Consider the following 112055-nt stretch of genomic DNA (forward strand, 5'->3'; position numbering starts at 1 on the left):
TCGATCGAGGTGACGTGGCCGGTCGGGCCGAGGATGCGGCGCGCGAGCGCCGCGCCGTAGCCGGTGCCGGTGCCGAGCTCGAGGAGGTGATCGCCAGGGACGAGACGGAGCAAGCTGTACGTGAGCAGGTAGGCGTGCGGCGCGCTCACCGTCGCCTGGCCCGCACGGTCGAGCGGCAGCGGGGTGTCGTCCGCTGACGCCGCGATGTCCTCCGGCAAGACGAAGCGCTCGCGCGGCACGAGCAGGATCGCGTCCAGGTAGTGCGCCGGGAAATCGAAGCGGCGCACGAGCTCGTTCACGAGCGGCGCGCGCGCGACACGGCCGGCCTCGGCCAGCTCGAGATCCTCCGCGATCGCCGCGTCGAGCTGCGCAGGGACCGGCGCCCAGCGATCAGGCCGGCGATCGTTGTACCTCGCCGCAAGCGCGGCGAGCGCCGCGAGGGCAGAGTGGGATTCGGCGCATGCAGGGCGTGTCACGGCGGGATCCTGAAGCAGGACCGCCCGCGCCGCCCGATCTTTTCAGGGGCCGTCGCGCCTTTCGGCGAGCCCCGTCCGGGCTCGCGCTCGAGCTTGTTTGACAGGGGCACACCAACCTTTTCATCCTCGGTCATGGAATCGACCCCGATACCCCGGAGACACCTCGTCGATCTCACGCCGGTCGCGGAGCTCGTGGTCCAGGAACACCGCGCCGCCCCCTGCGCCTGTGTGGCCGCCGCCGTGCGCACCGGGGAGACCGTCCAGTACGGATTCGGGGGCGCGGGGCGCTTGTGGTTCGAGGAGAACCCGCCGGCCGGGATGCGCGGCACGAGACCGCCCGCGGCGACGGCCGACGCGATCTTCGACCTCGCGTCGGTGACGAAGCCGCTCACGGCGCTCGCGCTCGCCCGGCTCGCGCGCGCGGGCGCGCTGAGGCTCGACGAGCCCCTCGGAGAAGTGCTTCCCGAGCTCGCGGGCTCGCCCTCGGCGCGCGTGCCGATCGAGCTCCTCGCGGCGCACCGCGCGGGCCTGGAGGCCCACCGCCTGCTCTACCCCGTCGGCGACGGGGGCGAGATCGGGAGGATCGAGCTCGTCGAGGCGCTCCGCGTCTGCGCGGGCGCGCGGCGCGAGGGGTGCGCGGGCGACCCGCCGCCGGAAGGGTTCCCGCCGGTCTACAGCGACCTCGGGTACCTGCTGCTCGGCGCCGCGATCGAGCGGCGCGGCGGCGCGGCGCTCGAGGCGATCGTCGAGCGCGAGGTGACCGGGCCGCTGGGGATCGAGATCGCGCCGGCCGGGGCGCTGCGGCGCCGGGATCCGCGGTTCGACGAGCGCGTGGTGCCGACGGAGGACGTGGCGTCGCGCGGCGGCGTGATCCGCGGCGCGGTGCACGACGACAACGCGTGGGCGATCGCGCAGGACGGGATGGCCGGGCACGCGGGCCTCTTCGGGGACGCGATGTCCGTGGCGCGGCTCGGAGTCGCGCTGCTCGAGGCGCTCGCGGGCGAGCGCCCGGCGTGGCTCTCGCGGGACGAGCTGTGGCAGCTCGTCAAGCCGCGGCCGGGCGGGTCGCTGCGCGCAGGGTTCGACGGGAGGAGCGGCGAGAGGCCGAGCTCCGGGGGCCGCTTCGGGCCGCGGACGTTCGGCCACCTCGGCTTCACCGGGACGAGCCTCTGGATCGATCCGGACGCGGAGCTCGTCGGCGTGCTGCTCACGAGCCGGGTCCACCCGACGCGCGCGTCGGACGCGATCCGCCGCGCGCGGCCCGCAGCCTACGACGCCCTCGCGGACGCCATGCGCGCCTCTCCCCGTGACGCGTGATCGCCCGATGGCGCGCTGCATCGCGCCCGCGTTTTCGCGGGCCGACGCCGACCGATGCTAGGCTGCCGCGGTGTCCCACAGCGCCGCCCCTGAAGAGCTGGGCTCGTCCCCCGGACGGCTCCGCCTGGCCGCCGAGCCTGCGCGCACGCTCGACGAGCAGCGCCCCGGCGCGACCGACCGCACGCGCGGCGCCGCGTACGGCGCGGACGGCTCGCATGCGACGCCGGGCGACGCGGACGGCTCGCCTGCAGCGCTGGGCAGCGCGCCCGCGGCGCTGGGCGGCAGCGCGGACGGCTCGCCTGCAGCGCCGGGCAGCGCGGACGGCGCGCCCGCGGCGTGGGGCAGCGCGGGCGCCGCCGCGCCGCCGCCGGTGGTCGTCACGACGGGCGGGTTCGCCCGGAGCCCCGCCGCGCCGCCGCGCACGTTCCGGCAGAACGCCGCGCAGAGCGGGCGCTTCGTCCGCGCGTACTTCACGACGTTCGTCGTCATCGCGAGCTACCTCTGGTTCTTCTTCCTGCGGCGCCTCTTCGGCGACGCGTGGGCGAAGAACCGCGTCGACGACGTCCACGCGAAGAACGCCCGCCGCATCGAGCGCACCATCGTCGAGCTCCAGGGCCTCTTCATCAAGGTCGGCCAGATGCTCAGCATCATGGCGAACTTCCTCCCGGCGACGCTCCGCGCCGGGCTCGAGGGGCTCCAGGACCAGGTGCCGCCGCGCCCGTACGACGAGATCGCCGCGCGCATCGCCGAGGAGCTCGGGCGGCCGATCGAGCAGATCTTCGCGCGCTTCCACAAGGAGCCGCTCGCCAGCGCGTCGCTCGGCCAGGTCCACGAGGCGTGGCTCATGGACGGCACGCACGTGGCCGTGAAGGTGCAGCACCGCGACATCGACGAGATCGTCCGCCTCGACCTGCGCACGATCCGCCGCATCATGTCGATCGTCGCGATCTTCGTCCCCGTGCAGGGGCTCGACGCCTACCACCAGCAGATCCGCTCGATGATCCTGGAGGAGCTCGACTTCGTGCGCGAGGCGAGGAACATCACGCGCATCGCCGACAATTTCGCGAACCAGCCGGAGGTCCGGTTCCCCCGCCCCATCGAGCCCTACTGCACGCGCCGGGTGATGACGACGACGTTCGTCGAGGGGATCAAGGTGGGCGACGTCGCGGCGCTCGAAGCGCACGGCGTCGATCGCAAGGCCCTCGCCAGGAAGATCGTGCAGGTCTTCTGCCAGCAGATCTTCATCGACGGCATCTACCACGCGGATCCGCACCCCGGGAACATGCTGGTCGGGCCGGGCGGGGAGCTCATCCTGCTCGACTTCGGCGCCGTCGCCGAGCTCTCGCAGGAGATGCGCGAGGGCATCCCCGAGTTCCTCGAGGCGGTGATCCGCCGCGACACCGAGCAGATCATCAAGGCGCTCCGCAAGATGCGCTTCTTCTCGCGGCGGGACACCGTCGACGTCAGCGAGAAGGTGGTCGAGTTCTTCCACCAGCGCTTCCAGGACGAGGTGAAGCTCGAGTCCTTCAACCTGAAGGACATCAAGCTGGACCCGCAGAAGGGCATCGAGAGCCTGATCGATCTGCGGCGCATGAACATCGGCCTGAAGGAGCTCTCCGGGGCGTTCCACGTGCCGCGCGACTTCGTGCTGCTCGAGCGCACCCTCCTGCTCCTCGCCGGCGTGTGCACGCAGCTCGATCCCGACCTCAACCCGATGGACGTCGTGCGCCCCTACCTCCAGGACTTCGTCCTCGGCAACCGCGACTGGGCCCAGATCGCGCTCGAGGCCGCGAAGGACATGGGGATCAAGGCGCTGACGATCCCGGACGACCTGCGCAAGTACCTCACGCGCGCGAACCGCGGCGAGGCCGAGGTGCGGATCCGCGGCCTCGCCCAGGCCGCGTCGCTCGTCTACACGGGCGTGCGGCAGCTCATCTACGCGGCGCTCGCGATCGGCGCGGGCTTCGCGGGGCTACAGCTCTACCTCGCTGGCCACGCGGCGCTCGCGCGCTATTGCCTGTACGGCGCCGCGGCGGCAGGGGTGCTGCTCGCGGGGAGCCTCCTGTTCACGAACCGAGGGTGAAAGACGCCATGAGCTCGATCGATCTGTCGCGTTACGAGGCCGAGCTCGCGGCCGCCGAGGCCGAGGTCAAGCGGCTGCGGAAAGAGAACGCGGAGCTCGCCGACACCTACCGCGGCGATCCGGCGGAGGACGCGCGCGAGCTGCTCCGGCGCGGCGCGGCGTCGCTCGCCGCCGCGAAGGGCCGCGCGGAGGCGGCGCGCGTGGCGCTGCAGATCGCGCAGAAGACGGGCTCGCCGTACGGGCTGCTCGCGCGCGACGGGCACGTCGTGGGGGCCGTCGCCGTGGCCATCCCCGGCGGCACGCCGGGCGGCGAGCGGGCGCGGCTCATCGAGGAGGCGCTCTCGACGGAGCTCACCGCCGCGGCGCGCGAGCTCGGCGTGGTGCTCGCCGCCCCGGCGGAGCGCTACACGCGCGAGCGCCCGGGGCGCGACGCGGAGGGGCGCACCGTGCTCGACGTCGCCGGGCGCGTGGAGGGCGACGTGCTGATGCCCGCCGTCTCCAAGGCGGCCAAGAACACGCGCGGGGGCTGACCGCGATCACGCCTTGAGCGCGGCGAGGATCGCCGCGGCGCGCTCCTCGACCCGCGCGAGCAGCGGGGCGAAGCGCGCGTCGGCGCGCGCGCCGTCGAACACGGAGCAGCGCTGCATCCAGAGGGCGTCGAAGAGCCCCGCCTCGACCGCGCCGGCGAGGGCGCGGAAGAGCGCCTCGTCGTCGCCGACGAAGGCGAGCAGCTCGGCGTGCATCTGGAAGAAGAGCGGGCGGATGCGGCTGCCGGGCTCGGAGCCCTCCTCCTTCGCGCGCAAGAACGCCCGGTGGTCGTCCGAGAGCCGCGACGTCGCGAGCACGTCGCGGTAGATGCGCGCGTACTGGATCGGGATGGTCTCCGTCGCGAGCGGCAGATCGTCGATGGAGAACGCGCTCCCGCGCCAGAGGCCGAAGCGGGCGCGCATGACCGCCTTGTGGTAGCGGCTCGACGGATCCTCGGCCGGCAGATCGAGCAGCGCGGCGGCCGCCTGCCAGTCGCCGAGCAGGGCGCGGCCGCGCGCGAGCTCCCACCGCGGGAACAGCTCGCTCGGATCGAGCGACAGCGCCGTCTCGAGCCGGAAGACCGCCTCGTCGACGAGCCCCGCCTCCATGAGGATGCGGCCGAGCAGCTCGTGCGCCTTGGCCAGGTTCGGCGCGCACTGGAGCGCCCTGCGCAACGCCGGGACGGCGCCGACCGGGTCGCAGCCGCTGAAGCGGACCGTCGCGAGCGCCACCCACGGCTCGCCGAGCGAGGGCGCGAGCGCGATCGCCCGCTCGGCCGCCTGCTGGGCCTTCGCGAGCTGCGCCCGGCCCTCGCCGCGCGCGGCCATGAGCCGCGCGCTGGCGATGGCGTAGCCGGACAGGATGGTCGGATCGTTCGGGGAGAACGACAGCGCCTCCTCGAAGAGCGAGACCGCCGGCGCCGCGTCGCCGTACCAGAGGCGCCGGAGCTGGTGGCGCGCGCGCAGGTACAGGTCGATCGCGCGCGGGTCGCTCGGCGCCTCGCGCTCGCGGCTGGCCGCGTCGACGGTGAGCGCCTCGGCGATCGCGCGCGCGGCGTCGTCGCTCACCGTGAGCAGCGCCTCGGGCGAGCTGTCGAACCGCTTCGCCCAGATCTGGAATCCGTCCTCGACGCTGATGACGCGCGCGGTCACGCGCACGCCGCCGGCCGAGCGGCGCGACGCCGGCGACCGCGTGTACGACATGGCGGGGGGCTGCGAGCGCGGCCCGTCGGGCACGAGGGTGCCGCCGGCGCGGCGGAGGCTCCCCTCGACGACGACCTGCACGCCGAGCTCGCGGCCGACGTCCCTGGGATCGCGGCCGTCGAGGCGCACCCGGGCCACCGCGGCGCGCGGCCGCACCTTGAGGCCGGCGGTCATCGACAACGTGTCGGTGAGGTCCTCCGTGAAGCCGTCGGCGAGGTACTCGTCGTCCGGCGCGCCGGCGTTGCGGAACGGGAGCACGGCCACCGTCTTCAGGGCGGGCGTGGACGAAGGCGAGGGCGTGGACGCCGACGAGGGCGCGGACGAGGGCGTGGGCGCCGGCGCGATCGCGGGCGCCGCCAGCGTGGGCGACATCATCCGCTGCGGCGCGGTGATCTCCTCCGGCGCCGCGGCGACCCGGGTCACGTTCTGCTCGATGGGCTGCGGCGCCGTCGGCACGCCCGTGGACGCGAGCGCGGGGGCGATGACCGAGGCCGGGGCGGGCTGCGGCGAGATCGACACGCGCGAGCGCGCGAGCAGGAGCGCGCGGTGGGCCTCGGCCGCCGTGGCGTACCGATCCTCGCGCCGCATCGCCATGCACCGCAGGACGACGTCCGCGACGGCGAGGGGGATGTCCGGACGGACGACGCGCGGGTCCGGCGGCGGGGACGTCAGCCTGGCCATGGCGGACGCGATCGCGCCGGCGCCCGGCCACGCGCGCCGCTGGGTCAGGCACTCGAAGAGGATCATGCCGAGCGCGTAGATGTCGGTGCGCGCGTCGATGTCGGGCTCGCCCGTGAGCTGCTCGGGCGACATGTACGCGGGCGAACCGAGCACGAAGCCCGACGTCTTGCCGGCGCTCTGCGCGGCGGTGCGGGCGATGCCGAAATCGGTGATGACGACCCGGCCGCTCCGGTCGAGCATCACGTTCTCGGGCTTCAGGTCGCGGTGCACGACGCCCGCCGCGTGCGCGGCGCCGAGGCCGTCGCAGAGCGCGCAGCCGATGCCGATGACCTGCTGCGCCGGCATCGGGCCCGTCCGCGCGACGAGGTTGTGCAGCGACTCGCCGTCGACGCACTCCATCGTGAGGAACTTCTCGCCCTCGTGGTCGCCGAAGTCGAACGTCCGGGCGACGTTCCTGTGCGTCACGCGCCGCGCGAGCTTCACCTCCTGCCGGAAGCGATCGAGCATCCCGGCGGAGTCGGCGAGATCGCGGCGCAGCATCTTGAGGGCGACGACCTCGTCGAGCTCGACGTCGCGCACGCGGTACACGCTCCCCATCCCGCCGGCGCCGAGCAGCCCGAGGATCTCGTAGCGGCCGGCGATGCGCTGCGGCGCGGACACGAACCCGGATCTCTGGCTTTGTTCGCTGCGCTCCGTGCGGGGCGTCGGCTCCAAGGCCGTGAGTCGCCTGTCGCTCACCCGACCAGTCTACTCGCGCCGAACGGGAGAAGTCAGCGCGGCCGAGCGCCGGGACAGAAAACGCGAGATCGACTTCAGCCCACGCACCTCGACATACCTTATTCCTGCTTCCGCTCCCGCCGTCGGTCCGTTATATGTACGCGCCTCGCAGGTAGACGAATGCAGCATCGCACCAAGCACGAGCCATCGTCCTCTCTGCTGGAGGTGACGCTCGATCCGGGCGAGGTGCTGGTCGCCGAGGCGGGCGCGATGGTCGCGCGGTCGCCGCGCCTGCGGACGGAGGTCCGGCTCAATGCGGGCCGCGGGGCCGGGTTCTTCGGCCGGCTCAAGGCGCTGTTCGTCGCGCTGCTCCGGAAGCTCGCGGGCGGCGAGACGTTCTTCGTGAACCACATCTCCGCGCCCGAGGGTGGGTGGGTGTGGCTCGCCCCGCCGCTCAGCGGCCGCGTCAAGCACATCGCCCTCCGGGGGGAGAGCATGCTCTTCAGCACGGGCTCGTACCTCGCGAGCGCGGGCGACATCGACGTCAAGGTGCGCTGGGGTGGGCTGCGCGCCGTCCTCGCGCGGGAGGGCACCTTCTTCATCGAGGCCTCCGGCGCCGGGGACCTCTGGCTCTCTAGCTACGGAGCGATCGACGAGCTCTCCTGCGACGGGTCGCTCGTCGTCGACAGCGGGCACCTCGTCGGGTTCGACGCGTCGCTCTCGCTCGCGATCCGGAGCCCCGGCGGCGGGCTGATGGGGCTCATGGTCTCCGGCGAAGGCGTCGTGTGCGAGTTCACCGGCCGCGGCCGGGTGCTGATCCAGTCGCGCAGCGCGGGCTCGCTCGTGGGCTGGCTCGCGCCGCTGCTCCCGCCGTGAACGAGCGCCCAGGACCAGCGACGAGACGCGCCCGATGCACGTGAACCTCCTCCACCGACCCTCCCACGCCCTCGCGCAGTGCCGGCTCGATCCGGGCGAGCGGGTGATCGCCGAGAGCGGCGCGCTCGTGGGCATGTCGACCAACGTGCGCGTGGAGACGCAGTCGGGCGGCCTGATGTCGGGCCTCAAGCGGATGATCGCGGGGGAGTCGTTCTTCCGAAACACGTTCACCGCGGAGGGGGGTCCCGGAGAGGTGCTGTTCGCGCCGCCGCTCCCCGGGGACATGGTCGTGATCGAGGTGGGCGACAGACAATGGTGCGCGCAGAGCAGCGCCTATGTCGCCTCGAGCCCCGAGGTCGAGGTGAAGACCCGCTCGGGCGGGCTGCGCGGCTTCTTCTCGGGGGCGGGGCTCTTCGCCCTGGAGACGGCGGGGCAGGGCCAGATGATCCTCGGCGCCTTCGGCGCGCTCGAGGAGATCCCGGTGGACGGCCACGTGGTCGTCGACACGGGCCACATCGCAGCGTGGGAGTCGACGCTCTCGTGCCGGATCGGCAAGAACACCTCGACGTGGCTCGGCTCGTGGCTCTCGGGCGAGGGCCTCGTCTGCCATGTGGAGGGGCGCGGCAGCCTGTGGGTCCAGTCGCGCAACGCCTCGCGGTACGGCGCGACGGTCGGCGCGCGGCTCGCCCCGCGGCAACCTTAGGAGATCCAGGGACGACGTGCGCGACGAGATCCGACACAACCCCGAGTTCGGCGTCCTCCACGTGACCTTCGAGCGCGCCGGAGAGCAGATCATCGCGGAGAGCGGCGCCCTGGTCGCGCGCGACGCGGCGATCGACATGAAGACGAGTCTGCAGGGCGGGCTCGCCAGCGCGGTCAAACGCAGGTTGACGGCGGGAGAGAGCCTCTTTCAGAACACGTTCACCGCCACGGCGCCCATGCAGTCGATTCAGCTCGCCCCGGCCGCCGAGGGGGCGATCGAGCGCCTCACCCTGCGCGCCGGGATGGAGGTCTTCCTCCAGTCGGGCGCCTACCTCGCCTCGACCCCCGGCATCGGGCTCGACGCCAAGTGGCAGGGCGCCAAGGGCTTCTTCGCCGGCGGCCTGTCCCTGCTCCGGGCCTACGGCGACGGCCTCGTCTGGTTCTCGAGCTACGGCGGCATCCACGCGGTCGACGTCGGCCGCGAGCACCCGGGCTACCTCTGCGACAACACGCACCTGCTCGCGTTCACCGAAGGGCTGCGGTACCAGGTGCGCAAGCTGTCCGGGCTGAAGGGGCTGTTCCTGTCCGGCGAGGGGCTCGTCTGCGAGTTCCAGGGGCACGGGCGGCTGTGGCTGCAGACCAGGAACCCGGGCGCGCTCTCGGCGTTCCTCCACCCGTTCCGGCCCGTGGGGGGCCATTAGGCGCGGCGGCGAGACGCGCTGGCGGCGGCGAGGAGGCGACGGCGAGGCGCGCAGGCCGCGGCGAGACCCTCCGGCGGCGAGGCCCGGCCGGGACGGCTTGCCGCGTCGTGGCGGCAAGGCGCGGCAAGGCGCGGCAAGTCGCCGCGGTCGCGCGGCGCCGGGCGACCGCGGCGCAACGCCGGCCCGGCTGCCGGCTGGGCTGCCCGAGCGGGCGCGGCCGGCGCGCCGAGGCCCCGAGGCCGGCAGGCGCTTCCACAGGAGGCGTCCAGCGCGCGTGCGCCGAGGTTGTCGGGCTGGCAGGCTGGAGGGTTGGCCCGCCCGGTGCTTGCTCGGTGTCCCGGCGCGCCGTCGTTGCCTTCCCGGACGCGGACTCGCTAAAGTAGTCCGGCCTCGTTAAGAGGAGGCTCGTACGGCGAGCAGTGGACCGCCTCGGAGTCCACATCGGGGCTCGCGGGGCGAGCCCGGCTCTGCCTGAACGCCCCGAACCCGCTATGTGGAAGCTGACGATCGAGGACGACGAGGGGAAACAGACGGGGCTCCCCCTCGCCCATGAAGAGTACGCGCTCGGGCGCGGTGAATCGAACTCGATCCGGCTGACCGATCGCAACGTCTCCCGCCGTCACGCGACGCTGGTCAAGAACGGCCAGGGCTGGGTCATCCGGGATCTCGACAGCTACAACGGCACGTACGTCAACGGCGCGCGCGTCAGCGGCGAGCAGCACCTGCGCCACGGCGATCTCGTGCAGCTCGGCGACTACCGCATCGAGCTCGTCGACGAGGCGCTCTCGTCGGCCGTCACGAGCCCGACGCCGCCGCCCGGCTCCCGCGGCACGTCGCACCTGCCGCTCCACACCCGCCCGAACCGGCTCGTGATGGTGGTCGGCCCGACCCCCGGGGCGGAGTTCGCGCTCGAGGGCGAGCGCTTCACGATCGGGCGCTCCGAGGACGCGACGATCTCCATCAACCACAGCTCCGTGAGCCGGCTGCACGCGGAGCTCATCAGCCTGGGCAACGGCCGCTACGAGGTCGTCGACAAGCAGAGCGCGAACGGCGTGCGCATCAACGGCGTCGAGCTCAAGCGAGGCCTGCTCGAGGCGGGCGACGCGCTGGAGCTCGGCGACGTGCGGCTCCGCTTCGTGGCCGCGGGCAAGATCTTCCGCGCGGGGCCGGACGGCATGCCGAGCCTCTCCGGGGCGCCGGGCTCGTACGGGAGCGTGGCTCCCGCCGTGCGGCCTTCGTCCGGGTCGCTCGGCGGCGCGAGCAAGGCGATGGGGATCCTCCTCGCAATCGGCGTGATCGTCGCCATCGCGGTGGTCGTGGTCACCCGCGTCCGCTCGAGCGCGCCGGCGGCCGCGCCGGAGGCGCTGCCGGTCACCCCGGAGTCGGCGCGCCGCGACGCGGACGTGCTCGCGGCGGCGCAGGAGCGCTTCCAGGCCGGCGACGTCGACGCGGCGCACAAGCGCCTCCAGGAGATCCCCGAGGCGTCGGCGCTGCGGGAGACGCAGCAGTTCAAGGACGTCGAGAAGCAGATCGAGGAGCGCTGGGCCGAAGGGATGTTCCAGCAGGTCGAGCGGGCCGGGACCGACGTCGAGAAGCTCGCGCTGCTCAACGAGATCGCCAAGACGACGAGCGTGCCGACGGCGCTCCGCGTGAAGGTGGCCGAGATGCGTCGGCAGATCGACCCCGATGCGCCGGAGCCGCCGCCTGCGCCGGACAACACGTCCGTGTTCTTCTCGCCCCCGACGCCGGCCCCGCCGCCCCCGCCGCCGAAGCCCACGGAGACGGGCGCGGCGCCGTCGAGCTCAGCGCCCTCTCCGCTGGACGCGAGCTCGTACCCGGCGCAGCGGAAGCAGCTCGAGCCGAAGGTCTGGGGCGGGAAGGCGACGGCGAGCGAGATCAAGCTGCTGCGCGCGATCTGCATCCACCAGGGCGACGCGAGCTGCCGCGACCGGGCGAGCGCGGCGCTCGACAAGCTGGAGAAGCGCCAGCCCTGAGCGGGCGTGGCGCCTCTCGCGGCGCTATCTGAGCCGCGCGCGACGATGACCTCCACGAGCAGCCCCCACGACGGCCACGATCCGCCCGCCTCGCAGCACAGGCGCGACGTCCCTGCCGCGGCGGGCGCCGGCGAGGGGCGCGAGAGGCCCGCCGACGCGCGGCCGCGAAACGGGCTCACCTCGTCCGCCGCGCGGGCGATGGCGGCGCTCGCCCTGCTCGTGGTGGTGCCCTACGTGCACCCGAGCCTGCGGCGGCTGCAGCTGCTCACGCCGCTGCCCGAGGGCGAGGGGCTCGTCGTGGTCGCGCCGCCGGCGCCGGCGGCGTCGGTCGGGGAGACGGCGCTCGTGGTGGAGACCACCGAGCAGGCGGAGCTGCGCCAGCCGGAGGAGGTCGCGCTGCCGCCCGCGGCCGCGGAGCTCGCGCCGGCCGCGGTCGCGTCGGAGGGCAAGCCGCCGCGCTCGATCGAGGACCCGAGCGGCCGCGCGATGGCGCCGTTCTTCCGGGCGCTCGCGGCGGTGGAGCGAAAGGAGCCGCGGTCGATCGCGCGCATCTCCTACTTCGGCGACTCGATCGTCGCGGGCGACTGGGTGACCTCGACGCTGCGGCGCCGGCTGCAGAAGCGGTTCGGTGACGCGGGCCACGGGTTCATGCTGATGGCCAACGCCTGGCCGGGCTATTTCCACAACGATGTCGTGCGCCTCGCCGGCCCCGGCTGGCAGGTGAGCCGCGTGGTGGGGCCCTTCGCGAAGGACGGGCTCTACGGGCTCGGCGGCGTCTCGTTCCGGGCGCAGGGCGCGGGGGTGTTCTCGCGCTTCGCGACGGCGAAGACCGGGAGCTTCGGCCGCGCCGTCTCGCGCTACGCCGTCGACTACCTGCGGCACCCCGAAGGCGGCCGGATGGAGATCAGGATCGACGGCGAGGTCCGCGAGACGATCGACACGCAGGCGGCGGAGGCCGCCTCGGCGATCACGACGTACGAGATCCCCGACGGGCCGCACGAGCTCGAGGTGCGCGCGCAGGGCCCGGGGGTGCGCGCGTTCGGCGTCTGGATGGAGCGGGACACGCCGGGGGTGGTGCTCGACGCGATCGGCATCCAGGGCTGCCGCATCCGCTTCCTGGACAAGAGCGACGACGCGCACTTCGCCGAGCAGCTGCGCGCCCGGAGCCCGGCGCTCACCGTGTTCCAGTACGGCATGAACGAGAGCGAGGACGGCGAGCTGTTCCCGCTCGATCAAGTCGAGTCGACGATGAAGGCGGTGCTCGACCAAGTGAAGTCGGCGCTGCCGGCGTCGTCGTGCCTGCTCGTCGGCCCGATGGACCGCGCGGACAAGAAGGGCGAGGGTTACCGGAGCCGCCCGGTGATCCCGAAGCTGTCGGCGATCCAGCGCCGGGTGGCCGGTCAGGTCGGCTGCGGCTATTTCGACACGTTCGGCGCGATGGGCGGCCCGGGCTCGATGGGCGTCTGGGTGCAGCGGGGGCTCGGCGGCGCCGATCTGGCGCATCCGTCGGGCGCCGGGGCCGAGGTCATCGGCCGGTGGCTCTACCTCGCGCTCATGGAGGCCTACGAGGCCTGGAAGGCGGACCCGGCCCGGCCCTGACGTCACGCGGCCTTCAGCGCGTCGGCCTCCGGCTCGTCCTTCGTCCGGCGCCGGTGCTCGCGGGCGATGCCGGCGACGACGCCGATCCACACGACCGCGAGCGCGAGGTTGATGATCGCGAAGTGGCGGGTGGAGAGCGCGAGCAGGTTGCCGGCGATCACGACGGCGGCGGCGAGCACGTCGCCCGCGCGGACGACGAAGGTGTCGATGGCCGCCTTGGCGCTGTACTTGGCGTCGCGGCCGACCGGCAGGAAGAGCGCCTGGCGGGCCGTGTTCTGGACGGAGTAGTCGGTGCTGTTCTCGGCGATCTTCGCGACGCGCACGACGGCGAGCGCCGGCAGGACGGCGAGGGACGTGTACCCGAGCAGGGCGATGCTCGGGAGGATGAACAGGGCGAACCGGACGCCGAGGTACTTGAAGATGCGGGAGACGAGGAAGAGCTGGAGGAGGACGCCGAAGGTGTTCACCCAGTAGAAGAAGTCTCCCTTGAACGTGCCGATGACGGCGCCGAGGGCGGCCTTCTTCCCCTTCTCGGTGTGCGGGTGGACGAGCCCCTTCTCCGCGTTCTCGACGAGTTTACCGCCTGCCTCGACGTCGAACGCGCCGCCCTTGACGGCGGCGATCTTCCCCTCGAGCAGGCGCGACGCCCCGGGATCGACGAGGTAGACCGGCGCGCCCGCCGCGAGCGGCGCGGTCGGCTCCGCGGCGGGGTCGGCCGGCGGCGGCGCCGGCTCGCCGGGGGGCGTCGGCGCCGCCTCGCCGGGGGGCGTCGGCGCCGCTTTGCCGGGGGGCGCCGGCTCGCGCGGGCCGCCGCCGTTCGGGGTGAGCGCGCTGGTGGCGGACTCGATCAAGGTGCGATCGAGGATGTACTCGCCGGTCGAGTTGACCCAGTTGAGGACGAGCGTGAGGCAGGCGATGAGCAGGAGGTACCGGTCGCGGGCGATCAGGCCGAAGCCCCCGGCGGCGCCGCCGGGCGGCGCGTCGGCCTCGGCCGCGGCGGCGCCCGCGCCCGAGCCCGCGCCGGCGAGCTCGTGGCGGTGGACGAGGCGGGTGAGCCAGAGGCAGACGAGCAGCACGCCCGCCGCGAGCAGCATCATGTTGTAGGGCCCGATAGGCACGTAGACGCGCTTCGCGATCTGCGCGCCGAACATGGCGCCGAGCGAGCTGCCGATACCGACGATCGCGAAGAGGCGCTTGCCCTGCTCCGGCGTGTAAACGTCGTTGGCGAACGACCAGAACTGGGCGATCACCGTGAGGTTGAAGCAGCCCACCCAGAGGTAGAACGGCACCCCGAGGGGGACGCCGAGGCGCGCGAGGAAGAAGAAGAGGACCAGGTTCCCCGCGAAGAAGAGGGTCAGCGCGGTGGTGAGCTGCATGCGCCCGAAGCGCCGGGCCATCGCCCCGTAGGCGCGGACCACGCCGACGAGCAGCAGCGCCTGGCCCGCCGACGCGTAGGCCTTCACCTCGGGGCCGTCGAGGTCGAGCCGCTGGCCGCCGATCTCGAGCCCACCTCCGGCCAGGATCAGCGGCTCGCGCACGACCTTGAGGAGGTAATACCCGGTGAGCAGCAGGAAGACGTTCAGCGTGAGGACGAGGACGCTGAAGACCTCGCGCGGCCTCACCTCGGCGAAGATCGACAGCAGCCAGTGGAGCGGCCCTCGCGCCGCGGTCTCGTTCTCGCCAGTGCTCGCCACGCGCCGCTCCATCCCGGGAAGACCGCCGATCTGGCGGCACCGGATCAGGACCGATGCCCGAGCGCGGGAGGCTATCGGGCCTGCTCGCGTCCGGCAACCTCCCTCGCCGCGCGTCCTCGTGTGAAGCCGCGCACACGGGTTCGCGCTGGTCGGCGTGATCGCGCGCGCCGCCCGCGCCGCGCAGACAAAAGCCGCCTGGGTCTGGAACTCCGCTATGCTCGCGCGCCGCCACGCGGCGGCGTGCGGGAGACGAGGCGGATTGGGCACGAACGAGAAGGGATCGAGGCGCGCGCTGGACACGTTCTTCCGGCGGCGCGCGGCCGGGCTCGCGGGCTGCGCCCTGCTGCTGTCCGCCGACGCGCTGGCCGCGCCGCAGCCGGCGGCCGGCGCTCCGGGCGCCGCGCCCCGACCGCCGCGCCCGCCTGTGGCAGACGCGCCTGCGCCGGCCGCGGCGCCGTCCGGCGCGCCGGCTGCAGGGGCGCCGCGGCCCGCGGCGCCTGCGCAGGCGGCGGCGCCTTCGCAACCCGCAGCGGCGCCTGCGCAGGCCCAAGCGCCTTCGCAACCCGCAGCGGCGCCTGCGCAGGCGGCCGTTCCTTCGCAACCCGCAGCGGCGCCTTCGCAGGCGGCCGTCCCTTCGCCCGCGACACCGACGCAGCCAGCCGTCCCTTCGCCCGCGCCCCCCGCGCAGGCGGCCGCTCCTTCGCAACCGGCGGCAGCTGCGCGGGCGGCCGCTCCTCCCGCCGCGGCGCCTGCGCCCGCGCGCCCTCCTGCTGCGGCGCCTCGGGACCAGCCGCCGAGCCCCAAGCGCCCTTTACCGGATTACGACGGTCGCGCGGAGGCGCCGAAGACCGCCGGCGACGCGCTGCTCTGGGTGCCGCGCGTCGTGTTCTTCCCGGCCTACGTCGTCCACGAGTACGTGCTCCGGCGGCCGCTCGGTTACCTCACGATCAAGGCGGAGCGGGGCGAGTGGATCCAGGATCTGAAGGACATCTTCACCTTCGGCGAGAACAACGGGATTGGCCTCATCCCGACGGCGCTCTTCGACTTCGGCTTCCGCGCGAGCGTCGGTATTTACTTCTTCTATGATGATTTCCTCTTCCGCGGGAACGAGCTCCGCGCGCACGGCGCCACGGGCGGCGTCGACTGGCTGAGGCTCACGGTCGCCGATCGCATCCCCGTGGACGAGCGCGCGCACGTGAAGCTCCGCGCGGAGGCCGGGACGCGGCCCGACTGGCTGTTCGCCGGGATCGGACCGAGATCGCTGGAGGGCGACTCGGCCCGCTACAGGGCTCTCAACTTCGAAGCGGGGGCGACGTTCCACGCGGATTTCGGCACGTTCAGCTTCGTCGAGACGTATACCGGCGTGAAGGACGTCGCGTTCGACGACGTCTGCCGTGAGCCGACGGTCTCATGGCGGGTCGCGAACGGCCATTATCCGCTGCCGCCCTCGTTCGACACGGGGTACACGGCCTACCGGTTCGGGACCCGGGTCGCGCTCGACTCGCGGCGGCCCCGCCCCGCGCCGGGGCACGGCGTCCGGCTGGAGGTGTTCGGGGAGCACGCCGCCGATCTCAGGCGCCCGCTGGAGAGCCGGTGGGCCCGTTACGGCGGCTCGCTGGGCGGGTTCGTCGACGTCACCGGGCACGACCGGATCGTGAGCCTGACCCTCACGGCGGCGTTCGCCGATCCGCTCGGCGCCGCGGAGGTCCCGTTCACCGAGCTCGCCGTGCTCGGCGGCGACGCGCCGATGCGCGGCTTCCGCGAGGGGCGCCTGCACGGGCGGAGCGCCGCGGCGGCGACGCTGGCGTACCGCTGGCCGATCTGGGCGTTCCTCGACGGCACGACGCAGGTCGCCGTCGGCAACGTGTTCGGCGAGCACCTCCGCGACGTCGAGCTCGACCTGATGCGCCTCTCGTTCGTGCTGGGTTTCCGCGCGAGCAGCTCGCGCGACCACTCCTTCGACCTCCTGGTCGGCTCCGCGACGGAGACCTTCGAGCAGGGCGCCGGTTTTGAGGAGTTGCGCCTCATGATCGGCGCCTCCCGTGGCTTCTAAGCGAGCGGCGCGGATCGGGGTGGGCTCGCTGGGCGGGCCTCGCCGGGCGGGGCTCAGTTTGGCGGGGACGGGTCGTCGGGGCGCTCGATGCCGACGAGCTTGTAGCCGCGGCGCGGGCCGAGGTCGTAGAGGTGGGCGCGCAGGGGGCCGGGCGCGTGGCCGTTCAGGAGGTCGACGATGACGTAACGCGAGGGCGCGTCGTCGGGCGCGCCGCCGTCGGGCGCGACATGTGGGAGCGTGACGCACACGCGGCCGTCCGGCGACGGCCGCACGGCGGGTCCGGGGCGCGGGGAGAGCGCCTCGCCGGCGTAGAGCACGGCGGCGTAGCGGAGGTCCTGCATGCGCGCCACGCCGGTGCGCCGCGCGAGGTCGACGCCGCACAGCTCCGCGGGCGCGGCGACGGCGACGTCGGCGATCGGGGACAGGCGGGTGAGGTACCGCGCCAGGATCGCGCGGTGCCGCTGGAGGAGCTTGTCGACGAGGAAGGTGGTGTGCCGCGGCGCGGTGAAGTCGCCGGACCGCACCGCGGCCTCGACGAGCTCCGGCGTGAACCGTGCGAGGGTCCGGGCGGCCCAGGCGCCGTCGAGCTCGGTCATCCGCATGAACGCCGGGTTGGGGTAGCCGCCGCGCCAGAGGTCCGGCCGGAAGTCGCGGTCGCTGAAGAAGCCGAAGATGTCGCCCTGCGGGTCGCGCGCCGCGCGGTCCCACGGCCGCTCGACGACGCCGAAGGTCACGAAGTCGAGGAGCGCGTACTCGGCGTCGAAGTAGTAGGCGTGCCCGAGGCGCTTCGAGATCTCCTCCCACTCCCACTCGCTGCCGAAGCAGTCGCCGAGATCGATGTAGTAGTGGCGCACGTGGCCGGGCGACGAGTCCTTGTCGTCCTTGTCCTCGGCGAGCCAGACGTCCATCGAGTTCTGCTCGCGCGAGTCGAAGTGGTTGAGCCACGCGGCGAGCAGGCGCCCGCCGCGCAGGTCGCGCCGGTCCTGGTGCGGGATGACGTCGTTCGGGTCGTCGTCGCGGGTGCCCTCGTACTGGAAGGGGCCGATGGCGCGGCCCGGGAGCCAGCGCGAGGCGACCATGCGGACGCGGTCGCCGCGCCGCGAGGCCTTGGCGAGCAGCGCGTCGAGCGCCGCCTGGTCGAAGGGCCGGGGGACGCCGCTGTTGTCGGTCACCTTGAGCCCCGGCGAGAGCTTGAGCACCGACGGCCTGACGTAGATCACGGAGTCGCACGGCGCCCAGAAGCCGGCGGCGTGGTAGAGGCGCGCCGCGATCGACGTCGCCCCGGTCGCCCGCTCGGGCTGCTCCGCGGGGTCGGTCTTGAGCATGAACTTGCCGACGCCCTCGACGTTGACCCGGAAGCCGGGGTTCGCGCCGTTCGGCTTGCCCATGTCGATGACCCACGACCCGTCCGGCGCCTCGGGGTCCAGCGTCTTGTCGCCGCACGGCCCGCGGACGAGCTCCTCTGCGGACATCGGCTGCTTCCCGATCCGGTTCGTGAACCAGCTCGAGTCCGGCACCTCGTCGAGGCTGTTGACGTTGACCGACTCCCCTCCTGGATTCACGGCGAAGAACTGCGACACCGGCCGGAACATGGTGTTGTTGGCGGCGTCCCACGCGAACGAGGACACGTACGGCTCGGGCGTGCAGAGGCGGTGCTGCGGGTCGTCTTTCGGCGCCTCGGGGTCGGGCTTGCAGGGCACGGAGACGGGGGTGAGATCGGCGTCGCGCCAGATGGGGTCGCGGAGGGGGAACCGGCGCACGCCGTCGCTGCAGGCCGCGCCGAGCAGGGCGAGCAGCGGGAACAGCGGGAGCGCGCGGGTGAGCGGCGCCTTGAGCATCGGCGGGGCATGGTACTGGACGGGATGCCGCCCCGGGGCGGATTTCTGCGGCGGGAGGAGCCGGTGGCCCGGGGCGCGTCAGCGCGTCGAGCGCGCGCCGGAGGCCCGGGGGGGGGCGCGTCAGCGCGTCGAGCGCGCGCCGGAGACCGGGGGCGCGTCAGCACGTCGAGCGCGCGCCGGAGACCGGGGGCGCGTCAGCGCGTCGAGCGCGCGCCGGAGACCGGGGGCGCGTCAGAGCCCTTCTTGCCGGAGCCGCTCGATCACGGAGCGGTAGAAGTCGATATAGAGCCAGGTGTTCCCCTCGCCCGGGCTCTGGCCGAAGAGCTGGCCGATCTCGTCGAAGTGGTCGGCCGGCAGGCAGCCCCAGAAGCGCCCCCAGCGCGTGTCCCGCGCGCGCACCATCCCGTCGTTCGGGATCGACTCGCCGAAGCCGCCGTCGAGGATGGTCTCGGTGAGCGACAGCAGCGGGTGCACGGGGTCGAAGCCCTCGTCGAACTGCGCGACGAAGGGCACCGTGTCGATCGTCTTGCAGTCGCTGCCTCCGGCGGCGCGGTCGGTGCGGCCGCCGAAGGAGGCATAGAACACCCCGGGCGCGTCGGTGTACCGCGCGTTGAACTCCGCGATGCCCGGCGACGAGAACTGCTCGAGCGACGCGAACACGCTCGTCTCGTTGCCGATCTGATCGTAGAGCGGCGCCCCGATGGCGTTGAGCAGGTCGTCGAGCACGTCCTGCAGGCGCTCGTACGCGACGAGCTGAAGCGCGATGTCGGCGACCATCGATCCCTGGTGGGGCGTCGCGATGGTCACGACGGAGGCGACGAGGTCGGGCCGCTCGTGCGCGACCACGCGCGCGTCGAGCCCCCCCTGCGAGTGGGCGATGATGTTCACTTTCTCGTGCCCCGTCACCGCGAGGATCTCCTCGATCCGCGCGAGCAGCTGGGCGCCGCGGTACGTGGAGCTGTTGAACGGGTCGACGGCGGGTGTGTAGACCACCTCCCCGCCCTCGGCGAGGGTGTGCTTGACGTTGTAGAAATAGGAGTTGTACTCCGCGCCCGCGAAGTCCTCGAAGCCGAAGAAGCCGTGAGCGAGCACGATGGGATACGGCGGCCCGAGCTTCCCGGAGGAAGGCCAGCCGCCGCCGCTGCCCGAGGCATCGGACGAATCCGGCGAGCCCGTCCACGCGCCCGAGGCGGAGCTGCCGCCGGCGCCCGTGATCACATCGCCCGTGCCCCACGGATCGAGCTGCTCCTCCGCGGCGCCACAGCCGGAGAGCAGCGCGGCGGCGGCGAGCAGCGCGCAGGCGGCCATCACACCACCTGCGCTGTTTACTGACACCCGGGACACGGGATCTGCCGCAGGAGCGTCGCTGTGCGACGTGCTCCCACGTGAACCGCCGATGCGCGATGACGATGAGGAGGACGATGACGAAGCAAGGTCCAGCACGACCCACCTCCTGCCGGAATCAGCGCAGGTTCCGCCGAGGGATGTCTGATGTCAAGCGCTGTCAGAAAGTTCCACCAGCGAGCCAACTTAGCGCGGTGCGTCGCGGCGGTCGTGGTGTTTTCCATGCGGAGCGGCGAGCTGGCTCCGGTACGGTCGTGGGCCATGCGATCTGTCCAGAGCTCTTTTGCACTTGTTGTGATGGTGTCCCTGGTCGCTTGCGGCGGCGCGTCGTCGCCTCCGGCGGAGCCGGATCCCGAGGTGTCGGAGGCCGCTGCTGCGGCGCCGCCGGCGGAGGCGGGCGGCGAGAAGCCGGAGGGAGGGGGCGAGAAGAAGGAGGAGGACGCGGCGTCGGACGCGTCGCGGCAGGTCCCGACGACGTGCGAGGAGCGCGACGGCATGTGTCTGCCGCCGCCGGCGTTCGTGAAGCGGCTCTGCAGCGGGTTTCATCCGGACGTGGCGCTCAGCCTGTTCGCCAAGGGGACGCCGTTCACGCGCGGGTACCTCACGCGGGACACCGAGGCGTGGAACGCCTCTGGCGGTTCGTCCTCGAACGACAAGCTGCTGTTCGACGAGGAGGTGCTGATCCTCTATCGCCGGGTGGCGGACACGGGCGGCATGGTCGTGAGCGGCGCCGGCGGCGGCTACGACGTGCTGCGATGGGACGGGACGTGCTCCTCGCTGATGACGGAAGAGGTCCGGCTGCACGTGCCGCCCAAGCCGAAGTTCGCGCCGATCCCGTGGAAGAGCCTGGACCAGAAGACGCGCGAGGCGTTCCAGGCCGACGAGAAGGTCGGCAAGCTCGTCGCCGAGCGGCGGAAGGAGTGCAAGGGCGCGACCATGGGGGCGGTCAGCGCGAAGTGCGAGAAGGTCGACAAGCAGATGGGCGCGGCGCTGATCGAGTACGTGCGCGGCGGAGGGGCGCTGCCGGCGCCGGGGCCGCTGCCGTGAGGGGGGATGGGGGGGATCGGAGGGCTGGGGGACCGGGGGGCTGGCTGCCGGGGGGTCGGGGGGCTGGCTGCTGGGGGGTCGGGGGGCCGGGGGGAGCTGCAGAGGGGGCGGCTGCCGGGGGGTGGCTGCCGGGGGGACGGGCTGAGCTGGGGAGGGAGTAAGACCGCGGCGAGGACGAGGCTGCGCTGCCGCCGCTGGAGAGGGTTCGGGAGCGCAGCCGGAGGGAATGGGCAGGAGGTCCGACGATGGTCGGCGGTTACTCCTGCTTGTCCTTGGGCGCCACGTAGTCGGGCGGGAGCTGCGCGGCCTCGTTGCCGCCGCTGAAGAAGTACTTGTCGAGCTCGGTCATCCAGATCCGCTGGCCGGACTCGGAGATGAGGTCGAGGCGGTACTCGTTGATGAGCATCTTCGAGTGCTCGAGCCACATCCGCCACGCCTCCTTCGAGACGTTATCGAAGATCTTCTTGCCCACCTCGCCCTTGAGCGGCGGCTTCTCCAGGCCCTCCGCCTCGCGGCCGAGCTTCACGCACTGGACCATCCTCGCCATAACTTGCCGGTCTCCTTTTCTCTTTCGCGGGGTTCTTAGCCGAGCCAGGAGGAGCCGTCGAGGGCAGCAGCAGGCCGACGAGGCCAGCAGGACGGAGGAGAGGGAAACGGCGGAGGCGAAGGGGGGCGCGGCGCGGGGGGCGCCGGCGAGCGCGAGGGCGCGGGCGCGGGCGCGGGAAACGTGGGCACGGCGTGGCGCTGCGGGTGAGGCACGGGAAACGCGGGTGTAGCGCCGCACGGCGGGTGCGGGCGCGGCGGGGCGGGAGAAGCCGGGCGAGCGCGCGGGAACGACGGGGGCTGCGGAAGCGGCAGGTCGCGACGGGGGAGCGGCACGGCGCCAGGCTCCGGAGGAGGCTCCGGAGGGGACCGGCCTGTGACGGGGCGCGAGATGGAGCGGACGATCGCGAGAACAGAGCGGGCGCGAGGCGCGAGATGCCCCCCGAGGGAGAAGCGGGGCGCTGCTCCGGGGCGGGAGGCGGCGGCGGCGGACGCGGCGCGGCGGGAGGAGGCGCGGATGCGGAGGCGCGGAGCGACGCCGCGGAGACGGGGGAACCGAACAACAGCGAAACAATCGCGGTGCGGAGGGTTGACGGCAGCGCGGTTGCTAGCAATATTCAGTCCGCTTGAGGGAACCACGAGGGGGCGATCGGCTTCGACGTGGGGACTGAAGGTCTGTCTGCGTGCTGGCGGCTCCTGCTCCGCCTATCAAGCGGGACGTTACAAGTGCGAACGACAACGCATACGCTGTCGCGGCCTAATAACCGCTAAGCCATCCGAGGAGGAGATCGTCCTGGTACTCTAAGGGTGTCAACCACAGGGCTGGGCCGCGCGAGGGTGCCCTCGATAGCGTGGCCGAGATTCAGTGAGGGATAGGTCGCGGCCGAATCCGCGAACGCCGTCGCCGGCGCATGGCGACTACGCACGTGAACGAAGGTAGACTGGATGCCTTGCGGACCCGGGTTCGATTCCCGGCGCCTCCACTCAGAAGACACGGCGAGAGCCGTGTCTTTTTTTTTGCGTGTGCCCTGCGTGTGACCTGATAAATTTCGACGATGCTGGACCTGTGGCAGGTCCGGTGTAGGCTGGACCACCGGGAGCGGGCGCGGCAGGCGACGCTAGGGTACGGGGCTCCACGAGGCTCCACGGCGGGCACCAGGTCGGCGGGGCGGATCCCGGGTCCGTGCTGGCACAGCCCGGAGCACGCGATCAGACCGGGCGACCGAACGCGACTGCGTGGTGATGTAGGCGGCGGTGAGGTCCCTCCCCTGCGGGGCCGCCCCTTCCGCCCTGCCGGCGGCACCCTGCCGGAGGCAGCCCCGCCTTGACACGGGGCGGTGTTTCCGCTGGCCTCGCCGAGTGGGCCGGCCATGGGGGTAGCTGGAGCGGCAGCAAGGACCAGGAAGATACCTCTGGACGCCCGCACAACGTGTGCGCCAGGTGCCGTAGCAAGCATCAGTCAAGCCGAAGAGAATAGCTACATGGCTCTACATTCACCTGATGATTTCGCAGCTCGCATCGACCAGATGCTAGCCAACTTCCCAGTGCGACCGACGATCGACAGTACTACTCTGCGCGAAATCGTCACAACAATGTTCTATGCAACGCTCGGCCGCGAAGAAGGTCGGGAGATTTCCTTCGGCGCCGCATTCCTCGACAAGGAATCCATCCATGCGCACCCACGCAGCACCGACGTCTGGTGTGTGCATCAGTTCGAGAACTCATACCCACTAAGCATCCAAAACTTGGTAAAGCTCGCCGGCACAGCGAATCCGAAATACAGTGCCTTGATACTCGAAAAGAACGACGACACGATAAACATCACGGGAATCGTTAGAATGAGCAGCGAAGATTACCGACTTCGACGAGGAGAAGTCGTGTCGAATCGAGTTACGCCCCTAGGTTGCCTTATCCTGAAAGCGCTAGGGCCGGCACGCCTTGAGGCCGAGGCAGCCGGCTGCGTTGTGGCAGAATACAACATCGGAATCATCATCGATAGTACCGTTGGAGTACTAGGCGGCGGCCCAGTGTATGATTCACTAATCAAATTTGCCAACAAAAACAAGCTCGACCCAGCCACATACATAAAAGCGATCCGGCGAACATTATTGAATGTCCGGGATCGAGCGCGCGGCAGCACTGTTATCATCGTCTCATCCACGAACCTCGATGGACTCTCCGGAGGATATCGCTTCCAACCACCAGGGAGAGGTTTGCCTGAGGCAATCCTATACGCATCGGGAGTAAAGAAGCCACCTGCGGGCGGTGCTGTTGTCGGCAGACCCGAAGGGGGCATCGAGCAGGTCAGAGAAATACTGAAGGACAGATATCAAAAATCCGAATTTTTGCGAGCTGAGCGCGTCATGAGTGACGCAACCGCGTTTGCCGCTGATCTATGCACCATTGACGGTGCGCTGATCTTACATGACGATCTATCAGTTGCTTCGGCTGGCACAAAGATTGAATCCGTGAAGCCTCCCGATGCCGTGTTGCACGCGCTTGATGCGCACGCCACAGAAGCCGATATGCGGTCTCCTATCGTGGGACTCGGAACCCGTCACCAATCTGCGGCAGCTGCGGCATGGAGGCATCCAGGCTCTCTTGTGTTTGTTGTGTCCGAGGATGGTGTTGCATCAGCGATGCTGAGACCAAGCAGCGAGCGCCCTTTGCTGATATGGCGCCCTGTGGCTTTGGACTATTGATGGCTCCCGAAGCACAATAAAGCGGGACAAAGACGGCGAATGCCCTATGTGCGCGTTCGCGGCGAGTTAGCTCGTTCACGCAACACTACACGCTAAGATTGGACGGGTTCGACGTTGCTTACCTGCGTACGTCGGCCCTTGAGTTCCAGCAATTCCGCAAAATCCAGAACCGTTCCAGGAAGGGACACGTTTCGACCACACCGTCCAGCGACCGCGCCGGGCCGGCAACGTGGGTTAGCGGATTTGCGACGGACACCGGCCGCCGTCCAGAGCCACACAACTGGCGCCTCTGGGCCGTTGATATCTCGGGCATGATCGACCCTGACGAGCTCGACGCCATCGCTGACGCCGTTCTCGCCGAGGAGGACGAGACCTTCTCTCTGCCCGTCGCCCCCGGCCTCGTGCTGGAGCTCGCCTACGACAGCTCCGGCCTGTTCGCCGCGACCTGGCGGACCGGGTCATGGTGGCGGGCGGTCGACATCGGGGAGGCGTGATGCCATGCCTCGCGTGCCTGCGGCAGGCATGCCTCGCGGCAGGCTAAATCCTGGACCTCACGTACGTTCACAACGGAACGACCCCGGAGCTGCTCGCCGGGAGCACGGCGGCCGGACGCCCCTCCCCCTGCGGGAGCACCGGAGGCAGGCTGCTCTTGACACGGGACGGTATCTCCGCTGGCCTCGCAGATTGGGGTGGCCACGGGCCTAGCTGGTGGTTCCTATATAAGCGAGGGACGCTGCTGCGATAATCAGAACGACGGATCACGATGGTGTGCCATCCACCACCGTGTCACTTTCAATACGGGAGATGTAATTCCACTATGGCTTTCCGCGTTGCCGTACTTTATGCGCCCATCGATGAGCCATACATGCAGCAGTTCGACAAACATCTACAGCGATTAAAACGAGGCTTCGTCAGGGTGTGGCACACTGGGCAAATACTGCCCGGCAACAACCGCGATCTCGATGTCGCAGATCAGGTCGAAAACAGCAGAATCGTAGCAGTACTCGTAAGTGCAGACTACCTCGCAATGGACGAATGCCACAGTCCAGCAATTTACAATGCAACAGTCAACGCAGCACTAGGGATCCAGACGTTGATTCCAATTATCGCGCGGTCCTGCAACTGGGAGCAATCGCCGCTTGGTCACCTCGCTCCGATTCCGGACAACGCAAATCCAATATCTCAATGCGACGACCAAGACGCAGCGTGGAAACACGTCGCCGCCCACATCGCGAAAGCACTTAGCGAAATCACATCTTCCATTCCAGGAGAAGCTGAGCGCAAGCGACGCGAGCTCACTGGCGACACGTGCGACTCGTCGAGCGTCGCGATTCTCGAAGTATGGTTCGACAATAAGTCACAAATATTCTACCTACAGGATTTTAATTCAATAGGCCGACTTTCACAGAATAGTATCGTAATTCTACATCCCCAAATATCTAGGCGTCACTGTATCATCGCCCAGCAAGTTGGCGGATTCTTCATTTGCGATCTTAACTCGTCATGTGGCACTAGCGTAAACGGAAACCAATTAACCGCGACAGGACTAAGGCATGGCGACAACATTATGCTCGGCAGCGTAAAGGCGACGTTTCGAATTATTCGCAAGTCAGCAAGTGGCAAATGCAGCACGTGACGTTGAAGCCACGACCTTGATCGCTCCAAGTGCGCACATGATCGCAGATCGGGCATGAAGAAGCATGACCACTGCCCGAGGCCAAGAACACCAATACAGGTTAGGCGCTCTCAATGCATACCCTATGCTGGAGCTCGCGTGCGACGAGGCGGGTCTGTCCTCGGCGACCTGGCAAGCTGGGTCATAGGCGGGTTTCGAGTTTGTGGAACCGTGAGTTCGGGAAGGGACCGCGGAGGAGTCTACCGCGAGCGACGCCGCCGCTTGAGCACGTGCGCGAGGTGCTTGCGGCCGAGGCGGAGCCGCGAGAACGCGGTCTCGACGGGCACCCCGAGGCTCCGGGCGACCTGGGAGACCTGCTCGCCCTCGCCGGCGGTGCCGTCGCGCTGGTGAGGACCTACCCGCGCCTGCGGCGGCGCTTCTGCCGCTGGATGAAGCGCCAGCGGGCGATCTCGAACGCGGCATCGTTGAACCAGGGCGCCCCGGGCGCCTTGGCGATAGGCTTGCCGAAGACGTCCGTCCAGAGATCGAACCCGGCGCGCCGGAGCTCCCGCAGGTGGCGCTCGGTCACGCGCTTGGGGATCCGGAGCAGGCGCCGCGTGTACGACTCCTCGAACACCAGCACGACGGTCCGGCCGTTCATGAGCCGCACCTTGCGCTTATGGGTCTTGTAGCGCGTGACGATGGCGCCCTTGGGCGGGCCAAGCTTGTGCTCGGGATGGCGTTTCACCGGCATCGGCGCCACCTCCGCAGCCGGAGCTCGAGCGCGGCGCGTGCGATGCGGAGCCGGCTGATCGCGCTGTGCGGGCTCATCCCGTGCCGTCGCGCGTACGCGGAGAGGGTCTCCGGGCTGTCGACGACCAGGAGGATCTCCTGATGCTCCGGCTTGAGACTGCCGATCGCCGCGAGCAGGTCGCGCGCCTCCAGCTGGGCCTCCAGGCTCGGGCCGACGACCCCGCGCAGCCGGCCGAGCGGCTGGGCGTCGAGGATGACACGGCGCACGTACGCGCTGTCGAAGTAGTGGCCTGCCTGCCTCCAGGCGATACCGTGCAGCCACTTCCGCAGCGCGTCCCGGGGCTTGTCCTTCGGGTCCGGCCGGTACTGGCCGCGCCTCACGGCCTTCCAGGCAGCGACGAAGACGGCCTGCTCCACGTCGTCGCGATCGCGCTTCGGGATGCCCTTCAACGTGGCGAGGACAAGGCCGCGTTCGGCAAGGATCGCCTCGATCGTCGGTCGCCTTCGGGGATGTCTCGCGGCAGGCGGGCGCTTGGCCCCCTTCCGCTTCTTCTTCACCCGGCCCTCCCGCGTTCAGCCGGGCCGGGCGGCGCAGAGGAGCTACCTGGATCGGCAGATGACCAGGGGCGAACGGAGGGCGGATCGATTCCTTGGCCCGTCGGCGGGCGTAAGCATATAACGAACATGTCGGACCTCGTTTGCAGCGGGGTTCGGCCACGCAGCCCGGGGTGTTCCCGCACCCGCGGGCTGCACTTCATTGCGGCTTGTAACAGCCATGCTCCAGGAGGCACAACTCACGCCAATGCTGCGCAGCTGCCTTTGCTGCGAAGCTGGCGTTCTGCGAAGCTGCGGCGGGGAGGAGCGTGTCAGTCTTCTTCGGGGAGCATGATGGTGATGACCGGCTCGCAGTCGTCACCGGGGCCGCAGATGGCCTTGAGCTTCACGAGGGCAGGCGTGATGGATTCGGTGACCACGTGGAGCTCGAACAGGATCTCGCTCTGATCCTTGTTTCGGACGGCGGCCCACCTGAACATCCAGAGAATGTCCCAGAGTCGGCCTTCCTCGCCGTTGCCTGCCCGGATCGCCGCGGGCGTCAGCTTCACGTAGCGCCCCCAGACGGTGCTCGTCACGGCTACCGGGATCTTCACGCCGAGCTCGCGAGCCGTGGCGCTCACGTCGATGAGGGTGCCGTCCTCGATGGCCTGCGCGCGGGCATACGAGAAGACCAGCTCCATGGTGATTTCGTCGTCGACCGTCGGCGGCTTCCCCGCCCCGTTGTTGTCGTGCGCGTCCATGATCACACCGCCCTCGCGAGCACTGGGCGGCACAGACCGCACGAAAGGCGCAGCTCCGCGCAGTCGCAGGGCGCCTCCCGGATCGGCACCACGGCGGCCGGCTTCGAGCGGGTCCGCGGCTTCCTCTCCGACCTCGGCGCCGGAGCGGGTCCCGGCTTCACCTGATCCCGCGAGCCAGGGCGGGGAACGGACTTCAGAGCGGGGAACAGGCTCACCAGCTGCTCGTAGTGGGAGGCAATCGGGGTCATGAGCCCGGACTCCCAGTACCAAACGGAGCTCGCAACCACGTCCAGAAGCTGACCGAGTTCTTCCTGAGTGAGACCCGCTGCGATACGCGCTGCGGCGAGCGCTTGACCGAATGCCCTTTTCATTGGAAACCTCCGACGCCGCTATCCCCGGGCCCGCGCGTTCCGCGGGACACCGGGGCTCACAGCCGCGGCGGAGGTCGTCAGAGGCCGATCGCCTGGCGGATCTCGTCCGTCATCCAGGGGGCGCCGCGCAGGTAGGTCACCGTCGCGCTGGAGCTGTCGGCGCAGGCCGCGGGGAGCGCGCTCTTGTCCGCCTGCCCGCGGAAGACCTTCAGCACGATCGAGTGGAGCTTGGCGTCATGGCCCAGGGCGAACCGGCGCTTCGCGGCGAGCTCGGCGCCGCAGCCGCAGAGGCAGTGCCCGGTCGCCGTGGTGACCGTCTTTTTGGACGCCTTCGGGACCTTGGCCTTCTTCCCCGCCTTCTTGCCGCCCTCGGTGCCCGCCGCGGGCTGCTCGGCCTCGCTGCCCTCGACGGCCCTCTCGCTGCCCTCCGAGGGGGTCTCCGTGGCCTTCTCGCTCGCCTGGGCCCCGCTACCCTCGGCGACCACCTCCGGCGCGACGGCGGTATCGTTCGCGGCCTCGACGACGGGGCTCACGCTCGCCTCCGGAGCCGGCGCGCTCGCGGGCGGCTGGGAGACCGGCGCGGCCTCGACGACGGCGGCCTTCGCGCTCTTCTTCCCCGCCTTGATCCGGAAGACGTTGTTCGTCAGCGTGAACACGCCGCTCCTGACCAGGTTGTTGGCGGCGCGCATGTCGAGCCCCCGCGCCTTCAGGTGCCCGGCCTCGACCTCGCCGTGCTTGGCGACGTACTCGTAAACCCTCTGCTGCGGCTCCGTGAGATTCTTGATGTCCATGTCGTCCTCCAGTCCCTAAACCTTCACGCTACGTGCCAGTCCTCTAACGCCTTGAGCCCCGGGCCCGCGCGCTCCGCGGGACACCGGGGCTGTGGTCGAGTGTGGACGCCTACTGCGGCCAGCTACCCGTGTTGAGGTATGTGGCCAGTACCCACGCGTGCGACATCGGGCCGTTACGGTCGATGCCTCTGCCGGTGTCGTGGTCCCGCAGGTAGACGGGGCCGTCCCACGCCTTCGCGGCCTCGACCCACTGCCTGACCTGCTCGTGGGTCATCCACCAGTCGATCAGCCGCTTGAAAGCCGGGATGTAGATGGCTCGCCTCGCGTCACCGGGTTTGGTGATGAGCGGTTCTCCCTCGCCGGCCCAGGCGCCGATCGGCCGCTTCGCCTTGCCCCGCCGCCAGTCCCCCGCGAGCGTCGCCTCGTCCGGTCGTCCGCCGACCTCGAAGATCTTGGTCCCTTGCCACAGGCACTCGACCGAAACCGCCGTGACGTCCTCGTAGACGTGCAGGATCGCCCGGTTCGTGGGGTTGCTCCAGACCCAGTTGCGGAACGTGCCGATATCGGACGTGTCGTTCTTTCCGCAGGTGTTGATCACCAGCGCCTTCGGGTCGTCGATCGCTGCCCTCATACCAACCGCGGTGAACTTCCCCATGTGCTCAATCTTCATTGCCACCTCCGCCCTGAAAATTTTCACGCGACGTGCCAGAGCCCCATGTGACCATCACCGCTGGTTCGCTGCCCACCACGCCCTCAGTTCTCGGAGCCCGACAGGAGCTCTTGGAGCATGTTTTCGTGGAGCTTGATGAGCCCATCCGTGGCTCGATTCTGGGGACGAGCACGGAGGGTTTCGAGCGTGTTGCGCAGCGTGGCGATCTTTTCCTCTTTGGTCCGAGTGTCCGGCGCGAACGTGAATCCCTTGGTCATCCGCTTCATGTCTCGCTTCGTGAGCTTCATTGTCGCGACCTCCGCCCAACAGATTTTCACTCAGCGTGCCAAAGCTTCACGCGGCCGTCGGCGAACAGCCTGGTTTCCTCGAGTCCGCGTTCAAAAGCAGGGAATTATGACAGCGGCGCCATATATCGAGAGCCTCAGCGCATTCGAGATACGCTCTCGAGGCCTCCGAGACGTCTTCCAGGCCATTATGACAGGCGTGTCATGTATCTGGCAGACACGTCATATTGAGAGTCGGAACCCTCAACGCCGCGAGCCCCGGGCCCGCGCGCTCCGCGGGACACCGGGGCCAGGGCGGTTCACCGAGCGCTACTCCAGCTCGACCTCCATCATGTACCCTGTGTCGTCATCGTACATGTCGACGTACTCGACCTTCGCGCGGTCGAACGACACCGACGCGCTGGTGCCGGTGAGCTTGATGACGATCTCGGTGTCCGTGTGGCTCACGTGATCGCCCACGTACGCCGGTCCGTCCTTAAGCTTGATGAGCGTGAGCTGAGTGATGTCACCGTCATAAGTCTTCGGATCCTCCAGCACAGAAATGAGCCACTCATCGATATCCCATGTAGCCTGATCGTCCATCGGTTCACCTCTCGACATGTCCACGGTTCCTGACGCCTCAGGCCCCGGGCCGGCGCTCTCCGCCGATCACCGGGGCTCGTCAGCGTTGCGGCGACCTACGCGAAGAAGGTGAAGTAGTCGGCCGCCCAGACGCGAGCCTCCTTCGGCTCGACCAGCCCATGAGACTTCCACTGCCCCCGGTTCGCCCCGCGCAGCTCGCGGGTGAGGAGCGCGCCGAACTTGCCGATCTTGACGTCCTGCAGCGTGCCACCCTGCGCGGCGAGCGCCTCGAAGATCGGAAGCACCTGATTAATCCCGAGCGTCATGCTGTCCATCGTTCAACCTCCGCCCGACAAACTTTCACTCGACGTGCCAAATTTGCAGACGACTCCCAGCCGGCAGCACGCCGGTTCGAGAAGGCTCGAGAGGAAGGCCAATTATGACAGCCGTGTCATGTATCGAGAGCCACGGCGATTTTCAGATACGGTCCGAAAGCCGCAGAGACGTCACCCGACATATTATGACAGCGGTGTCATGTATCTGGCAGACGTGTCATGATGCCCTGCGACGGAACGAATACGCGGCCTTGAGCACACGCAGCTCGGCGCGGGGCTCGGACTCCCCGCCGGCCAGGTGCGCAAGGGCGCTCCGGAGCGCGTCCGCCGCGTCCCTGTGGCTCCCCTCGGGCGATGCCAGCTCCCGACGCGCCCGGTCCACGGCGAGGAGAGCGCGACGCTGCCGAGCCAACGCCGCCACGCGCAGGACGGCGCCGGTCGGGTCCGCCTCGGGGTCGCGATCACGGAGCAGGCCTCGCACGTAGCCGATCACCTCCCCGTGCGTCAGGTCGTCCGTGACGACGCCGGTCGACAGCGCCGCTGCGAGCGAGCGGTGCAGCGGCTCGCCGAAGTCCTCAGGCTTCAGAAGGGGCTCGAGCTCGTTGGTCGCGATGGATGCCGCGAGCGCTTCCCTCTCCGCCTCCACGTCGACGGGCGGCCTCGCCTCCAGCGCCTCCCGCCAGCGCGCGGTCCGTTGGACGGCGAGCAGCGCGGCGAAGCCCCCGAGGACGTCCTCCAGGGCCTTCCGAAGCTCCCTCACCGCCCAGACGAGCTCCCCCCTCCCGAGCCTCACGACACCATGCGTTCCTTGATCGCGGACACCGGCGAGTCGAGCAGCGTCACGGCGTCGCGTCGGATGTCCGGTGAAAGGTGACTGTACCGAAGGGTGATTTCCATGTTGCTGTGGCCGAGCAGCTCCTGGATCGCCTTGATGGCAACCCCCTTCATGGCCAGGTGGCTCGCGAACGTGTGCCGGAGCACGTGCCAGCCGATCCGCCGAAGCCCTGCCCGGTGGCACGCACGCCAGAGGGGACGCCTGCACTCGCCGCGGCTGAGCATGTGCCCGCCGCGGCCGGGGAAGACCAGGTTGCCCGCGAACCGGGAGGGCAGCTCCCGAAGCACGGCGACCGTCTCCGGCGACAGAGGCAGCTCCCGTCCCTTGCCGCTCTTCGGCGTGCCGACGATCCCGCGCGCAACCGCCCGGCGCACGTTGAGCCGCCCGGCCACGAGGTCCACGTCGTCCCAGCGCAGCGCGAGCAGCTCGCCGTGCCGCAGCCCGGTCCGCAGGGCGAGCAGCAGCATCGGCCTCCACTCCCGCTCGGCCCCGTCGAGCAGCCGCTGCGCCTCCTCGAAGGTCAGGAAGTCGAACTCGGGCAGCGGGGTCGGTAGCCACCGCATCGACGGCACGGTGGCGAGGCGTCCCCACTCCTTCGCGACGGTGAAGACCCGGTGCAGCACGGTGAGCTGGTTGTTGATCGTCTTCGGCGCGAGGCCGGCCGACACCTGCTTCGCCTTGAACTTCTCGAACTGCTGCGGGCCGATGGCATCGAGGCGGAACTCGCCGAAGAAGGGCACGAGGTACTTGTTGACAATCGTCTTCTTGGTCTCGACCTCCGACGGCTTGTTGTTGGTCACCGCATACGTCTCGATGAACTCCTTGGCGAACTCCTCGAACTTCGGAACGACCACGTTGGCCTTGAGCGACACCTCCAGGCGGCTCCGCTCCTGCCGCTCCAAGGCGAGCGCCTCCGACTTGCTCACGTTGCCGACCGTCTTGCGGACGCGGTTGCGCCTGCCGTTCCGCCAGATGACGATATCGATGGTCCACGAGCCCTTACGCCGACGTACTGTCATTCCGCATCACCTCTTCTGCTTCTTGTCAGCAGCGGCCCATTCCAACACGGCTGGACGGTAGATGCGAAGTACTCGCCCGAATCGCTTGACACCAGGGACCTCCCCATCCCGTATGAGCTCATAAACCGTCTTCTTGCTGACACGCAGGTACGCCGCGAGCTCTTCGGCGGTGAAGAAGTCCTGATCGGCCGCCGCTGCCGCCTCCGTGTTCGTGGAAGCGCTCATGGTCAGAACGGAATGTCGTCGGTGGAGCCCTGGCCGTGAGAGCCCGACGGCTCGTAGTCATCTCGGCCCTGCCCGCCGCCGTTCTTCTTGTCGAGCAACAGGAGGTTGGTCGCGACGACCTCGGTCTTGAAGCGCTTGTTGCCCTCGCGATCGTCGTAGCTCGACGTCTGGAGCCGGCCCTCCACGAGGACCTGCGAGCCCTTGCGGAGGATCGGGGCCAGGGCTTCCGCGCGCTTGCCCCACAGAACCACGGAATTCCAGTCCGTGCGCTCCTTCTTCTCGCCTTCCTTGTCGAAGTACGGCTCCGTCGTGGCCATGCGCATGTTCAGCACGGCCTGCCCAGACTGCGTGTGTCGGAGCTCCGGATCGGCTCCGAGGTTGCCCGAAAGGATGACCCTGTTGATCCCGTACGCCATGATCGCCTCCTACTTGCCTGCGCCGAAGTTCATCTCGTCTTCGCTCATGCCCTCACCTCACTCCGCGGCGTCGACCTCCGGAGCGTCCTCCAAGGCGACCGCGAGCATCCCCTGCGCCCGCGAGACGAGCGCGGCGAGCTTGTTGCCGGTCGCCGTCTCCAGCTCCGCCTCGATCGCCGCCCGGTCCTCAGGCGCGAGCTGCGGCAGGATCTCGTTGAGCTCCGCTCGGAGCTTCGTGTCCGGCGCGATCACGCCAGCCGCCCAGGCCTTCGCGAGGTCCTCCCACGTCGCCGGCAGGGACGGCGGAAGGCGCAGGCGCGTCTTCGCGTAGTACGTGGCGCTCTCGCGCGTGTAGAGGATGCGCCCCTTGTACCGGCCGAGCGAGCGCGAGGTCTTGCTCCCCTTCTGCACCTCGACCACCCAGTCCAGGAACAGCACGTGGTCCGCCCACGCGCGCCACATCTGCCGCGCCTCGACGCCGGTCGTCCCGGTCCCCTTGAGCTGGATGTCCCAGCGGCGGTAGAGGTCTCCCGAGGTGGTGGACGCATCGACGGTCTCCGCGGCGTGCGCGATGATCCAGATGTGGACACCGCTGCGGCGGATCGCGTCGAGCTTCGCCTGGACCTCGAACCAGAACGGCTCGGCGGCGGACCACACCTTCTTGTAGTCCTTGGCGTCCATGTGGCGGACCTTCTCCGCGCCGCATGCGGCCTCGTGGACGAGCCGCTCGATGCCGGACAGCGAGTCGAGTGCGAGGTGCGGGAACTGCCTCCGGCCCTCCACGTCCGCGGTGTTGAGCTCGGCGAAGACGTCCAGCGCCTGGTGGAGCTCGGCGAGCGTGCGCGGCGTCTCCTTGAAGTGTGCCGGCTCGTGGTCGGGCGACACACCCTTGAGGCCTTCCTCGATCGGCACGATGAACACCCCGGGGATCGTAGAGACGAGGTGCGTCTTCCCGATGCCGCTGCGGCCGGTCAGGATGATCTTGTGCTTGCTCCGGTCGGGCGCGCGGGTGACCGAGGCCGCGGAGAAGCGGGGCTGCGGCCGGGGCTTCGAGCCCTGGGTCGGCGGCGGGGAGGGAGGCGCCTTCGCGGGCGGCTGGCTCCTCGCCGGGGGCGGCGCAGCCTTGCCGGAGACGGGCCGGACGTGGGAGGTCGAGAACTGCTCGAACTTCTCCAGCGCGTCGAGGATCGGCGCGTCGGTGCGGAGCGTGACGAGCTTGAGCGCGTGGTCCAGCAGGCCGACGTTGGCGAGCAGCGACTCGCGGATGCTGTCCGGCCGAACCTTCCAGCTCCCGTCGTCGTTCTTCTCGTTGACCGCCTTCCAGATCCCCTCCACGGAGCCGAACTCGCCGAGCAGCCGCTTCGCGTGCTCCGCGCCGATCTTGGGGACGCCCTTGATGTTGTCCGCCGTGTCGCCGACCAGGGCGAGGTAGTCCCGCATCTGCTCGGGGCCGACGCCGAACTTGTTCCGTACGTTGTCGGGCCGCACCACGACCCCGGTCTGGACATGCAGTAGCGACACCCGGTCGTTGAGCAGCGCCAGCAGGTCCTTGTCCTGCCCAGCGATGACCACCTCGATCGGGGGATCCTGCTCGCCGGCCCAGGCAGCAGCGGTCGCGATGAGGTCGTCCCCCTCGAAGCCGCCGACCTCGAGGACCTGAAAGCCCATGGTCCTGAGCTCGGCGACGACCCGCGCGAGCTGGGCGCAGCCGGCCTCGTCCTTCGGGGGCCGCTTCGCCTTGTACTCGGGCTCGATCTCGTAGCGGAACGAGCGCCCCGCGTCGCAGCAGATGGCGACGTGCGAGTGCTTGCTTGCGAGCTGGCGAACCTTCCCTATGACGGCCTCGTAGGGCGCGTCGATAGATTGGTGCTTGGAGCTGAACCAGTTGAACCAGAACAGCGCCGATAGATCGAGAAGGAGCAATGCAGCCATTCTGACCTCCGGGCACAACGAATCACGCGAGCGCACGTCTGTCAATCGGCGCACTCAGAGTGACAGGCTGCGTGGCAGTAATCCGACACCATTGCGATGGACGAGGCCGGGACGATTTGATAGACGTCGCTCCGATCCCACATTGGCGCCGTTATTTAAGCTATGCGGCGCACGATTCCGTCGACTGGTCGCTGCCTCGACCGCGTTGACAGGTTGGCACTACGTTGCAAGCTACTAGGTCGCGAGGGGAGAGGACTAGCGTGCCGCGGCATCCATCAAGCCGGTGGAGCGAAGCGTGACAGTGAGCAGGATCGCGTTAAGTGAGACTGATTGGGGCCAGCGATCGGGTGTTCCGGCCTGGGTCGCCCCGCGGGCAGGTCGTTGCCGCGCAGCCCTACCGCCGTTCCTTGTGCTGCTCGGGGACGGAACGAGCTATGCCGGGCGGCGCCGCGCGGTGAGCTTGACCTTGGACATGGCGGCCTCGATCTGGTCCAGCACGTCGGCCCACTCGGGCGGCTCAAGGTCGGCTGCTTCGGGGGTTGCGCCGAGCGCTCGCGCCGCAGCTACCGTGGGGGCCGACCACTTCCCACGGTGGTACGCGATCGCCGCCTCCAGCGGGTGCGACAGTTGGCGGGCCGCAACCGGCGCGGCGGTCGAGACGCCATCGGCGTCCCCCCGGCCGGTGGCCAGCCACTCGAAGCTGACCTCCAGGGCATCGGCGATCCGGCGCATCATGTCGGGCGAGATCTTGGTTCGCTCGCCCTTGATCAGCCGGCTGACGTAGCCGCGGGAGAGCTGCGCCTTGTACTCCAGGCCGTGCTGCGAGAGCTGGCGCTTTTCCAGCATGATTGCAATCCGCTCGGCAAGGCTGCCAGGGGCGGGCACCGTAGGGGCGAAAGGCTCGATTTCTTTGACCATTTTGTCGTCTCCGGCGCCCCCCAGTGTAGCTGGCGGAGCGCGTCGCTGTCAAGTGGTCGCGAACTGACGTCAGGATCCTGCGCCGCTGTCACTCTGGGTGCCACGTGTGACAGCTGTCACTCATCACCTGACTATTGACACCCGTGTAGACGGTTGATAATCTGGAGAACATGCACCGGTTTACCAAAACCCAGCTCGGCAAACGATTCTCGGAGGGGTCCAGGCAACTCTGGCTCCTTATGATCAAGCGGGAATGGTCGCAGAAGACGCTCGCCCAAGCGCTGGGCAAGCATCGCACTGCTGTGAACCGTTGGCTCAATGGAAACAGGGCGCCGGACTATCTAACCTGCATCCACATCCAGCAGGTGCTCGGCATCGAGGCGTCCGCGTGGGGGCAACCGCCCGTCGAGCCGTTCGTCCCGCCGGCCACCTGGAAGCTCGTGCCCCCGGAGGCTGCATGAGGGACGCGCTCGCGCAGGCGAAGCGGGCGCTGTCCCGCCAGGGGGCGCTCCTCGTGATCGACGTCGATGGCACGCTCGCCGACGACGTGGGACGCCGGCACCTGAGACCGGTACCGGAGCCGCACTGCCTGGGAGGCGTGTCGGCCGAGCAGATCGACCGCTACATGGCGCCCGAGCTCGTCGCGTTGGACGCGTGCGTGCGCGGCGCCCAGCGGTTCCTCGTCTCCCTGCTGCGCTACCTCCCGCTCCGAGGCCGCAACCTCGCGGTCGTGACGGCGCGCTGGGACACGCTGCGCTCGATCACGGAGCTGTGGCTCGCGGCGAACTACGGGTTCCTGCGTCCCTGCCCGCTCCTCATGCGGCGGTGGGGCGACTCGCGCCCGTCGGTCGACGTGAAGCTCGAGCTCGTCCTGGAGCGCGGCACCCATGGCGTCTGGCTCGACGACGACCCGCGGATGCTCGCCGCCGCCGAGCAGATCGGCTTCGTCCCGCTGAAGGCCCCTGAAGCCTACACCCCCTCGGAGGAGGTCCAATGCTCGACGGAAAGGTGAACGTCCTGCTCGATGCCCAGTGGGGGAGCAGCGGCAAGGCGAAGGCGGCGCTTTGGCTCGCCGAGCGCCACGGCGCGACCTTCGCGTCCTGCTCCAACGGCCCAAACAGCGGCCACACGGCCGTGCGCGACGGGAGCAAGTACGTGTTCAAGTGCCTGCCGGCCGCGTCGCTGGCGAACTCCGTCAAGACCGTCCTCCTCACCGGGGCCAGCATCTTCGACCTCGATCAGTTCAAGACCGAGGCCTGCTGGACCCAAGCGGGCATCGTGATCCACGAGCGAGCCGTCGTCCTTCAGGAGCGTCACCGCGAGCAGGAACGCACCTGCGCCGGCCTGACCGTGATCGCCTCGACGCAGCAAGGCACCGCTGCCGCGGCGATCGAGAAGCTCATGCGCAACCCCGAGGTGGTCGCCGCCGCGCACCGGGACGCGTTCTGGCCCGATCGCGTCGCCAGCTCATTCGAGTGCCGGGCCATCCTGTTGGACGCCCTCGAAAAGGGTCAGGCGGCGCTGCACGAGGTCTCCCAGGGCTACGCGCTCTCGCTCGATCACGGCTCGCACTACCCCCAGTGCACGAGCCGCAACTGCACCACGGCGCGCGCGCTCGATGACCTCGGCATCAGCCCCCGGCTGCTCGGCGACGTCTACCTCAACGTGCGGCCGTACCCGATCCGGGTTGGCCACATCATGCACGACGGCCAGGTCCTCGGTCACTCGGGGGGCTTCTACCCCGACTGCGAGGAGACCGACTGGGAGACCGTCGGGCGGCTCGCGGGCATGCCGGACGAGGAGATCCGCAGGCTCTACCAAACCGAGCTCACGACGGTCACCAAGCGGCTCCGGCGCGTGTCGACCTTCAGCTGCATGGGCTTCGTCGATGCCGTTCGGGCGAACGGCGCCACGAAGATCATCCTGAACTTCGCCAACTACCTCGACTGGAGCGTGCACCGCGCGCGCGGCGAGGTGCCCGTCGATGACCTGCCCGCACGGGTCCGCGACTTCGTGCGGCTCCTCGAAAACCTGTCCGGCTGCCCGGTCGTCGCGATCGGCACCGGCGCTGACCACAACGACGTTCTGATCCCCAGGAGGCTGTGATGGACCACGTTCGCCAGGAGCTGTTCGCAAACTTCGGTCGGGTCACGGAGGCCGCTCGGCACGTCTTCGAGCAGAAGAGCGCGTCGTACGGCTACCGGAACATCGCGGAGACCGGCGAGGACGGCGTGCTGCTCCGCATGAAGGACAAGTTCGCCAGGATCAGCAATAAGGACATCCCGGGCGAGAGCGTCGACGACACCCTGATCGACCTCATGAACTACGCCGCGATCCTGCTGCTCCTGCGCTCGGGGAAGTGGCCAGGGTACCAGGCCGGGACGACGCAGCGCGACCTCGGGCGCACGCTCCAGGTTCTCGACAGCGGCGCCGCGGGCATCTCCGCCCCCGCCCTCGAAGGGGACGTCGGCTACGACCTCCGGGCGGCGCGCGACGTCACCGTGCAGGCGGACGCGGCCGGCCCGACGTACATCCCGACCGGGGTTCGCGTGAAGGCGCCCGAGGGCACCTGGCTCCGCATCGTCGGCCGCTCCAGCACCACGAAGCTCGGCCTGCTCACCGCCGAGGGCGTCATCGACAACGCCTACACCGGCGAGCTCCTCGTCGCCTGCTTCAACCTCTCCGGCCGCGACATCACGGTCCGCGAGGGCGACCGGCTGGCCCAGCTCATCTGCTGCCCGATCATCACGCCGAAGATGGCGATCGTCGAGCAGCTGCCGGTCACGGCGCGCGGCACCAAGGGGTTCGGCTCCACCGGCGAGGCCGTGAGCTCGGCGCCGATCATCGCCGCGGTCGGGGCATGAACCGAGCGGACGTCCTGACGGAGCTGCGCCGGCTCCTGGACGGGCTGCCGGAGCCGTGGCCCGAGGTGGTTCTCTTCGTCGTCCGGCGCATCGCGTCCGGCCAGCCTGGCGTGCGACGGGAGGGCATCTCGACGGCCGCGGAGTGCGCCGCCCACGCGTGCGACATCGCGATCGAGCGGATCGCTGAGTTCCTGCAGCACGGCCCCGACGCCGTGGTGAGCCCGGCCGGCATCTCGCCGCCGAGGCGATAAACAGCGCCGCGAAAGCGGCTTCAGATGGTGTGAAACGCGCGCGCTTGGCGGCGCATAGGCCGCCTTGCGCGCATTTTCTGGGGAGACACGACCTTGAGCCGATGGAGTGCCATAACTCGACTCGGACCCTACACGGTTGCTGCGCTCATCTGGAGAGCCAAGAAGCTTTGCACCTGGTGCGGTCAGGAAGTCGCCAAAGGCAGATACGCGATTGATCATGTGGTCCCTCGGGCACTCGGAGGGGCCGACGTCTGCACGAACCTCGTTCTCGCGTGCGCCGAGTGCAACGTGGCGCGCGGGGACTCTCCCAGCGTTTCGCCTTCCCTGCTGCTCCGCATCGAAGCCGCCGGCCGCACGGAGGCTCAGTGCTGGGAGGAGGTGAGGCGGCAGACCGCGATCCCGGCCGGGCGCGGAACGTGGGCCAACCTGTCCGCGCGAGTGCTCGCCCGGCAGTGGTTCGGCGAGACGATCGACAAGGACCTCGCGCACGCCCGAGCCTACAAGGCGCGCGTCGCGCAAGAGCTCAAGAGGGTTCCCTTCTGATGAGCTCGGAAGGTGGAATTCGGCTCCTGAAGCTGACGAAGAAGTACACACAGGCTCGCGTCGCGCGCAAGTGCGGTGTGAGCCAGGCCGTCATCAGCTTCTGGATCTCGGGCAGGAGCAAACCGGACTACGAGAACCGGAAGACCCTCTACAAGCAGTACCAGATCGAGATGGACGCCTGGGATCGCGACTCGGAGCAGGTGAAATGAGCGACGACCGCATCGTTCTGGTCATCGACACGCGCGAGCAGCGGCCGTGGTCCTTCTCCGACGAAGTGGCGACCGTGCGCGCGACGCTCTCGGCCGGCGACTACTCGGTCCAAGGCCTCGAGGACCGCATCCGGCTGGAGCGCAAGGAGCTCGGCGACTTCGTGACCTGCTGCACCCGCGAGCGCGACCGCTTCGTCCGCGAGCTCGACAAGCTCCGCGCCTACGAGCTGCGGGCGATCGTCGTCGAGGCCTCCCTGCTCGACGTCGCGGCGCACCGGTACCGCTCGCGGGCGCTGCCCAAGGCGATCGTGGCGTCCGCCGTCGCGTTCCACGTTGACTACGGCGTCCCGACGATATGGGCAGGCGACCACGCCAAGGCCGCGCGCGTCGCCGAGATGATCCTGTGCCGCTTCGCCAGGAAGGCGGCCGAGCTGCGGACGGAGCAGACATGAACACCTCGGAGAAGAAGTATCTCGCGGAGGAACGCGCCGCGATCCAGAACGAGCAGGACCACGGCCGGCGCGGGAACCTGCGCGTCGCGCCCGCGGTTGCCCCCACGCCCGAGGATCCGCGTCCGCTCATCCGGCTCGGTCCGGAGCTCCACGAGCTGGCGGACCGTGGCATCCAGGCGCTCCGCGCGGATGAGGACCTCTACCAGCGGGACGGCGCTCTCGTGCACGTCACCCAAGCGGAAGCCGACGACGCCTCGATCGTGGCAGGCTCGCCGCAGGTCAGACGGCTGGCCCTTGCTACCCTTCGCGAGCGGCTCACGCGCGCCGCGCGCTGGGAGCGCTTCGACAAGCGCGCTGATGACTGGGTGCGCACGATCCCGAGCGACGCGGTGGTGCACGCCATCCTGAACCGCGGGGAGTGGGACGGTATCAGGCACATCGTCGGCATCATCGAGACGCCGGCCCTGCGGCCCGATGGGTCCGTGCTCACGTCGCCGGGCTACGACCAGGCTACGGGCTACCTGTACGTGCCCAACGCAGAGTTCCCCGTGGTGCCCGAGTCGCCGACCCAGGACGATGCGAAGCGCGCGCTCGCCGAGCTCGCCGAGTGCTTCTGCGACTTCCCGTACAAGTCCGAGGAGCACCGGTACACGGCGATCGCCGCGATCCTCACGCTCATCGCCAGGCCGGCGATCCGGGGAGCCGTCCCCGCCTTCCTGTTCGACGCCTCCACGAGGGGCAGCGGCAAGACCCTCCAGAGCGACGTCGTGTCCCTCATCGCGACCGGCCGGACCACGGCGAAGATGAACTACCCGGCCGACGACGCCGAGCTGGAGAAGGTGCTCGGCGCATACGCGCTGCGCGGGACCGCGCTCGTCAACTTCGACAACATTACTCGGCAGTTCGGGGGCGGGCCGCTCGACCGCTGCCTGACGGCCGAGGACACCGTGGAGCTCCGCATCCTGGGCAAGAGCGAGATCCCGACCCTGCGCTGGCGCTCCGTCATCGTGGCGACCGGGAACAACATCACCCTGACCGGCGACACCGCGCGCCGGGCGCTCATCTCACGGCTCGAAAGCGACCTTGAGAACCCGGAGGACCGCGCCGAGTTCAAGCACCCCGACCTCCTGGGATGGGTCCACTCCGAGCGGACGCGCCTCGTCGCCGCGGCGCTGACGCTGCTCCGCGCCTTCTTCGTCGCCGGCTGCCCGCAGGGCAACATCAAGCCCTGGGGTTCCTTCGGCCCGTGGGCGCAGCTCGTGCCCGCCGCAATCGTGTTCTCGGGCGGAGCCGACCCGATGCTTACGCGACCCACCGTCGAGGGCGATGAGGACCCGGAGAAGCAGGCGCTCTCGGTCATCCTTCACCACTGGCCCCGGCTCGACAACAAGGGAGACGGGCTCACCGTGAAGGCAGCCATCTCCGCCCTCTACTCAACCGAGCGCCTGCGGGGCCAGCACCTGCCGCCTGACGGCTTCGACGACCTGCGCGAGGCTATCGAGGCCCTAGCGCCGACCAGACCAGGTGCCGCTCCCGACCCGACGCGCCTGGGGAACAAATTCGCGAAGCTCCGCGCGCGGGTAGTTGGCGGCCGAAAACTCGTCGCGGTTCCGGCTGGTCATGGCATCAAGCGCTGGAAGGTGGCGGAGGCCAAGAGCGCCCAGACGCCTGGCAACACGAGCTAAGCCTGCCGCACAGCTTCTTCGTGACCGCGCGAGCAGGCTCACCCCGTAGAAACCTACGACATCAGAAGCTCTCGCTCGGTGCCGTCCGCGCAGCGGAGTACCACCTTGCCGCCTTCTTCGTGAGTCGTAGTGAGCAGCGCATCATAGACCGATAGCGCCCTCCGAATGACCTCAGTGAGACTATCCGCCTCGCTCAATTCCCGTACGCGCTCGAGCCTTTCTCGGACCCGCTCTGGCAGCTCCAAGTTGAGCCTTACCTTTGTTTCCTTGCTCGGCGGTCTGGCCATAAGTACCTCGATTGCGGGTCGCGACGAGCCCAGCCAGAGCAACAACCGTGAGCATGGCAGTATGCCACATTACAGGGCCATCATGTCCGCCCTGGGCACCAATGGTAATAAGTGCGGTCACCGCGACGACGGCGGTGGAACCAAGCGGAGCGGCCGCACGGATGATCGCGCTAACGCCGTAGTGCCGCTTTATAAACTCGTCGCTGTCGATCCCTTTGTAGAGATCGTAATTGTGCTGAACTGTCTTCGCGAATTTCTCGTTGTGCTTGTTCATCCCGGCAACACCATTGTGTCTTGGGGCCGGAGGTGTGAGCAGAGCTGCGATCATCTACCATGATCACACACTGCTCCTACAAGCACGTCAGTCAGCCATACCCGACCTGCGTGCCCTTCGGCCATGCTGATGTATGTTCATCGGAAGGGCTGTTCTCGGCTTCCGACGCCAAATCCTGCAGGATTCGCGCGGAAGCGAACTCACCTCAGGCGTTCGCAGTATCAGCTGTCGGTACATACTCAGGTCCTCGGGCGACGTGTATTCAGGTTATTGTGATCGCCAAACCTCGTCTTGGTCGATACTACATTATGTACATCGCATGTGTACTCTGGCAAGGGGGAATGTAGGTTTTGTCGGCACATTGTAATCTAAACTGCAACCAGACCAGACACTAGGCCGGTGGGGCATGTGGGGCTGGTGGGGCGCTTCCGGTCCGGTCTCCCGGAGATGTCACATGGCATGCCTTGTGCTACGCGCGCATGTACGCGGGCGCGCGCGGGAAAGTGTCCTGACATTTCGGCGGCATTGGACGGGAGAGGCCCCACCCGCCCCACCGGGCCCACCCAGCCAGCCACCCGCGGGATAGCAGGACCTCCCACCAGAAGAGGACCCTCCCCCGAGAGCGCCCTCCTCTTGGCCCTCTCTGGAACTCGGCCGGCTCCGAGCTACCCCAGTGACCGCCACATGCCGAGAATTCCAGGACGGTACCGCTCCGTGCCAGGACGGGGCTGTCTCAGGTACGCCCGCCACCACGCCTGCGGCGGGCTGCCTCTCCCAGGTTCATTGGCCTCCACGCCGCGTTCGCCAGCACAAACGCGACTATTGACGAGGGTATATCGGGTGTGTGTTGTGTCGTGGCCCCGCTGTCCTCTCCGAACAGTGCGGGAAATGTTGAAGTACCAAAGGCTGGCTCTTGCGATTAGGTGCTCTCCGGCGTCCCGAAAGTCTATTACACCTGTTATAACGAGGTGTGCTTTTCTTAGGATGTGGCCGATCCCTCGCAGAACAGCGCAAGCTGCGTCGTCTGCAAGCACAAGAAGCTTGCGGGCGTGGATGCCGCGCTCGCGGCTGGCGAGGACATCATCAAGATCGCGCAGCGGTTCGGCATCACGAAGGTCGCGCTGCGCCGTCACGACGCCCATCGCTCCAAGGAGGCTCCGTCATGCTCGGATAGCCCTGCCGCAACGGGTGCGCCCTCTTCGGGCCAGGAGAAGGCCTCCAACGTAGTCTACCTTCCCCGCCCGACCTCGGGGACGAGCACCTGCTCGATCTGTGCTCACGCCAAGCGGGCCGACATCGAAGTCTCGATCGCCGCAGGCGATACCTGGAAGACCATCGGGCGCCATCACCTCGTGGACGCCGCGGCGGTGCGCCTCCACGCCGAGGGCTGCCTCAAGGGGGCGCTCCGGCGCACGGGGGGCAGCGAGGACGACCTCAAGGCCGTCGCGAACGCGCGGGCCCGCTGCCTGTCGCTGGTCGAGAAGGTCGAGCTCCTGGTCCGCGAGGCCGTCGAGGACGAGGACGCGAGCTGGCGTGACCGGGCGTCGCTGATCGTGGCCGCGAAGGGGGCGCTGGAACTCCTGGGAAGGTTCACGGGGGAGATCAACTCGAACGCCGAGGTAACCATCGTCGACTCGCCGAAGTGGAAGCGCATCGAGGCCGCCATCTCGAAGGCGCTGGCGCCCTTCCCTGAGGCCGCGGCTGCCGTGGCGAAGGCCCTCGCCGACCTGGAGGCCGCATGACCGAGCCGATCGCCGATCGCGTGGCGAAGCGCGGGCGCCGCCCCCGGGTGAGCATGGCCGGGGCGCTCTCGGCCGCCATCCTCGCCGCCTCTGCCACAGAGGGGCGCATCCACTGGCCCTCGGCGCGGTACCGCGAGAACCCCGTCGCCTTCTTCCGGGAGGTGCTCGGCATCGAGCCCTGGAGCCGGCAGATCGAGGTCATCGAGGCCGTGCGCGACCACAAGCGCGTGTCGGTCCGCTCGGGCCACAAGGTCTCGAAGTCGAACACCGACGCGGGCATCGCGCTGTGGTTCTACGCCTCGTTCGAGGACGCACGCGTCGTGATGTCCTCGGTCACCGACCGGCAGGTGAACCAGATCCTCTGGTACGAGCTGCGCCGGATGTACGCGCGGTCGAAGCATCCGCTCGACGGCGAGATCCACGAGCTCGCGCGCTCCGGGCTCAAGTCCAAGGACTTCCGCGAGATTACTGGCTTCACGGCCAAGGAGGCGGAGGCCGTTGCCGGAGTGAGCGGCAAGAACCTGCTCTACATCCTCGACGAGGCGAGCGGCATCCCTGAGGTCATCTTCGAGGCCATCGAGGGGAACAGGGCCGGGGGGGCTCGCGTGCTGCTCACCGGGAACCCCACGCGCTGCGAGGGCGAGTTCTTCCGGTCTCACACGGACAAGAAGGAGTTCTACAAGACCGTCCACATCTCCAGCGAAGAGACACCCAACGTCATCGAGGGGCGGGAGGTCATCCCGGGGCTCGCGACGCGGGAGTGGATCGAGGAGAAGCGCCAGGAGTGGGGCGAGGACTCGGCCATCTACCAGGTGCGTGTCCGCGGCAACTTCGCCCGGCAGGACGCCTGCACGGTCATCCCGCTCTACCTGGTCGATGAGGCCGAGGAGCGCTGGTACGACGTGCCCGCCGAGGGCCGGCTGCACGTCGGGGTCGACGTCGCGCGCTTCGGCGACGACGACGCCGTGGCGATCCCGCGCCGGGGCTTCAAGGCGATCGAGGTCGCAGCGTGGAACGGCCTCAGCGAGGAGAAGCTCGCGTTCGAGGTGATGCAGGTCGTGCGGCGGCATCGGCATCCCCGCGAGCCGAAGGCGGCCGTGAAGGTCGACGCGTGCGGCGGCATCGGTATCCGCGTCGTCCACTTCCTCATGGCCTACTCCGAGGAGATCGAGGTCATCCCGGTCAACGTCGCGGAGAAGGCGCGCCTCCCGACCGAGTTTCCCCTGCTCCGCGATCAGCTCTGGTTCGCCCTGCGCGACTGGCTCAAGGCGGGTGGCGCGATCCCGGAGGACAGCAAGCTCGCGGCCGAGCTCACCGCGCCGAAGTTCGAGTTCGACATGCTCCAGCGCCGCAAGGTGGAGTCGAAGGACCACCTCCGTCGGCGCCTGAAGCGCTCGCCTGACCGGGCGGACGCGCTCGCGCTGTGCGTCTGGGAGCCGGCGATGTTCCAGCCGGACCACACCGACGACGACGCCGCCATCGACGACGGCGACGGGGAGGCCGCACGACTCGACCCGTACGGCGGTGCTCTCGACCCGTACGCGGGAGGCATCGGCACATGAGGGGCCGTATTCGTCGCGCCATGGCGGCCGCGGTCGCCGAGCTCGTGGCCCCCGCTCCGCCGCCCTCGTCGCCTATCGCGGGGGCGCGCCCTACCGCGCGCAGCATCGAGGCGCACCGTCGCCGTCGCAGGGGCAAGCGGATCGCCCCGCTGCCGGTCAACGTCACGCGCTGGTACCAGCGCGACGTCGAGGACGCGCAGCACCAGGCCAGCCAGGGCGACCTTGCGCGGGCCGGGCAGCTCTACCGCGCGCTGCGCCGCGACGGTGTGGTCCAGGGCCTCCTGGGGACGCGTACGGGCGGTCTCGTGCGGCTCCCGAAGCGCTTCGCCGGGGACCCCGAGGCGGTCGCGTTCTTCGAGGGGGCCGAGGGGCGCGAGGGCACCTTCAACGCCATCTTCCCCGCCTCCGAGCTGGCGATGCTCGACGCCGACGGGGTGGTGCTCGGGGTCGGGGTTGGCGAGTTCGTGGAGGTCGAGGGCTCGGCGTACCCCGTCTTCGTCCGCCTTGACCCTGAGTACCTCATCTACCGGGCCCACGAGGACCGCTGGTACTACCGGTCCCTCGAAGGCCTGCTCCCGATCACCCCGGGCGATGGCCGCTGGGTGCTCTACACGCCCGGCGGTCGTCAGGAGCCGTGGAACAACGGGCTGCTCTGGGCGCTCGCGCGCGCGTATATCTCGAAGGAGCACGCGTTCTTCCTGCGGGAAAACTGGAACTCCAAGCTTGCGAATCCCGCCAGGGTCGCCGTCGCGCCGCAGGGTGCGTCGCAGGAGCAGAAGGAGAGCTGGTTCCAGAAGGTGATGGCGTGGGGCGTCAATACCGTCTTCGGCTTGACGCCTGGGTACGACGCCAAGCTCCTGGAGAGCAACGGCCGCGGCTACGAGAGCTTCCGACAAACCATCGAGGACAGCAACCAGGAGTTCATGATCTCCGTCGCGGGTCAAATCGTGACCGTGACCGGCGGTGCGGGATTCGCGAATGCCAACATCCACGCGACGATCCGTGCGGACCTCATCCAGGGTGACGCAGAGGCACTCGCCACGACGCTGAATACGCAGGCGCTCCCGGTCGTGCTGCCCGAGGGGCGCTTCCCGCGCGGTGTGCGGGCGACCGTCGCCTGGGATACGCGACCCCCTGCGAACCTCAAGTCCGAGGCCGAGAGCCTCAGCGCCGCGGCCAAGGCGATGGACGACTGCGCCGCTGCGCTCCAGCGGCACGGCCTCCAGGTGGACGCGCGCTCCCTTGCCGCCCGCTTCGCCATTCCGGTTGCCGGCGACATGGACGGCGACGCGAAGCCCGACGTCAAGACGCCGCAGCTCGCGCGTGGTCCTGCGCGACCGCTTCCCCCTGCCTCGACTGAGCCGCAACAGGAGTTGCCCTATGCAGCCTGACATCGCGCGGCTTGTCGCCTACTGGACCGAGCGCCTGCGCATGCGGGACTGGGACATCCAGCTCAAGGTCGTCAACGACCTCAGGACGCCGGAGGGCTCCGAGGCCTACGGGCTGTGCGACCCGTTCCCCGACGACCAGCGCGCCCGAATCTACATCCGTGCGCCGCGCACGCCCGAGGACAAGGCGCGTGTGGCCGAGACCGTGGTCCACGAGCTGCTCCACGCGAAGCTCTCGCCGCTCGTGGGCGGAAACCGAGAGCCGGCGTCGATCGCGGCTGAAGAACAGTTCGTGTGGTCCCTGTCGCCGCTCCTCGCGGAGCTCGGCGGGACCGCGGACGGCGAAGTGTTGGTTCGGGCGATGGCCCGAGCCATGAGGCGCCCGCTGCGAGCGGGCCGGAGGTCACAGCGAATGGATCCGAACGATCTCGCGACCCTCGCGACCGAGGGAGGCGCGCTCAGTGCCCGGGAGGACGTCCCCGAGGACGTCAAGGGCTGGATCACCAAGGCGATCGCGGCGATGGCCGGCGGTTCCGCGACGCCCGAGAGCGAGGAGCCGCCGGCAATGCAGGACGAGGACAAGCCCATGCCCACCATGCAGGACGAGGAGAAGCCGCCCGTGTATCAGCGCGCGAACAACAGGGCCGCGCGAGCGCCGCAACCGGCGCAGCCGCAAGCCGACGATCTCGGCACGGTCATCCAGCAGGCGGTACGTGCTGCCGTGGCGCCCTTCGCGGGCGACCTCGACTCGGTGAAGCGCGACCAGCTCCTGGAGCGCGCGGGCAGCGTCCTGAGCGAGGACCAGCTCCGGTGGGCACGCAGTCAGCCGTTCGCCGTGGTCAAGGGCCTGCTCGACGCGACCGCGGGCGGGCAGCCGCCGGCGCAGCAGCAGCGGGCGGCGAGAGCGTCCACGCCGACGCGCGGCGGGCAGGGCGGCGGCCTCACCCCGGGCGCCCGTGACCCCGAGGTCGACCAGAAGATGGGCATCAACCGCGGTCCCGTGGGGCCGGAGCGCACCCCCGACGGCGGCATGCGGATCCACCCCACGACCCCGACGCAGCTGCGCGCCGCGCTCCGCGCTGGCTTCGACCGTCTCAACGGGAGGGGCTGATCATGGCTTCGGTCCGCAAGTTCCGCCCGCAGTCCGCGGGGCAGGTCGAGCGAGTCAGCCGCACGAGTGTCCAGCTCGCGGCGGACGTCGCCGTCCGCAAGGGTCGGCCGGCCGTCATCGACGGCGGCTATTACCGCGAGCCGGCCGCAGGGATCGAGACGCTCTCGAAGCTTCGCGGCCGGTGGACGCAGGACGTCAACAACACCGGGGGGGCCGCTGGAGCGAAGGTCGCAGAGGTCGACTTCTATCACGAGTTCCAGGTCATCTGGCTCAACAACGACACCGAGGGCTCGCCGGTGCAGAAGGCCGATCGCGGCACGCAGTGCTTCTGGGCTGGCCCGCTCACCGTGACCAGCGCGGCCGATGGCAACAGCGCCGCGGGCGAAATCTTCGACCTCACCGACGACGGCCGATTCGTCGCGGTGAAGCTGGAGGCGTGACATGTCGGTCCAGATCACTCCGAGCTTCATCCTGCAGTTCGAGGACAACCTCCAGTACCTCTTCGAGGATACCTGGGCCTCGGTCCTCCAAGAGCTCATCTGGGACCGCTTCATGCGGCAGATGCCGAGCAGCGGGCGCACCGAGTACTACTCGTGGATGCTGAACGCGGCGGGCATCCAGCCGCTCGGCAACGGGGGCCGGTTCCCCCTCGAAGACCTCTTCGAGGTGAGCCACAAGATCGAGAACGAGGAGTTCGGGACGGCGCTGGAGCTCGAACGCAACTCGATCGAGGACGTCGACGGCAAGGGCATCCAGCGCGGCGCGCAGTGGGCGCAGCAGATCGCGGGCGAGGAGGCCTACTTCCCGCAGGACGGCCTGTTCCGGCTCATCGAGGAAGGCGAGGATCACCCGGCCTACGACGGCGTGGACTTCTTCCACGTCGAGCACCCCGTGAACCCCGTGCTCGGTCCCGAGGCGGGCACGTACGCGAACCTCCTGACGAACGCGCCGCTCACCCCGAGCAACTTCGCGCGGGCGATCGCCTTCATCAAGACGATCAAGGGGCCGAACAATAAGCCGCGCAAGCTCATCCCGCGCTCGCTCGTCGTGAGCCCGTACCAGGAGCTCACGAGCAAGGAGATCCTCCTGGCCCAGACCCTCGGTCGCGACGGCGCAACGCAGTTCGGCGCGCAGGACAACGTGCTGCGCACCTACGGCTTCAACCCGCCGGTGTCCGCCCACGAGCTCACCGTCGACGGGCACTGGTACATCGGCTGCGAGGTCATCGGCTACGCGCTGCCCGCGTTCATCTATCAGGTGCGGCGGCCGTTCAAGCTCAACAGCTTCTCGCACCTCGACCAGGCGGAGCTCGACGTCATGAAGAAGTTCCGCTGGACCTTCGACGGCCGCAACCAGGTCGAGTACGGCCATCCCTTCTTGTTCTTCAAGTTCAAGCCGACCGGTCCTGGCCTGTCGCTGCAGGACTTCGAGACGATCGTGACCTGATCGCTGTCTTTCCTGCTCTTTGCTGTACCCCACCCCGACCGGCTCAGCCGGCGGGGCTTTGGGGTTAGAGGGGTCCGATGAGCTGCTACGTCACCATCGCTGACGTCCGCGATCTCGGCACGCTGCCCGAGGAGGACATCACCCAGCTCGAGGTCCAGTACCCGGGGATCACCCTGCGTGTCGCGACGAAGATCTCGGGGCAGTTCGATGCTCGGCTCATCAAGCGGTACGCCGCGCCTTTCCAGGAGCCGTACCCCGATTCGCTCGTCGACAACGTGGCGCGCGTCGTCGCCTATCGGCTGACGCTGAAGCGCGGGTTCAACCCGTCGTCGGAGCAGGACCAGCTCATCAAGGAGGAGAAGGACGAGGCACTCGCGTGGCTGAAAGAAGCCGCAGACAGCGAGAGGGGCCTCGTCGAGCTGCCCCGACGGCAGACAACGCCGGGCGGCGGTAGCGCGATCGACAAGGGCGGGCCGCTCGGCTACTCGGAGGGCAACCCGTACCTCTGGACCGACGCGCAAGCGAGGGAGCCGCGGTATGGCCAATAACGGCGACTTCGCCGCCCTGGAGCGGATGATCGCGAGCTGCCGCGAGCTGGCTCGTCTACCCGAGCTCGCCGCCCCGATCGCCGCGCGCAACGTCGACGCGGAGCTCCGCGCATCGGCGTCTGCCGGGCGAGCACCGAACGGCACGGCGTGGAAGCCGCGCAAGAGCGACGGTGGCAAGCCGCTCGCGAACGCAGCGGGCGCGATCGCGGTGAAGGCGATCGGCACGGTGGTGCTCATCGTCCTGACCGGGCATCACGTGTTTCACCACTTCGGCGCGGGCGGGAAGCCGAAGCGCCAGATCATCCCGCAGGGCTCGATACCTCCGAAGTTGGGCAACGCGATCCGACTCGGCTTCGTCGCGCCGTTCCGCGACATCGTGAAGGGGAAGAAGTCGTGAGCCTCACCGCGCTCTACCGCCACGTGCGGGATCACCTCCAGGCGGCCGGCGTCACGGCGAACGTCGTGTTCGGCAACCGCGAGCCCACGAAGCAGATCAACCAGGGGGCTGGCCGGGCAAACCGCGTGGTCTTCGCGCCGGGCGACGACGGCGGCGCCCTCGGCGGCTACGGTCCCCCGGCGAAGCCGGGCAGGAACCCGCGTCCGCTGTGGGACTGGCTGCTCGTCGCGCGCGTCTACGTGTGGACCTTCGACGCGAGCGCACCGCAGGACGAGGCCGTGCAGTGGGATGCCGTCGTCGAGCTGCACGATCGCGTTGTCGAGGCGATCCACAGCTTCACGGCCGGGTTCTACCGGCTCAGTGCACCGCGGCGCCTCGGTCCCATCGAGAAGCGCTTCGGCGAGGAGCTCGTGTTCCTGCTCGAATACGCGCAGCCCGTCTGTGCGCTTCCCCGCCCGAGGCGAGAGGCTCCCATCGCAGCGCAGGGTCAGACGTTCCTGCTGACGCCAACCGGCGAAGAACAGGGGTGTTGAATGTCGACTCCCAGCATTGAGATCGAGGTACTCGACAACCAGCTCGGCATCCGAGCGCCGGCCGATGCCGTGCTCGCGATCGTCGCCACGGCGGCGGGTGGCCCGTTCTACACGCCCACGCCCACCACGCGCACCAAGGACCTCGTGGACACGTTCGTCGAGGGGCCGCTCGTTGAGGCGGGCGCATACGCCATCGAGCGCTTCGGGCTGACCGTGCTCCCGGTCCGCACGGATGCGAGCGTGGCCGGCAGGTTCGGGCCGCTCGCGCAGAACCTCGGCGGAACCAGCGTCGCCACGATCGACAACACGACCGAGCCGACGGACGAGCTCGAAGTCGTCATCAAGTTCATCACGGGGGGCACCGTCGGGGCGGACGGGATCACCTACCAGTACTCGCTCGACGGGGGGCGCACCTTCTCGATCACGCGGGCGCTCGGCACGGCGAGCAACATCGTCCTGCCCGAGGCGGGCAATGCGCGGGTGACCTTCTCCGAGGGCACGATCGGTGCTCGCGGCCAGCTCTCCTTCCCGACCACGGCGCCCTGCTGGAACGCGGCCGAGCTCGCAGAGGCGGTCACCGCGCTCCGCCACACGCGCGCCCGCTGGACGGCGCTGGAGGTCTACGGCGACCTCGACTCGATGGCGCTCTCGGCGCTCGACGCGGGCCTTGAAGCCATGCACGCGGCGGGGCGCAACCGGCGCGCGGTGGCGCACGCCAGGAAGCCCGAGGCGGGGGAGACTCCGGCGGCCTACCTCGCTGCCCTCTCGGCTGCCTTCGGCGAGTCGGCCTCCCGGCGCGTGGCCGTGTGCGCCGGCTACGCGAAGATCGACTCGTCCGTGTCGCGGCGCCGCTACCGCCGGCCGCCGTCGCTCGCCGTCGCTCCGCTCGCGGCCTCAGTCTCCGAGGAGATCGACCTCGCCGAGCTCGCGTACGGGCCCCTTCCTGGCGTGTTCATCAGGGATGCGAACGGCAACCCGGACGAGCACGACGAGACGGTCTTCCCAGGCCTCGACGATGCGCGCTTCCTGACCCTGCGGTCCTGGGAGAACCGGGCCGGCGTCTGGGTGAACAACCCCCGGCTGTTCGCGCCGGTCGGCTCGGACTTTCTCTACCTCCAGTACGGGCGCGTCATTGACCTCGCCTGCGACATCGCGCGCACCGAGCTCGAGCCCATCCTCAGCCGCGGTGTGGAGGTGCGCCGGGACGGCAGCGGCCGAATCGATCCCGAGGTCGCCACCTCGATCGAAGGACAGCTCAACGCGCGGCTCGGCGACGCCATTGTGGCCAAGCGCAAAGGAACCGCGGTCGCGTTCACGCTCTCCCGCGACGATGACGTGCTCCGCACCGGCGCGATCGGTTGGCAGGTTCGGGTGCTCCCGCTCGCGTACATCAAGAAGATGCGGGGGACCGTGGCTCTCGTCGCGTCTGCGAGCGCGACGGCAAACGTCAGGGGATGAGACATGGCCATCGGCAAAGACGTTTTCCGACGCAATGGCTACGAGGTCGGATGGTTCTCCGCCCTCGCGAAGGTCGACAACGAGGAGTTCTACGGCTTCTCGGGTATCGACTACGAGGAAAAGCTCGAACGGGCGTTCGCGTGGGGCATGGACCGAGCCGGCGTCCCGCGCGGGGTCACGCGAGGCAAGTACAGCGTCGAGGGGAGCTCGATCAAGGTCTACAAGGCCAGCGCGCTGGCGCTCATCGAGGCGCTCGCCCGCAAGAGCCCCGATGGCAAGAGCTACGGCTCGGTGCCCTTCCACTTCATCTTGCAGTACGTGGAGGAGGACATCTCCATCACGGAGGAGCTCTTCGGCTGCCGTATCAGCGGGCGAAAGGCGAGCCTGTCGAACGGCTCTGACCCGCTCGTGGACGAGCTCCCGCTCACGATCATGTACGCGAAGCTTTCGACGCCCAATATCCAGGGCATGACGCTCTTCGACAACAGGCAAGGGAGGTACTGAGCATGAGCGATGGTGCTGAGATTCAGACCGGTCAAGGCGAGCAGCTCGCGAAGGATCCCGAGATCGCCGCGCTGGAGAAGGAGCTGGAGGCCGAGCGCGAAGCTCTCGCCGCCGCGGAAGCGAAACGTGAGCGAGACCGGCGGGCTGCCGTGCTCAAGGAGCAGATCGAGGAGACCCGCCGCCAGCGCAGGGACGAGGAAGCACTCGCGGAAGCCGAAGCGAAGTACGGCCCTCTCGGCAAGAAGATCGAGGCCTTCAAGACGATCGACACGATGGTCATTGTGAAGGCGGCCGACGGCATCAAGGCGCGCAAGTGGATGGACCAGCACGGCGAGAAGCCGACGGTGCAGGCCTGTCGGGAGCTCGCCCGTGCCTGCGTCGTCCACCCGCCCCTCGACGAGTACGACGCGATCGTGGCCGAGCGGCCCGTCGTGGTCATCTCCACGGCGAACGCCGTGCTGAAGCTCGCCGGCCTCGGAGGGAAGGAGCTCGGGGGAAAATAGCGTCCCTCGCGGAGCGCGCGAGGGGTGACGATGGGCTGTCGGCAGAGCTCCTGAGATCGTTGTTCCAGGAGCGTGGCAGGAACGAGGCGGAGTTCGTGCGCGGCGCGGCGGGTGCGGTGGTGTTGCTCCGAGAGCTCCGCCGCATCGAGGCAGAGTTGAAGGCGACGCGCGAGACGGTCGCGCGGGCATTGGGCGGGTGAGACATGGCGGATCAAGAAGCCAGGTTTGCGGTCGATCTCAGTGTCACGGGCGCCGACAAGGCGAAGGACCTCGGGCAGGCGCTCGCCAACCTGCGCGACAAGATCAAGGCGGACCAGGCTGCGATCAACGAGCTGCAGTCCGCCATGCGCCGCTTGCAGGGGGGCAGCGCCGTCAACGTCGCCGTCATGCGGCAGCTCCGCGACCAGCTCGCCGCGAAGCGCGCCTCCCTCGCCGCCGCGCAGGAGTCGTACGTGAAGCTCGGGGGCACGTTCGGCGAGCTCCGCAACGCCGCGCGAGCTACCGGAGCGGGGCTCGATAACCTGCTCGGGGTCGCGCAGGGGGCCGGGGGCCCAGTCGCCGGTCTTGCGGGCCGGGTCTCGCAGCTCCGAGGCCTCCTCGGCAAGGCGGGAGCTGCGGGCGCTGCCGTGGTCCTCGCCGCTGCACTGGTCGCGCTCGTCGCAGGCTCCGTCATCGCCACAGCCGCCCTCGCCGCCTTCGCGCTCCAGGCGGCCGGCGCAGCCAGGGAGGCGCGGCTCCTGTTCGATGCCGTGAGCGCAGGGGCGGGCGCAGACCAGCGGCTCAGCGTCCAGGTGGAGCTCCTCGCCGCCCGTGTGGCGCTCGCCCGCGGGCAGCTCAACGACATGGCGCTCGCGCTCGGCCGGACCAGGCTCCAGGGGCGCTCGCTCGAAGCCGCCTTCTCTGCCGTCGCGACCGCGACGGCCATTATGGGGCAGGCGGCGGGAGGTGTCCTCCAGGGCATCGCCACGGAGGCCGCGCGTACCAAGGTGCTGGTCCTCAACGCCTTCTCGCTCGACGGGACAGGCCTCAAGCTCGCCGATGTCGGGCAGGCGCTCGCCAAGCGAATGCGCGTCAGCTTCCAGACGGCGATGGCCGCGCTCCAGAACGGCCGCGTGCGCGTCGAGGATGGGCTCAAAGCGCTCGATGACGCTGTGCAGGCCAAGTTCGGCAAGCTCGCGAAGGCGCAGCTCCTCGGCTTCGGTGTCCAGATGCAGCGCGCGAAGGAGAGTGTCGGGGCGCTGTTCAAGGACGTGAAGATCGAGGGCTTCCTGCGCGGGCTGCGGGGCGTGCTCCGGCTGCTCGACCAGAACACCGTGACGGGCCGGCACCTGAAGCTGCTCGCCGAGACGATGCTGAACCCGCTCTTCGAGGCCGTCGAGAAGGCAAGCCCGTACGTGCAGGGGTTCTTCAAGGGACTCGTGATTGCGGCGCTCGTCGTCGTGTTGACCTTCGTACGCATCAAGCGCGCACTCGGAGAGGCATTCGGCAGCGACTCGAAGTCCAAGATCGATGGGGTCAAGGTGGGCGTGTACGCGGGGATCGCGGCGGTCGCGCTCCTGATCGGCTCGCTGGGCGCGCTCGCCGTGTTGGTCGCCATCCTGGCCACGCCGCTGGTGGCCCCCTTCATCGCCCTCGCCGCTGCGGTCCTGATGCTGTCCTTGCCCTTCGTCGTGGCCGGCGCTGCGGTCTACGGCCTGTACCACGCCGTCATGGCGGCCTACCGCGCCATCGCCGCGGTCGACTTCGGGGAGCTCGGGACGCGTCTCGTCGACGGCCTCGTGGCCGGGCTCCGCTCCGGGATCTCGCGCGTCGTCGCTGCGGTCAAGGAGCTCGGCGCCAGCGCCACGGCGGCCCTGTCGAGCGTCTGGAAGATCGCCTCGCCGTCAAAGGTCGGATTCGAGAAGGGCGCGTTCTACGGCGAGGGCGTGGAGCTCGGCGTCGAGAGCCGCACGGCCGGCGTCGATGTCGCCTCGAAGGGGCTCGCCGAGGCCGCAACAGGTGCGAAGGGCTCGAGCCCGGGACGCGGAGCAGCCACGGCGCAGCGGGGCGGCGGCAACACCTACCACGTCGTGATCCAGGGCGTGAAGGATGCGGACGAGCTGACTGGCCGCACGTTCCTGGCGCGCCTCGTGGCGGAGCTCGAAGGCGCGGCTGTGTCCGGAGGCATCCCGCTCGATCCGGAGCCGGCATGATCAACCCGCTCCGCGAGCCCGATCCGTGGAACGTCGTCGTGCTGGCGTCACGGCGCACGCCCGGCCTCGCCGAGGTGGTCGGCGCCGGCTCGCCGCGAGACTGGGACGAGCGCAAGGGCTACGGCATCAGCGGCGCGTTCCTCGTCTACACCGGCGATGGGCTCACGAAGTTCTCGATCAATGTCTACCTCTGGGAGGACGAGCACTTCGAGGAGTGGGAGAGCTTCAAGCTCATCGTTGACAAGCCGCCGCGCGGTGTCCGGCCGAAGGCGCTCGATATCTACCATCCGGCACTGGATGACCTGGGTATTCGCTCGGTGGTCGTCGAGGACCGGTCCCAGCTCCAGCCGCACGACGAAACCGGGATGTGGTTCTCGGAGATCAAGTTCAAGCAGTTCCGAGCTCCTGTGCCGATGCTGTCGAAGCCCGAGGGCAGCACGGCGAAGCTCAACGAGCCCACGGCCGAGGACAACTACGACCGCGTGCAGCAGGCGCTCATGAAGCAGATCCAGAACCCGACCGATGACTTCTCCATCATCGACGCCTTGGGTGGACTATGACGCTCTTCGCTACCATCAACGGTCATCGCGTGCTCACGGCGCGCGTTCACGTGCCCTTCGCCGGTCTTTGGTACGCGGATGTGGAGCTGGACGATGCCGAGCAGCTCAGCGGCGCCGCCGTGGTGAAGCTCGGTTCCTTGGAGCTCCGCGGCACCGTGCTCGCTCCGTTCTCGGGCACGTTCCAGCTCAGCACGCGCGTGCGCGTCGTCGCTGGCGCGGGGGGCTGGTCACGTCGCTGCAAGGCGCGCCACTTCCACAACGACGCGGGGGTGACGCTCAGGTCCGTGCTCACCGCCACGGCGGCCGACGTGGGCGAGACCTTCGACCTCGCGGGCATCGACGGACGGCTCGCGGTCGACTTCGTGCGCGAGGCCGGCCCAGCGTCGCGTGTGCTCCGGCACCTCCTCGGCGCGACGCCGTGGTGGGTCGGCTACGACGGCACGACCCGGGCCGGGCTGCGCCCCCAGGTGGAGGCGAGCGGCAAGGATTACGAGCTGCTGAACTTCGACCCGCGCGCGAAGGTGGCGGAGCTCGCCGTCGACGACCCGGCCGCCGTGGAGATCGGCTCCGTGCTGCGGGCAAGGCTCGACTGCCCAGTGGTCGTTCAGCAGCTCGATGTGGAGATGAGCAAGGGGGCGCTGCGCGTCAGCGCGTGGGGACAGGAGCTCGCGGCGTGATGCTACCGAAGCTCGATACTGATGGGGCGAGTGAGCTCGGACAGCGCTCGAAGCCGGCACTGGATGGCGTGCAGTGCGCCGGCTGTGGAGCGGTCTTCGCGCGTAGTCAGCAGCTCATAGATCAGTTCGAGGTCACCGACGGCAGTCTCGATGGCATCCCCCACGGCGACCCTGTCAGCGCCACTTCCGAGTGCGAGCGAAATGATGCTCGCCATCTTGGACTCTGTGATGCGGATCTGCGCGCTGCGTTCTGTGCCGGAAGTCCTTCTCTTCGCTCTGGCATTTCTTGCCATAGCACACACCTTTCTGTAGGTGCTGCAAGAGGGGGAGCGCGACGCGTCGGCACCCACGCCGCGCTCCCCCTACCTGCAACGCCACGAAATCACACAGGTATCAATGGTGTCAATCAGTCGTCGAATAGGTCCTATGCGCCGGGTCGTGCTGCGGCACGGGTGACGGGCCGACGCGCTTTTCTGCCTCCTATTTATAAATTCCGGGCAGAGCGGCGATCCCGGCCTGCGAATCGACAAGGTCGCCTGACGGACCGCCGTTTTGTCGTACTTTATCCGACGTTTCCACACGTGAAGGAGGTGGTCCTTGGGTGACGACCGGCTCTTACGCGTGCTGCGGGCAATCGTTCGGGAAACGCTCCCCCGCTACGATTTCCTCGGGAAGTACCGCTACCGCGTGCTCGCCATGGCTGGAGATCGGGTGGACCTCCAGGCCGTGCGGAAGAGCGCAGGGCTACCGGACATCCTCCCGGTGCCGATCGCCGCGGGCATGGCCGGCCTGTCCGCCGAGCTCACGCCGGGCGCGATCGTGCTGGTCGAGTTCATCGAAGGCGACCCGCAGCTTCCCATCGTCACGGCGTTCTCGCGGGACGGCGGAAGCACCTTCCTGCCCGTCTCCCTGGTCCTTGACGCGACGGAGGCGGTGCGGATCGGCGCAGGGGCGGGAGCCGTCGACCTCGGAGCAGCCACGGCGATCGTGGTCAGGGACGGCGACCTGGTGAACATCGCCGGGGTCCAGCCGGGCCCAGGGGTCGTTGCGGTGCGGCTGAGCCTCGTCCCGCCTCCCGCGCAGGTGCGCTCGAAGGTGCGCGCATGAGCCTGCTTGAAGACGTCCTCGCCCGCGTGACCGCGGACCCCGAAGCGACGGCCACCGTGCCGGACCCGCACGGGTTCGGGGTCGACTTCGACTGCGCCGACGACCTCACCGAGCTCCTGGAGCTGGCCTCCGGGCCGCGGGCGCTCGCGCAGCCCGTCTACCGCCGGCTCACGACGCCTCGTGGTGCCCTCCTCGACGCGCCGGACTACGGCTACGACCTCCGGGAGCTGCTCTCCCGGGGCATGACCTCCGCGGAACTCGCCGCTGTCCCGGGGATCATCCGCTCCGAGGTCACCAAGGACGAGCGCATCTTCGACGTCACGACGCGCGTCTCGAAGCCTTCCCCCGACACGCTGGAGCTGTCGATCCACTGCACCACAGCCGAGGGGCCGTTCACGCTGGTACTCAGCGTCACTGCGGCGACGGTCACCCTCTTGGAGGTTCGGCCGTGATCCTGCTGCTGCCCATCGACCAGTTGATGACGCCGCTTTCGCGAAAGCAGGTGCGGGAGTCGATCCACCGCCTGCTCGCCGCGATGAAGCTCCCGGTCACCTCATGGCAGGACGGCGGCGCCGCCAAGGCGATCATCTCCGTCGTCGCGGCCATCTTCGCCGGCTTCACCGAGGTCATCGCCCTCGCCATCCGCGCCAACTTCCTCGACACGGCGGAGGGCATCTGGCTGACCCTCCTTGCCTACTACGTCTACGGGGTCACGCGGATTGAGGCAACGTTCGCCTCGGGCGAGGTGCAGCTCGTCAACGCGGGCGGTGGAATCTTCGAGTTCGAGCCCGGCGAGTTCGTCTGCAAGCACTCGGTCACCGGCAAGCAGTACACGAATGTTGCGTTCTTCAGGCTCGAGGCCGGGCAGACGCTCACCGTCGCGGTCCGTGCGCTGGAGGCCGGCTCTCGCAGCTCGGCCATGCCGGGCCAGATCACGGTGCTCGTCACGACCATGCGCGGCGTCACCTGCACGAACCCCGCGCCGGTCGTCGGGCGTGACGGGGAGACGGATCCCGAGCTCCGCGAGCGCTGCCGTGACTCGCTCGGAGCGCTCAGCCCCAACGGCCCCGAGGCGGCCTACGTCTACTGGGCGAAGAGCGCGCGAAAGTCCGACGGCTCGCCTGTGAACGTCAACCGCGTCTGGGTCAGCAAGCGGAGCTCCGTCGGGCATGTGACGGTCTACGTTGCGAGCCCGAACGGCGCGGTGCCTGGCACGATCGGCGACGATTCAACCGACCTCGGCGCGGTCGACAAGGCGATCCGCACCAAGGTGGTTCCTGTCGGGGTGACGTGCACCGTCGCGAGCGCCGTTCCGCGTCCGCTTCCCGTTGCGTGCGAGGTGTGGATCTCCACGGAAGCTAATCTGAGCAATACTCAGGTGGTTGCGGCAGTCGACACTCGCATAAGCGACTACTTGAAGGTTGTTCCGATCGGCGGTCACGTTCTGGGACCGCGCTCACCTGGTCGAGTCTTCAGGAACGCCATCATAGGGCAGGTCGAGGACGTATCGCCGTTCATCATCAAAGCCGACGTATCGGTCCCCTCTGCCGACGAGACGCTGACGGAGAGCGAGGTTCCGGTCGCGTCTATCAACGACATCGGGGTACGCCAAGTATGATCACCCCTCTACAGGCAGGTACCCTCCAAGTATGTCGGGCCGATAACATGGCAAAACGATCCTGGCACGCAGTATCCGGTACCGCTGAGGAAGTCGCAGCCCTCGAACGTCGTTGGGGACGTCATCCAACGAACGATGTAGGATCTACTTTCCCCGTCGCAGTCGACGAATATTCCCTCGGTCGTCTCGCACCGAACCGGGATGTACTCGACACAGGCGCGGTCCTGACACAGGCCCGTCGAGCACGCGGTGCCCGTGGCGACCGGCTCGTGCGTCGGGCCGGTAACTGCGCACGCGTCGGCGGTGCACTCGTTGCTGTCGTCCTCGATGTCGTCGAGAGCAGGCACCTCGTGCTCGCGTCCGGCTCCGTCGCACCGCCGCTCGCGGCAGTCACCCGCGGTCTGCTCGGCGAGGGGTCCCGCCGGGGCGAGCTCCCGGCCGCACACGCCAGCCTCGCAGGTACGCCAGGAGCACGGACCATCGAGCCCGGGGCAGTCCGCGAGCGTCGTGCATTCCGGTTCGGCGCCCCCGCTTCCACCAGATCCGCCCTGCCCCCCGGTCCCGCCGCCCTCTCCTGGCCCTCCGCCGCCCGAGGACGCGCTCGCCGAGGTGGTGGAGCTACCTCCCCCGCCTCCCTGCCCGCCGCAGCCCTCGCAGGGCCCGTACGCGCTCCCGTCGGACAGGCAGACCTTGGTGCTCTCCAGCGCGATGTCAGGGCACGCGCAGCCGATCCGGCTTCCGGGTTCGCAGGCCTGCGGTGCGCCCGTCGAGGAGCTCGACCCGACGTAGCCAGGCGGCGGGGTCCAGAACAGGTCCTCCACGTCGAGGCGCCCGCATCCCGGAAGCACCACGGCAGCTACGACGACGCCCAGCACCGCCCTGCGCATGGCGCCGCAGCCTACGCAGCCGCGATCGGGCGTCAACGCCAGGAGGAGGCGGCACCGTGCCGAAACTGAGCTTCCGCGAGACGTTGCGCCGGTACGTGCCTCCGTGGCTGTCGGACCGGCCCGGTAGAACCGTCGGGTTCCGCTACCTCTACGCCATGGCCTCCGTCCTCGACGCGGGCGCGGAGGTGCTCGTGCAAGGGCTTCAGGCGCGGATGCCCGGCCTTGGTACGCCGACCGCGCTGCCGTACATCGGGCGCGACCGGCGAATCATCCGCGGGCCAGCGGAGAGCGACGCCGCGTACGGCGCGCGCCTCATCCGGTGGCTCGACTACTGGCGCGCAGCCGGCAATGCCTACGTGCTCGCGCTGGCCATCCAGAGCTTCCTCTACCCGGGGCATCCCAGGGTCCGGATCGTGACCCGCTCCGGCGTCTGGTACACGCTCGACCCCTCCGGCGACCTCACGTGGCATCGAGCCGAGCCGAACAACTGGGACTGGGACTCGCTCTCCCATCCGGAGCGCCAGGGCAACTGGTCCGACTTCTGGGTGATCGCCTATCCGCCGCACTACGAGCCCGACGGGAACTGGGGTGACGGCACCTCGATGTGGGGCCCCGGGCAGGCATTCGGCTTGCAGACGCCGGTCAGCAACATCGAGTCGCTCACGGCCATCGTCCAGCAGTGGAAAGGCGCGCACGCGAACTGCGTGATGCTCATCCTCGCGTACGACTCCGCGAGCTTCGAGCCGTCTTCCCCGCCCGGTGCTCCTGGCATGCCCGACGGGTGGTGGGGCCGCTGGTCGAAGGAGGACGCGACCGGCAAGCGCATCAAGGCGCGGCGTGACGACGCCCACTACGTGGAGGTCTGACGATGGCCGAGTACAGCGGCGAGGACCGCTTCCCCAGGTCGTTCGAGACGCTGAACGATGGCACCGTGCGCGACGCCGCGAGCGTCAACGTCGGGCTCGAAGCGCTCGCCGACCGCACGCTCTACCTCTTCAACCGCCGGGTAGAGGCCGTGCACCTCACCTCGTGGGGCAGTGAGGAGAACGGAGTCGGCCTGGCCCCGACCATGGCGTACGCCGACTGGTTGGACGCGGGCTCCTTCGTTTTCCGCGTGGACGTGCCGAACGTGGAGCCGCTCGACGTGCTGCTCCTGGACTGCTCCTTCACGTTGGAGTTCCTGGCCAGCGGCGCCGATGACCAGGCGCGCGTCCGGCTCGTCGCCGTGGCGCCGAACGGGGCGATCGTGGTCCCCGCGGGCGCCCACGTCGCGTCGGAGCTCCGCAACTCCCGGGCGCCGGCCGCGATCTCGGGCTTCCTCGTGGCGGCACAGGCCGGCACCTACCGGATCAAGCTCCAGGGCAAGACCCGGAACGGCGACCCCGGGCAGCTCGGCATCTACGACGGCTTCGTCCTTCGCGTCCTTCACCTGAAGAGGTAACCATGTCGAGGGTCCTGAACTGGATCGACACGCTGTTCTTCGGCGTCCGCCGCATCTTCGCCGCGGGCGTCGAGCTACCGGAGCGCCCCGCGCTCAACTTCGTCGGAGCCATGGTCACCGACAACCCGGCCGAGAACCGGACCGACGTCTTCATCCCCGGGGCATGGCTCGTCAGCCCCGTGGTTACAAACACCTACACGGCCCGGCCGGGCGAGCTCGTGCGGGTCAACGCGCAGGACCCGGTGACGATCCGCCTCCCGCCGGCCGCGGGCAACGTCGGCGCCGAGGTCGTGGTCAAGGAGGTCGCCGGGCAGGAGGAGGCGATCGAGATCTACGCGAGCACGGGGCAGCAGATCGCGCGGGACGGGTACCCGTACGTCACCTTCCGGCTGGTCAGCGACGGCGCGACGTGGGTCGTGCTCTGACGGGCGGCGCGGTCGGGCAGGAAGAGGAACCCGAGTCCGACGGGGAGGAGGAGCAGCCGGCCAAGCCTCCCTCGACACCGCCCAGACAGCCGGCGGCCCCCTTGCGCCCGGTGAGGCGGCGCTGGCCGGAGCCACGGCCCGGCGATGTGGTCATCGTCGGCCGGCGAGGCGCCGGAGGGCCCAGGGGTGGCTCGCTCCGGTGAGCGGTCGCGATGATCCAACGGTTTGTGGCACTGCCATGGCTGCGCTGGCCGCGTCGGAGGACGCCGGTGTGTAGACACCTCCTTACCCACTTGCTAAGTTTGGCTGCAGGGAGCCTCGTTGCTCGCTCCAGGGAACCGGGTCACCGAGCGTACCGTCACCATGGAAGACATCTACATTTATGGCCGGAAGCTGGTCGAAGGCAGAAGCCTCACTCTTGCCGAATGGCTGTCGAAGCTCGACGATCCCACGATTTACCTGGATCCCAACTATGCATTTCCAACAAACGAAATGCGCGACGAGTACTTGGACACGATCAGAGGCCGAAGCGCTCACGAGGTCATCGACCTTATACGACGTTTTCTCATTCCCACGTGCACCCCACCAATCGACGCAATAACGCCCAGGGCAGTCAGTGAGATACGCACAGAGCAACAGCGCCGCGTCGTTCGCGGTGGGCCTGCCTGGGAGGGACTCACATGGATAATAGACCTAATCCAGGATAGCCCACAGAAGGCGATCTACGTGCTGGAAGCCTATGCGGACACCCATATCCAGGCACTCGATCGCGGATGGTGGCTACAGAGACTTTACGACGCAATCGGACTAATTCGCGCAAAGTGGATCGAAGAAGAGCACCCTGCCGAACTGCTTGTCAGTCTCGGTGGCCACAAATTTGAGCGCCTTGTTGCTAGCCTGTTTTCTGAGATGGGCCACACAACTTCGCTCACACAGGCAAGCCATGATGGAGGAATCGACATTCGCGCAACGTTCACAGCAAATGGACAACGGTATGACGCAGCAATCCAATGCAAGTGCACACAAAACAATGTCGGCGTCAGTGTCGTCCGCGAGCTTCACGCGGCAGTCGAGGACGCGAAGGTCTCCAAAGGCATAATAGTATGCACACAATCATTTTCTCCCGCCGCGCGAAAGTGGGCCAAAAAGAACCCAAGACTTGAGCTCATCGACGGCCCGAGTCTCATACGGCTTCTGAATTCGCACTTGGGGCCTCGATGGCCTCGACTAATCGATTATTACACGAGCTTGACCAGGGTGATGCCGGGCCTACCGAACACCAGCACTTGAGCCTCCGTGAGCCGACTCAAGCAGGCACGAGAACAGAATCAGCGCTGAGGTCCGGGTGGGAGGCTTAATCCCCTCGGAGGCCCGCTCCCAGTGTGTTCAGGAACCGCTCGTGGCTGGGAGTTCTCTAGCGTCGCCGACGACGGCAGCGTGGCGGAGCGAGGGGTCCAGCTCGGCGAGGCCGGTGCTCGCGAGGACGCGCTCCCGCGCTGTCGCGGGCCGGAGATCTCCAGCCCGTGCACCCATACAAGCGGTGCCGGCCCGGCGCCGGTCACCTCCGAGGTGCAACGCAACCGGCGTCGCCCCCGCGACGACCTCCGGAGCATGCTCGACCACACGCCGCCATCGTACGTCCACACTATAATCCATGACCTGCCCCTGGGCCTCTCGCTCCAGCTCTGGTTCGTCGGTGGGGAGCTCAGCGGCGCCATAAGGCTGTTCTGCCTCTGCGAGGCCTGCGTGAGCGAAGCGTAGGTCGGACGCGTTCCTTGCCTCAGCGGCCGGTTCCCCGGTCCGCCCTCCCGGCGAGGTGATGCCGGCCTCGCGATAGTAACCATCCGCCTGCTGTGCGACGGAGCGACGTGCATTGTGCTCTGACGGGCTCAGCAGCGACGGACCAGGACGATGGGGCGGCTAAGCTGGACGAAGGTGGACTTCCGCCCCAAGTGTGGGATAGTCTGCATTTATGGGGGAGTCCGTCGACGTCTTCATCTCCTACGCGCCCGCCGACAGCGAGTTCTGCGAGCAAGTGATCGCACATCTCGCACTGCTTCAACGGCAAGGAGTGATTCGCACCTGGTACGACAAGAAGATCGTTCCTGGCGAGGTTCGGGATGACGTCATTGCCGCCCGCATCGAGACTGCACGCGTCGTGCTCCTCTTGATCAGCGCGAGCTTCCTCGCATCTGATGACTGCTATCGGCTAGAGATGGAGCGCGCTCTCGTGCGGCACACTCGTGGAGAGGCCTGCGTCATCCCTGTGATTATCCGCGCATGTGACTGGAAGGACGCCCCATTTGCACACCTCGGCGCACTGCCGCGCGGGGCGCAAGCTGTCACGAGTTGGCGAAACGCCGACGAAGCGTGGGTGTCGGTCGTAAGTGGGATCCGCGTCGCGGTCACGGAGTTTTCCAGCTTCGGAAAGAGAATCCAGACACACGACCATGAGGGGACAAAGCTATATCATAACACAGATATAGCCGGCGCAATTCCGCTCTCACCGACAGCGACAAACCATAAGTTTTCAGGACTGGCAACTGCCCTGGCAGGCGCATGCATCGCGGGAGCTCTGGTGACAATCCTTTCGGCTATCTCTGGAGAACCGTCCCAGAGCGACCCGTATGAACCGACCGAGGAGACTATCATTCCTCCGTCAGAGGTAGATGGCGAAGCAGCTTCCATGGCACCAGACGGTGGCTTTCGGGACGGGGCAAACGATGCCGAGAGCACCGAAGCAGATTCCGAGGCACTAGACGGTGGCTTTCGGGACGGAGCAAACGATGTCGAGAGCACCGAAATGGTGGCAAATCCTGCAAACCCTGAAACAACCAAGAATCAATTGTCTGGCATCATATTCATCGGAAATCACAATCTTCCAGCGCACAACGCAGAAGTGTGGCTCCTTGGCACTCCATGCCGCGCTACAACCAATGAGGGCGGATACTTTAATTTTTTTTCTTGCTCTACAGAACAAATCGGCAGAATACGAAGTCGGGAAATATACATACTCACCGAAGACGGACTTCGTTGTAGCGGAATCCCACTCCTGCCGCCGCCGGCAGTCACAAGTATTTGGATCCGCGCTAGCGCCCAGCGTGGCATATGCAATCTCGTGCGTCGACCAATGTGGCACAGAAAGTATGTGGTCAACAAACAATCCATACCAGAAAATTTTAGATAGTTTTGAGAATCGTGACCGCAATCAAAGGCAATCGATTGCTCTAACGGCTTGGCGCAGGTATGTGATGCACAGACGCCGCCGGATTACGGCCCTCGCGCCGAGCCTCCGGACCTCGGCGTGCTCGCCACGCCGTGTGCCCTGCGTGTGCCCCGACTCCAGGGCACGGGGCTCCACGAGAGGGCACTCGGGTATACGAGAGGAGTCGAGCCCTCGATGGCCTCAGATACCGCTCCGACGCGTCCGACGCGGCGATCGCCGTATCTCTCGCGCATCCGCCCCGCAGATTCGTCTCCGGGTTCGATTCCCGGCGCCTCCACTCAGAAGACACGGCGAGAGCCGTGTCTTTCTTTTGGCGTGTGCCCCGCGTGTGACCTGACAAAGTTTAATGTAGATGGATTTGGCGCGACCCCGGTGTGAGTAGAACCACCGGGATCGGGCACGGCAGGTGACGCGAGGGTACGGGGCTCCACGGAACTCCACGGCGGGCACCAGGCCGGCGGAGCGACCCCCGGGTCCGCGTCTGCATGCTGACGTGCTACCGCAGCCCAGAGCATTGCGAACGAGCCCATCGGTAGCCCTTCGGAGCCGGTCCAGTCCCCCACCATGCCGCGGCATGCCTGCCGGACCTATCCGAGGCATGCCAGTCAGACTACCGTTCGGTCTGGCCATCCCATGAAATCGACGTTCGTGCGACCAGCCATTGAGGCCGATCTGCCTCGCCTTCCCGAGATCGAACGCTCGGCCGTATCCGTTCGGTAGAGCCCATCCTGACGCCGAGCAGGCCCGGGACGTAGGCTTGCGGTGCGATGCGAGAGCGACAGCAGAGCGCCGGCAGTAACGGCGACACCGGACTGAGGGGCCCCGAAGCGGCGGCCGACGAGCGCGCGGCCAGCAACGCCGGCGTGCGCAGGCGGCGCACGGCGAAGTCGAGCGGAGCCGCCGTGGCGGCTGAGCCGCAGAAGAGCGGTCGCAAGCCGAGCGCCGCGATGGACGGCGCACAAGCCTCCCCGACGCGTCGACGCGGGCGAGCGGTGCCCACGACCAGCGCGACGTCGCTGGAGGTTACCGGTGGCGATAGCGCGGCGGAGGCGCCGAAGCGCTCACGCAGCCAGCGTGGCCGGCGTCCAGGTCCAGGGGCTGGCAGCGAGCCGCTGCCGAGCGTCGGTGTTCTCGAGGGTCTGCTTCCAGGACTTGGGAGCGAGCTCGATGACCCGATCGCGCGGCCAGCTCGGCAGCAGGATCAGCACATCGCGCAGGTAGACCCAGGGGTCGAGCTGGTGCAGAGCGCAGGAGGCGATCAGCGAGACGATGGTGGCGTTCCACTCCGCCCCGTCGTCACTGCCCACGAAAAGCCAGTTCTTACGGCCGACGGCCTCTCTGCGGAGCTCCAGCTCGCTGCGGTTGTTGTCCAGGCGCAGCCGCCCGTCCTCCAGGAAGCGGGTGAGCGCGGTCCACTGGTTACGCGCGTACCCGATGGCTCCAGCGATGGGGCTCCTGGGCAGCACGAGCAGCTGCTCGCTGTCGAGCCAGCTGCGGAAGGCGTCGAGCACAGGCTGAGCGCTGCTGCGGCGCTGCTCGGTGCGGCGGCTCGGGGGCAGCTCCTTGGTCGCCTTGTCGATAGCGAAGAGCTGGTGAATGAAGCCGAGCGCCGTCATCGCTCGCTCCCGGTCGGAAGACATCGCCTCAAAGAAGCGCCGGCGGCAATGGGCCCAGCAGCCCACCTCCGTGGCCTGCTCGGTCCGAAACAGCTCCTCGTAGACGCTCGATGCGTCCGCCTGGACGTAGCCCTTGTACCCGCGGAGAAACGCCTTGGGGCCGTCCTGGTTGTGACGCGGCGTGAAGCGGAACAGCACGTGGTCGTGGTCGGCGACGAGCACCCAGAAGTGTCCGCGCCGGCACTTGTCCTTGGCCTGCACGAGCACCCCGGTGGCATCAATGGCGATGCAGTGCGCGTTGAGCGCGTCCTCGGCCATGGCATCGACCACACAGTCCAGCACCTCGGCGCACGAGCCGACCCAGCCGCAGAGCGTCGAGCGCGACAGGTGCACCCCTTGGCGCTCGTAGATCTTCTCCTGCCGATGCAGCGGCAGGTGGTCGCCGTACTTGCTCACCAGCACGTGCGCGAGCAGCCCGGGGCCGGCGAGCGACCGGGGGATGGGGCTGTCGGCCACGTCCGCAATGACTACGCCGGCTTCGGGCTCGCCCTTGGTGGCAAACTTGGGTCGCACGATCTGCAGCCGCACGAAGCTCGCGGGCCTCCACTCCAGCGTCTCGGACACCTCTTCGCCGATGCGGACCATGTCGGCGGCGCGCTCGTCGCGCACTTCGGGCGGCGGCAGCTCGATGCGCTCGACCGGCAGGTGCTCGGGTAGCTTCTGCCGTCCGTGCGGGGCGACCTTGCGCCCCTTGCCGCCGCCTCCGGAGGAGCCACCTGGCGCAGTGCCGCCGCCTTCAGGCACGCCTGCCATGCCAGCGTCGGGGGGAGCCGCTGCGCCCGCCGGCGCCGCGCCCCCCGCGAGCATCTGCACAATGGCATCGAAGGCGAGCTGCATCTGCGCCGGGTCGACGTGCTCGGCCTTCTGACCGAAGATGTGCCGCCGAAGCCGCTCCAACTCGATGCTGGCAAGCTCGTAGAGCTTGCGGTACTCGTCGCGCTCGTGCGCTGCGCGGGCAAGCTTGTCCTTCAGGTCACCAATCTGCTCTTCGAGCGACTTGCTCACGAGGCGCTAAGTACCCGTAACTTCTTGGTTTTTGAAGGGGGTTGTTGCAGGAAAATGAAGGGCTCTGGGCACAATGCGGCGAGTGCGCTGCTCGGCTGTGCGCGAAAAGGGCTGTGAGCTCAGGGAGCTGGAGGCGGCGCAGCCTCGGCCAGGCGGACGTCTCGCCGCAGCTTCGATGGCGCAAGCGCGATGCCCTCGAGGATCTTCGCGAGCTCGGCCGCGTCGATGACGACGCTCGTTGCCCCCGGCGTGACCGCACGAGGGGCTCGGAACGTCCCGCGCTCTAGACGCTTGTAAAGTAGACAATACCCGCTGCGGTCCCACCAAAGGGCTTTGCAGCGGTCGGCTGCTCGGTTAAAAAAGAGGAATAGCGCTCCGGAGAGGGGATCCTGCCGCAGCACCTCGCGCACGACGGCGGCAAGACCATCAAACGACCGGCGCAGATCGAGCGGCTCGGTGGCGACGTAGATCGAGACGCGGCCCGGGATCATCGCGTACCCCCGAGCGCGCGAACGACGCGCGCCAGCGTATCTTCGTCAAACGTCGGCGGTACGCGCACGACCGCGCCGTCCGGGAAGACGATCTCCAGCGCCGCGCCCGGCGAGGGCGCCGCAGCGGCCGATGGGGCGACCACGACGGGGAGCAACGCGGGAAGCGTCACCTTCTCCGAACGCTGCCGGTACTCGCTCCGCTTCATGCCCAGTCGGCGGCTCCAGGAGTACAGCGTGCCGGCGTTGACCCCCTCCTGCTCCGCGAACACGCGGGCCGAGTGCCCGCTCTTGTGCCAGCGCGCCACCCGGTCGCGCCAGATCCGTGTGCTCTCGTCCATCCGCACCTCCGGCGTCGGTTTCTACGCAGCGGATGGGCACCAGGACAGCATGCTGGTCGCCGAACGGATACGATCCTCCTGGTCGTCGACAGCCCGGAGACCCTCTCCGCGTACGCGCGACGGCACGGGATGAGCCCACACAGCGCGATCAGCCGGCTGCGCATCGCGCGCGCCGCGCTCGAGCTCCGACTCCGGAGGTGGCGCCGATGCCGGTGAAACGCCAGCCGAAGCACAAGCTCGGCCTCCCCAAGGGCGCCCTCGTCACGCGCTACAAGACCCACAAGCGCAAGGTGCGGCTCATGAACGGCCGGACCGTCGTGCTGGTGTTCGAGGAGACGTGGACCCGCAACCTGCTCCGCATCCCCGAGCGCGTGACCGAGCGCCACCTCCGGGAGCTCCGGCGCGCGGGGTTCGATCTCTGGACGGACGTCTTCGGCCGGCCCATCGCGAAGGCGCCCGGCGCGCCGTGGTTCAACGACGCTGCCTTCGAGATCGCCCGCTGGCGCTTCATCCAGCGGCAGAAGCGCCGCCGCAGGCGCGGGTAGGTCCTTACCTGCGCGACGTCACCGCCGGCGAGGGCGAGCAGGTCTCCCAGGTCGCCCGAGAGCTGGGCCTGCCCGTCGAGACCGCGTTCTCGCGGCTCCGCCTCGGACGTAAGCACCTCGCACACGTGCTCAAGGGCTGGCGTCGCTTGCGATAGGGGTCCACCTGCGCGACGTCACCGCCGGCGAGGGCGAGCATGTGAGCCAGGTCGCCCGGAACCTGGGGCTGCCCCTCGGGACCGCATTCTCACGGCTCCGTCGAGGCCGCAGCCGCCTTGCCGCCGTGCTCAAGAGGTGGCGTCTAGCCCGCCGGGCCCACTGATGCAGCCGGTCATCGCCCCGGACTCCGGCTGAACGTCACCGTTCTATAACTTAGCCAGCTTGCCCTTCCGTGGCGCGGTCACTAACGGCACACCGATACCTAAAAGCATGTCGTTCGAGCGACCGACCATGACACGGCCGGTGCGAACAAGGCACAATTTGTCACAGCTTGGTGGCGACCGCTGGCCAACGAAGAGTGTGTACCAGAGTCCAAAGACGAAGAAGCTGTGCATGTGATACCCGTTCGCACGCGTGGAGCCGACCAGACCCAGCGTTTGATCTGTGGGCCCATCTGGCGTGCCGCGAAGCAGATGCAGAATCAACCGGGCGTTCTCCGGAAAAGTGCCTTGATCGTATAGATAGTTGCGAAATTCGTCTTCGTATTTGCCCAGATGCGTGTGCGGCAGCTTCGAGCATACACTTGCGCGCCAGAACACGGAGGCGCCAAACTTGGCCAGTGCGTCGACGTCGAGCTTGCTGATGCTGGCGCCTACCGTCTCGCCGTGGACAAGGCCAGGTATCTCCATCGCCGATTCTAGCGCGATGAATCCTGTGTCTTTTCGACTCACCTTTGCGGCGTACGCGTCCCACACCCCGAGCTTTTGTTCGCAGTCCGAGCAGAGAAGGTGCTCCGAGATCTGTCTCTCGTCGAGCATCACGCAGCCATTCCTTAAAGCGACGATGCGGCCTGAGGGGGACTCCTTCGCTCGGCCAAAAGCCCATCGGGGCAGGATATGACTGTCGCGCAGCTCTGAGTCTTCGCCATGATGGCCGTGAAGGCGGCAGCGGCCTATAACCTTATTGCCCACGCGTCAAAAATAGCGCGAAAACCGCAGCCAACAAGCGTGGCGTTCGGGCGTGCTCGGTCGATGCCGATGCGTCAGGCTCACCCTTCCACCTGGCCTTCGCCTGGACCGTTCCGCTGTGGGCATACGTAGAGCTTAGGAACCCGCCTGCTGCGAGGCATGCCTGCCGCAGGCACGCGAGGCATGCGAGCTCCAGCACGAGGCCGGGGGCGACGGGCAGGGCGAGGGTCTCGACCTCCTCCGCGAGAACAGCTTCAGCGATGGCGTCGAGCTCGCCAGGGTCGATCATGCCCGAGTTATCGACGGGACCGCGGCCCCGGTTGCGTGGCGTCGGACGGGGGCAGGTTCCCGACGCCGACTCGCTGGCCGACGTCGCCGGCCGGGAACGGGTGCCGTCCCCCCACGGAGAGGGCGAGGTGCGTGCCCTTCTGGAGCTGCTCTGGCTGGTGGAGCCCCGGGAGCGCCGCGTGCTGATCATGGTGGGCGAGGCGAGTGAGAGCGACCGGAGCCTCAGATGGCCCGTCGGGCCGGCGCTTTCGCGGTTTACGTATCGAAATTCAAATCTATAATCCCTCGTCACGCGGACTCGGTCGATCGCGGCAGCTTGTTGTGGGGGCAACGATATCGGCCATCAACTGCGAGACTCGGCCTCCCGTTTGACGCGCCAAAGATAATAAAATTTGTGGCTTCGAACCTTTTGAAGTTCGATGGAGCGGCCCTCGGCCGCCTTGACGATGTCTCGTGCCATCTTTGTGACACCAAGCGCCACCGTTCCGGCCGCAATAAGTGGTGTCGATAGCGCCAAATAAGTACCTACGGATATGGCGGCTGCCACCGCGGCTTCCGCGCCTCGTGAGATTATGTTTCTGGAGAAGGAATTCTGTGCGGCAGATGCACGCTGCTGAACCTTTTGGAGCTCGGGAGCTATCACGTCTGAATATAGAAGTTTAGCATCTCGAGCGGTTGGTTCTGGAAGTTCCGAAAACTGGATCATGGCATCCTGTAATGCGCAACGATACGCTACGAAGGATTCTCCTTCCGTTTGTCTAAGTTGAACAAGATCGGCAATTGATAGGCGGCTCAGAAATGGAACAACAGAACCGAAATGGCGATGCATCAGTTCGTCGCGGCGGCTGATGACGGGATCCTCTGTCATGAACTTAATAAGGTCTGCCTTTCGAGGTATATCGGTAAGCATGTTTGCGTCAGACAGGACGGCCATTAGTAGTTCGAGCAAAGTGTCTCTAAGCAGGTTGTCGGCGCACTCTGTGTGCATTCTCAATTTTTTTCTCATCGATGCTGATAGCTCAACACGTTTGCCTGCTAATATTTGCGCGGCAATTCGGGGGGCTGCTGCGATAGGTGCTGGCATGCTGCTGCGCTCAATGCCACTGCGCCCGTGCTCGAAATAGTCTTCTGGTCCATCGAGTATGATCATGTAACGATTGCCACGCTTGGATATTGAAATTTTAGTGTTTTCAAAATAATCGCGAGCCAATCGGTTGCGCATGCGCTTGATGAGTTTCGTTACATGATCGGCCTCATGTTCCGTGGGGCTGTGGTGCACGTTTATTGGTGTGAATGGCCTGATGAGTCCTGCTGTTAGCAACGGCTTCATGACTGTGAGCACATGAAGATCTTCGTAAAGTCTCTGCCGGAATGGAGCGCTATCGTTTAGCCGACCATGCTTCTGGATATAATGATACTCGGCGAAGTAGTTGTACGTATGTATTCTGTCGCTGTACATGCATGCGAATCTGGCCAGTTCTTCGATTCGCTTTGTGCGACATTTGATGGATGCGCAGGGGCGCGAAGAGCCGCTTAGGCCGTGAGACGCGCAATGCTCCAGTGATTGGCTGTTATGTGAGCCGCTTTCGGCAAATGGGTCAGCGGCTATATGGAGCGCGAGATCTGCAAGCGTGGTGAACTTCTGTTGTCTGATCCAGTCGCCGTCGACCTTGTCTTTTTTTAGCGCTCCAGTGGACTTCAGATGTTCGAATATCTTCATGGTGTGCATCATCCGTTGGTCGAGGGAACGGGTCTACACATCGTTGCTTTGGTGGCGTGGCAGGCCGTGGAAGGAACCAGGGGTACGCCACCGCCGCACCGGAAGTGCGAGAATCAGCACAGGGGCTCCGGCCATTTGTCCAGGCGTCCGGAGGTATCTCCCGGTCGTTGCCGATGTTCCAGCTACCCCCATGGCCTGCCCGACCCACAAGGCCATCGGAGATACCGTCCCGTGTCAAGGGCAGCCCGTTCGGTAGGGGTCGCGGTCACGGTCCGGGGCCGACCGGCAGGGCAGGGATCCCGTCCGCCGCCTGCATTCTCGTGCAGCCGCGTCCGTCCGCTCGCCCGCCGCTGGGCTGCGCCAGTTCGGACCCGGGGCTGGCCCCGCCGGCCTGGTGCCCGCCGTGGAGCTCCGTGGAGCCCCGTACCCTGGCTTCACCCGCCGCGCCCGCTCCTGGTGATTCCGCTTACGCTCGACCCACCCCAAATCCAGCGTCGCCGAAATTTATCAGGTCACACGCAGGGCACACAAAAAGCAGAAGACACGGCTCTCGCCGTGTCTTCTGAGTGGAGGCGCCGGGAATCGAACCCGGAGACGAACCTGAGAGGCGGATGCGCGAGAGATACGGCGGACGCCGCGTCGGACGCGTCGGAGCGGTATCAGGGGCCAGCGAGACCTCGATTCCTCTCGTATACCCGAGTGCCCTCTCGTGGAGCCCCGTGCCCTGGAGTCGGGGCACACGCAGGGCACACGGCGTGGCGAACCCGGGGGGCTGCCCGGAATAGAAGAGTGAGAGGCGGCTGCGCGGTCCCTGAGGGGGTCCACCCCATGAGCCTGGCACGCCGCTTGAAAATCCAGCAGGACTGTACCCACCCGAGAGATGACCCCATGCCCTCAGTAACCCATGAAGCCCTGGTGGAGCTGTTCAAGAACCGGCCGACCCTGGCCGCCGAGATGCTGCAGGACGCGCTCGGCCAGCCGGTCCCGGCCTTCACGGAGGCGCGCGTCGAGCCCTCCGACTTCACCGAGATCGTTCCCTCCGACCGCCGGGCGGACGCCGTCATCGTGCTGCTGGTCGGCGAGCAGGAGCGGCCCGCGATGGCCATCGTCGTCGAGGTCCAGCTCGGCGTGGATCTGGACAAGCCGTACGTCTGGCCGGTGTACGTCACCCAGACGAGGGCCCGGCACCGCTGCCCGACCCGGCTGCTGACCGTGACGATCAACCCGAAGATGGCGCGGTGGTGCTCGCAGCCGATCGACACGGGCCACCCCGGCTGGATCCTGACCCCGCTGGTGCTCGGCCCCGAGGGCGTCCCGGTCGTCACGGACGCCGAGCAGGCGAAGGCGGCGCCCGAGGTGGCCGTGCTCTCGGCCATGGCGCACGGGCAAGAGGAGGTGGGTGAGGCGATCGGCGTGGCGTTCCTGGCGGCGGCGGCCGGGCTCGATGAGGAGCGCCGCGCCTTGTACGGGGACCTGGTGCTATCCTCGCTGAACGAAGCGGCGAGGCGGACGTTGGAGGCGATGATGAAGAGCGGATACGAGTTTCAGAGCGAGTTCGCGCGCAGCTACGTGGCCAAGGGTGTGGAGAAGGGGCGGCTCGAAGCCAAGGCGCAGGCCGTGCTTGCCGTGTTCGATGCCCGAGGTTTGGAGGTTCCCGCCGAGGTGCGGGAGCGGGTCCTCGCGAGCACCGACCTTGCCGAGCTGGACCGCTGGATCCGCCGCGCCGCGGTCATCAGCGACGCCCGGGAGCTCCTCGCGACGACCGACTCCTGAACGGGCACCTCGAGTCTCACAGTCGTCGGCTTCACTTCTCCTCCCTCCCGTACACCCGAGATCCCTCTCCCGGTCCTGGAGCCCGTGGTCTGACGCCAGGCAGAGCGGCCTATTCAGGATTTCCGTCTCGGACGGTCTCCTGGGGCCGCTATTGTACGTCTTGTAATTTCGCAAGGTGAGGGTGATTGTGGCATAATGACCAATGGTGAACCATGAGGAGCAGACCGCTCGTCGTTATTGGCTACAGCGACAAAGACGGGGAATGGAAGGACCGCCTCGTCAGTCACCTGCAGGTCCACGCACAGCAGGGGCTCTTCGATCTATGGGATGAGAGCCTGGTTCTACCTGGCGCGGAGCCGCTTGCTGACGTCAGAAAGTCGATAGATGTAGCAAGTGTAGTCATCTTGCTAATTACCGCCGACTTCCTCGGATCTGATCATATTCAGGATGAATTTGTGTCACGTGCGCTGCGACGCAGAAGCCGCGATGGTCTTCATGTTGTTCCGGTGCTACTTAAACCGTGTGATTGGGTGACATTCTCATGGCTGTGTGGAGTTAGTCGTATTCCTAGAGATGGTGGTTTTGTTGCAGATCGGGCATCTGCCGTGGACGCTGAGTTCGCTGCCGTTGCAGCAGAAGTTCGGCGGGTCCTCAATCCAGGATCCATCAGCCCTGGGCGCAAGTCTGTCGTGCCGAAGGGAGTGGCAGACTCTGCGGCGGATTCGGACTCCTTGCGGCGCTTACACGAAGTTCAACTTGCGGAGATACGAGCGCGGCTCGTTTTTCGATGCGTTGTTGCAGTTGTTGTTGGTGGTGTGTGTGTGGCCATTGTTGGGCCACTCGCAATTCTTATTGCTGTTGGCCTTGTCGGGACATCGGTTTTAGAATTTATACGAATGATTCGTCCGGACGCGTCGTTGCCGGCACCACCCCATGGGGCCGCTAGGTCACCGGTTTCGTCATCGCTTCTTGTGTCTCGGCTCGGTGGCCTGGTTGCGGCTATCGCCAGCGTGTCGGCGGTGTTCGTTGTCGCATTCGGGGTTGTGGATGGATTGCCAAGTCATGTGTCGAGATTCATGCGTGGTGAATATATCGCGGCGGATGTCCCGGTTTCTCCACTGCGTAGTCGCGTCGATGATACGGCTGAGCTGGCGTCGATTTCTTCACCAGCACAGGGCGCGCTTACGCAGCAAGATGCTCCTGATACGCCGGCTGGCGTGTACGAACATGGGTCTACAGGTGCGAGGGCGCCTGGTCGCACGTTGCGTGCACCTGATTCGTCTGCGCAAGATTCGGTGGGGTCGAATGTGCATGAATTGACTCGGGTGCGCCCGGTGGAGGTTGCTCCGGAGACGGGGGGCGGGATTGTGAGAGTTGAGCGGGAGGTTCTTGGCGCCTCGCGCCTGTCGGAATATAATTTGAGTGATTTGGAGATTCGCGCTGAATCGATGTCGATTCGTGCTGCTTTGTTAAGAGCCGCTAGGTGCGACATCGGGGAGAGGGGCAGGGTTCTTATGCGTGTCGACGTTGCTTCGGGAAAGATAGGCTTGGTTCAGGTTGAAGATAGCAATGGAGTTGGGGCCGCTGCGGTCCGGTGCGTGACTGATGTGTTTCAGGGTGTTGCGTTGCCTTTTGCAAGAGGGCGGGCGTCGTATTGGGTGCGCGTGAGTGCCGAAAACCAAACGCATGTCTCGCACTAAAATAAATTGCTCAAGCCTTGGTCGCTGCTTTGAAGGTTGGTGCTGAAGTGGTGCCCTGTAGGCTGCTCTTTCCCCTGCGCGGCTCTCTCGCCTGTCAAATCACGATCCACGCCGCCCCGTCGCTGACCAGCCGGAAGGTGACGTACGGGTACCCGTCCCGCGCCACCCGCTGGCCCGTGCTCGCGAGGATCTCGATCGCCTCCTCCTCCCCGGCGACCTCCTTGACCATGACCTCGGCGCCGACGTTGCCCGCGGCCGGCGGGAGGCGGACGGTCACCGGGTCCTGCGCGTTGACCCGTACGAACTCGCCCGGCCGGGCCGTGTAGGTGCCCGTGACGACCGGGCTGACCAGCCATGCCCCGGGGATGAAGACGTCGGTCCGGTTCTCGGCCGGGTTATCGGTGACCACCGCTCCGACGAAGTTGAGCGCGGGACGCTCCGGCAGCTCGACGCCCGCGGCGAAGATGCGGCGGACGCCGAAGAACAGCGTGTCGATCCAGTTCAGGACCCTCGACATGGTTACCTCTTCAGGTGCAGGACGCGAAGGACGAAGCCGTCGTAGATGGTGAGCTCCCCAGGGTCGCCGTTCCGGGTCTTGCCCTGGAGCTTGATCCGGTAGGTGCCGGTCTGGGCCGCCACGAGGAACCCGGAGATCGCGGCGGGGGCCCGCGTGTTGCGCAGCTCGGAGGTGATGTGCGCGCCCGCGGGGACCACCGTCGCGCCGTTCGGTGCCACGGCGACGAGCCGGACCCGCGCCTGGTCGTCGGTGCCGGCGGCGACGAACGTATCCGTTCGGTAGAGCCCATCCTGACGCCGAGCAGGCCCGGGACGTAGGCTTGCGGTGCGATGCGAGAGCGACAGCAGAGCGCCGGCAGTAACGGCGACACCGGACTGAGGGGCCCCGAAGCGGCGGCCGACGAGCGCGCGGCCAGCAACGCCGGCGTGCGCAGGCGGCGCACGGCGAAGTCGAGCGGAGCCGCCGTGGCGGCTGAGCCGCAGAAGAGCGGTCGCAAGCCGAGCGCCGCGATGGACGGCGCACAAGCCTCCCCGACGCGTCGACGCGGGCGAGCGGTGCCCACGACCAGCGCGACGTCGCTGGAGGTTACCGGTGGCGATAGCGCGGCGGAGGCGCCGAAGCGCTCACGCAGCCAGCGTGGCCGGCGTCCAGGTCCAGGGGCTGGCAGCGAGCCGCTGCCGAGCGTCGGTGTTCTCGAGGGTCTGCTTCCAGGACTTGGGAGCGAGCTCGATGACCCGATCGCGCGGCCAGCTCGGCAGCAGGATCAGCACATCGCGCAGGTAGACCCAGGGGTCGAGCTGGTGCAGAGCGCAGGAGGCGATCAGCGAGACGATGGTGGCGTTCCACTCCGCCCCGTCGTCACTGCCCACGAAAAGCCAGTTCTTACGGCCGACGGCCTCTCTGCGGAGCTCCAGCTCGCTGCGGTTGTTGTCCAGGCGCAGCCGCCCGTCCTCCAGGAAGCGGGTGAGCGCGGTCCACTGGTTACGCGCGTACCCGATGGCTCCAGCGATGGGGCTCCTGGGCAGCACGAGCAGCTGCTCGCTGTCGAGCCAGCTGCGGAAGGCGTCGAGCACAGGCTGAGCGCTGCTGCGGCGCTGCTCGGTGCGGCGGCTCGGGGGCAGCTCCTTGGTCGCCTTGTCGATAGCGAAGAGCTGGTGAATGAAGCCGAGCGCCGTCATCGCTCGCTCCCGGTCGGAAGACATCGCCTCAAAGAAGCGCCGGCGGCAATGGGCCCAGCAGCCCACCTCCGTGGCCTGCTCGGTCCGAAACAGCTCCTCGTAGACGCTCGATGCGTCCGCCTGGACGTAGCCCTTGTACCCGCGGAGAAACGCCTTGGGGCCGTCCTGGTTGTGACGCGGCGTGAAGCGGAACAGCACGTGGTCGTGGTCGGCGACGAGCACCCAGAAGTGTCCGCGCCGGCACTTGTCCTTGGCCTGCACGAGCACCCCGGTGGCATCAATGGCGATGCAGTGCGCGTTGAGCGCGTCCTCGGCCATGGCATCGACCACACAGTCCAGCACCTCGGCGCACGAGCCGACCCAGCCGCAGAGCGTCGAGCGCGACAGGTGCACCCCTTGGCGCTCGTAGATCTTCTCCTGCCGATGCAGCGGCAGGTGGTCGCCGTACTTGCTCACCAGCACGTGCGCGAGCAGCCCGGGGCCGGCGAGCGACCGGGGGATGGGGCTGTCGGCCACGTCCGCAATGACTACGCCGGCTTCGGGCTCGCCCTTGGTGGCAAACTTGGGTCGCACGATCTGCAGCCGCACGAAGCTCGCGGGCCTCCACTCCAGCGTCTCGGACACCTCTTCGCCGATGCGGACCATGTCGGCGGCGCGCTCGTCGCGCACTTCGGGCGGCGGCAGCTCGATGCGCTCGACCGGCAGGTGCTCGGGTAGCTTCTGCCGTCCGTGCGGGGCGACCTTGCGCCCCTTGCCGCCGCCTCCGGAGGAGCCACCTGGCGCAGTGCCGCCGCCTTCAGGCACGCCTGCCATGCCAGCGTCGGGGGGAGCCGCTGCGCCCGCCGGCGCCGCGCCCCCCGCGAGCATCTGCACAATGGCATCGAAGGCGAGCTGCATCTGCGCCGGGTCGACGTGCTCGGCCTTCTGACCGAAGATGTGCCGCCGAAGCCGCTCCAACTCGATGCTGGCAAGCTCGTAGAGCTTGCGGTACTCGTCGCGCTCGTGCGCTGCGCGGGCAAGCTTGTCCTTCAGGTCACCAATCTGCTCTTCGAGCGACTTGCTCACGAGGCGCTAAGTACCCGTAACTTCTTGGTTTTTGAAGGGGGTTGTTGCAGGAAAATGAAGGGCTCTGGGCACAATGCGGCGAGTGCGCTGCTCGGCTGTGCGCGAAAAGGGCTGTGAGCTCAGGGAGCTGGAGGCGGCGCAGCCTCGGCCAGGCGGACGTCTCGCCGCAGCTTCGATGGCGCAAGCGCGATGCCCTCGAGGATCTTCGCGAGCTCGGCCGCGTCGATGACGACGCTCGTTGCCCCCGGCGTGACCGCACGAGGGGCTCGGAACGTCCCGCGCTCTAGACGCTTGTAAAGTAGACAATACCCGCTGCGGTCCCACCAAAGGGCTTTGCAGCGGTCGGCTGCTCGGTTAAAAAAGAGGAATAGCGCTCCGGAGAGGGGATCCTGCCGCAGCACCTCGCGCACGACGGCGGCAAGACCATCAAACGACCGGCGCAGATCGAGCGGCTCGGTGGCGACGTAGATCGAGACGCGGCCCGGGATCATCGCGTACCCCCGAGCGCGCGAACGACGCGCGCCAGCGTATCTTCGTCAAACGTCGGCGGTACGCGCACGACCGCGCCGTCCGGGAAGACGATCTCCAGCGCCGCGCCCGGCGAGGGCGCCGCAGCGGCCGATGGGGCGACCACGACGGGGAGCAACGCGGGAAGCGTCACCTTCTCCGAACGCTGCCGGTACTCGCTCCGCTTCATGCCCAGTCGGCGGCTCCAGGAGTACAGCGTGCCGGCGTTGACCCCCTCCTGCTCCGCGAACACGCGGGCCGAGTGCCCGCTCTTGTGCCAGCGCGCCACCCGGTCGCGCCAGATCCGTGTGCTCTCGTCCATCCGCACCTCCGGCGTCGGTTTCTACGCAGCGGATGGGCACCAGGACAGCATGCTGGTCGCCGAACGGATACGCTCGGCCAGCGGGGCGTTCTTCGGGACGGACCTCAACCTCGAGGCCCTGATGAGCGTGACGCCGGCGGAGGGCTGGCGAGATGCGCTTCAGTCAGGGACGCTCTGGGTGGTCGACGACGGCGCCGGCAGGTCCATCGCGTTCCTGGGCGCCGAGGCGGCTGGCCATGAGCTTCACATCCGCGAGTTCGCCGTCGAGCTCGACCACCAGGGCCAAGGGCTCGGTCGGCGTTTGCTCAGCCACGTGATCGCATGGGCGCGGACTGCGAGGTTCCAGGCACTCACCCTGACCACCTTCCGGACCGTCCCCTGGAATGGACCGTTCTACGCCACCATGGGCTTTCGCGAGCTGTCGCCGACCGAGACGTCCTCGCGGCTCGTGGCCATCCTGAAGAACGAAGCTTGTCACGGCCTCGACCCGGCGCAGCGCTGCGCCATGCGGCTCGACCTCAACGAAACCTAACGACGAGCGACAGGCGCTGACGTCACTCGTTACCGAACTAGCCGGATGATGGCCCTGGGCCTTTCTCCGCTCGCGCTGGTTGATGGCCATCCGATGCCCGGAGCCCCCGCCGGAGGCTCCGTTCGCCCACCGCCAGCACGGGACGGTCGCCGGAGCCCGGAGGGCGGGTCAAGGGCGGCGTCGCCGCCGCGCCCCCGGCACGGGCACCCTTGACGCGCCTGAGCACTCCGGCAGCCTCGGCGGCGGGATGGGCCGACCATCACCATCACGACCGTGACCGGGAGCGCTCACCCTCGCGATGGCCAGCAAACAGCCCGCACGATCGAGCAGCAACCATCGTGAGCGTCAACACCCCTTCTCGCACCTCTCGATGGCCTCGACGATCTTCGCCCTGCGCTCGCGCTCCGTGCGCCAGCGCGGAAGCCGGATGGTCCTCGCCGCGCCCGCGGCTGCGGCTGCGGCTAGCCGACGCTGCCCGCGTGGCTCGTCCGCGCGACCAGCGCGGCCAGCGCGAGCATGACCAGGAAGAAGCCGTAGGTGACGGCGTTCGCCCTCTTGGCCCAGCGGAGCGCCTCGGCCGCCGGCACGCGGCGTCCAGCGCTTCGCGCTTCGATCCACACCGAGGCGAAGAAGAAGGGCACACAGAGGAAGGCCCCGGCAGCGAGCACGATCCAGCGCTCCTCCACGGAGGGCAGCCACGGAGCATAGAACGGTATCAAGAGCGATGTGGCGACCGTCCCGAGATCAGGGCCAACCATCGACAGCATGAGCCCTGCGAGCATCTCGAGGCCCATCAGGAGAGCCCACGTGATCGGAATCCCTGCGAGCGTGGACCATGCGTTCGCTGCCAGAGAGAGCTTGAGCGCCTCTCGCGTCGGCAGGGCCAGGACCCGCCGAGCCACCGCAGCCTCGACGAGCACGACGGGAACGAAGGCGATCCATGATGCGGGCCACGCGACGACGATCATCGGGATGCCGGCGTTTGCGAGGGCGGCCTTCGGCCAGAGCACGATCGTAGCGCTAGCCGAGATCCCGATGGCTGCGGCGAGCCGGCGGCATGTGTCCTCTGGTCTGAGCATTGGGGGCCGGTGTATCGTCATCGCAAGGATTCCTCGTCAATATGCTCGGGCGTTCAGCTGTGCTGGGGCGCGGCGCAGGAGCGCACATGGGGTCGACATCGGCTTTCGCTGCGTGATGGACACTTTCACGCCCAAGCACAGGTGAAGTTCCTCCCAGGACTCACTCGAGCCTGGCCGAGCCAGATGGGTCCGGCGGCCCGAGCTGCTCCATTATTGACGAATGTCTCACGGGCGCGCATGCTCCCCTCATGACCGCCCGCGCGACGCCCTTGGCCGCCTGAACCCCCTCAATCACCGGCCCTACGTGCCGCGCTGGCCGTGGGCGCCGCTCGGTCTCCTCATGAGGCGGCTGCCGCGCTCGGTCGTCGCAAGGACTCGTGACATGGAGTTCAACCCGTCGCCCCGGACCACCGACTACCTGCGCCGCGTGCGCGCGTTCATCGCGGAGCACATCCGTCCCGTCGAGGAGCGGACGCTGCGCGAGATCCTCGATCGCAATCACGGCGGCGACTGGAAGCGCTGGACGGTGCCTCCCGTCGTCGAGGAGCTGAAGGCGCGCGCCCGCGCCGAGGGGCTCTGGAACCTGTTCCTCCCCGATCCACACCACGGCGCGGGGCTCTCGACGCTCGAGTACGCCCCGCTCGCCGAGGAGATGGGCAAGAGCTTCCTCGCGCCGGAGATCTTCAACTGCAACGCGCCCGACACCGGCAACATGGAGGTGCTCCACCAGTACGGCTCCGACGAGCAGAAGGAGCGCTGGCTGAAGCCGCTCCTCGCCGGCGAGATCCGCTCGGTGTTTTGCATGACCGAGCCCGACGTCGCCTCGTCGGACGCGACGAACATGCGCGCGACCATCACCGCCGACGGGGACGAGCTCGTCCTGAACGGCAAGAAGTGGTGGTCGACCGGCATCGGGCACCCGAACGCGCGCGTCGCGATCTTCATGGGCGTCTCCAACCCCGAGGGCGACCGCCACCACCAGCACAGCATGGTGCTCGTCCCGCTCGACACGCCGGGCGTGAACGTGAAGCGCATGCTGACGGTCTTCGGCGAGTACGACGAGCCCTACGGCCACGGCGAGGTCTGGTTCGAGGCCGCCCGCGTCCCGCGCGCGAACGTGATCAAGGGCCTCGGCATGGGGTTCGAGATCGCGCAGGGCCGCCTCGGGCCGGGGCGCATCCATCACTGCATGCGCGCGGTCGGCGCGGCCGAGGTCGCGCTCGAGCTCCTCATCCGCCGCGGCCTCTCGCGGGACGCCTTCGGCAAGCCGCTCGTCAACCTCGGCGGCAACCGCGAGCGCATCGCCGATCTGCGCATCGCCATCGATCAGGCGCGCCTCCTCACGCTCTACGCGGCGTGGAAGATCGACCAGGTCGGCGCGCTCGCCGCGCTCACCGAGATCTCGGCGATCAAGGTGGTCGCGCCGAACGTGCTGCAGCAGGTCGTCGACGAGGCCATCCAGATGCACGGCGGCGCCGGCGTCTCGCGCGATCTCCCGCTCACGGGGATGTTCTCCATGGCGCGCGCGCTGCGCATCGCCGACGGGCCCGACGCCGTGCACCGGGGCCTCGTCGCGCGGATGGAGCTCCTCAAGTACGGTGCCCGGTGAGCCGCGACGCCGCGCGCGCCGTCCGCCCCGGCGAGGAGCTCGATCTCGCGCCCCTCGATCCGTGGCTGAAGGCGAACATCCCCGGCCTCGAGGGCACACCCGAGGTGACGCAGTACTCCGGCGGCGCGTCGAACTGGACGTACCGCCTCGCGTACCCGTCGCACGACCTCGTCCTGCGCCGGCCCCCCGCGGGCACCAAGGCGAAGTCGGCCCACGACATGGGCCGCGAGTACCGCCTCCTGCGCGCGCTCGCGCCGCATTTTCCGTACGTCCCCGAGGTGCTCGCCTGCTGCGACGACGCGTCGGTGATCGGCGCCGAGTTCTTCGTCATGCGCCGCGTGGAGGGGCTGATCCCGCGCAAGGAGCTCGGCTTCGAGCTCTCGCGCGAGGACACGCGCCGCCTCTGCCTGAACGTCCTCGACACGATGATCGCGCTCCATCACATCGACGTGAACGCGACCGGGCTCGCGCAGCTCGGGAAGGGCGCCGGGTACACGCGCCGACAGATCGAGGGCTGGAGCGATCGTTATCGCAAGGCGCGCACCTGGAACGTGCCGCGCGGCGAGCGCGTGATGCGCTGGCTCGCCGAGCACCTGCCGGAGACCGAGCGCATCTGCGTCGTGCACAACGACTTCCGCTTCGACAACGTGGTGCTCGATCCGGCGGATCCGACCCGCGTCGTCGGCGTGCTCGACTGGGAGCTCGCGACGCTCGGCGATCCGCTCATGGATCTCGGCAACTCGCTCGCGTACTGGGTCGAGGCGGGCGACGACTTCCTCGCGAGGAGCACGCGCCGCCAGCCGACGCACCTCCCCGGCATGCTCACGCGCCGCGAGGTCGTCGAGTACTACTGCGACAAGACGGGGAGCCGCCCCGACGACTGGACGTTCTACGAGGTGTACGGGCTCTTCCGCCTGTCGGTGATCGCGCAGCAGATCTACTACCGTTATCACCACAAGCAGACGCGCAACCCGGCCTTCAAGAGCTTCTGGATCCTCGTCAATTACCTGCACTGGCGCTGCCGCCGCGCGATCGCGGGGGCGCGCTGATGGCCCTCATCTACCTCGTGCGCCACGCGCAGGCGGCGTTCGGGGCCGCCGACTACGATCAGCTCTCGCCGCTCGGGCTCGAGCAGGCGCGCCTCGTCGGCGAGGCGCTCGCGGCGCGTGTGCCGCGCGTCGACGCCGTCGTGTCGGGCTCGATGAAGCGGCACCGCCAGACCGCCGAGGGCTGCCTCGCGGCGATGGGCAACTCGCTCCTCCCCGAGGAGCTCGCCGGCTGGAACGAGTACGACCATCGGGAGGTGCTCCTGCGCGCGCAGGGGCACGCCGAGGCCGCGGCGGCCGCCGGCGCGCCGCACGCCAATCCGCGCCGCGCCTTCCAGGCGATGTTCGCCGCCGCCGCCGAGCGGTGGGCATCCGGCGTGTACGACGCCGAGTACGCGGAGTCGTGGCCGGCGTTCCGCGCGCGCGTGTCCGACGCGCTGCGCTCGCTCGCCGCTCGCCTGGGCCGCTCCCAGACGGCGCTCGTCTTCACGAGCGGCGGGCCGATCGGCGCCGCGGCGGGCGCGCTCCTCGGGCTCGACGCAGCGGCCACCCTGAGGATCAGCTGGACGCTCGTGAACGGCGGCATCACCAAGCTCGTCGTCGGCGAGCGTGGCGTCTCCCTGTCCACGCTGAACGACCACGCGCACTTCGAGGGCGCGCGGGCTGCATGGCTCACGTACCGCTGAGGGTCTTGATGTGCGGCGGCGCGGCCGAGCGGCGATGGCCTGGATCGGTTCGCCCGCTCAGCGCCACCGGGTTATGGATCCTGCGTGCCGCACGTGATCCGCTTCCACGCTGACGCGCGCCGCGTCCGGGTCGAGATCCCGTCCCTCGGGATCTCGCTGGAGGAAGAAGCCGCCGCCGCTGTCCTCTACCGCCGGCCGAGCCGCGGTTCCTCGCCCACCTGCGTGCTCGCGGTGGGCCGCGACGCGCTCCGGATGACGGAGAGCGTCCGCATGGATCGCTCCCTCGCGACCACGGAGGAGGACCGGCGAGCGAGGGTCGTGCCCCTGGAGCAGGCGGCATGGTGGAACGACGGCAGGCTCGTGGAGCGCGGCGCCCACGTCGACCCGGCGCAACTCGGGGAGATCCTCATCGTCCGCCCGTTCGCCCGCGAGACCTTCTCCGTGCCGCTGTGCGGCGCGATCCTTCGCTACATGGATTTCATGGCGACGCGCCAAGCGGGAGGAGTCTTTCGGCGGTTGTACTTCCGCCGGCTGCTCTGGTGGGCTCCTCGCGTCGAGCTCTCGCTGGAGGCGGTGCCCGACGACGATGTCTCGCACGACGCGCTGGCGCGCGAGCTCAGGCCGTACTTTGGCGCGTCGGCCACGCTGGGTGGGGCTCCCCTGCGGGTGCGTCACCCACGAGGTCTCGCCGATTTGCGATGGATCCATCTCGGGCGGCTCGCGGCGATCCTCGCGGCCGGCGCATTGCCCGTCGCGCTGCGCCCTGGGCTTTGGCTCAGCGGCGTGCGCGTGACGGTGCTGGGAGCGGTGGTCGTCTTCTGGCTGGTGTGCTGGTATCGAAAATTCCGGTACGATTGAGCGCGGATCGCGCGCCCAGCAGGCGTGAAGTCCACGCAAAGCCGGAATCGCTCAACAGTCTCTGGCTGACGCAGTGGGCTCTCGCCGTCGCGAGGCCTGTAGCACCTCGCAGCTGCTGGACCTCTGAAGCTTGGCCGCGCCTCGCCTCATGGGCAGGGCGGCGCGTCGGGGACGCGGCAGAGCACGAATCCTCCGCTGATCGACAGCGTGGTCGCGCCGTCGGCTTTGCTCACCACGACGGCCGAGTAGCTGCCCTTGCCGATCGCGCCCACGTCGCCGAGCTCGTCGAGCACGACGTGTCCGTCCCTGGCCTCGTAGTCCACGCCGTCCCCGGCGCGGTAACGAACGACCGCTTCGTCGCTTGTACCGGGCTCGAGCAGCCTGGGCGCGTACACCTCCATGACCGCGCCGCCCTCCGGCGCGGCGCACGCCCGCGCGGCCAGGCCGTCCCCGCACTCACCGCCGCCCAAGGCCTGGAGGAGGGGTATCCGGCCCTCGCCGCAACCGTGTTGCAGCACCTGAGCGGAGCCATCGCCGACCACCTCGATGCGGAGATCGCCCTGGTCCAGCGTCGTGCAGTCCTCGCGCCCGCCCGAAGAGCTGCTCACCGAGATGTCGGCGGGGCCGAATCCGCCGGCCGACCCCGGACCGGTCGAGGACGAGCCGGCCGTGGCCCCGCCCTGCCCGCCCGCGCCGGTCCCGCTGTCGCGCACGACGGTCTCGCCCCCGCAGCCGGCGAGCGCGATACCCATCAGCCAGGAGAACACAAGGCGGCTCGAACAGCACATCGCCCCACCCTACCAGATCCGTCGCGGCACCCGCTCCGCAACGGCGCGGCTCAGGGCGAGTGGATGACCCACACGGCCGGCTCCTCGTAACGTCCGCGCGACCCCTGCACGTACACGGGGGCGAGGCCGCCGGCGATCTCGAAGGACGCCTCAGAGGGCTGGATCGGCCTGCCGAGCCAGATCTCCCAGACGTCGAGCTCCTGGTCCACCACGACGGCGCGACGGGCAGCTCGAGCGATCCGACCACCGACACGGACGTGTGTCCGGAGCCACGGGTCGAGGGGCAGACCATTGTCGCCGCGGCGAGCAAGGAACTCCTCTATCGAAGTACCTGGGCAGGATGCCTTTAACGGTGGGCGCACCGGGGCGAGCACGCCGGCGAGACCCAGCCGCCGCGCCGCGTCCTTGAAGCCGGCGAGCGCGACGGCGCCCACCCCCTGGCCGCGGAACAGCGGCGACACCGAGACGGCGAACGCGCCCAGGTGAGTCGGCGGCTCGCCGTCGAGGACCGCCTTCGCGCGGACCACCTGCCACTCCCAGCCGCCGTCGGGCAGCGCCGCCAGATCGTCGCTCCGCACCGCGATCGGCGCGGCGTTGCCGACCGCGGCCAGGCGCCCCGTTGCCCGCTCGACGACGCCGATCGTGGAGGCGGCGTTCGCCCGCACCACCTCGGTATAGAGCTCCTCGACATCGTTGACGTAGATGAACGGCGTCGGGGCCCATGCATGGTCGGCGAGGACCTCCATCAGCACGCCGAGATCCTCGCGCTCTGCACGCGTGACGATGTCGAAGCGGTCACCCGTTGCTCCAGACCGAGCATCCTGGGCCATGCGAGCTCCTTCGGAATCAACGAATGCCGCGGTCACGTCACACCTCCTTGGCCGAGGCGCGCTCGTTCGCGCGCATCTCGGCGGCGAGCTCCGCGAGCTGATCGAGGCCGGAGCCGACGCCCTGCTCGTAGCCCAGGCCGAGGTGGTCGTTCTTCATGGCGATCGACCCGAACAGCGTGTGGATGGTGAGCGTCGTCTTCCCGCCCGACTCCTCGAACGTGACCGTGACGATCATCCTCTCGGCGCCGGGCGACTCGAACCCGTTGTCGTAGACGATTTTCCGGTCCTGGACGATCTCGAGGTACTCGCCGCCGAACGGCGTGTTCTGCTGGCCGCTGGGCCCCGTCATCGCGAAGCGGAAGCGCCCTCCCGTCCGGAAGTCCATCTCGCACAGCGTGACCGGCCAGCCCCTCGGGCCGAACCACCGCTTGATGTGCTCGGGCTTGCTGTACGCCTCGAACAACAGGCGCGCCGGGGCGTCGAACACACGCGTGATGACGTACTCGCGTTCGGCGGCCGGCTCGCTGCTATTCTCATTTGCTCGCATCACGCGTTTCCTTTCGTTTCATCTCTTGGACGTACTCATCGAGCCGATCGAGGCTCTCTTCCCAGAAACGCCGGTAATCGCCGAGCCATTGCGCGGCGCTCGCGAGCGGCGCCGCGTTGAGGCGCACGGGCCGGAACTGCGCGTTGCGCCCGCGCGAGACGAGGCCGGCCTGCTCCAGCACCTTCAGGTGCTTCGAGATCGTGGGCTGTCGGAGATCGAAGGGCGCCACGAGCTCGTTCACCGTCGCCTCGCCCTCGGCGAGCCGCGCAAGGATCGCGCGCCGGGTCGGGTCGGCGAGGGCGGCGAAGACGCGATCCAGCTGTTCGAGAGAGGTCATGTCGTGCTCGTCGGCCATGTCGGCCCATGGCCATTGGGCGAGGGCCTGGTTCGCGCCGGGATCGACCCGGGCTCCAGGATCCATTATCGAATGGCTATATAGCCATAAGGCTATAATCGGTAGGCGCCGTCCCGTCAAGCGTGAACGAGCCTGGCTGCCCGCCCGGGTGAGCGGACTGCAGGCCGTCGCTGCGACGAGCGCGTCCGGCGGGTCCTAGAATGCAGCCCGTCGCTGCGACGAGCGCGTCCGGCAGGTCCGGGACTACAGGCCGTCCCTGCAACAAGCGCGTCCGGCAGGGTCTGGAAATGTGGTGTCTTGTCGTCGAGAAGCGCCTAAAATCTTACATCTGCGCTGGAGGACTTCAGCGGTACCATGTGGAAGTGCACAGGACGGATCCACCGAAGGTCCTTGCCGGTCGGTTCGAGCTGGAGCGCGTCGCCGGCAGCGGGGGCATGGGCGACGTTTACTGCGCGCGCGACCGGCAAGGCGGCGAGCAGGTCGCACTCAAGCTCCTGAGGAGCGCGGACGTGCAGCTCGTCGCGCGCTTCCAGCGGGAGGCGCGGCTCCTGGCCGAGCTGCGGCACCCGGCGATCGCGCGCCACGTCGCCCACGGCGTCGCGGAGCAGGGACAGCACTACCTCGCCATGGAGTGGCTCGAGGGCGAGGACCTCGCCGCGAGGCTCGCCCGCGGGCCGCTCGGCCTCGATGAGGGGATCGCGCTCGTCCACCGCGTGGCCGAGGCGCTGTCGCTCGTGCACGCGCGCGGCGTGATCCACCGCGATCTCAAGCCGGCGAACCTGTTCCTTCAGGGCGGGCAGCTCGATCAGGTGAAGATCCTCGATTTCGGGATCGCGCGCGACGCGGCCGCGACCGGCGGGTTGACCGAGCCCGGCGTGCCCCTCGGCACGCCGGCCTACATGGCGCCGGAGCAGGTCCGCGGCGAGCTGGACGTCGACGCGCGCGCGGACGTGTACGCGCTCGGGTGCATCCTGTTCGAGTGCCTCACCGGCCAGCCCCCCTTCTGGGCCGAGCATACGTTCGCGGTGCTCGTGAAGGTGCTCTTCGACGACGCGCCGCGCCCGAGCGCGCTGCGCGCCGAGGTGCCCGAGGCCATCGACCGGCTCACGGCGTGGCTGATGGCGAAGGAGCGCGATGGCCGGCCGGAGGACGCGGCCGCGGCCGCGAGGGCGCTCGCCACGCGCTCGCCGGAGCGCGCGGCCGCGGCGATGCCTGCGCCCGCGCTGACGCGCCGCGAGCGAGGGCTCGTCAGCGTGGTCCTGGCCCGGGTGGAGGCGCCGCTCCCGGCCGCCACGGCGGCTGCGCCGCGCGCCGAGGCCGCCACGCTCGACGCGCGCGAGAAGGCGGCGATGGCGACGGGGCCGGCGCGGCCGCTGCCGGACCTGCGCCGCGCGGCGGCTGATCAGGGCGGCCGCCTCGAGCCGCTGCAGGACGGCGGGGTCGCCGCGATCCTCACGGGCGCGGCGACCCCGACCGATCTCGCCGCACGTGCCGTGCGCTGCGGTCTCGCGCTGCGGAGGCTCATGCCCGGCGCCCGCCTGGCGGTCGCGATCGGCTGGGACTCGCTGGATGGCGGGCAGCCCGTCGGCCCCGTCATCGACCGCGCCTCCGCGCTGCTCGTCGGCGGCGGCGCTGGGCCGCCCGGCGACGGCAACGGCGCGCCGGAAACGCAGGTCCCGGTGCTCGTGGATGCGATAACCGCCAGCCTCCTCGGGCCGGGGTTCGAGATGGCGCCAGGGGCCCGCGCGCCCGCGGTCGTCGGCGAGCGGGAGCCGTTCGACGAGGCGCGCCCGCTGCTCGGCAAACCCACCCCGTTCGTGGGGCGCGACCGGGAGCTGCGCGCCCTGGAGGACCTGTTCGACGAGTGCGCCGGAGAGCCCTGCGCGCGGGCGGGGCTCGTCATCGCGGCGGCGGGGATGGGCAAGTCACGCCTGCGCCTGGAGTTCGTGCGGCGGCTCAGGGCGCGCGCCGAGCCGGTCGAGATCTGGATCGCGCAGGCGGACCCGACGCGCATGGGGGCGCCCTTCGACCTCCTCGGACAGGTGGTGCGCCGCGCGGCGCACGTCGCCGGTGGTGAGCCCCTCGAGCGCCGACGAGAGCAGCTCGCCGCCCGCGTGGCCCGGCACGTGGACGCGGCCAACCGGGAACGGGTGACCGAGTTCCTGGGGGAGATGGTCGGCGCGCCGTTCCCGGACGAGGCGCGCGTGCAGCTGCGCGCGGCGCGGCGCGATCCGCTGCTCATGGGCGACCAGATCCGCCGGGCATGGGTGGACTTCGTCGACGCCGAGTGCCGGGCGGGCCCGGTGCTGCTCGTGCTGGAGGATCTGCACTGGGGAGACCTCCCGACCGTGGAGTGCGTCGACGCGGCGCTGCGCCTGCTCGAAGAGCGGCCGCTCATGGTGCTCGCCGCGGCGCGGCCGGAGGTACGGCCAGCCTTCCCCGCCCTCTGGGCCGAGCGGGGCACGATGGAGATCGGGCTCAGCGAGCTGCCCCGCCGGGCATGCGAGCGGATGGTGCAGGCCGCGCTGGGCGAGCAGGCCTCCGCGGACCACGTGACCGAGATCGTCCGGCGCGCCGCGGGCAATCCGTTCTTCGTGGAGGAGCTCGTGCGCGCGACCGTCGAGGGCCGAGACGCGCGCGAGGCGCCGGAGACGGTGCTGGCGATGGTGCAGGCGCGGTTCAAGGATCTCGACGCCGAGGAGCGGCGGCTGCTGCGCGCCGGGAGCGTGCTCGGAGAGGTGTTCTGGCAGGGCGCGGCGGCGCGCCTGCTCGGGCTCGAGCAGGACGGAGGCGCGGTGCTCGGCGCGCGGCTCGCGGAGATGGAGCGGCGCGAGTGGATCGTGCGGCGGCCCGAGCCACGGTTCACCGGCGAGACGGAGTTCGCCTTCCGACACGGGCTCGTGCGCGAGGCGGCCTACAGCACGTTGACTGAGATCGATCGGCGGCTCGGCCACCGACTGGCCGGTGCGTGGCTGGAGGAAGCCGGCGAGCGCGACGCGCTGGTGCTGGCGGAGCATTTCGAGCACGGTGAGGTAATTGGGGCTTCCGCCCGGTATTACGAGCGCGCGGCGGAGCAGGCGCTGGAGGCGAACGATCTCAACGGTGCGCTCGCGCGGGTGGATCGGGCACTCGCCTGTGCGCCGGGAGGGGACGCCACCGGGAGGCTCCACGCGCTGGCTGCGACCGCGCACAACTGGCGGGGCGCGTTCGTTGACGCGGAGCGCGCAGCGAAAGCGGCTGTCACCACGGCGTCTGCCGGGAGCAGGACTTCCCATGTCGCACTGGCGATGCTTGCCTGGGCGAGCGGGGCGCTGGGGAAGGCAGAGCAGCTCGAGGCAATAGCGTCGTCGCTGCCGCTCGACCGGAAGGACGCTGCGCTCGACCGGGATTTCCTCCTCGCGTGGCACAGCACCACCGCATGGCTGCGGGAGCTCGGGCGCCACACCGCGGCCGAGGCCCTCGAGCGGGCCATGGATGGGGTGCAGCCGGAGCATCTGGAGCCCGGCCTGGCGGGGCACGTGTACATAACGAGGGGCTGTGCAAGGTTTTATCCACCACGCCGGCTCGATCTCGCCCTGCGCCTCATCGAGGATGCAGTCCAGGCCTACGAGCGCGACGGGGCGCTGCGGGACGCGTGCCTCACGCGCATGGCTCTCGGCACAACGCAAGCGCGGCTTGGAGCTTACGGACCGGCAGAGTCGACTCTCCACGAGGCGAAGCGCGTTGCGGTTCAGCTCGACCTACCCTATGTGGCAAACGGGGCCAACATCCACCTGGCGCACATCGCCGTCGCCCGCAGGCAGAGCGCCGCGGCCAGGACGCTGGCGGCCGCTGTCGTCGAAGAGGCGCGAGCTTTCACCAATAACAGGCACATGGGCCACGCCCGGGTGGTGCTCGCGCAGGCACTGCTCCATCTCGGAGATCTCGCAGAGGCGCGGGACCAGGCAATTACCGCACTCGGCGAAACGCAGGCGTACCCCGCGCTGCAGGCCGTAGCGCAGGCCACGTTCTCCCGTGCCCTGCTCCGAGAAGGGCGCCCCCTGGAGGCGCTCGCAGCGGCGCGCGAGGCGTTCGAGATCGTGGAGCGTCTCGGAGGTCTTGATGAGGACGAAGCTATCGTCCACCTCGCGTGGGCCGAGGCGCTCCACGCCTGCGGCGATGGCGGCGCGGCCCGGACAGCGCTCGCCGCTGCACGGGATCAGCTGCACGCCGAGGCAAATGCTATCGAGTCCCCCGCCCTGCGCCGCAGCTTCCTCGAAGCCGTGCCGGAGCACGCCCGCATCCTCGCGCTCGCGGAGGCGTGGGGCGTGCCGGCCTCGCCGGTGGACACCGGCTCTCGCCGCGTGGCGGACACCTCCACGCAGGAATCCGGCGAAGGACCGTAACGGGCGCGCCTGATCGCCGCGCCGCTTTCTTGCGCGCGGCCCGCCTGGAGGCTCCCGCCCTCGCCTGGAGGCTTTCGCCTCCACCCGAAGCACAGCAGAGCTCGCCGGATACCGCGCCCGCGCCTGGCGCGATGAAACGCGCCCCCCGCGCCTCGGAAGCACATTTTACGAAATACGCCCTCCCCGGCGGCCCACGGCGCGCGCCGGAAGAGCCCCCGCCTCCGCCAGAATCCTGCGCTTTCTCACTGGCACATCGGTTGCTGAACCGGTTGAGCGACGGAACGACACGGCATGTCGGCGCGCAGATCCCTGCGGCCCTACATGACGTCAGCGCCCGGCCTCCGGCGGCTCGCCGGAACGCCAGGGATGAACGAAACACAGCAGCGATATGTCTTCAGGGAGTGATCATTCCATGAGAACGCACAGCCTCATCGCCTCCGCCCTCGCGGCGGCGGCTTGCATCGGAACCACGCACCCCGCCCTCGCCGTTGTCTTTGATCCGAGCAGCAGCCAGTGGCCCCACAGCCTCGAGTACGCCACGCCGGCGTCGGTGCACATGGATCCCGCGGTGCTCCAGGGCGCCGCCGACGCGCTCGACGACGCAGTCGCGGAAAGCCACGTCAAGGGCGCGGTGCTCCTCGTCGCCCGCCACGGCCGCATCGTGCTCCACGAGGCGTTCGGGCAGCGGGACGGCCGCAACAAGATGTGGGAGGCCATGCCCTCGCCGCCGATGCCGGTCGACGGGATCTTCGATCTCGAGTCCATGACGAAGCCGTTCACCGTCTTCCTGGCGATGAAGATGCAGGAGTCCGGCAAATACCCGGGCTTCAGCGTCAACAACCCGGTCGTCGGCTACTTCCCGGAGTTCGCCGATCCGCAGGATCCCACGAAGGCCTCCGTGACCGTCAGGGACCTGATGCGCTACGCGTCGGGCGAAGAGCTCGATTACCTGGCGGGCGTCGTGGGCGACGCCGACCCGTGGCACACGATGCTCACGGCGCCCCTCGCGTACACCCCGAGCCAGAAGGTCCTCTACAGCGATCTCGGCTTCCGGCTCCTCGGCCACGTGCTGGAGAAGGTCGGGGGCGACTCGCTCCAGAACCTGATGAAGGCGTTCATCTTCGACCCGCTCGGCATGGCGGACACGTCGTACCGGCCGGCGGCGAACATGCCGGACAAGAGCACCCGCTTCGCCGGCACCGCGTGGTCGGACACCCGCCTGCGTTATCTGCGAGGCGAGGTCCAGGACGAGAACGATTTCTGGGTCGAGATGACCACCGGCACGCCGGCCCACGAGCGCCTCACCGGGTGCGACGGCGTGTTCTCGACCGCGCTCGATCTGGCGAAGTTCGCGCAGATGCTCCTGAACCGCGGCAAGGTCGTCTACGGCTCGGACGCGCATTGCGGCCCTGTTAATGCGTCGGCCTCGGCCTTCGCGCCCCTGTGCCTGGCCAAGACCGTGATCTCGGCGCAGGCGGTGCACGACATGACGACGCTCCAGACCGGGAACCTCGGGCTGCCGACGCCGAGCACCACGTTCGCCGAGAACCTGCTCTACACGGGCAAGGGGTACGGCTGGGAGCTCCACGACACCGGCGCGTGGCCCGGCGGCGATTACACCTCGCCGTACGCCTTCAGCAAGACGGGCGGCGCCGGGACGTTCATGCTCGTCGACCCGGATCCGACGCGCGACGTCATCGTCGTCCTCCTGACCAACCACGGGCTCCCGGCCCCCGATCTGAACAACCCGAACCAGGTCTGGGAGTGGCCCGCGTTCAACGCCATGATCGAGGACATCCGCGCGGTGGAGGTCAGCAATGCGGTGAACCTCTCGCTCGACGTCGGGTCCATGTGAACTCCGCGCCCGCTCGCCGCGCGCGGTGACGGTCGCGCTCTACAGCATCATTCGTAACATCATTCGTTTCGAGAGACTTCATCTCATGACAACGCTTCGATCCATCTCGACCACCCATCACCCCGTTACCTCGGAGGAGACCATGACTCGTATCGCTTCCAGCCATCGCCGCCGGCCGCTCATCGGGCGGGGCGCCTTTGCCTTCGTCACGGCCGCCGCGCTCTCGCTCGGCGCCGGGTGCGCGGTCGCGCCGCCCGACGCGTCGATCGACGCGCAGGAAGGCGCGGCCGAGCAGACCGGCGCCGCGGCGTCCGCGCTCACGTTCCAGCAGCTCAAGCAGTCGTTCGTCGACGCGTGCGACGGCGCGATCCGCAGCTCGTACGGCCCCGGCTTCGCGGGATCCTGCGCCGTGTCGAGCTTCACGCGCACCGCCATCGACGCCGCCCAGAACATCTTCGAGTACAGCGCCGATGTCCGCGTCGGGCCCTCGGTGCGCGACGTCATCGGGCTGCACCGGGTCGTCCGGGAGTCCTCGCCGTTCCAGCCCGCGGCCTCCGGCAACGCGGTGATGCTGGTGCACGGCGACGCGTGGGCCTTCCGCGGCGCCTTCCTCGACACGGGCCACGGCGACACGTTCGCCGCGTTCCTCGCCAAGAACGGCGTCGATGTCTGGGGCATCGATCTCGGCTGGACGCGCGTCCTCAACGGCACCTCGGATTTCTCGTTCATGAGCGCCTGGGGCATCGACAAGGACGCGAAGGACGTCGGCATGGCGCTGTCGATCGCGCGCGTGGCCCGGCACCGCACCGGCAGCGACAAGCTGCCGATGAAGCTGCTCGGCTGGAGCCGCGGCGGCCAGATCGGTTATGCCTACCTGGGCGGCGAGACGCAGGTGCCCGCGGCGGCGCGGCACGTGAACGGGTTCATCCCCGTCGACATCTACCTGAAGACGGACCTCGGCACCCCCGAGGGCGTGAAGCAGCGGGACGACGCCTGCGCGCGCCTCGCCGCCGACCTCGCGCAGTACAACAACCCCGCGAAGCCCGACCGGTACTACACCGGCATCGGGGGCCTGGTGTCCACGATTGGCCAGCTCGCCCTCGGCGACCCGGCGACGCCGACGCAGCTCCCGATCGCGCTCCCCGGGTCCCCTGACCCCCTCTCGAACCGGGAGGTCGCGCTGCTCGTCGGCGAGGCGACGTACGTCCTCTCGAACCCGCCGCCCACGCCGTTCTATCACTTCACCGGCGGCACGTTCGACGCGGACAACGTCCCGACGGGGCTGACGTACGTCGGCGACGAGACACGCTGGTTCGCGGCCGCGGCGCAGGCCGCCCCGTTCGAGCCGCTCAAGGTGCTCATCGACGCGGAGCGCGCGATGTGCGGAGATCCGGCGTCGACCATCGACGCCCACCTCGCCCAGATCGCCGTGCCCGTGCTCTACGTCGGCGCCGAGGGCGGCTTCGGCAGCTCGGGCCTGTACACGACGACGCTCCTCGCCAGCCAGGACAGGAGCTCGATCGTGGTGAGCAAGACGGCCGACCAGCTCCACGACGTCGGCCACGGCGACATCTTCCTCGCCGACGACGCGCGGACGATGTTCTGGGACGGCATCCTCGGCTGGTTGAGCTCCTCGTTCCATTGCCAGGATGACTCCGAGTGCACGCTCCTGCGCGACAACAACACGTGCCAGTGCCTCGGCGCCCCCGCCGGCGCGACGGACCCGAAGAGCAACAGCGCGTGCCTGGTCGATCCTTGCCGCGACAAGGTCCCGTCCTGCCAGAACTTCACCTGCGTGGCCTCGGGCTCCGACGCCTCGATGTAGCGATCTCGCGAGCTCGGCGGCGGCGGCGCGGCGGAACCCCCGCTGCGTCGCCGCCGCGGCGGGCTGCCCGGCCCGGAGGCCTGCGCGAGCGCGCACGTAGGTCGAGCCAAGGAACGAACGCAGCTCTCCTCGGCCGCGCTGGAACGAATCCTTGACATGGCGACGAGGGTTTGGAAGTGCTGTTTCCAAGAGGAGGGCGCACGATGGCCGCAACCGGCGAGACGACACCGACAGGCAAAGATCCGGCGACGCTGACCCACGCGGAGGCCGTGGAGCGGGCCCGCGGCATGGCGGACGACATCCGGGCCAGAGCCCCCGAGGGCGAAGCGCTGCGACACATCCCGGAGGCGACGATTCGAGGGTTCATCGACGCCGGGCTCGTGCGCCTCCTGACGCCGCGCGCGTTCGGCGGGCACGAGCTCTCCCTCGACACGTTCGCCGACGTGACGATCGAGATCGCCAGGGCCGACGCCTCGACGGGGTGGTGCTTCTCGTTCCTCAACATCCACTCGTGGCTGCTCGCGGCGTTCCCCGTGGAGGCGCAGGAGGACGTCTGGCGCAAGCAGCCCGACGCCGCGCTCGTCGACGTGAACGTCCCGGCGGGGCAGGCCGCGCGGGTCGAGGGCGGCTACCGGCTCTCGGGCGACTGGCCCTGGGCGAGCGGCGCCCACCATTGCGACTGGGCGATGCTGGCCGGGGTGGTCTCGCCGGAGCCCGGCGCCGAGGGCGGCCCGCCGGACGTGCGCCTGTTCCTCGTCCCCAGAGAGCATTTGGAGATCCGGGACACGTGGCGCGTCGCCGGGCTGCGCGGCACGGGCAGCCACAACGTCGTCGTCAAGGACAAGCTCGTACCGCAGCACCGGACCGCGCGGATGGCGGAGCTCAGCGGCGGGCAGGCGCCGGGCACCCGCTTCCATGCGAACCCCCTCTACCGGCTGCCGATGATCACCGGGCTCGCCGCGTCGCTGGTGGCGTCCATCCTGGGCGCCTCGCAGGGCGCTTACCAGCGGTGGCGGGCCGCGACCCGGGATCGCTGCACCATGTACAGCCGCGAGCAGGTCGCGTCGCTGTCGCACCAGCAGATCCGGCTCGCCGAGATCGCGGCCGAGATCGACGCGGCGGAGCTCCTCTTCCGGCGGGCGCTCGACACGGTCCGGTCGGGAGCGCCGCTCTCGATGGAGCAGCGCGTGCGGATCCGCAGGGACTACGCTTACAGCGCGACGCTCTGCGCGCGCGCGGTGGAGCGGCTCTACAACGCGAGCGGCGGCGGCGCCAACTACGAGTCGAACCCCCTCCAGCGCGACTGGCGGGACGTACACGCCATGACGGCGCACGCGGGGGTCAACTTCGACGCGGCGGCCGAGAACTTCGGCCGGATGGAGCTCGGGTTGCCGCTGAATCCGAGGGATCCTCTGGCGTAGGGCCAGGTCGGCGGCGACGCCTTCGCGGCGGGGCGCGGGAGGTGGTGCCGAGGGGGACGGCCACCCTCCCGTGGGGGCCTGCCGCGCTCCGCGGCATCGGGTCGTGGGCGCTGCGGCCTTGAGGCACGAGAGCGTTTATCGCGCTGTTAGGGGTCGTAATTGCGACGGTCCCGCGCTGCGGTAGATAGGAGCCTCCAGATCAGGGGGTGTGCATTGCGACACGAACGCTGGACGTCCTCGAGGTCCCCGACGTGAAAACCAAGCTATCTCGGGCCGCCGCGCTCATGGCGTCGCTCGGCGTCGCGTCGTGCGGCTCGCCCATGCGACCCGCCGCCGGCGGCTCGCCGCGCGACTGCCCATCCGTCCCCGAGAACGCGGCAGCATCCGACGCTGTGCGCGCGATCGTGAATCATGGGAACCTGCGCTTCGATCTGGGGGGATCCGCGGTGTCGAGCCTGGTCTACCAGCTCGACTGCCTCATCGAGCGCGACGCGTGCTCGGTGGACGCCTTCCAGGCGTTCTGGCGGCGCGAGCTCGCGTGGTCCACAGAAGACGATCGCCAGCTCGCGCGCTGGGGCGCCCTGCGCGATCAGTACCGCGACGGCTGGGTCGTCTTTCCGATCGAGGAGAAGCACGCGTTTCCCTTCAAGCCGTTCTCCTCCTCGGTCGATGTCCTCACCAAGATGCACACCGCCGCCTTCAGGGCGCAGGGGTTCGAGGACTACCGGGAGAGCCTGCGGTCGCTGCTCGCGCCCCGGCACGTGGACGCCGCCATGGAGGTGCTGGAGCACTTTCGACCGAGGTTCGAGGCGTGGTGGCGCGCTCACGGAAAGCGCCAGGTGAGCGAGTTCGTGGAGGGGATGGTGAACGCCGGCCACCAAGCATCGCTGTTCGAGCTGGTCGAGAAGCTCGCGAAGCTCCAGGGGGCCCGGGTCGAGCGAGGGATCACCCTTCGATTCTGCTTCATCCCGCGACCCGCGGGCCCCGGGTCGGCGTATGGACAGCAGATCGAGGACCACGCGGTCGTCGAGATCGTCGGCACGACGACGCCGGCGGCGCAGATCGATGTTCCGATCCACGAGCTCGCCCATTACTTCCACGGCGACGCGCCGGTCCGCATCGGGCCGAGGTTCCTCGACGCGGCCGACGACCACGCGATCGCCGCGTTCAACCTGCTCGACGAGAGCCTCGCCACCGCCTTGCAGGCGGTCGTGATGCGCGCGCTCCGGCCTCCGGAGGTCTTCCAGCGAGGCCTGGCCACCCCGCGCTGGCTTTACAACGACGACGCCATCGACGCCGTCGCCAAGGCGCTGCTGCCCGTCGTGGACCGCATGCTGAAGGAAGGCGGCACGATCGACGATCCCGCCTTCGTCCCGGAGTACATGGCGGCCGTCGACAGGGCGCTCGGGCCCGGGAAAGCGCGGCCCTCGCTGCTGCTCCGCACGATGGCCCTCGTGTACGACGGACCGGCCGTGAAGGACGCGGCGCTCTCGCTCCAGCGCGCGGTGAAGGTGCTCCACGTCACCTCGAGGAGCCCCGTGGACGGGCCGCGGAGTTTGCCGTCTCTCGCGGAGTTTCCGGCGCTGAGCGGCGCGCTCGTGCTGCTCTCGTCGGACCTCCACAAGCTGGATGCCTGGAAGCCGCTCCTCGGCCCAGGACCGATGGCCGAGCTCAAGGAAGCGGCGCGGACCTACCGGAGCTTCGTCTTCAGCGTCCGGCGCTCTCCGAAGTCGTGGCTCTTCGTGTTCGCCGGGCAGGCCCCCCGGGACATCGAGGAGGTGATCGCGAAGTTCACCGGCCTCGACGCCCCGTTCCTCGGCCTGGGACCGGCGGTCCGCAGGTGACACGAGTCCCGCATCCGAAGGAAAACAGACGGCGCCGCCGTAGAACAACGCCGGGTCTCGCTTATTCCGCTGACGCGACCCCGACACGGAAATGCCATCCAACCCGACGCGCCCCGAGGGAAGCCGCGCGGTTTCTCACGACGCGATCGGGGCCCTCCTGATTTCGTCGCGTCGCTCGGAACCGGCGCCCCCCTTGTTCCGTCTTCTGGGCCACATGGACGCCGCACAGCGAGGCTGCCGCGCGATCTGATGCATCCCTGATGCATCAGTAACCTGGAGTCGGCCAGGCGCTCGTCGCCCCGTCCCCTCGGGACGGCGGTGGGGCGCTGCGCCGGAGCGTCAGACGAGCGCTCCGGTCGTCCGCCCGTCCGCCAGGCGATCGGGCGGAGAGGCGGGCTCAGGCAGCTCCGCGGCCCGCGTCGAGCGGCGACCTGGAAAGGAGAGGCTCGAATCTCATGAGGAACGCATCGGGATCCGCCGTTCGCGACGGCGGCGCCACCAGCACGAACGGGCGAGAGGTCCCAACAGAAGGCAGAGAGCGTCTCGTCGTGATCGGCAACGGCATGGCCGGCGCGCGGTTCGTGGAGGAGATCCTGGCGCGCGGGGGCAAAGACCGCTTCGAGATCGTCATGTTCGGCGATGAGCCGTATGGCAATTACAACCGTATCCTCCTGTCGAACGTCCTCGCGGGGACGCACGATCCGAAGGACATCTTCATCAACCCGCTGTCCTGGTACGAGGACAACGCCATCCGCCTCCACGCCGGGGTCCGGGTCACCTCGATCGACCGGACGGGCAAGGTCGTCCGCGGCGCCTCCGGCGTCGTCGAGCCCTACGACAAGCTCGTCATCGCCACGGGGAGCAGCGCCTTCATCCCGAGGATCGACGGCCTCGCGCGCGAGGGCGGAGGTTACAAGGAAGGCGCCTTCGTGTTCAGGACGCTCGACGACTGCAGCGGCATCATCGCGCACGCGCGGCGGTCGCGGCGGGCGGCCGTGATCGGCGGCGGGCTGCTCGGCCTCGAGGCCGCGCGGGGGCTGCTCGGGCTCGGCCTGGAGGTCCACGTGGTGCACCTCATGAAGCACCTCATGGAGGTGCAGCTCGACGCGGCCGGCGGCGCCGTCCTCCGGCGCGCGCTCGAGGGCATGGGGCTGTCGATCCACCTCGAGAGATCCACCCGCGCGATCCTCGGGCAGGAGCGGGTCGAGGGGCTCCGCTTCGAGGACGGGAGCGAGCTCGCGTGCGACCTCGTGGTCATCTCCGCCGGAATCCGCCCGAACGTGCAGCTCGCGCGCGACGCGGGGCTCACCGTCGATCGGGGGATCGTCGTGGGGGACGACCTCCGCTCGCCCGACGATCCGGACATCCACGCGCTCGGCGAGTGCGCCCAGCACCGCGGGCGCACCTACGGGCTCGTCGCCCCGCTCTGGGAGCAGGCGCAGGTGCTCGCCGACCGCCTGACGGCGAAGCGGCCCGAGGCGGCCTACGCGGGCTCGAAGGTCTCCACCAAGCTCAAGGTGATGGGCGTCGACCTGCTCGTCATGGGAGAGCAGAGCGCCGCGAACGACGCGGAGGAGGAGGTCGCGTACGTCGAGGAGGCGCGGGGGATCTACCGCAAGCTCGTGATCCGGGGCGGGACGCTCGCCGGCGCCATCCTGCTCGGCGACGCGGCGGCCGGCGGCCGGCTGCTCCAGGTCTTCGAGCGGGGGCTCGCGGTCCCCGAGATCCGCGCGGAGCTGCTCTTCCCCGGCGCCGGCGGCGGCGCGGGCGAGCCCAGCATGGCGGACCTGCCCGACGAGGCGCAGGTGTGCAACTGCAACGGCGTCTCGAAAGGCCAGATCGCCGCGGCGGCGCGGGGCGGGTGCCGCACGCTCCGGCAGGCGTGCCTGGCCACGCGCGCCGGGACGGGCTGCGGGGCGTGCAAGCCCCAGGTGCAGGCCGTCCTCGAGCTCGTGCTCGGCCACGGCGCGGAGGAGGACCCGTCGATTCACTACTACGTGCCCGGCGTGCCCCACGCCAAGCCGGAGCTCATCCGGCTCGTCAAGGAGCGCGGGCTGCGCAGCGTCTCGTCGGTGTTCCGGGAGCTCGCGGGCGGGAAGGAGGACGTCGCGAGCAAGCCGGGGCTCGCCTCGCTGCTCAAGGGCATCTGGGGCAAGGAGTACGAGGACGAGCGCGACGCGCGCTTCATCAACGATCGGGTGCACGCGAACATCCAGCGCGACGGGACGTTCAGCGTCATCCCGCGCATCTACGGCGGCGTCACGACGCCGGCCGAGCTCCGGAAGATCGCCGACGTGGCCGAGCGCTACGAGGCGAGGATGGTGAAGATCACGGGCGGCCAGCGCATCGATATCCTCGGCATCGCGAAGGAGAAGCTGCCGGACGTGTGGCGCGATCTGGGCATGCCCTCGGGTCACGCCTACACCAAGGGATTCCGCACCTGCAAGACGTGCGTCGGCAGCGAGTTCTGCCGCTACGGGGTCGGGGACAGCACGGCGCTCGGCGTCGCGATCGAGCGCCGGTTCCAGGGGTTCGAGGCGCCCCACAAGCTGAAGCTCGCCACCGCCGGGTGCCCCCGCAACTGCTCCGAGGCGACGACCAAGGACGTGGGCGCGGTCGCCATCGAGGGAGGCCGGTGGGAGATCTACGTGGGAGGCGGGGCCGGCTCGCGCGTCAGGAAGGGAGACCTGCTCTGCGTTGTTGACACGCAGGACGAGGTCATCCAGCTCGCGGGCCGCTTCATGCAGTATTACCGCGAGCAGGCCAAGTACATGGAGCGCTCGTACGATTTCGTCGAGCGGGTCGGCATCGAGAAGGTGCGGCGGGTGATCGTGGACGACGCCGAGGGGATCGCGGCGCGCCTCGACGCGGAGGTCCAGGCGTCGGTCGACGCCTATGTGGACCCGTGGAGCGAGGCGGACAGCCCCATTCATCCGTCCCAGTTCACGACGCTGCTCCCGCCGCCGAGCGAAGCGCCCGCGCGGGCGGGGTAGGCCGCCGCTCGGCGGAGGGGCGCGCCGGGCGAGCGCCCGGCCGCGGCGGAGACGAGCATTGTCGTCCGGCTGGCCCGCGCGCCGGCCGGGCAAAGAGGTTGGGTGATGAGCGAGATCATGCTGGATGAAATGACGGTCGTGAACCTCGGCCCGCTGGCCCAGATCCCTCCGGGAGAGGGCAGAGCGTTCGATGTTGGCGGCCTCGAGATCGCCGTGTTCCGGACGCGCGCGGGTGAGGTCTTCGCGGTGCAGGCGCGCTGCCCGCACCGCGGAGGGCCGCTCGCAGACGGGCTGCTCGGGGGGAAGAACGTCCAGTGTCCATTGCACGGCATCGTCTTCGACCTGCCGACGGGCCGCCCGATCGGCGCCGAGTGCAGCGCGCTGGAGCGCTTCCGGGTCGAGCTGAGCGCGTCGGAGGACATCCTGCTGCATCTGGGGCGCCCCGGGAGCGGCCCCTCGCCCTGGCTGCACGAGCGGAGCGAGACGCTGGTGCAGCTCCGGAGCGACCGTGGCATGTGCAACGCATGAACGACCTTAGGGACATGGAACGCCCCTCGCCCCCCTCGGAGCCTTGGGGCGACGGGCGCGGCTACGGTCCGATCTCGGCGCGGCACCCGCTCGGCGGCGAGATGTCGGACGTGGCGCGCGGCATCTTCTCGCGCCTGCGGCTGCCTCGCTTGCTGCAGCGTTATGCCCAGGTGCCGGTGCTCGCCGCCTTCAGCTGCATCAACGGGTTTGTCAGCATCGGCCTGATGGCGGCCCTCGCCGCGGTGACGAGGGAGCCCTTCGTCTTTCCGTCGCTCGGGCCGACCGCGTTTCTCTTCTTCTACACGCCCAGGGCCGCGTCAGCCGCGCCGCGCAACACGCTCATCGGACACAGCATTGGTGTGGTGGTCGCCTACGTGAGCCTGCTCATCACGGGGCTCTCGCACGCAGGCCCGGCGACCGCCGACAGCCTCACTTTCCCGCGCGTCCTCGCCGCCGCGCTGTCCCTGGGCCTCACGGCCGGCCTCATGGTGCTCGCCCGGGCCCCCCACCCGCCCGCGGGCGCCACGACGCTCATCGTCTCGCTGGGCATCCTGGACCGGCCGCCCATGTTGATCGTGCTGCTCGGAGGCGTCGCGTTGCTCACCCTACAGGCCATCGTCATCAATCGTCTGGCAGGCATCGATTACCCGCTCTGGGCGCCGCGGAGGGCGCGAGGAGCAGAGGACGAGACACCACCTCCGCCCGCGGCGCCGGGGCGGAGCGCGGTGACGGTCACGGGGGCGCGTCGATGAGCTCGGAGCTCACCGAGCCGCTCCCCCGCGTCGTCCGCGGGCCGCGCCGCGCCCCGCTCGCGCGCTGGGCCGCGATCCGCCACGGCGCCGTCGCCACCGCCGCGCTCGCGGCGCTGATCGTCGCGGGCAGCCGCGATCTCGCGGACTTCGACTCGGCGCTCGTCGGCTACACCTTCGCGTGCCTCTTCATGACCTTCGGGGTCGTGTACCGGTACTCCGTCTGGCTCAGCAAGCCGCCGACCCGCAAATACTGGGTCCGCGGCTTCCAGGTGCTCTTCTCGCCGCGCCGCTGGCCGCGCCTCCGCCGCCCGACGCTCATCGTCAGGGCGCTATGGTCGAAGATCATCGCGCAGGACTTCATCCTGCGTCGCGGCGCGACGCGGTGGATCGCCCACATGCTCATCGCGTGGGGCTGCACGCTGGCCGCGGCCGTGACCTTCCCGCTGGTGTTCGGCTGGCTTCATTTCGAGTCCGGCGCGGCGGGCGCGGACAGCGCGCGCGCGACCTACCGCGTGGTCCTCTTCGGTCAGCCGGTGTCGGAGATCCCGGTCCATGGCGCCGTGGGGTGGACGATCTTCCACGCGCTCATCGTCAGCGGCTTCATGGTCGTCCCGGGGGTGATGCTCGCCATGATCCGCCGCATGCGGGAGCGCGGCGCGGTGGCGGTCCAGCGCTTCGAGCGCGACCTCCTGCCGCTCCTCCTGCTCTTCGCCGTGAGCGTCAGCGGGCTTCTCCTCTGGGTGAGCTACGAGTGGCTGCACGGCTATTTCTATGGAGCGCTCGCCCAGCTCCACGCGCTGACGGTGATCGTGACGCTGCTTTACCTGCCGTTCGGCAAGCTCTTCCACGTGTTCCAGCGCCCCGCGTCGGTGGGTGTCACGTTCTACAAGGAGGCGGGCGACCGGGGCGAGAAGGCGGTCTGTCCGGTCACGGGTGAGGCGTTCGCCGCGAAGCTCCAGACCGACGACCTCGAGGAGGTGCTCGGGGAGGTAGGGTTCGATTACGCGCCGCGCGCGGGGACCGGTCCCGCGTGGAGCGAGCTCTCCCCGCGCGGGCGGCGGATGCTCATCGGCCGCGCGCACAGCAGGGCGCGGCGCGGGCGCTTCTCGTGAACGACCGGACGGGAGGACACAGCACATGGCGCACCTGAGGCTGCCCATCGCCGAGTACATTCGTGACTACGGCCCCCACGTCTCCGACACGCCGGTGACCGGGTGGGGACCGAAGCCGGAGCCCGACAGGCTGGTCGAGACCCATTGCTGCTTCTGCGGGATGCAGTGCGGCGTGAAGCTGCAGGTCAAGGAGAACAAGGTCATCGGCCTGGAGCCGTGGGAGGAGTTCCCGTTCAATGAGGGACGGCTCTGTCCGAAGGGCGTCAAGCGGTACCTGCAGACGCACCACCCCGATCGCCTGACCGACCCGCTGATCCGCGATGGCCGCGGGTTCAGGAAGGCGAGCTGGGACGAGGCGCTCGACCTCGTGGCGTCGAAGGTGCGCGCGATCCAGAAAGAGAGCGGCAAGGACGCCTTCGCGATGCTGAGCGGGGTGTCGCTCAGCAACGAGAAGAGCTACCTCGCCGGCAAGTTCGCCCGCCTCGCGATCGGCACCGCCAACATCGATTACAACGGCCGGTTCTGCATGGTCTCCGCGGGCGCGGGGAACAAGAAGGCGTTCGGGATCGACCGCGCGGCGAACGGCTGGGACGACATCCCCGAGGCCGAGGTCGTGCTGCTCGCGGGCACCAACGTGAGCGAGTGTTTCCCGACGCTGACGCACTACATCTGGAGGGCGCGCGACCGCGGGGCGAAGCTCGTCGTGGTCGACCCGCGCGAGACGCCGATCGCCCGCACGGCCGATTACCATGTTCCCCTCCGCCCGGGGACCGACAGCGCGCTGAACCAGGCGCTGCTCCACGAGCTCATCGCGAACGGCTGGATCGACCGGGAGTTCGTCGAGCAGCGCTGCGCCGGCTGGGCCGAGCTCTGCGCCTCGGTGGCGCGCTGCACGCCCGAGTGGGCCGCCGAGATCTGCGGCGTCCCGGCGGCGCTCGTCCGCGAGGTCGCCGCCGTATGGGGACAGGCCAGGACGAGCTTCCTCCTGCACGCGCGCGGCGTGGAGCAGCACACGAAGGGCGTCGAGAACGTCCTCAGCCTCATCAACCTCGTGCTCGCCACCGGCAGGATCGGCAAGAAGGGCTGCGGCTACGGGACCATCACGGGACAGGGAAACGGGCAAGGCGGGCGCGAGCACGGGCACAAGTGCGATCAGCTCCCCGGCAACCGCGACATCGAGAACCCGGAGCACCGCAAGCACATCTGCGAGGTATGGGGCATCACCGACGCCGAGCTGCCGCGCAAGGGCAAGACCGCGGTCGAGATCGTCGAGGCGATCCACGCGGGCGAGATCCGCGGGCTGCTCAACATCTGCTTCAACCCGATGGTCAGCCACCCCGACACCAACTACGCCCGCGAGGCGCTCGGGAAGCTCGGTTTCTTCTGCGTCATCGACTTCTTCATGAGCGAGACGGCCCGCTACGCCGACGTCGTGCTGCCCGGCTCGCTGCACGAGGAGGAAGAGGGCACCTCGACGACGGCGGAGGCCCGCGTGGTGCGCCTCCGCGCCGCGGTGGAACCGCCGGGCAACGCGCGGCGGGACTCGTGGATCCTCCTCGAGCTCGCGAGGCGGCTCGGCAAGGGCAAGCACTTCGTGTTCTCGAGCAGCGAGGACATCTTCAACGAGCTGCGCCGCGCGAGCGCGGGTGGGACCGCGGACTACGCGGGCATCACGTACGAGCGTATCGAGCGGGAGATGGGGGTGTTCTGGCCCTGCCCGTCGGAAGGGCACCCGGGGACCCCGCGGCTCTTCGAGGACGGGAGGAGCTACCATCCAGACGGCAAGTTCAAGCTGATCCCGACCCCGTACCGCCCGAGCGCCGAGGTGCCCGACGCGCAGTATCCGCTCTACATGACCTCGGGACGGAGCGTGTTCCACTATCTCAGCGGGACGCAGACGCGGCGGATCAAGTTCCTCGTCGAGAAGAGCCCCGGGCCGACGTGCGAGATGCACCCCGAGCTCGCGGCGGAGCTCCGCCTCGTCGACCGGCAGCTCGTCACGGTGGAGACCCGCCGCGGCGGGATCACGGTGCCGCTCCGGATCGTCGCGTCGATCCGCCCGGACACGGTGTTCCTGCCGTACCACTGGCCCGAGGAGCTCGCCGCCAACCAGCTCACGGTCCGCGCGCTGGATCCCGTGAGCAAGATGCCGGAGTTCAAGGTAGCCGCGTGCCGGGTGCGCCCTGCCACGCGCGCGGAAGCCGATCGGGCGCGGTCGCTGTTCGCCGAGCTGAAGCTGGAGGCCTCATGAGCGGAGTGGTGCGGGATTTCTTCATCGATTTTCAGCGGTGCATCGGCTGCCAGGCGTGCGCCGCGGCGTGCTCGGAGTGCCACACGCACCGCGGGCTGCCGATGGTGCACGTCGACCTGGTCGAGCCGGGCGTGTCGATGCAGACCGCGCCGATGGTCTGCATGCACTGCGCCGATCCGACGTGCGCGTCCGTCTGCCCGGCCGACGCCATCAAGGTGGACGAGAACGGGATCGTGCACTCGAGCCTGAAGCCCCGGTGCATCTCGTGCGGGAACTGCGAGCTCGCGTGTCCGTTCGGGGTCCCGATCATCAAGGTGGGAATCCAGCAGATGCAGAAGTGCGACATGTGCTTCGACCGGACGAGCGCCGGGCTGAAGCCGATGTGCGCGACGGTCTGCCCCTCGGGCGCGTTGTTCTACGGGACGCGCGAGGAGATCGCGCAGCAGCGGCCGGCGAGCAAGGCGGTCAACCGCTGGCGGTTCGGCCACCAGCGGATCACGACGCGCGTGCACGTGATGGTGCCGCACGACGTCGACGAGATGGAGGTCGATCTGCCCGCCTTCGACGAGGGCGGCGGCCCCGCGGCGCTCGCGACCGCCTTCGCGGCGAGCGCGGGCGGCGGGCGCGAGGCCCGGGAGGCCGGCGCGGAGGCGGCGCCGGAGGCGGAGTTCCTGTGAAGCGCCCGGACGACGTGCCCGCGTGGCGAGAGGACTTCCCCTACGAGTCCGAGGGCGACGACCACGTGACCCGCCGTGATTTCGCCCGGTTCCTCGTGCTGCTGAGCGGCGGGCTCGCGGCCGGCAACGCCGTGGTGTACCTGCGCTCGCGCCGCCCGCCGGAGGAGCCGCACGCCCGCCGGGAGATCGCGCGCGTCCGCGACCTCGCGCCCGGGAGCGCCGTGGCCTTCCGCTACCCGGACGAGGCGACGCCTGCGCTGCTGATCCGCCGGGCGGACGGCGAGCTCGTCGCCTTCGAGCAGAAGTGCACCCACCTCGGCTGCCCGGTCTCGTACGAGCGGGAGGGCGGCGAGGGCGAGGGCGAGTGCCTCCGCTGCTACTGCCACAACGGCCGCTTCGACGTCGCCTCGGGCGAGGGCACGTCCGGGCCGCCGCGCGACCTGCGGCCGCTCGGGCGCATCGCGCTGGAGGTCGAGGACGGCAGGGTGTTCGCGGTGGGGCGCCCGCCGCGGCGCGGGTCGTGAGGGGCGCGGAGGTGGACCATGCCGATCCCTGGACCGAGACACGACCTCCGCCCGGGCGCGAAGAGCGCGATGAGCGCGCGGCTGCTCGTCGTCGCGATGCTCTGCGCGTTCCAGTACTGGCTCCTCACGTCCACGGTCGAGGCGTACAACGGCGGCGACCGGGACATCCCGCTCCCGGCGCTGGCGACCTCGCTCGTGTGCTTCGCCCTGGGAGCCGGCCTGGTCGCCGCGGGCGAGCGGTCGGCCCTGCGGGCGCGCCGGAGGTCCCAGCCTCCGCGGCGGGAGGGGCGCAGCGGCGCGGCGTGAAGGGCGGCGTGAAGGGCGGCAGGGCGCGCGCTCGCGGCGCCGTTGCGGCGCCGTCCTGGGTCACGCGCCGCCGGGCCCTGCTCCTCCGCGCGGCGCGATCACCTTCCCCGGGTTGAGGATCCCCGCCGGATCGAAGGCGTCCTTGATGCGGTGGTGCAGCGCGAGCGCCGCCGGGCCGAGCTGGCGCTCGAGGAAGCCGCGCTTCAGCGTGCCGACGCCGTGCTCGCCGGTGATCGTGCCGCCGAGCTCGAGCGCCTCGGCCATCACCGCCTCGAAGGTCGCGACCGCACGCGCCTCGGCCGCCGGGTCGCTCCGGTCGAAGACGACCAGCGGATGCAGGTTGCCGTCGCCGGCGTGCGCCACGGTCGCGACGGTGGTCTCCGACCGGGCGGCGATCGCGTCGATGCGCCGGAACATCTCCGGCAGCCGCGGCAGCGGCACCGCGACGTCGTCGACGAGCACGGTGCCGAGCCGCTCGACCGCCGTGAGCGCGAGCCGGCGCGCCGTGAGCAGCAGCTGCCCCTCGCCCTCGTCCTCGGTGACGGCGACCACCGTCCCCCCGGCGCCCTCGCAGGCCGCCTGCATCCGGATCAGCTCGTCGGAGCCGGCCGCGTCGCTCTGCGCGATCAGCATCGCGGCGGCGTCGATGTCGAGCTCGAGCCGCCGGTAACCCTCGACCGCGCGGACGGCCGTGCGGTCCATGATCTCGAGCAGCGACGCGTCGACCGACCGCACGATCTCCGCCACCGCCCGCCCCGAGGCCTCGAGCGACCCGAACGTCGCGACCAGCGTCGTCGGCGGCCGGGGCCTCCGCCGCAGCCGCAGCGTGATCTCGGTGATCATCGCGAGCGTGCCCTCGGAGCCGACGAGGAGCCGCGTCAGGTCGTAGCCGGCGACGTCCTTGCGGCTGCGGCCGCCGGTGCGGACCACCGTCCCGTCGGCGAGGACCGCCTCGAGGCCGAGCACGTAGTCGGCCGTGACGCCGTACTTCACGCAGCACAGGCCGCCGGCGTTGGTGGCCACGTTGCCGCCGATCGTCGAGACGGCGTAGCTCGACGGGTCGGGCGGGTACCACAGCCCTCGCTCGCGCGTGGCGGCCTTGAGATCGCCGTTGACCACCCCCGGCTGGACCACGGCGATCATCGAGGCCTCGTCGATGGCGAGGATCCGGTTCATGCGCTCGAAGCTCACCACCACACACCCGTTGACGGCGGTCGCCCCGCCCGCGACCCCGGTCCCCGCGCCGCGCGGCACCAGGGCCACGTGGTGCCGGGTCGCCCACCGCGAAAGCGCCTGCACCTCCTCGGTCGAGGACGGCCGCGCCACCGCGATCGGCCAGCCGCCGGCCGCCCAGATGGCCTGATCGTGCCGGTATCCCTCGGTCACGTCGCGATCGGTGATGAGCCCGTCGCCCAGCGCGAGGGCGAGCTCGTCGAGGAGTTTCATGTGCCGTAGAACTCCGAGAGGTGGGCCCGCAGCAGGGTCGCGGCCGATTTCGCGTTGCCGCGCTCGATCGCGCGGAGGAGCCCGCGGTGCTCCTCGACGACCCGCGGACGGAGCGTCGCGAACGAGCGCCCGCGCATCGCCTCGTCGAGGTGGAGCCCGATGCTGTCCTTGACCGCGAGCATCACGAGGGCGAGCGCCTGGTTGCCCGAGGCCGCGACCAGCGCGACGTGGAACGCGACGTCGGCGCGGTAGAACTCGTCCGGCGACGCCTCCGGCCGCTCCATCTCCGCGAGCGCGGCGCGCGCCTCCTCGAGGTGCGCCGCGACCGGCGCGGCCGCCGCGCGGGCCATCCCGGCGGTCTCGATCGCGACGCGTAGCTCGATGAGGTCCGGGAGCGGCACGTTGCGGAGCTGCACCACGTGGGTCAGCGCCTCGCAGAACCGGTCCACCGCCGCGTCGGGGCTCGCGGCCTGCATCGGCGAGGTCCGCCCGCGCGGCGCGAGCAGCCCCTGCGCCTGGAGGTGGCGCAGCGCCTCGCGAACGGTCGCGCGGCTGACCCCGAACTGCTGGGCCAGCTCGCGCTCGGGCGGCAGGCGCTCCCCCGACGAGAGCGAGCGGCTCAGGATCGCGTCGCGGATCTGTTCGGCGACGTGCACGTAGATCGCCGACCGGGGCACGGCCTGGAAGCGGATACGATTGGCCATATTGTCCGTTGGTCAGACCACTCTATCTTCAAAGGTTCCCCCTTGTCAACCGCGGCCGTTGTCCCTCTCACCCCATGACCGAGCCGCTGCCTCTGTCGGTCGAGCCCACGTCGCCGCGCAGCGCGAGCGCGCCCGCTCCGGCGCGCGATCGCGCTAGGATCACCCTCATGCAATATTTCCGCCCCTTCTTGTCCCTCACGACGGCCCTGGTCCTCGCATCGCTCCACGGCGCCGGCTGCTCCGACACGCCGGGTGATCCAGCGGGCAACACGTCGGGCGGTGGGCCGTCCGGCACCGGCACCGGCGGCGGATCCGGCACGGAGGGGCAGCAGTGCGCGCCGTCGGGCGGCGGGCCGCACTGGCTGGAGGAGGGCGAGACCGTGACGTTCCCCGTGTCGTGCGCGACCGGCCTCGAGCTCCCCGCCGACGCGTTCGAGGTCGGCCCGCTCCCGGACGGCGCCGTCTACGACCCGATCGCGCGCGAGGTGACGTTCTCGCCCGGGCTCGATCAGGCCGCGGTCTACGAGATCGAGATCCGCGTCGCGCAGCTGTCCGAGGTCGGGCGCGTCAAGATCGGCGTCGCCGACAACTGGGCGGATCCGGCGAACGTGCCCGTCGCCGACCCGACCCGTTACCCCGAGGAGTACGGCCTGCCGGTGCTCTTCCTCTCGCCGGCCCCGGTCGCGAAGGAGTACGCCCCGGCCACGGTGGTGTACCGCGGCCACACGTACGCCGCCGAGGCGGAGCTCCGCGGCGAGAGCTCGCTCTCCTACCCGAAGAACAGCTACACCCTCAAGTTCCCGAAGGACGACAAGTTCAACGAGCCCGAGGAGGCCGGCGGCCTCA

107 protein-coding genes and 1 other RNA gene (2 of these 108 running past the window's edge) are annotated in these 112055 nt (G+C 69.1%); 68 read left to right on the plus strand and 40 right to left on the minus strand.

Features of this window, described 5'->3' with window-relative positions:
* A protein-coding gene (locus WMF43_RS35185) for a protein-L-isoaspartate O-methyltransferase family protein (RefSeq protein WP_437671427.1) crosses the window boundary here: on the minus strand, positions 1 to 476 show its 5' portion. Its footprint begins 394 nt before the window's first position; only the first 476 of its 870 coding nucleotides appear in the window; its start codon is at positions 474 to 476; its stop codon lies off the left edge, out of view.
* A 132-nt stretch (positions 477 to 608) separates the two neighbouring features.
* Between WMF43_RS35185 and WMF43_RS35190 the strand changes: the two genes are divergently transcribed.
* From WMF43_RS35190 to WMF43_RS35200, 3 genes are all read left to right on the plus strand, one after another.
* The gene (locus tag WMF43_RS35190) at positions 609 to 1793 is read left to right on the plus strand and encodes a serine hydrolase domain-containing protein (RefSeq protein WP_437671429.1); all 1185 of its coding nucleotides are present in this window, start codon (positions 609 to 611) and stop codon (positions 1791 to 1793) included.
* Positions 1794 to 1863: 70 nt separating this feature from the next.
* Positions 1864 to 3876 (plus strand): ABC1 kinase family protein, encoded by a 2013-nt coding sequence (locus WMF43_RS35195; protein ID WP_437671431.1) that lies wholly within the window; start codon positions 1864 to 1866, stop codon positions 3874 to 3876.
* 8 nt (positions 3877 to 3884) lie between these two features.
* Positions 3885 to 4406, plus strand: coding sequence for a hypothetical protein (locus tag WMF43_RS35200; RefSeq protein ID WP_437671433.1), 522 nt, complete (start codon positions 3885 to 3887; stop codon positions 4404 to 4406).
* 6 nt (positions 4407 to 4412) lie between these two features.
* On the opposite strand, the gene WMF43_RS35205 is transcribed toward WMF43_RS35200, so the two are convergent.
* On the minus strand, positions 4413 to 7025 hold the full coding sequence (locus WMF43_RS35205; RefSeq protein ID WP_437671435.1) for a protein kinase domain-containing protein: 2613 nt from the start codon (positions 7023 to 7025) through the stop codon (positions 4413 to 4415).
* Between the two features lie 159 nt (positions 7026 to 7184).
* Between WMF43_RS35205 and WMF43_RS35210 the strand changes: the two genes are divergently transcribed.
* The 5 genes from WMF43_RS35210 to WMF43_RS35230 all read left to right on the plus strand — a co-directional run bounded on the left by WMF43_RS35210 (position 7185) and on the right by WMF43_RS35230 (position 12876).
* Complete coding sequence (locus WMF43_RS35210) at positions 7185 to 7880, plus strand: TIGR00266 family protein (protein ID WP_437671437.1); 696 nt, start codon at positions 7185 to 7187, stop codon at positions 7878 to 7880.
* 34 nt (positions 7881 to 7914) lie between these two features.
* Entirely contained in the window at positions 7915 to 8583 is a 669-nt protein-coding gene (locus WMF43_RS35215) for a TIGR00266 family protein (protein ID WP_437671439.1), read from the plus strand.
* A gap of 16 nt (positions 8584 to 8599) precedes the next feature.
* Entirely contained in the window at positions 8600 to 9283 is a 684-nt protein-coding gene (locus tag WMF43_RS35220) for a TIGR00266 family protein (protein WP_437671441.1), read from the plus strand.
* A gap of 491 nt (positions 9284 to 9774) precedes the next feature.
* Positions 9775 to 11277, plus strand: a complete 1503-nt coding sequence (locus WMF43_RS35225) for an FHA domain-containing protein (RefSeq protein WP_437671443.1) — start codon at positions 9775 to 9777, stop codon at positions 11275 to 11277.
* Positions 11278 to 11322: 45 nt separating this feature from the next.
* Positions 11323 to 12876 carry a GDSL-type esterase/lipase family protein gene (locus WMF43_RS35230; RefSeq protein ID WP_437671445.1) on the plus strand — a complete coding sequence of 518 codons (1554 nt, stop codon included), beginning with the start codon at positions 11323 to 11325 and terminating at the stop codon, positions 12874 to 12876.
* Positions 12877 to 12878: 2 nt separating this feature from the next.
* On the opposite strand, the gene WMF43_RS35235 is transcribed toward WMF43_RS35230, so the two are convergent.
* Positions 12879 to 14570, minus strand: a complete 1692-nt coding sequence (locus tag WMF43_RS35235; RefSeq protein ID WP_437671447.1) for an NTP/NDP exchange transporter — start codon at positions 14568 to 14570, stop codon at positions 12879 to 12881.
* Positions 14571 to 15441: 871 nt separating this feature from the next.
* Here WMF43_RS35235 and WMF43_RS35240 point away from each other — a divergent pair.
* A complete protein-coding gene (locus WMF43_RS35240; RefSeq protein ID WP_437671449.1) occupies positions 15442 to 16623 on the plus strand; it encodes a BamA/TamA family outer membrane protein in 1182 nt (393 codons plus the stop codon).
* 53 nt (positions 16624 to 16676) lie between these two features.
* On the opposite strand, the gene WMF43_RS35245 is transcribed toward WMF43_RS35240, so the two are convergent.
* Together WMF43_RS35245 and WMF43_RS35250 are read right to left on the minus strand one after the other, a co-directional pair.
* Positions 16677 to 18461: a hypothetical protein gene (locus tag WMF43_RS35245; RefSeq protein ID WP_437671451.1), complete on the minus strand. Its 1785-nt coding sequence runs from the start codon at positions 18459 to 18461 to the stop codon at positions 16677 to 16679.
* Between the two features lie 231 nt (positions 18462 to 18692).
* Positions 18693 to 19769, minus strand: a complete 1077-nt coding sequence (locus WMF43_RS35250) for an esterase/lipase family protein (RefSeq protein WP_437671453.1) — start codon at positions 19767 to 19769, stop codon at positions 18693 to 18695.
* A gap of 297 nt (positions 19770 to 20066) precedes the next feature.
* On the opposite strand from WMF43_RS35250, the gene WMF43_RS35255 reads away from it, so the two are divergent.
* Positions 20067 to 20852: a hypothetical protein gene (locus tag WMF43_RS35255; RefSeq protein WP_437671454.1), complete on the plus strand. Its 786-nt coding sequence runs from the start codon at positions 20067 to 20069 to the stop codon at positions 20850 to 20852.
* Between the two features lie 256 nt (positions 20853 to 21108).
* On the opposite strand, the gene WMF43_RS35260 is transcribed toward WMF43_RS35255, so the two are convergent.
* Positions 21109 to 21399: an oxidative damage protection protein gene (locus WMF43_RS35260; RefSeq protein ID WP_437671456.1), complete on the minus strand. Its 291-nt coding sequence runs from the start codon at positions 21397 to 21399 to the stop codon at positions 21109 to 21111.
* A 637-nt stretch (positions 21400 to 22036) separates the two neighbouring features.
* Between WMF43_RS35260 and ssrA the strand changes: the two genes are divergently transcribed.
* The 4 genes from ssrA (at position 22037) to WMF43_RS35280 (ending at position 25733) form a co-directional block, all read left to right on the plus strand.
* Positions 22037 to 22381: a transfer-messenger RNA gene (gene ssrA, locus WMF43_RS35265) on the plus strand.
* A 495-nt stretch (positions 22382 to 22876) separates the two neighbouring features.
* Positions 22877 to 24097, plus strand: coding sequence for a putative sensor domain DACNV-containing protein (locus tag WMF43_RS35270; RefSeq protein ID WP_437671458.1), 1221 nt, complete (start codon positions 22877 to 22879; stop codon positions 24095 to 24097).
* 311 nt (positions 24098 to 24408) lie between these two features.
* Positions 24409 to 24591, plus strand: coding sequence for a hypothetical protein (locus WMF43_RS35275; RefSeq protein WP_437671459.1), 183 nt, complete (start codon positions 24409 to 24411; stop codon positions 24589 to 24591).
* A gap of 323 nt (positions 24592 to 24914) precedes the next feature.
* Positions 24915 to 25733 carry an FHA domain-containing protein gene (locus WMF43_RS35280; RefSeq protein WP_437671461.1) on the plus strand — a complete coding sequence of 273 codons (819 nt, stop codon included), beginning with the start codon at positions 24915 to 24917 and terminating at the stop codon, positions 25731 to 25733.
* Positions 25734 to 26127: 394 nt separating this feature from the next.
* Here the strand turns inward: WMF43_RS35280 and WMF43_RS35285 are convergent, their stop codons facing one another.
* The 15 genes from WMF43_RS35285 to WMF43_RS35355 all read right to left on the minus strand — a co-directional run bounded on the left by WMF43_RS35285 (position 26128) and on the right by WMF43_RS35355 (position 36117).
* Positions 26128 to 26466: a hypothetical protein gene (locus WMF43_RS35285; RefSeq protein WP_437671463.1), complete on the minus strand. Its 339-nt coding sequence runs from the start codon at positions 26464 to 26466 to the stop codon at positions 26128 to 26130.
* Positions 26457 to 26915 (minus strand): RNA polymerase sigma factor, encoded by a 459-nt coding sequence (locus WMF43_RS35290; protein ID WP_437671465.1) that lies wholly within the window; start codon positions 26913 to 26915, stop codon positions 26457 to 26459. Before WMF43_RS35290 ends, WMF43_RS35285 begins: the two co-directional genes overlap by 10 nt.
* 416 nt (positions 26916 to 27331) lie before the next feature.
* Entirely contained in the window at positions 27332 to 27760 is a 429-nt protein-coding gene (locus tag WMF43_RS35295; RefSeq protein ID WP_437671467.1) for a DUF6573 family protein, read from the minus strand.
* Between the two features lie 2 nt (positions 27761 to 27762).
* Positions 27763 to 28131: a helix-turn-helix domain-containing protein gene (locus WMF43_RS35300; protein WP_437671468.1), complete on the minus strand. Its 369-nt coding sequence runs from the start codon at positions 28129 to 28131 to the stop codon at positions 27763 to 27765.
* Between the two features lie 77 nt (positions 28132 to 28208).
* The gene (locus WMF43_RS35305) at positions 28209 to 28922 is read right to left on the minus strand and encodes a hypothetical protein (RefSeq protein WP_437671470.1); all 714 of its coding nucleotides are present in this window, start codon (positions 28920 to 28922) and stop codon (positions 28209 to 28211) included.
* Between the two features lie 109 nt (positions 28923 to 29031).
* Positions 29032 to 29592 carry a DUF6939 family protein gene (locus WMF43_RS35310; RefSeq protein WP_437671472.1) on the minus strand — a complete coding sequence of 187 codons (561 nt, stop codon included), beginning with the start codon at positions 29590 to 29592 and terminating at the stop codon, positions 29032 to 29034.
* Positions 29593 to 29675: 83 nt separating this feature from the next.
* Positions 29676 to 29879 (minus strand): hypothetical protein, encoded by a 204-nt coding sequence (locus WMF43_RS35315; protein ID WP_437671474.1) that lies wholly within the window; start codon positions 29877 to 29879, stop codon positions 29676 to 29678.
* A 306-nt stretch (positions 29880 to 30185) separates the two neighbouring features.
* Positions 30186 to 30458: a hypothetical protein gene (locus WMF43_RS35320; protein WP_437671476.1), complete on the minus strand. Its 273-nt coding sequence runs from the start codon at positions 30456 to 30458 to the stop codon at positions 30186 to 30188.
* A 95-nt stretch (positions 30459 to 30553) separates the two neighbouring features.
* Positions 30554 to 30763 carry a hypothetical protein gene (locus tag WMF43_RS35325; RefSeq protein WP_437671477.1) on the minus strand — a complete coding sequence of 70 codons (210 nt, stop codon included), beginning with the start codon at positions 30761 to 30763 and terminating at the stop codon, positions 30554 to 30556.
* 226 nt (positions 30764 to 30989) lie between these two features.
* Positions 30990 to 31565: a hypothetical protein gene (locus WMF43_RS35330; RefSeq protein ID WP_437671479.1), complete on the minus strand. Its 576-nt coding sequence runs from the start codon at positions 31563 to 31565 to the stop codon at positions 30990 to 30992.
* Positions 31562 to 32626: a tyrosine-type recombinase/integrase gene (locus tag WMF43_RS35335; protein ID WP_437671481.1), complete on the minus strand. Its 1065-nt coding sequence runs from the start codon at positions 32624 to 32626 to the stop codon at positions 31562 to 31564. Before WMF43_RS35335 ends, WMF43_RS35330 begins: the two co-directional genes overlap by 4 nt.
* Before the next feature lie 6 nt (positions 32627 to 32632).
* Positions 32633 to 32851 (minus strand): helix-turn-helix domain-containing protein, encoded by a 219-nt coding sequence (locus WMF43_RS35340; protein ID WP_437671483.1) that lies wholly within the window; start codon positions 32849 to 32851, stop codon positions 32633 to 32635.
* Between the two features lie 2 nt (positions 32852 to 32853).
* Complete coding sequence (locus WMF43_RS35345) at positions 32854 to 33267, minus strand: single-stranded DNA-binding protein (protein WP_437671485.1); 414 nt, start codon at positions 33265 to 33267, stop codon at positions 32854 to 32856.
* Positions 33268 to 33324: 57 nt separating this feature from the next.
* Positions 33325 to 35199, minus strand: coding sequence for an AAA family ATPase (locus tag WMF43_RS35350; RefSeq protein WP_437671487.1), 1875 nt, complete (start codon positions 35197 to 35199; stop codon positions 33325 to 33327).
* 432 nt (positions 35200 to 35631) lie between these two features.
* Positions 35632 to 36117, minus strand: coding sequence for a helix-turn-helix domain-containing protein (locus WMF43_RS35355; RefSeq protein ID WP_437671489.1), 486 nt, complete (start codon positions 36115 to 36117; stop codon positions 35632 to 35634).
* 239 nt (positions 36118 to 36356) lie between these two features.
* Between WMF43_RS35355 and WMF43_RS35360 the strand changes: the two genes are divergently transcribed.
* From WMF43_RS35360 to WMF43_RS35400, 9 genes are all read left to right on the plus strand, one after another.
* The gene (locus WMF43_RS35360) at positions 36357 to 36578 is read left to right on the plus strand and encodes a helix-turn-helix domain-containing protein (RefSeq protein WP_437684152.1); all 222 of its coding nucleotides are present in this window, start codon (positions 36357 to 36359) and stop codon (positions 36576 to 36578) included.
* The gene (locus WMF43_RS35365) at positions 36575 to 37129 is read left to right on the plus strand and encodes a hypothetical protein (protein WP_437671491.1); all 555 of its coding nucleotides are present in this window, start codon (positions 36575 to 36577) and stop codon (positions 37127 to 37129) included. The genes WMF43_RS35360 and WMF43_RS35365 overlap by 4 nt, the downstream gene beginning before the upstream one ends.
* Entirely contained in the window at positions 37111 to 38223 is a 1113-nt protein-coding gene (locus tag WMF43_RS35370; RefSeq protein WP_437671493.1) for an adenylosuccinate synthetase, read from the plus strand. Before WMF43_RS35365 ends, WMF43_RS35370 begins: the two co-directional genes overlap by 19 nt.
* On the plus strand, positions 38223 to 38981 hold the full coding sequence (locus WMF43_RS35375) for a dUTP diphosphatase (protein WP_437671495.1): 759 nt from the start codon (positions 38223 to 38225) through the stop codon (positions 38979 to 38981). The genes WMF43_RS35370 and WMF43_RS35375 overlap by 1 nt, the downstream gene beginning before the upstream one ends.
* A complete protein-coding gene (locus tag WMF43_RS35380; protein ID WP_437671497.1) occupies positions 38978 to 39232 on the plus strand; it encodes a hypothetical protein in 255 nt (84 codons plus the stop codon). The genes WMF43_RS35375 and WMF43_RS35380 overlap by 4 nt, the downstream gene beginning before the upstream one ends.
* A 93-nt stretch (positions 39233 to 39325) precedes the next feature.
* The gene (locus WMF43_RS35385) at positions 39326 to 39775 is read left to right on the plus strand and encodes an HNH endonuclease (RefSeq protein ID WP_437671499.1); all 450 of its coding nucleotides are present in this window, start codon (positions 39326 to 39328) and stop codon (positions 39773 to 39775) included.
* Positions 39775 to 39984, plus strand: coding sequence for a helix-turn-helix domain-containing protein (locus tag WMF43_RS35390; RefSeq protein ID WP_437671501.1), 210 nt, complete (start codon positions 39775 to 39777; stop codon positions 39982 to 39984). Before WMF43_RS35385 ends, WMF43_RS35390 begins: the two co-directional genes overlap by 1 nt.
* Positions 39981 to 40436: an ERCC4 domain-containing protein gene (locus tag WMF43_RS35395; protein ID WP_437671503.1), complete on the plus strand. Its 456-nt coding sequence runs from the start codon at positions 39981 to 39983 to the stop codon at positions 40434 to 40436. Before WMF43_RS35390 ends, WMF43_RS35395 begins: the two co-directional genes overlap by 4 nt.
* Positions 40433 to 42121 (plus strand): hypothetical protein, encoded by a 1689-nt coding sequence (locus WMF43_RS35400; protein ID WP_437671505.1) that lies wholly within the window; start codon positions 40433 to 40435, stop codon positions 42119 to 42121. Before WMF43_RS35395 ends, WMF43_RS35400 begins: the two co-directional genes overlap by 4 nt.
* A gap of 180 nt (positions 42122 to 42301) precedes the next feature.
* On the opposite strand, the gene WMF43_RS35405 is transcribed toward WMF43_RS35400, so the two are convergent.
* Positions 42302 to 42682, minus strand: coding sequence for a hypothetical protein (locus tag WMF43_RS35405; protein ID WP_437671507.1), 381 nt, complete (start codon positions 42680 to 42682; stop codon positions 42302 to 42304).
* 1049 nt (positions 42683 to 43731) lie between these two features.
* Between WMF43_RS35405 and WMF43_RS35410 the strand changes: the two genes are divergently transcribed.
* The 15 genes from WMF43_RS35410 (at position 43732) to WMF43_RS35480 (ending at position 57303) form a co-directional block, all read left to right on the plus strand.
* Positions 43732 to 44424: a hypothetical protein gene (locus WMF43_RS35410; RefSeq protein ID WP_437671509.1), complete on the plus strand. Its 693-nt coding sequence runs from the start codon at positions 43732 to 43734 to the stop codon at positions 44422 to 44424.
* Entirely contained in the window at positions 44421 to 45986 is a 1566-nt protein-coding gene (locus WMF43_RS35415; protein ID WP_437671511.1) for a hypothetical protein, read from the plus strand. The genes WMF43_RS35410 and WMF43_RS35415 overlap by 4 nt, the downstream gene beginning before the upstream one ends.
* Positions 45983 to 47377, plus strand: a complete 1395-nt coding sequence (locus WMF43_RS35420) for a phage portal protein family protein (RefSeq protein WP_437671513.1) — start codon at positions 45983 to 45985, stop codon at positions 47375 to 47377. Before WMF43_RS35415 ends, WMF43_RS35420 begins: the two co-directional genes overlap by 4 nt.
* Positions 47367 to 48485: a hypothetical protein gene (locus tag WMF43_RS35425; RefSeq protein ID WP_437671515.1), complete on the plus strand. Its 1119-nt coding sequence runs from the start codon at positions 47367 to 47369 to the stop codon at positions 48483 to 48485. The genes WMF43_RS35420 and WMF43_RS35425 overlap by 11 nt, the downstream gene beginning before the upstream one ends.
* Positions 48486 to 48487: 2 nt before the next feature.
* Positions 48488 to 48925 carry a hypothetical protein gene (locus tag WMF43_RS35430; RefSeq protein WP_437671516.1) on the plus strand — a complete coding sequence of 146 codons (438 nt, stop codon included), beginning with the start codon at positions 48488 to 48490 and terminating at the stop codon, positions 48923 to 48925.
* 1 nt (position 48926) lies between these two features.
* Positions 48927 to 49931: a Mu-like prophage major head subunit gpT family protein gene (locus WMF43_RS35435; protein ID WP_437671518.1), complete on the plus strand. Its 1005-nt coding sequence runs from the start codon at positions 48927 to 48929 to the stop codon at positions 49929 to 49931.
* Between the two features lie 77 nt (positions 49932 to 50008).
* Positions 50009 to 50479, plus strand: a complete 471-nt coding sequence (locus WMF43_RS35440; RefSeq protein WP_437671519.1) for a phage protein Gp36 family protein — start codon at positions 50009 to 50011, stop codon at positions 50477 to 50479.
* The gene (locus WMF43_RS35445) at positions 50469 to 50876 is read left to right on the plus strand and encodes a hypothetical protein (protein WP_437671521.1); all 408 of its coding nucleotides are present in this window, start codon (positions 50469 to 50471) and stop codon (positions 50874 to 50876) included. The genes WMF43_RS35440 and WMF43_RS35445 overlap by 11 nt, the downstream gene beginning before the upstream one ends.
* Positions 50873 to 51409 (plus strand): hypothetical protein, encoded by a 537-nt coding sequence (locus tag WMF43_RS35450; protein WP_437671523.1) that lies wholly within the window; start codon positions 50873 to 50875, stop codon positions 51407 to 51409. The genes WMF43_RS35445 and WMF43_RS35450 overlap by 4 nt, the downstream gene beginning before the upstream one ends.
* Positions 51410 to 52867, plus strand: a complete 1458-nt coding sequence (locus tag WMF43_RS35455; protein ID WP_437671525.1) for a DUF2586 family protein — start codon at positions 51410 to 51412, stop codon at positions 52865 to 52867.
* 3 nt (positions 52868 to 52870) lie between these two features.
* Entirely contained in the window at positions 52871 to 53371 is a 501-nt protein-coding gene (locus WMF43_RS35460; protein WP_437671527.1) for a hypothetical protein, read from the plus strand.
* Positions 53372 to 53373: 2 nt separating this feature from the next.
* Positions 53374 to 53874 (plus strand): hypothetical protein, encoded by a 501-nt coding sequence (locus WMF43_RS35465; protein ID WP_437671529.1) that lies wholly within the window; start codon positions 53374 to 53376, stop codon positions 53872 to 53874.
* A gap of 203 nt (positions 53875 to 54077) precedes the next feature.
* The gene (locus WMF43_RS35470; RefSeq protein WP_437671531.1) at positions 54078 to 56066 is read left to right on the plus strand and encodes a hypothetical protein; all 1989 of its coding nucleotides are present in this window, start codon (positions 54078 to 54080) and stop codon (positions 56064 to 56066) included.
* The gene (locus tag WMF43_RS35475) at positions 56063 to 56626 is read left to right on the plus strand and encodes a hypothetical protein (RefSeq protein WP_437671532.1); all 564 of its coding nucleotides are present in this window, start codon (positions 56063 to 56065) and stop codon (positions 56624 to 56626) included. Before WMF43_RS35470 ends, WMF43_RS35475 begins: the two co-directional genes overlap by 4 nt.
* Positions 56623 to 57303 (plus strand): hypothetical protein, encoded by a 681-nt coding sequence (locus WMF43_RS35480; protein WP_437671534.1) that lies wholly within the window; start codon positions 56623 to 56625, stop codon positions 57301 to 57303. Before WMF43_RS35475 ends, WMF43_RS35480 begins: the two co-directional genes overlap by 4 nt.
* A 2-nt stretch (positions 57304 to 57305) precedes the next feature.
* On the opposite strand, the gene WMF43_RS35485 is transcribed toward WMF43_RS35480, so the two are convergent.
* Positions 57306 to 57596 carry a hypothetical protein gene (locus WMF43_RS35485; RefSeq protein WP_437671536.1) on the minus strand — a complete coding sequence of 97 codons (291 nt, stop codon included), beginning with the start codon at positions 57594 to 57596 and terminating at the stop codon, positions 57306 to 57308.
* 304 nt (positions 57597 to 57900) lie between these two features.
* Here WMF43_RS35485 and WMF43_RS35490 point away from each other — a divergent pair, with 304 nt between their 5' ends.
* From WMF43_RS35490 to WMF43_RS35525, 8 genes are all read left to right on the plus strand, one after another.
* Positions 57901 to 58410: a hypothetical protein gene (locus WMF43_RS35490; protein WP_437671538.1), complete on the plus strand. Its 510-nt coding sequence runs from the start codon at positions 57901 to 57903 to the stop codon at positions 58408 to 58410.
* Positions 58407 to 58862 (plus strand): hypothetical protein, encoded by a 456-nt coding sequence (locus WMF43_RS35495; protein ID WP_437671540.1) that lies wholly within the window; start codon positions 58407 to 58409, stop codon positions 58860 to 58862. Before WMF43_RS35490 ends, WMF43_RS35495 begins: the two co-directional genes overlap by 4 nt.
* The gene (locus WMF43_RS35500; RefSeq protein ID WP_437671542.1) at positions 58859 to 60028 is read left to right on the plus strand and encodes a baseplate J/gp47 family protein; all 1170 of its coding nucleotides are present in this window, start codon (positions 58859 to 58861) and stop codon (positions 60026 to 60028) included. The genes WMF43_RS35495 and WMF43_RS35500 overlap by 4 nt, the downstream gene beginning before the upstream one ends.
* 943 nt (positions 60029 to 60971) lie before the next feature.
* Positions 60972 to 61781, plus strand: a complete 810-nt coding sequence (locus WMF43_RS35505) for a hypothetical protein (protein ID WP_437671543.1) — start codon at positions 60972 to 60974, stop codon at positions 61779 to 61781.
* A gap of 2 nt (positions 61782 to 61783) precedes the next feature.
* Entirely contained in the window at positions 61784 to 62356 is a 573-nt protein-coding gene (locus WMF43_RS35510) for a hypothetical protein (protein WP_437671545.1), read from the plus strand.
* Positions 62357 to 62358: 2 nt separating this feature from the next.
* Positions 62359 to 62781 (plus strand): hypothetical protein, encoded by a 423-nt coding sequence (locus tag WMF43_RS35515; protein WP_437671547.1) that lies wholly within the window; start codon positions 62359 to 62361, stop codon positions 62779 to 62781.
* 363 nt (positions 62782 to 63144) lie between these two features.
* Positions 63145 to 64071 carry a restriction endonuclease gene (locus WMF43_RS35520; RefSeq protein WP_437671548.1) on the plus strand — a complete coding sequence of 309 codons (927 nt, stop codon included), beginning with the start codon at positions 63145 to 63147 and terminating at the stop codon, positions 64069 to 64071.
* Positions 64072 to 64753: 682 nt separating this feature from the next.
* The gene (locus WMF43_RS35525; RefSeq protein ID WP_437671550.1) at positions 64754 to 65968 is read left to right on the plus strand and encodes a toll/interleukin-1 receptor domain-containing protein; all 1215 of its coding nucleotides are present in this window, start codon (positions 64754 to 64756) and stop codon (positions 65966 to 65968) included.
* A gap of 1100 nt (positions 65969 to 67068) precedes the next feature.
* On the opposite strand, the gene tnpC (WMF43_RS35530) is transcribed toward WMF43_RS35525, so the two are convergent.
* The 3 genes from tnpC (WMF43_RS35530) to tnpA (WMF43_RS35540) all read right to left on the minus strand — a co-directional run bounded on the left by tnpC (WMF43_RS35530) (position 67069) and on the right by tnpA (WMF43_RS35540) (position 69517).
* On the minus strand, positions 67069 to 68688 hold the full coding sequence (tnpC, locus tag WMF43_RS35530; protein WP_437671552.1) for an IS66 family transposase: 1620 nt from the start codon (positions 68686 to 68688) through the stop codon (positions 67069 to 67071).
* A 119-nt stretch (positions 68689 to 68807) separates the two neighbouring features.
* Positions 68808 to 69179 carry an IS66 family insertion sequence element accessory protein TnpB gene (gene tnpB / locus WMF43_RS35535; protein WP_437671554.1) on the minus strand — a complete coding sequence of 124 codons (372 nt, stop codon included), beginning with the start codon at positions 69177 to 69179 and terminating at the stop codon, positions 68808 to 68810.
* Positions 69176 to 69517, minus strand: coding sequence for an IS66 family insertion sequence element accessory protein TnpA (gene tnpA, locus WMF43_RS35540; protein WP_437671556.1), 342 nt, complete (start codon positions 69515 to 69517; stop codon positions 69176 to 69178). Before tnpA (WMF43_RS35540) ends, tnpB (WMF43_RS35535) begins: the two co-directional genes overlap by 4 nt.
* 206 nt (positions 69518 to 69723) lie before the next feature.
* On the opposite strand from tnpA (WMF43_RS35540), the gene WMF43_RS35545 reads away from it, so the two are divergent.
* Positions 69724 to 70062, plus strand: coding sequence for a hypothetical protein (locus WMF43_RS35545; RefSeq protein ID WP_437671558.1), 339 nt, complete (start codon positions 69724 to 69726; stop codon positions 70060 to 70062).
* A gap of 362 nt (positions 70063 to 70424) precedes the next feature.
* On the opposite strand, the gene WMF43_RS35550 is transcribed toward WMF43_RS35545, so the two are convergent.
* Positions 70425 to 71039 (minus strand): hypothetical protein, encoded by a 615-nt coding sequence (locus WMF43_RS35550; protein WP_437671560.1) that lies wholly within the window; start codon positions 71037 to 71039, stop codon positions 70425 to 70427.
* A gap of 778 nt (positions 71040 to 71817) precedes the next feature.
* Positions 71818 to 73194, minus strand: coding sequence for a hypothetical protein (locus WMF43_RS35555; protein WP_437671561.1), 1377 nt, complete (start codon positions 73192 to 73194; stop codon positions 71818 to 71820).
* A gap of 888 nt (positions 73195 to 74082) precedes the next feature.
* On the opposite strand from WMF43_RS35555, the gene WMF43_RS35560 reads away from it, so the two are divergent.
* A complete protein-coding gene (locus WMF43_RS35560; protein ID WP_437671563.1) occupies positions 74083 to 74967 on the plus strand; it encodes a hypothetical protein in 885 nt (294 codons plus the stop codon).
* A 212-nt stretch (positions 74968 to 75179) separates the two neighbouring features.
* Positions 75180 to 76667: a toll/interleukin-1 receptor domain-containing protein gene (locus WMF43_RS35565; protein ID WP_437671565.1), complete on the plus strand. Its 1488-nt coding sequence runs from the start codon at positions 75180 to 75182 to the stop codon at positions 76665 to 76667.
* 94 nt (positions 76668 to 76761) lie between these two features.
* Here WMF43_RS35565 and WMF43_RS35570 read toward each other — a convergent pair whose 3' ends face one another.
* From WMF43_RS35570 to tnpA (WMF43_RS35590), 5 genes are all read right to left on the minus strand, one after another.
* A complete protein-coding gene (locus WMF43_RS35570; protein WP_437671567.1) occupies positions 76762 to 77184 on the minus strand; it encodes a hypothetical protein in 423 nt (140 codons plus the stop codon).
* 2 nt (positions 77185 to 77186) lie between these two features.
* Positions 77187 to 77402, minus strand: coding sequence for a hypothetical protein (locus WMF43_RS35575; RefSeq protein WP_437671569.1), 216 nt, complete (start codon positions 77400 to 77402; stop codon positions 77187 to 77189).
* 405 nt (positions 77403 to 77807) lie between these two features.
* Complete coding sequence (gene tnpC / locus WMF43_RS35580) at positions 77808 to 79427, minus strand: IS66 family transposase (RefSeq protein WP_437671552.1); 1620 nt, start codon at positions 79425 to 79427, stop codon at positions 77808 to 77810.
* Positions 79428 to 79546: 119 nt separating this feature from the next.
* Complete coding sequence (tnpB, locus tag WMF43_RS35585; protein ID WP_437671554.1) at positions 79547 to 79918, minus strand: IS66 family insertion sequence element accessory protein TnpB; 372 nt, start codon at positions 79916 to 79918, stop codon at positions 79547 to 79549.
* Entirely contained in the window at positions 79915 to 80256 is a 342-nt protein-coding gene (gene tnpA / locus WMF43_RS35590) for an IS66 family insertion sequence element accessory protein TnpA (RefSeq protein WP_437671556.1), read from the minus strand. Before tnpA (WMF43_RS35590) ends, tnpB (WMF43_RS35585) begins: the two co-directional genes overlap by 4 nt.
* A 49-nt stretch (positions 80257 to 80305) precedes the next feature.
* Here tnpA (WMF43_RS35590) and WMF43_RS35595 point away from each other — a divergent pair, with 49 nt between their 5' ends.
* Positions 80306 to 80788 (plus strand): GNAT family N-acetyltransferase, encoded by a 483-nt coding sequence (locus WMF43_RS35595; RefSeq protein WP_437671571.1) that lies wholly within the window; start codon positions 80306 to 80308, stop codon positions 80786 to 80788.
* A 461-nt stretch (positions 80789 to 81249) separates the two neighbouring features.
* Here WMF43_RS35595 and WMF43_RS35600 read toward each other — a convergent pair whose 3' ends face one another.
* Complete coding sequence (locus WMF43_RS35600) at positions 81250 to 81798, minus strand: hypothetical protein (protein WP_437671573.1); 549 nt, start codon at positions 81796 to 81798, stop codon at positions 81250 to 81252.
* Positions 81799 to 82249: 451 nt separating this feature from the next.
* On the opposite strand from WMF43_RS35600, the gene WMF43_RS35605 reads away from it, so the two are divergent.
* From WMF43_RS35605 to WMF43_RS35620, 4 genes are all read left to right on the plus strand, one after another.
* Positions 82250 to 83476: an acyl-CoA dehydrogenase family protein gene (locus WMF43_RS35605; protein ID WP_437671574.1), complete on the plus strand. Its 1227-nt coding sequence runs from the start codon at positions 82250 to 82252 to the stop codon at positions 83474 to 83476.
* On the plus strand, positions 83473 to 84525 hold the full coding sequence (locus tag WMF43_RS35610) for a phosphotransferase family protein (RefSeq protein WP_437671575.1): 1053 nt from the start codon (positions 83473 to 83475) through the stop codon (positions 84523 to 84525). Before WMF43_RS35605 ends, WMF43_RS35610 begins: the two co-directional genes overlap by 4 nt.
* Positions 84525 to 85208: a histidine phosphatase family protein gene (locus WMF43_RS35615; protein ID WP_437671577.1), complete on the plus strand. Its 684-nt coding sequence runs from the start codon at positions 84525 to 84527 to the stop codon at positions 85206 to 85208. The genes WMF43_RS35610 and WMF43_RS35615 overlap by 1 nt, the downstream gene beginning before the upstream one ends.
* Positions 85209 to 85292: 84 nt before the next feature.
* Positions 85293 to 86066 carry a hypothetical protein gene (locus tag WMF43_RS35620; protein WP_437671579.1) on the plus strand — a complete coding sequence of 258 codons (774 nt, stop codon included), beginning with the start codon at positions 85293 to 85295 and terminating at the stop codon, positions 86064 to 86066.
* 146 nt (positions 86067 to 86212) lie between these two features.
* Here WMF43_RS35620 and WMF43_RS35625 read toward each other — a convergent pair whose 3' ends face one another.
* From WMF43_RS35625 to WMF43_RS35640, 4 genes are read right to left on the minus strand one after another with little or no spacing between them, the layout of a single operon-like run.
* A complete protein-coding gene (locus WMF43_RS35625) occupies positions 86213 to 86854 on the minus strand; it encodes a hypothetical protein (protein ID WP_437671581.1) in 642 nt (213 codons plus the stop codon).
* A gap of 50 nt (positions 86855 to 86904) precedes the next feature.
* A complete protein-coding gene (locus tag WMF43_RS35630; RefSeq protein ID WP_437671583.1) occupies positions 86905 to 87684 on the minus strand; it encodes a hypothetical protein in 780 nt (259 codons plus the stop codon).
* 37 nt (positions 87685 to 87721) lie between these two features.
* The gene (locus WMF43_RS35635; RefSeq protein WP_437671585.1) at positions 87722 to 88231 is read right to left on the minus strand and encodes an SRPBCC domain-containing protein; all 510 of its coding nucleotides are present in this window, start codon (positions 88229 to 88231) and stop codon (positions 87722 to 87724) included.
* The gene (locus WMF43_RS35640; protein WP_437671587.1) at positions 88218 to 88568 is read right to left on the minus strand and encodes an ArsR/SmtB family transcription factor; all 351 of its coding nucleotides are present in this window, start codon (positions 88566 to 88568) and stop codon (positions 88218 to 88220) included. Before WMF43_RS35640 ends, WMF43_RS35635 begins: the two co-directional genes overlap by 14 nt.
* A gap of 374 nt (positions 88569 to 88942) precedes the next feature.
* Between WMF43_RS35640 and WMF43_RS35645 the strand changes: the two genes are divergently transcribed.
* From WMF43_RS35645 to WMF43_RS35705, 13 genes are all read left to right on the plus strand, one after another.
* On the plus strand, positions 88943 to 92971 hold the full coding sequence (locus WMF43_RS35645) for a serine/threonine-protein kinase (RefSeq protein ID WP_437671589.1): 4029 nt from the start codon (positions 88943 to 88945) through the stop codon (positions 92969 to 92971).
* A 412-nt stretch (positions 92972 to 93383) separates the two neighbouring features.
* A complete protein-coding gene (locus WMF43_RS35650) occupies positions 93384 to 94826 on the plus strand; it encodes a serine hydrolase domain-containing protein (protein ID WP_437671591.1) in 1443 nt (480 codons plus the stop codon).
* Between the two features lie 142 nt (positions 94827 to 94968).
* The gene (locus tag WMF43_RS35655; protein WP_437671593.1) at positions 94969 to 96651 is read left to right on the plus strand and encodes a hypothetical protein; all 1683 of its coding nucleotides are present in this window, start codon (positions 94969 to 94971) and stop codon (positions 96649 to 96651) included.
* Between the two features lie 203 nt (positions 96652 to 96854).
* Complete coding sequence (locus tag WMF43_RS35660; protein WP_437671595.1) at positions 96855 to 98072, plus strand: acyl-CoA dehydrogenase family protein; 1218 nt, start codon at positions 96855 to 96857, stop codon at positions 98070 to 98072.
* Between the two features lie 251 nt (positions 98073 to 98323).
* Positions 98324 to 99916, plus strand: a complete 1593-nt coding sequence (locus WMF43_RS35665; RefSeq protein WP_437671596.1) for a hypothetical protein — start codon at positions 98324 to 98326, stop codon at positions 99914 to 99916.
* 455 nt (positions 99917 to 100371) lie between these two features.
* Positions 100372 to 102909, plus strand: a complete 2538-nt coding sequence (nirB, locus tag WMF43_RS35670; protein WP_437671598.1) for a nitrite reductase large subunit NirB — start codon at positions 100372 to 100374, stop codon at positions 102907 to 102909.
* A gap of 105 nt (positions 102910 to 103014) precedes the next feature.
* Positions 103015 to 103437, plus strand: coding sequence for a Rieske (2Fe-2S) protein (locus tag WMF43_RS35675; RefSeq protein WP_437671600.1), 423 nt, complete (start codon positions 103015 to 103017; stop codon positions 103435 to 103437).
* On the plus strand, positions 103434 to 104189 hold the full coding sequence (locus tag WMF43_RS35680; RefSeq protein ID WP_437671602.1) for an HPP family protein: 756 nt from the start codon (positions 103434 to 103436) through the stop codon (positions 104187 to 104189). Before WMF43_RS35675 ends, WMF43_RS35680 begins: the two co-directional genes overlap by 4 nt.
* Positions 104186 to 105301: an MFS transporter gene (locus WMF43_RS35685; RefSeq protein ID WP_437671604.1), complete on the plus strand. Its 1116-nt coding sequence runs from the start codon at positions 104186 to 104188 to the stop codon at positions 105299 to 105301. The genes WMF43_RS35680 and WMF43_RS35685 overlap by 4 nt, the downstream gene beginning before the upstream one ends.
* 25 nt (positions 105302 to 105326) lie before the next feature.
* The gene (locus WMF43_RS35690) at positions 105327 to 107552 is read left to right on the plus strand and encodes a molybdopterin oxidoreductase family protein (protein ID WP_437671606.1); all 2226 of its coding nucleotides are present in this window, start codon (positions 105327 to 105329) and stop codon (positions 107550 to 107552) included.
* A complete protein-coding gene (locus WMF43_RS35695; RefSeq protein WP_437671608.1) occupies positions 107549 to 108229 on the plus strand; it encodes a 4Fe-4S dicluster domain-containing protein in 681 nt (226 codons plus the stop codon). Before WMF43_RS35690 ends, WMF43_RS35695 begins: the two co-directional genes overlap by 4 nt.
* Positions 108226 to 108753, plus strand: a complete 528-nt coding sequence (locus tag WMF43_RS35700; protein ID WP_437671610.1) for a Rieske 2Fe-2S domain-containing protein — start codon at positions 108226 to 108228, stop codon at positions 108751 to 108753. The genes WMF43_RS35695 and WMF43_RS35700 overlap by 4 nt, the downstream gene beginning before the upstream one ends.
* A gap of 18 nt (positions 108754 to 108771) precedes the next feature.
* Positions 108772 to 109059, plus strand: a complete 288-nt coding sequence (locus WMF43_RS35705) for a DUF6755 family protein (RefSeq protein WP_437671612.1) — start codon at positions 108772 to 108774, stop codon at positions 109057 to 109059.
* A 60-nt stretch (positions 109060 to 109119) separates the two neighbouring features.
* Here WMF43_RS35705 and WMF43_RS35710 read toward each other — a convergent pair whose 3' ends face one another.
* Positions 109120 to 110505, minus strand: a complete 1386-nt coding sequence (locus WMF43_RS35710; protein ID WP_437671614.1) for an FAD-binding oxidoreductase — start codon at positions 110503 to 110505, stop codon at positions 109120 to 109122.
* Positions 110502 to 111209 (minus strand): FadR/GntR family transcriptional regulator, encoded by a 708-nt coding sequence (locus tag WMF43_RS35715; RefSeq protein WP_437671616.1) that lies wholly within the window; start codon positions 111207 to 111209, stop codon positions 110502 to 110504. The genes WMF43_RS35710 and WMF43_RS35715 overlap by 4 nt, the downstream gene beginning before the upstream one ends.
* A gap of 167 nt (positions 111210 to 111376) precedes the next feature.
* On the opposite strand from WMF43_RS35715, the gene WMF43_RS35720 reads away from it, so the two are divergent.
* On the plus strand, positions 111377 to 112055 hold the start of the coding sequence (locus WMF43_RS35720) for a CotH kinase family protein (protein WP_437671617.1). 935 nt of this gene lie beyond the right edge of the window; 679 of the gene's 1614 nt are visible here — the first part of the coding sequence; it begins with the start codon at positions 111377 to 111379; the stop codon falls past the right edge of the window.

Origin of the sequence: Sorangium sp. So ce131 (assembly GCF_051519095.1) — a bacterium.
GTDB lineage: Bacteria > Myxococcota_A > Polyangia > Polyangiales > Polyangiaceae > Sorangium.

Excerpts from the sequence above, each read along its gene's own strand:
- WMF43_RS35190 (WP_437671429.1), top strand. The coding sequence starts at position 609 with ATGGAATCGACCCCGATACCCCGGAGACACCTCGTCGATCTCACGCCG.
- WMF43_RS35200 (WP_437671433.1), top strand. The coding sequence starts at position 3,885 with ATGAGCTCGATCGATCTGTCGCGTTACGAGGCCGAGCTCGCGGCCGCC.
- WMF43_RS35210 (WP_437671437.1), top strand. The coding sequence starts at position 7,185 with ATGCAGCATCGCACCAAGCACGAGCCATCGTCCTCTCTGCTGGAGGTG.
- WMF43_RS35215 (WP_437671439.1), top strand. The coding sequence starts at position 7,915 with ATGCACGTGAACCTCCTCCACCGACCCTCCCACGCCCTCGCGCAGTGC.
- WMF43_RS35225 (WP_437671443.1), top strand. The coding sequence starts at position 9,775 with ATGTGGAAGCTGACGATCGAGGACGACGAGGGGAAACAGACGGGGCTC.
- WMF43_RS35230 (WP_437671445.1), top strand. The coding sequence starts at position 11,323 with ATGACCTCCACGAGCAGCCCCCACGACGGCCACGATCCGCCCGCCTCG.
- WMF43_RS35245 (WP_437671451.1), bottom strand. The coding sequence starts at position 18,461 with ATGCTCAAGGCGCCGCTCACCCGCGCGCTCCCGCTGTTCCCGCTGCTC.
- WMF43_RS35250 (WP_437671453.1), bottom strand. The coding sequence starts at position 19,769 with ATGGCCGCCTGCGCGCTGCTCGCCGCCGCCGCGCTGCTCTCCGGCTGT.
- WMF43_RS35255 (WP_437671454.1), top strand. The coding sequence starts at position 20,067 with ATGCGATCTGTCCAGAGCTCTTTTGCACTTGTTGTGATGGTGTCCCTG.
- WMF43_RS35260 (WP_437671456.1), bottom strand. The coding sequence starts at position 21,399 with ATGGCGAGGATGGTCCAGTGCGTGAAGCTCGGCCGCGAGGCGGAGGGC.
- WMF43_RS35270 (WP_437671458.1), top strand. The coding sequence starts at position 22,877 with ATGGCTCTACATTCACCTGATGATTTCGCAGCTCGCATCGACCAGATG.
- WMF43_RS35275 (WP_437671459.1), top strand. The coding sequence starts at position 24,409 with ATGATCGACCCTGACGAGCTCGACGCCATCGCTGACGCCGTTCTCGCC.
- WMF43_RS35280 (WP_437671461.1), top strand. The coding sequence starts at position 24,915 with ATGGCTTTCCGCGTTGCCGTACTTTATGCGCCCATCGATGAGCCATAC.
- WMF43_RS35285 (WP_437671463.1), bottom strand. The coding sequence starts at position 26,466 with ATGCCGGTGAAACGCCATCCCGAGCACAAGCTTGGCCCGCCCAAGGGC.
- WMF43_RS35295 (WP_437671467.1), bottom strand. The coding sequence starts at position 27,760 with ATGGACGCGCACGACAACAACGGGGCGGGGAAGCCGCCGACGGTCGAC.
- WMF43_RS35300 (WP_437671468.1), bottom strand. The coding sequence starts at position 28,131 with ATGAAAAGGGCATTCGGTCAAGCGCTCGCCGCAGCGCGTATCGCAGCG.
- WMF43_RS35305 (WP_437671470.1), bottom strand. The coding sequence starts at position 28,922 with ATGGACATCAAGAATCTCACGGAGCCGCAGCAGAGGGTTTACGAGTAC.
- WMF43_RS35310 (WP_437671472.1), bottom strand. The coding sequence starts at position 29,592 with ATGAAGATTGAGCACATGGGGAAGTTCACCGCGGTTGGTATGAGGGCA.
- WMF43_RS35315 (WP_437671474.1), bottom strand. The coding sequence starts at position 29,879 with ATGAAGCTCACGAAGCGAGACATGAAGCGGATGACCAAGGGATTCACG.
- WMF43_RS35320 (WP_437671476.1), bottom strand. The coding sequence starts at position 30,458 with ATGGACGATCAGGCTACATGGGATATCGATGAGTGGCTCATTTCTGTG.
- WMF43_RS35325 (WP_437671477.1), bottom strand. The coding sequence starts at position 30,763 with ATGACGCTCGGGATTAATCAGGTGCTTCCGATCTTCGAGGCGCTCGCC.
- WMF43_RS35335 (WP_437671481.1), bottom strand. The coding sequence starts at position 32,626 with ATGACAGTACGTCGGCGTAAGGGCTCGTGGACCATCGATATCGTCATC.
- WMF43_RS35340 (WP_437671483.1), bottom strand. The coding sequence starts at position 32,851 with ATGAGCGCTTCCACGAACACGGAGGCGGCAGCGGCGGCCGATCAGGAC.
- WMF43_RS35345 (WP_437671485.1), bottom strand. The coding sequence starts at position 33,267 with ATGGCGTACGGGATCAACAGGGTCATCCTTTCGGGCAACCTCGGAGCC.
- WMF43_RS35350 (WP_437671487.1), bottom strand. The coding sequence starts at position 35,199 with ATGGCTGCATTGCTCCTTCTCGATCTATCGGCGCTGTTCTGGTTCAAC.
- WMF43_RS35355 (WP_437671489.1), bottom strand. The coding sequence starts at position 36,117 with ATGGTCAAAGAAATCGAGCCTTTCGCCCCTACGGTGCCCGCCCCTGGC.
- WMF43_RS35360 (WP_437684152.1), top strand. The coding sequence starts at position 36,357 with ATGATCAAGCGGGAATGGTCGCAGAAGACGCTCGCCCAAGCGCTGGGC.
- WMF43_RS35365 (WP_437671491.1), top strand. The coding sequence starts at position 36,575 with ATGAGGGACGCGCTCGCGCAGGCGAAGCGGGCGCTGTCCCGCCAGGGG.
- WMF43_RS35370 (WP_437671493.1), top strand. The coding sequence starts at position 37,111 with ATGCTCGACGGAAAGGTGAACGTCCTGCTCGATGCCCAGTGGGGGAGC.
- WMF43_RS35375 (WP_437671495.1), top strand. The coding sequence starts at position 38,223 with ATGGACCACGTTCGCCAGGAGCTGTTCGCAAACTTCGGTCGGGTCACG.
- WMF43_RS35380 (WP_437671497.1), top strand. The coding sequence starts at position 38,978 with ATGAACCGAGCGGACGTCCTGACGGAGCTGCGCCGGCTCCTGGACGGG.
- WMF43_RS35390 (WP_437671501.1), top strand. The coding sequence starts at position 39,775 with ATGAGCTCGGAAGGTGGAATTCGGCTCCTGAAGCTGACGAAGAAGTAC.
- WMF43_RS35395 (WP_437671503.1), top strand. The coding sequence starts at position 39,981 with ATGAGCGACGACCGCATCGTTCTGGTCATCGACACGCGCGAGCAGCGG.
- WMF43_RS35400 (WP_437671505.1), top strand. The coding sequence starts at position 40,433 with ATGAACACCTCGGAGAAGAAGTATCTCGCGGAGGAACGCGCCGCGATC.
- WMF43_RS35405 (WP_437671507.1), bottom strand. The coding sequence starts at position 42,682 with ATGAACAAGCACAACGAGAAATTCGCGAAGACAGTTCAGCACAATTAC.
- WMF43_RS35415 (WP_437671511.1), top strand. The coding sequence starts at position 44,421 with ATGACCGAGCCGATCGCCGATCGCGTGGCGAAGCGCGGGCGCCGCCCC.
- WMF43_RS35420 (WP_437671513.1), top strand. The coding sequence starts at position 45,983 with ATGAGGGGCCGTATTCGTCGCGCCATGGCGGCCGCGGTCGCCGAGCTC.
- WMF43_RS35425 (WP_437671515.1), top strand. The coding sequence starts at position 47,367 with ATGCAGCCTGACATCGCGCGGCTTGTCGCCTACTGGACCGAGCGCCTG.
- WMF43_RS35430 (WP_437671516.1), top strand. The coding sequence starts at position 48,488 with ATGGCTTCGGTCCGCAAGTTCCGCCCGCAGTCCGCGGGGCAGGTCGAG.
- WMF43_RS35435 (WP_437671518.1), top strand. The coding sequence starts at position 48,927 with ATGTCGGTCCAGATCACTCCGAGCTTCATCCTGCAGTTCGAGGACAAC.
- WMF43_RS35440 (WP_437671519.1), top strand. The coding sequence starts at position 50,009 with ATGAGCTGCTACGTCACCATCGCTGACGTCCGCGATCTCGGCACGCTG.
- WMF43_RS35445 (WP_437671521.1), top strand. The coding sequence starts at position 50,469 with ATGGCCAATAACGGCGACTTCGCCGCCCTGGAGCGGATGATCGCGAGC.
- WMF43_RS35455 (WP_437671525.1), top strand. The coding sequence starts at position 51,410 with ATGTCGACTCCCAGCATTGAGATCGAGGTACTCGACAACCAGCTCGGC.
- WMF43_RS35460 (WP_437671527.1), top strand. The coding sequence starts at position 52,871 with ATGGCCATCGGCAAAGACGTTTTCCGACGCAATGGCTACGAGGTCGGA.
- WMF43_RS35465 (WP_437671529.1), top strand. The coding sequence starts at position 53,374 with ATGAGCGATGGTGCTGAGATTCAGACCGGTCAAGGCGAGCAGCTCGCG.
- WMF43_RS35470 (WP_437671531.1), top strand. The coding sequence starts at position 54,078 with ATGGCGGATCAAGAAGCCAGGTTTGCGGTCGATCTCAGTGTCACGGGC.
- WMF43_RS35475 (WP_437671532.1), top strand. The coding sequence starts at position 56,063 with ATGATCAACCCGCTCCGCGAGCCCGATCCGTGGAACGTCGTCGTGCTG.
- WMF43_RS35480 (WP_437671534.1), top strand. The coding sequence starts at position 56,623 with ATGACGCTCTTCGCTACCATCAACGGTCATCGCGTGCTCACGGCGCGC.
- WMF43_RS35485 (WP_437671536.1), bottom strand. The coding sequence starts at position 57,596 with ATGGCAAGAAATGCCAGAGCGAAGAGAAGGACTTCCGGCACAGAACGC.
- WMF43_RS35495 (WP_437671540.1), top strand. The coding sequence starts at position 58,407 with ATGAGCCTGCTTGAAGACGTCCTCGCCCGCGTGACCGCGGACCCCGAA.
- WMF43_RS35510 (WP_437671545.1), top strand. The coding sequence starts at position 61,784 with ATGGCCGAGTACAGCGGCGAGGACCGCTTCCCCAGGTCGTTCGAGACG.
- WMF43_RS35515 (WP_437671547.1), top strand. The coding sequence starts at position 62,359 with ATGTCGAGGGTCCTGAACTGGATCGACACGCTGTTCTTCGGCGTCCGC.
- WMF43_RS35520 (WP_437671548.1), top strand. The coding sequence starts at position 63,145 with ATGGAAGACATCTACATTTATGGCCGGAAGCTGGTCGAAGGCAGAAGC.
- WMF43_RS35525 (WP_437671550.1), top strand. The coding sequence starts at position 64,754 with ATGGGGGAGTCCGTCGACGTCTTCATCTCCTACGCGCCCGCCGACAGC.
- tnpB (WP_437671554.1), bottom strand. The coding sequence starts at position 69,179 with ATGATCCCGGGCCGCGTCTCGATCTACGTCGCCACCGAGCCGCTCGAT.
- tnpA (WP_437671556.1), bottom strand. The coding sequence starts at position 69,517 with ATGGACGAGAGCACACGGATCTGGCGCGACCGGGTGGCGCGCTGGCAC.
- WMF43_RS35545 (WP_437671558.1), top strand. The coding sequence starts at position 69,724 with ATGCCGGTGAAACGCCAGCCGAAGCACAAGCTCGGCCTCCCCAAGGGC.
- WMF43_RS35555 (WP_437671561.1), bottom strand. The coding sequence starts at position 73,194 with ATGAAGATATTCGAACATCTGAAGTCCACTGGAGCGCTAAAAAAAGAC.
- WMF43_RS35560 (WP_437671563.1), top strand. The coding sequence starts at position 74,083 with ATGCCCTCAGTAACCCATGAAGCCCTGGTGGAGCTGTTCAAGAACCGG.
- WMF43_RS35565 (WP_437671565.1), top strand. The coding sequence starts at position 75,180 with ATGAGGAGCAGACCGCTCGTCGTTATTGGCTACAGCGACAAAGACGGG.
- WMF43_RS35570 (WP_437671567.1), bottom strand. The coding sequence starts at position 77,184 with ATGTCGAGGGTCCTGAACTGGATCGACACGCTGTTCTTCGGCGTCCGC.
- tnpB (WP_437671554.1), bottom strand. The coding sequence starts at position 79,918 with ATGATCCCGGGCCGCGTCTCGATCTACGTCGCCACCGAGCCGCTCGAT.
- tnpA (WP_437671556.1), bottom strand. The coding sequence starts at position 80,256 with ATGGACGAGAGCACACGGATCTGGCGCGACCGGGTGGCGCGCTGGCAC.
- WMF43_RS35595 (WP_437671571.1), top strand. The coding sequence starts at position 80,306 with ATGCTGGTCGCCGAACGGATACGCTCGGCCAGCGGGGCGTTCTTCGGG.
- WMF43_RS35605 (WP_437671574.1), top strand. The coding sequence starts at position 82,250 with ATGGAGTTCAACCCGTCGCCCCGGACCACCGACTACCTGCGCCGCGTG.
- WMF43_RS35615 (WP_437671577.1), top strand. The coding sequence starts at position 84,525 with ATGGCCCTCATCTACCTCGTGCGCCACGCGCAGGCGGCGTTCGGGGCC.
- WMF43_RS35625 (WP_437671581.1), bottom strand. The coding sequence starts at position 86,854 with ATGTGCTGTTCGAGCCGCCTTGTGTTCTCCTGGCTGATGGGTATCGCG.
- WMF43_RS35630 (WP_437671583.1), bottom strand. The coding sequence starts at position 87,684 with ATGGCCCAGGATGCTCGGTCTGGAGCAACGGGTGACCGCTTCGACATC.
- WMF43_RS35635 (WP_437671585.1), bottom strand. The coding sequence starts at position 88,231 with ATGCGAGCAAATGAGAATAGCAGCGAGCCGGCCGCCGAACGCGAGTAC.
- WMF43_RS35640 (WP_437671587.1), bottom strand. The coding sequence starts at position 88,568 with ATGACCTCTCTCGAACAGCTGGATCGCGTCTTCGCCGCCCTCGCCGAC.
- WMF43_RS35650 (WP_437671591.1), top strand. The coding sequence starts at position 93,384 with ATGAGAACGCACAGCCTCATCGCCTCCGCCCTCGCGGCGGCGGCTTGC.
- WMF43_RS35655 (WP_437671593.1), top strand. The coding sequence starts at position 94,969 with ATGACTCGTATCGCTTCCAGCCATCGCCGCCGGCCGCTCATCGGGCGG.
- WMF43_RS35660 (WP_437671595.1), top strand. The coding sequence starts at position 96,855 with ATGGCCGCAACCGGCGAGACGACACCGACAGGCAAAGATCCGGCGACG.
- nirB (WP_437671598.1), top strand. The coding sequence starts at position 100,372 with ATGAGGAACGCATCGGGATCCGCCGTTCGCGACGGCGGCGCCACCAGC.
- WMF43_RS35675 (WP_437671600.1), top strand. The coding sequence starts at position 103,015 with ATGAGCGAGATCATGCTGGATGAAATGACGGTCGTGAACCTCGGCCCG.
- WMF43_RS35680 (WP_437671602.1), top strand. The coding sequence starts at position 103,434 with ATGAACGACCTTAGGGACATGGAACGCCCCTCGCCCCCCTCGGAGCCT.
- WMF43_RS35685 (WP_437671604.1), top strand. The coding sequence starts at position 104,186 with ATGAGCTCGGAGCTCACCGAGCCGCTCCCCCGCGTCGTCCGCGGGCCG.
- WMF43_RS35690 (WP_437671606.1), top strand. The coding sequence starts at position 105,327 with ATGGCGCACCTGAGGCTGCCCATCGCCGAGTACATTCGTGACTACGGC.
- WMF43_RS35695 (WP_437671608.1), top strand. The coding sequence starts at position 107,549 with ATGAGCGGAGTGGTGCGGGATTTCTTCATCGATTTTCAGCGGTGCATC.
- WMF43_RS35705 (WP_437671612.1), top strand. The coding sequence starts at position 108,772 with ATGCCGATCCCTGGACCGAGACACGACCTCCGCCCGGGCGCGAAGAGC.
- WMF43_RS35710 (WP_437671614.1), bottom strand. The coding sequence starts at position 110,505 with ATGAAACTCCTCGACGAGCTCGCCCTCGCGCTGGGCGACGGGCTCATC.
- WMF43_RS35715 (WP_437671616.1), bottom strand. The coding sequence starts at position 111,209 with ATGGCCAATCGTATCCGCTTCCAGGCCGTGCCCCGGTCGGCGATCTAC.